General features: G+C 70.0%; 108 protein-coding genes and 1 pseudogene (1 of these 109 cut by a window edge). 45 read left to right on the forward strand and 64 right to left on the reverse strand.

Going from position 1 to position 110,443, the window contains the following annotated elements:
• Together QTI33_RS18870 and QTI33_RS18875 are read right to left on the reverse strand one after the other, a co-directional pair.
• Positions 1–2,871 (reverse strand): malectin domain-containing carbohydrate-binding protein (locus tag QTI33_RS18870; protein ID WP_286507757.1); only part of this gene is annotated, 2,871 nt, incomplete at its 3' end.
• A gap of 338 nt (positions 2,872–3,209) precedes the next feature.
• Positions 3,210–3,446, reverse strand: a complete 237-nt coding sequence (locus QTI33_RS18875) for a hypothetical protein (RefSeq protein WP_286507758.1) — start codon at positions 3,444–3,446, stop codon at positions 3,210–3,212.
• Between the two features lie 427 nt (positions 3,447–3,873).
• Here QTI33_RS18875 and QTI33_RS18880 point away from each other — a divergent pair, with 427 nt between their 5' ends.
• Together QTI33_RS18880 and QTI33_RS18885 are read left to right on the forward strand one after the other, a co-directional pair.
• Positions 3,874–5,376, forward strand: coding sequence for an ATPase domain-containing protein (locus tag QTI33_RS18880; RefSeq protein ID WP_286507760.1), 1,503 nt, complete (start codon positions 3,874–3,876; stop codon positions 5,374–5,376).
• On the forward strand, positions 5,369–7,096 hold the full coding sequence (locus QTI33_RS18885) for a response regulator (protein WP_286507761.1): 1,728 nt from the start codon (positions 5,369–5,371) through the stop codon (positions 7,094–7,096). Before QTI33_RS18880 ends, QTI33_RS18885 begins: the two co-directional genes overlap by 8 nt.
• Positions 7,097–7,106: 10 nt before the next feature.
• Here the strand turns inward: QTI33_RS18885 and QTI33_RS18890 are convergent, their stop codons facing one another.
• From QTI33_RS18890 to QTI33_RS18910, 5 genes are all read right to left on the reverse strand, one after another.
• Positions 7,107–7,622 (reverse strand): hypothetical protein, encoded by a 516-nt coding sequence (locus QTI33_RS18890; protein ID WP_286507762.1) that lies wholly within the window; start codon positions 7,620–7,622, stop codon positions 7,107–7,109.
• Between the two features lie 14 nt (positions 7,623–7,636).
• Entirely contained in the window at positions 7,637–8,890 is a 1,254-nt protein-coding gene (gene pgaC / locus QTI33_RS18895; protein ID WP_286507763.1) for a poly-beta-1,6-N-acetyl-D-glucosamine synthase, read from the reverse strand.
• Between the two features lie 18 nt (positions 8,891–8,908).
• Positions 8,909–10,726: a poly-beta-1,6-N-acetyl-D-glucosamine N-deacetylase PgaB gene (gene pgaB / locus QTI33_RS18900; RefSeq protein ID WP_286507764.1), complete on the reverse strand. Its 1,818-nt coding sequence runs from the start codon at positions 10,724–10,726 to the stop codon at positions 8,909–8,911.
• Complete coding sequence (gene pgaA, locus QTI33_RS18905) at positions 10,723–12,813, reverse strand: poly-beta-1,6 N-acetyl-D-glucosamine export porin PgaA (protein ID WP_286507765.1); 2,091 nt, start codon at positions 12,811–12,813, stop codon at positions 10,723–10,725. The genes pgaB and pgaA overlap by 4 nt, the downstream gene beginning before the upstream one ends.
• A gap of 387 nt (positions 12,814–13,200) precedes the next feature.
• A complete protein-coding gene (locus QTI33_RS18910) occupies positions 13,201–13,743 on the reverse strand; it encodes a DUF3237 domain-containing protein (RefSeq protein ID WP_286507766.1) in 543 nt (180 codons plus the stop codon).
• Positions 13,744–13,996: 253 nt separating this feature from the next.
• Here QTI33_RS18910 and QTI33_RS18915 point away from each other — a divergent pair, with 253 nt between their 5' ends.
• Both QTI33_RS18915 and yccS read left to right on the forward strand, forming a co-directional pair.
• On the forward strand, positions 13,997–15,442 hold the full coding sequence (locus QTI33_RS18915; protein ID WP_286507767.1) for a sensor domain-containing diguanylate cyclase: 1,446 nt from the start codon (positions 13,997–13,999) through the stop codon (positions 15,440–15,442).
• 73 nt (positions 15,443–15,515) lie between these two features.
• Positions 15,516–17,729, forward strand: coding sequence for a YccS family putative transporter (gene yccS / locus QTI33_RS18920; protein ID WP_444814863.1), 2,214 nt, complete (start codon positions 15,516–15,518; stop codon positions 17,727–17,729).
• Here the strand turns inward: yccS and QTI33_RS18925 are convergent.
• Both QTI33_RS18925 and QTI33_RS18930 read right to left on the reverse strand, forming a co-directional pair.
• Positions 17,721–18,290 carry a nucleoside 2-deoxyribosyltransferase gene (locus tag QTI33_RS18925; protein WP_286507770.1) on the reverse strand — a complete coding sequence of 190 codons (570 nt, stop codon included), beginning with the start codon at positions 18,288–18,290 and terminating at the stop codon, positions 17,721–17,723. The two genes, yccS and QTI33_RS18925, sit on opposite strands and share 9 nt — an antisense overlap.
• Positions 18,287–18,877: a hypothetical protein gene (locus tag QTI33_RS18930; RefSeq protein ID WP_286507771.1), complete on the reverse strand. Its 591-nt coding sequence runs from the start codon at positions 18,875–18,877 to the stop codon at positions 18,287–18,289. Before QTI33_RS18930 ends, QTI33_RS18925 begins: the two co-directional genes overlap by 4 nt.
• 113 nt (positions 18,878–18,990) lie before the next feature.
• On the opposite strand from QTI33_RS18930, the gene QTI33_RS18935 reads away from it, so the two are divergent.
• A complete protein-coding gene (locus QTI33_RS18935) occupies positions 18,991–19,266 on the forward strand; it encodes a DUF2164 domain-containing protein (RefSeq protein ID WP_286507772.1) in 276 nt (91 codons plus the stop codon).
• A 28-nt stretch (positions 19,267–19,294) separates the two neighbouring features.
• On the opposite strand, the gene QTI33_RS18940 is transcribed toward QTI33_RS18935, so the two are convergent.
• Genes QTI33_RS18940 through QTI33_RS18950 form a run of 3 tightly spaced genes read right to left on the reverse strand, consistent with a single transcriptional unit; the run spans position 19,295 to position 25,326 of the window.
• The gene (locus QTI33_RS18940; protein WP_286507773.1) at positions 19,295–22,744 is read right to left on the reverse strand and encodes an efflux transporter outer membrane subunit; all 3,450 of its coding nucleotides are present in this window, start codon (positions 22,742–22,744) and stop codon (positions 19,295–19,297) included.
• A complete protein-coding gene (locus QTI33_RS18945) occupies positions 22,732–24,036 on the reverse strand; it encodes a hypothetical protein (RefSeq protein WP_286507774.1) in 1,305 nt (434 codons plus the stop codon). Before QTI33_RS18945 ends, QTI33_RS18940 begins: the two co-directional genes overlap by 13 nt.
• Positions 24,037–24,045: 9 nt before the next feature.
• On the reverse strand, positions 24,046–25,326 hold the full coding sequence (locus QTI33_RS18950; RefSeq protein ID WP_286507775.1) for an HlyD family secretion protein: 1,281 nt from the start codon (positions 25,324–25,326) through the stop codon (positions 24,046–24,048).
• Between the two features lie 256 nt (positions 25,327–25,582).
• Between QTI33_RS18950 and QTI33_RS18955 the strand changes: the two genes are divergently transcribed.
• Positions 25,583–25,840 (forward strand): hypothetical protein, encoded by a 258-nt coding sequence (locus QTI33_RS18955; RefSeq protein ID WP_286507776.1) that lies wholly within the window; start codon positions 25,583–25,585, stop codon positions 25,838–25,840.
• A 22-nt stretch (positions 25,841–25,862) separates the two neighbouring features.
• Here the strand turns inward: QTI33_RS18955 and QTI33_RS18960 are convergent, their stop codons facing one another.
• The 3 genes from QTI33_RS18960 to QTI33_RS18970 are packed head-to-tail and all read right to left on the reverse strand — an operon-like array spanning position 25,863 to position 27,741.
• A complete protein-coding gene (locus QTI33_RS18960; protein ID WP_286507778.1) occupies positions 25,863–26,591 on the reverse strand; it encodes an anti-sigma factor in 729 nt (242 codons plus the stop codon).
• Complete coding sequence (locus QTI33_RS18965; RefSeq protein WP_286507780.1) at positions 26,588–27,151, reverse strand: sigma-70 family RNA polymerase sigma factor; 564 nt, start codon at positions 27,149–27,151, stop codon at positions 26,588–26,590. The genes QTI33_RS18960 and QTI33_RS18965 overlap by 4 nt, the downstream gene beginning before the upstream one ends.
• A gap of 29 nt (positions 27,152–27,180) precedes the next feature.
• Entirely contained in the window at positions 27,181–27,741 is a 561-nt protein-coding gene (locus tag QTI33_RS18970; protein WP_286507781.1) for a DUF3455 domain-containing protein, read from the reverse strand.
• 203 nt (positions 27,742–27,944) lie between these two features.
• On the opposite strand from QTI33_RS18970, the gene QTI33_RS18975 reads away from it, so the two are divergent.
• Positions 27,945–28,202 (forward strand): hypothetical protein, encoded by a 258-nt coding sequence (locus QTI33_RS18975; protein WP_286507783.1) that lies wholly within the window; start codon positions 27,945–27,947, stop codon positions 28,200–28,202.
• 1 nt (position 28,203) lies between these two features.
• Here the strand turns inward: QTI33_RS18975 and QTI33_RS18980 are convergent, their stop codons facing one another.
• Complete coding sequence (locus QTI33_RS18980) at positions 28,204–29,139, reverse strand: YcjF family protein (RefSeq protein ID WP_286507784.1); 936 nt, start codon at positions 29,137–29,139, stop codon at positions 28,204–28,206.
• A gap of 2 nt (positions 29,140–29,141) precedes the next feature.
• Complete coding sequence (locus QTI33_RS18985; RefSeq protein WP_286507785.1) at positions 29,142–29,837, reverse strand: Bax inhibitor-1 family protein; 696 nt, start codon at positions 29,835–29,837, stop codon at positions 29,142–29,144.
• A 132-nt stretch (positions 29,838–29,969) separates the two neighbouring features.
• On the opposite strand from QTI33_RS18985, the gene nhaR reads away from it, so the two are divergent.
• The 3 genes from nhaR to QTI33_RS19000 all read left to right on the forward strand — a co-directional run bounded on the left by nhaR (position 29,970) and on the right by QTI33_RS19000 (position 34,460).
• Positions 29,970–30,878: a transcriptional activator NhaR gene (gene nhaR / locus QTI33_RS18990; protein ID WP_286507787.1), complete on the forward strand. Its 909-nt coding sequence runs from the start codon at positions 29,970–29,972 to the stop codon at positions 30,876–30,878.
• A gap of 25 nt (positions 30,879–30,903) precedes the next feature.
• Entirely contained in the window at positions 30,904–34,107 is a 3,204-nt protein-coding gene (locus QTI33_RS18995; protein WP_286507788.1) for a bifunctional cytochrome P450/NADPH--P450 reductase, read from the forward strand.
• A 107-nt stretch (positions 34,108–34,214) separates the two neighbouring features.
• On the forward strand, positions 34,215–34,460 hold the full coding sequence (locus QTI33_RS19000) for a hypothetical protein (protein ID WP_286507789.1): 246 nt from the start codon (positions 34,215–34,217) through the stop codon (positions 34,458–34,460).
• Here the strand turns inward: QTI33_RS19000 and QTI33_RS19005 are convergent.
• The 3 genes from QTI33_RS19005 to QTI33_RS19015 form a co-directional block, all read right to left on the reverse strand.
• Positions 34,432–34,692, reverse strand: a complete 261-nt coding sequence (locus QTI33_RS19005; protein ID WP_286507790.1) for a hypothetical protein — start codon at positions 34,690–34,692, stop codon at positions 34,432–34,434. The two genes, QTI33_RS19000 and QTI33_RS19005, sit on opposite strands and share 29 nt — an antisense overlap.
• A gap of 87 nt (positions 34,693–34,779) precedes the next feature.
• A complete protein-coding gene (locus QTI33_RS19010; protein WP_286507791.1) occupies positions 34,780–35,163 on the reverse strand; it encodes a group III truncated hemoglobin in 384 nt (127 codons plus the stop codon).
• On the reverse strand, positions 35,156–36,331 hold the full coding sequence (locus QTI33_RS19015) for an NnrS family protein (protein ID WP_286507792.1): 1,176 nt from the start codon (positions 36,329–36,331) through the stop codon (positions 35,156–35,158). The genes QTI33_RS19010 and QTI33_RS19015 overlap by 8 nt, the downstream gene beginning before the upstream one ends.
• Before the next feature lie 53 nt (positions 36,332–36,384).
• Here QTI33_RS19015 and QTI33_RS19020 point away from each other — a divergent pair, with 53 nt between their 5' ends.
• Genes QTI33_RS19020 through QTI33_RS19030 form a run of 3 tightly spaced genes read left to right on the forward strand, consistent with a single transcriptional unit; the run spans position 36,385 to position 38,742 of the window.
• Positions 36,385–36,927, forward strand: a complete 543-nt coding sequence (locus tag QTI33_RS19020) for an RrF2 family transcriptional regulator (RefSeq protein WP_286507793.1) — start codon at positions 36,385–36,387, stop codon at positions 36,925–36,927.
• Between the two features lie 55 nt (positions 36,928–36,982).
• A complete protein-coding gene (locus QTI33_RS19025) occupies positions 36,983–38,107 on the forward strand; it encodes a 3-deoxy-7-phosphoheptulonate synthase (protein WP_286507795.1) in 1,125 nt (374 codons plus the stop codon).
• Positions 38,104–38,742, forward strand: a complete 639-nt coding sequence (locus QTI33_RS19030) for an ABC transporter ATP-binding protein (protein WP_286507796.1) — start codon at positions 38,104–38,106, stop codon at positions 38,740–38,742. Before QTI33_RS19025 ends, QTI33_RS19030 begins: the two co-directional genes overlap by 4 nt.
• Before the next feature lie 3 nt (positions 38,743–38,745).
• On the opposite strand, the gene QTI33_RS19035 is transcribed toward QTI33_RS19030, so the two are convergent.
• From QTI33_RS19035 to QTI33_RS19045, 3 genes are all read right to left on the reverse strand, one after another.
• Complete coding sequence (locus tag QTI33_RS19035) at positions 38,746–39,246, reverse strand: SET domain-containing protein (RefSeq protein WP_286507798.1); 501 nt, start codon at positions 39,244–39,246, stop codon at positions 38,746–38,748.
• Between the two features lie 65 nt (positions 39,247–39,311).
• The gene (locus QTI33_RS19040) at positions 39,312–39,752 is read right to left on the reverse strand and encodes a nuclear transport factor 2 family protein (RefSeq protein ID WP_286507800.1); all 441 of its coding nucleotides are present in this window, start codon (positions 39,750–39,752) and stop codon (positions 39,312–39,314) included.
• Between the two features lie 36 nt (positions 39,753–39,788).
• Entirely contained in the window at positions 39,789–41,810 is a 2,022-nt protein-coding gene (locus QTI33_RS19045) for an oxidoreductase (RefSeq protein ID WP_286507802.1), read from the reverse strand.
• Between the two features lie 86 nt (positions 41,811–41,896).
• On the opposite strand from QTI33_RS19045, the gene QTI33_RS19050 reads away from it, so the two are divergent.
• From QTI33_RS19050 to QTI33_RS19055, 3 genes and pseudogenes are all read left to right on the forward strand, one after another.
• Entirely contained in the window at positions 41,897–42,424 is a 528-nt protein-coding gene (locus tag QTI33_RS19050) for a PadR family transcriptional regulator (protein WP_286507803.1), read from the forward strand.
• A 76-nt stretch (positions 42,425–42,500) separates the two neighbouring features.
• Positions 42,501–42,575: pseudogene (locus QTI33_RS35290) on the forward strand (H-NS family nucleoid-associated regulatory protein); the annotation flags it as partial.
• Between the two features lie 167 nt (positions 42,576–42,742).
• A complete protein-coding gene (locus QTI33_RS19055) occupies positions 42,743–43,276 on the forward strand; it encodes a hypothetical protein (RefSeq protein ID WP_286507804.1) in 534 nt (177 codons plus the stop codon).
• A 7-nt stretch (positions 43,277–43,283) separates the two neighbouring features.
• Here QTI33_RS19055 and QTI33_RS19060 read toward each other — a convergent pair whose 3' ends face one another.
• The 4 genes from QTI33_RS19060 to QTI33_RS19075 form a co-directional block, all read right to left on the reverse strand.
• Positions 43,284–43,631: an SH3 domain-containing protein gene (locus QTI33_RS19060; protein WP_286507806.1), complete on the reverse strand. Its 348-nt coding sequence runs from the start codon at positions 43,629–43,631 to the stop codon at positions 43,284–43,286.
• Positions 43,632–43,636: 5 nt separating this feature from the next.
• Positions 43,637–43,873: a YMGG-like glycine zipper-containing protein gene (locus QTI33_RS19065; RefSeq protein WP_286507808.1), complete on the reverse strand. Its 237-nt coding sequence runs from the start codon at positions 43,871–43,873 to the stop codon at positions 43,637–43,639.
• Positions 43,874–43,884: 11 nt separating this feature from the next.
• The gene (locus QTI33_RS19070; protein ID WP_286507809.1) at positions 43,885–44,268 is read right to left on the reverse strand and encodes a hypothetical protein; all 384 of its coding nucleotides are present in this window, start codon (positions 44,266–44,268) and stop codon (positions 43,885–43,887) included.
• Positions 44,269–44,367: 99 nt separating this feature from the next.
• Positions 44,368–45,198 (reverse strand): class I SAM-dependent methyltransferase, encoded by an 831-nt coding sequence (locus QTI33_RS19075; RefSeq protein ID WP_286507810.1) that lies wholly within the window; start codon positions 45,196–45,198, stop codon positions 44,368–44,370.
• A 110-nt stretch (positions 45,199–45,308) separates the two neighbouring features.
• On the opposite strand from QTI33_RS19075, the gene QTI33_RS19080 reads away from it, so the two are divergent.
• Positions 45,309–46,097: an META domain-containing protein gene (locus tag QTI33_RS19080; protein ID WP_286507811.1), complete on the forward strand. Its 789-nt coding sequence runs from the start codon at positions 45,309–45,311 to the stop codon at positions 46,095–46,097.
• Positions 46,098–46,185: 88 nt separating this feature from the next.
• Positions 46,186–46,542, forward strand: coding sequence for a hypothetical protein (locus QTI33_RS19085; protein WP_286507813.1), 357 nt, complete (start codon positions 46,186–46,188; stop codon positions 46,540–46,542).
• 10 nt (positions 46,543–46,552) lie between these two features.
• Here the strand turns inward: QTI33_RS19085 and QTI33_RS19090 are convergent, their stop codons facing one another.
• From QTI33_RS19090 to QTI33_RS19100, 3 genes are all read right to left on the reverse strand, one after another.
• Positions 46,553–47,977 (reverse strand): cytochrome P450, encoded by a 1,425-nt coding sequence (locus tag QTI33_RS19090; RefSeq protein WP_286507814.1) that lies wholly within the window; start codon positions 47,975–47,977, stop codon positions 46,553–46,555.
• Positions 47,977–49,788 carry an FAD-binding oxidoreductase gene (locus QTI33_RS19095; protein WP_286507815.1) on the reverse strand — a complete coding sequence of 604 codons (1,812 nt, stop codon included), beginning with the start codon at positions 49,786–49,788 and terminating at the stop codon, positions 47,977–47,979. Before QTI33_RS19095 ends, QTI33_RS19090 begins: the two co-directional genes overlap by 1 nt.
• Before the next feature lie 84 nt (positions 49,789–49,872).
• On the reverse strand, positions 49,873–50,523 hold the full coding sequence (locus QTI33_RS19100) for a TetR/AcrR family transcriptional regulator (RefSeq protein ID WP_286507816.1): 651 nt from the start codon (positions 50,521–50,523) through the stop codon (positions 49,873–49,875).
• Between the two features lie 114 nt (positions 50,524–50,637).
• On the opposite strand from QTI33_RS19100, the gene QTI33_RS19105 reads away from it, so the two are divergent.
• Positions 50,638–52,050 carry a carotenoid oxygenase family protein gene (locus tag QTI33_RS19105; RefSeq protein ID WP_286507817.1) on the forward strand — a complete coding sequence of 471 codons (1,413 nt, stop codon included), beginning with the start codon at positions 50,638–50,640 and terminating at the stop codon, positions 52,048–52,050.
• Positions 52,051–52,066: 16 nt separating this feature from the next.
• Here the strand turns inward: QTI33_RS19105 and QTI33_RS19110 are convergent, their stop codons facing one another.
• From QTI33_RS19110 to QTI33_RS19120, 3 genes are all read right to left on the reverse strand, one after another.
• On the reverse strand, positions 52,067–52,720 hold the full coding sequence (locus QTI33_RS19110; protein WP_286507818.1) for an ATPase: 654 nt from the start codon (positions 52,718–52,720) through the stop codon (positions 52,067–52,069).
• Entirely contained in the window at positions 52,720–53,067 is a 348-nt protein-coding gene (locus QTI33_RS19115) for a type II toxin-antitoxin system prevent-host-death family antitoxin (protein ID WP_286507819.1), read from the reverse strand. Before QTI33_RS19115 ends, QTI33_RS19110 begins: the two co-directional genes overlap by 1 nt.
• A 103-nt stretch (positions 53,068–53,170) precedes the next feature.
• On the reverse strand, positions 53,171–53,482 hold the full coding sequence (locus tag QTI33_RS19120) for a plasmid stabilization protein (RefSeq protein ID WP_286507821.1): 312 nt from the start codon (positions 53,480–53,482) through the stop codon (positions 53,171–53,173).
• Positions 53,483–53,800: 318 nt separating this feature from the next.
• Here QTI33_RS19120 and QTI33_RS19125 point away from each other — a divergent pair, with 318 nt between their 5' ends.
• Positions 53,801–54,004 carry a hypothetical protein gene (locus tag QTI33_RS19125; RefSeq protein WP_286507822.1) on the forward strand — a complete coding sequence of 68 codons (204 nt, stop codon included), beginning with the start codon at positions 53,801–53,803 and terminating at the stop codon, positions 54,002–54,004.
• 15 nt (positions 54,005–54,019) lie between these two features.
• Here QTI33_RS19125 and QTI33_RS19130 read toward each other — a convergent pair whose 3' ends face one another.
• Positions 54,020–55,141, reverse strand: coding sequence for a YihY/virulence factor BrkB family protein (locus QTI33_RS19130; protein ID WP_286507823.1), 1,122 nt, complete (start codon positions 55,139–55,141; stop codon positions 54,020–54,022).
• A gap of 118 nt (positions 55,142–55,259) precedes the next feature.
• Positions 55,260–55,700: a hypothetical protein gene (locus QTI33_RS19135; RefSeq protein WP_286507824.1), complete on the reverse strand. Its 441-nt coding sequence runs from the start codon at positions 55,698–55,700 to the stop codon at positions 55,260–55,262.
• A 147-nt stretch (positions 55,701–55,847) separates the two neighbouring features.
• Between QTI33_RS19135 and QTI33_RS19140 the strand changes: the two genes are divergently transcribed.
• The 10 genes from QTI33_RS19140 (at position 55,848) to QTI33_RS19185 (ending at position 67,207) form a co-directional block, all read left to right on the forward strand.
• Positions 55,848–56,702, forward strand: coding sequence for a FadR/GntR family transcriptional regulator (locus QTI33_RS19140; protein WP_286507825.1), 855 nt, complete (start codon positions 55,848–55,850; stop codon positions 56,700–56,702).
• Positions 56,703–56,830: 128 nt separating this feature from the next.
• A complete protein-coding gene (locus tag QTI33_RS19145) occupies positions 56,831–57,586 on the forward strand; it encodes an ABC transporter ATP-binding protein (protein ID WP_286507827.1) in 756 nt (251 codons plus the stop codon).
• Positions 57,583–58,329 (forward strand): ABC transporter ATP-binding protein, encoded by a 747-nt coding sequence (locus QTI33_RS19150; protein WP_286507828.1) that lies wholly within the window; start codon positions 57,583–57,585, stop codon positions 58,327–58,329. Before QTI33_RS19145 ends, QTI33_RS19150 begins: the two co-directional genes overlap by 4 nt.
• Positions 58,326–59,255 carry a branched-chain amino acid ABC transporter permease gene (locus QTI33_RS19155; RefSeq protein WP_286507829.1) on the forward strand — a complete coding sequence of 310 codons (930 nt, stop codon included), beginning with the start codon at positions 58,326–58,328 and terminating at the stop codon, positions 59,253–59,255. The genes QTI33_RS19150 and QTI33_RS19155 overlap by 4 nt, the downstream gene beginning before the upstream one ends.
• 9 nt (positions 59,256–59,264) lie before the next feature.
• A complete protein-coding gene (locus QTI33_RS19160; protein ID WP_286507830.1) occupies positions 59,265–60,179 on the forward strand; it encodes a branched-chain amino acid ABC transporter permease in 915 nt (304 codons plus the stop codon).
• Positions 60,180–60,228: 49 nt separating this feature from the next.
• The gene (locus QTI33_RS19165) at positions 60,229–61,494 is read left to right on the forward strand and encodes an ABC transporter substrate-binding protein (protein ID WP_286507831.1); all 1,266 of its coding nucleotides are present in this window, start codon (positions 60,229–60,231) and stop codon (positions 61,492–61,494) included.
• Between the two features lie 23 nt (positions 61,495–61,517).
• Positions 61,518–62,612 (forward strand): aldo/keto reductase, encoded by a 1,095-nt coding sequence (locus QTI33_RS19170; RefSeq protein WP_286507833.1) that lies wholly within the window; start codon positions 61,518–61,520, stop codon positions 62,610–62,612.
• Positions 62,613–62,634: 22 nt separating this feature from the next.
• The gene (locus tag QTI33_RS19175) at positions 62,635–63,006 is read left to right on the forward strand and encodes a TIGR04076 family protein (RefSeq protein ID WP_286507834.1); all 372 of its coding nucleotides are present in this window, start codon (positions 62,635–62,637) and stop codon (positions 63,004–63,006) included.
• Positions 63,007–63,021: 15 nt separating this feature from the next.
• Positions 63,022–66,462: a molybdopterin-dependent oxidoreductase gene (locus QTI33_RS19180; protein ID WP_286507835.1), complete on the forward strand. Its 3,441-nt coding sequence runs from the start codon at positions 63,022–63,024 to the stop codon at positions 66,460–66,462.
• Entirely contained in the window at positions 66,455–67,207 is a 753-nt protein-coding gene (locus QTI33_RS19185) for an aspartate dehydrogenase domain-containing protein (protein ID WP_286507836.1), read from the forward strand. The genes QTI33_RS19180 and QTI33_RS19185 overlap by 8 nt, the downstream gene beginning before the upstream one ends.
• 63 nt (positions 67,208–67,270) lie before the next feature.
• Here the strand turns inward: QTI33_RS19185 and QTI33_RS19190 are convergent, their stop codons facing one another.
• Genes QTI33_RS19190 through QTI33_RS19210 form a run of 5 tightly spaced genes read right to left on the reverse strand, consistent with a single transcriptional unit; the run spans position 67,271 to position 71,492 of the window.
• The gene (locus QTI33_RS19190; protein WP_286507837.1) at positions 67,271–68,209 is read right to left on the reverse strand and encodes a 2-hydroxyacid dehydrogenase; all 939 of its coding nucleotides are present in this window, start codon (positions 68,207–68,209) and stop codon (positions 67,271–67,273) included.
• Positions 68,210–68,211: 2 nt separating this feature from the next.
• Positions 68,212–68,685 (reverse strand): type II 3-dehydroquinate dehydratase, encoded by a 474-nt coding sequence (locus QTI33_RS19195; protein ID WP_286507838.1) that lies wholly within the window; start codon positions 68,683–68,685, stop codon positions 68,212–68,214.
• 7 nt (positions 68,686–68,692) lie between these two features.
• Complete coding sequence (locus QTI33_RS19200) at positions 68,693–69,310, reverse strand: glutathione S-transferase (RefSeq protein WP_286507839.1); 618 nt, start codon at positions 69,308–69,310, stop codon at positions 68,693–68,695.
• 2 nt (positions 69,311–69,312) lie between these two features.
• Complete coding sequence (locus QTI33_RS19205; RefSeq protein WP_286507840.1) at positions 69,313–70,290, reverse strand: NAD(P)H-quinone oxidoreductase; 978 nt, start codon at positions 70,288–70,290, stop codon at positions 69,313–69,315.
• 50 nt (positions 70,291–70,340) lie between these two features.
• A complete protein-coding gene (locus QTI33_RS19210) occupies positions 70,341–71,492 on the reverse strand; it encodes an ABC transporter ATP-binding protein (protein WP_286507841.1) in 1,152 nt (383 codons plus the stop codon).
• A gap of 265 nt (positions 71,493–71,757) precedes the next feature.
• Between QTI33_RS19210 and QTI33_RS19215 the strand changes: the two genes are divergently transcribed.
• The gene (locus QTI33_RS19215; protein ID WP_286507842.1) at positions 71,758–73,008 is read left to right on the forward strand and encodes a flavin-containing monooxygenase; all 1,251 of its coding nucleotides are present in this window, start codon (positions 71,758–71,760) and stop codon (positions 73,006–73,008) included.
• Positions 73,009–73,022: 14 nt separating this feature from the next.
• Here QTI33_RS19215 and argE read toward each other — a convergent pair whose 3' ends face one another.
• The 4 genes from argE to QTI33_RS19235 form a co-directional block, all read right to left on the reverse strand.
• Positions 73,023–74,204 carry an acetylornithine deacetylase gene (gene argE, locus QTI33_RS19220; protein ID WP_286507843.1) on the reverse strand — a complete coding sequence of 394 codons (1,182 nt, stop codon included), beginning with the start codon at positions 74,202–74,204 and terminating at the stop codon, positions 73,023–73,025.
• Positions 74,205–74,222: 18 nt separating this feature from the next.
• Entirely contained in the window at positions 74,223–75,182 is a 960-nt protein-coding gene (locus tag QTI33_RS19225) for a LysR substrate-binding domain-containing protein (protein WP_286507844.1), read from the reverse strand.
• A 64-nt stretch (positions 75,183–75,246) separates the two neighbouring features.
• Positions 75,247–75,918 (reverse strand): DUF1028 domain-containing protein, encoded by a 672-nt coding sequence (locus QTI33_RS19230; protein WP_286507846.1) that lies wholly within the window; start codon positions 75,916–75,918, stop codon positions 75,247–75,249.
• Between the two features lie 5 nt (positions 75,919–75,923).
• Positions 75,924–76,337, reverse strand: a complete 414-nt coding sequence (locus QTI33_RS19235; protein WP_286507847.1) for a RidA family protein — start codon at positions 76,335–76,337, stop codon at positions 75,924–75,926.
• A 295-nt stretch (positions 76,338–76,632) separates the two neighbouring features.
• Between QTI33_RS19235 and QTI33_RS19240 the strand changes: the two genes are divergently transcribed.
• The 3 genes from QTI33_RS19240 to QTI33_RS19250 are packed head-to-tail and all read left to right on the forward strand — an operon-like array spanning position 76,633 to position 79,364.
• Positions 76,633–77,661 carry an ABC transporter substrate-binding protein gene (locus tag QTI33_RS19240; RefSeq protein WP_286507848.1) on the forward strand — a complete coding sequence of 343 codons (1,029 nt, stop codon included), beginning with the start codon at positions 76,633–76,635 and terminating at the stop codon, positions 77,659–77,661.
• A gap of 31 nt (positions 77,662–77,692) precedes the next feature.
• Positions 77,693–78,541, forward strand: coding sequence for an ABC transporter permease (locus QTI33_RS19245; RefSeq protein ID WP_286507849.1), 849 nt, complete (start codon positions 77,693–77,695; stop codon positions 78,539–78,541).
• Position 78,542: 1 nt separating this feature from the next.
• Positions 78,543–79,364: an ABC transporter permease gene (locus QTI33_RS19250; protein ID WP_286507850.1), complete on the forward strand. Its 822-nt coding sequence runs from the start codon at positions 78,543–78,545 to the stop codon at positions 79,362–79,364.
• A 4-nt stretch (positions 79,365–79,368) separates the two neighbouring features.
• Here QTI33_RS19250 and QTI33_RS19255 read toward each other — a convergent pair whose 3' ends face one another.
• On the reverse strand, positions 79,369–79,755 hold the full coding sequence (locus QTI33_RS19255; protein WP_286507851.1) for a VOC family protein: 387 nt from the start codon (positions 79,753–79,755) through the stop codon (positions 79,369–79,371).
• Positions 79,756–79,931: 176 nt separating this feature from the next.
• Here QTI33_RS19255 and QTI33_RS19260 point away from each other — a divergent pair, with 176 nt between their 5' ends.
• The gene (locus QTI33_RS19260) at positions 79,932–81,743 is read left to right on the forward strand and encodes a tetratricopeptide repeat protein (RefSeq protein ID WP_286507852.1); all 1,812 of its coding nucleotides are present in this window, start codon (positions 79,932–79,934) and stop codon (positions 81,741–81,743) included.
• 4 nt (positions 81,744–81,747) lie between these two features.
• Here QTI33_RS19260 and QTI33_RS19265 read toward each other — a convergent pair whose 3' ends face one another.
• The 3 genes from QTI33_RS19265 to QTI33_RS19275 are packed head-to-tail and all read right to left on the reverse strand — an operon-like array spanning position 81,748 to position 85,141.
• Positions 81,748–83,364, reverse strand: coding sequence for a rhodanese-like domain-containing protein (locus QTI33_RS19265; protein WP_286507853.1), 1,617 nt, complete (start codon positions 83,362–83,364; stop codon positions 81,748–81,750).
• On the reverse strand, positions 83,361–83,933 hold the full coding sequence (locus QTI33_RS19270) for a cysteine dioxygenase family protein (protein ID WP_286507854.1): 573 nt from the start codon (positions 83,931–83,933) through the stop codon (positions 83,361–83,363). The genes QTI33_RS19265 and QTI33_RS19270 overlap by 4 nt, the downstream gene beginning before the upstream one ends.
• On the reverse strand, positions 83,930–85,141 hold the full coding sequence (locus QTI33_RS19275) for an acyl-CoA dehydrogenase family protein (protein WP_286507855.1): 1,212 nt from the start codon (positions 85,139–85,141) through the stop codon (positions 83,930–83,932). Before QTI33_RS19275 ends, QTI33_RS19270 begins: the two co-directional genes overlap by 4 nt.
• Positions 85,142–85,251: 110 nt before the next feature.
• On the opposite strand from QTI33_RS19275, the gene QTI33_RS19280 reads away from it, so the two are divergent.
• From QTI33_RS19280 to QTI33_RS19315, 8 genes are read left to right on the forward strand one after another with little or no spacing between them, the layout of a single operon-like run.
• Entirely contained in the window at positions 85,252–86,292 is a 1,041-nt protein-coding gene (locus tag QTI33_RS19280) for an ABC transporter substrate-binding protein (protein ID WP_286507856.1), read from the forward strand.
• Positions 86,289–87,392, forward strand: a complete 1,104-nt coding sequence (locus tag QTI33_RS19285; protein WP_286507857.1) for an LLM class flavin-dependent oxidoreductase — start codon at positions 86,289–86,291, stop codon at positions 87,390–87,392. Before QTI33_RS19280 ends, QTI33_RS19285 begins: the two co-directional genes overlap by 4 nt.
• A gap of 34 nt (positions 87,393–87,426) precedes the next feature.
• Complete coding sequence (locus QTI33_RS19290) at positions 87,427–88,260, forward strand: class II aldolase/adducin family protein (RefSeq protein WP_286507858.1); 834 nt, start codon at positions 87,427–87,429, stop codon at positions 88,258–88,260.
• Positions 88,261–88,286: 26 nt separating this feature from the next.
• On the forward strand, positions 88,287–89,288 hold the full coding sequence (locus QTI33_RS19295) for an ABC transporter substrate-binding protein (protein ID WP_286507859.1): 1,002 nt from the start codon (positions 88,287–88,289) through the stop codon (positions 89,286–89,288).
• Entirely contained in the window at positions 89,285–90,364 is a 1,080-nt protein-coding gene (locus QTI33_RS19300) for an ABC transporter permease (RefSeq protein ID WP_286507860.1), read from the forward strand. Before QTI33_RS19295 ends, QTI33_RS19300 begins: the two co-directional genes overlap by 4 nt.
• Positions 90,358–91,143 carry an ABC transporter ATP-binding protein gene (locus QTI33_RS19305; RefSeq protein WP_286507861.1) on the forward strand — a complete coding sequence of 262 codons (786 nt, stop codon included), beginning with the start codon at positions 90,358–90,360 and terminating at the stop codon, positions 91,141–91,143. The genes QTI33_RS19300 and QTI33_RS19305 overlap by 7 nt, the downstream gene beginning before the upstream one ends.
• A 7-nt stretch (positions 91,144–91,150) precedes the next feature.
• Entirely contained in the window at positions 91,151–92,311 is a 1,161-nt protein-coding gene (locus QTI33_RS19310) for a c-type cytochrome (protein WP_286507862.1), read from the forward strand.
• 40 nt (positions 92,312–92,351) lie between these two features.
• Entirely contained in the window at positions 92,352–93,314 is a 963-nt protein-coding gene (locus QTI33_RS19315; protein WP_286507863.1) for an ABC transporter substrate-binding protein, read from the forward strand.
• On the opposite strand, the gene QTI33_RS19320 is transcribed toward QTI33_RS19315, so the two are convergent.
• The 16 genes from QTI33_RS19320 to QTI33_RS19395 all read right to left on the reverse strand — a co-directional run bounded on the left by QTI33_RS19320 (position 93,311) and on the right by QTI33_RS19395 (position 108,340).
• Positions 93,311–93,937 (reverse strand): GntR family transcriptional regulator, encoded by a 627-nt coding sequence (locus QTI33_RS19320; RefSeq protein WP_286507864.1) that lies wholly within the window; start codon positions 93,935–93,937, stop codon positions 93,311–93,313. The genes QTI33_RS19315 and QTI33_RS19320 overlap by 4 nt on opposite strands.
• A 69-nt stretch (positions 93,938–94,006) precedes the next feature.
• A complete protein-coding gene (locus tag QTI33_RS19325; protein WP_286507865.1) occupies positions 94,007–94,816 on the reverse strand; it encodes an HpcH/HpaI aldolase/citrate lyase family protein in 810 nt (269 codons plus the stop codon).
• Positions 94,817–94,824: 8 nt separating this feature from the next.
• Positions 94,825–95,406, reverse strand: a complete 582-nt coding sequence (locus QTI33_RS19330; RefSeq protein ID WP_286507866.1) for a cysteine hydrolase family protein — start codon at positions 95,404–95,406, stop codon at positions 94,825–94,827.
• Between the two features lie 58 nt (positions 95,407–95,464).
• Complete coding sequence (locus tag QTI33_RS19335) at positions 95,465–96,667, reverse strand: CaiB/BaiF CoA transferase family protein (protein ID WP_286507867.1); 1,203 nt, start codon at positions 96,665–96,667, stop codon at positions 95,465–95,467.
• A complete protein-coding gene (locus QTI33_RS19340; RefSeq protein WP_286507868.1) occupies positions 96,664–97,830 on the reverse strand; it encodes a CoA transferase in 1,167 nt (388 codons plus the stop codon). The genes QTI33_RS19335 and QTI33_RS19340 overlap by 4 nt, the downstream gene beginning before the upstream one ends.
• A 35-nt stretch (positions 97,831–97,865) precedes the next feature.
• Positions 97,866–99,086, reverse strand: coding sequence for an FAS1-like dehydratase domain-containing protein (locus QTI33_RS19345; protein WP_286507869.1), 1,221 nt, complete (start codon positions 99,084–99,086; stop codon positions 97,866–97,868).
• Positions 99,087–99,185: 99 nt separating this feature from the next.
• Positions 99,186–100,181, reverse strand: a complete 996-nt coding sequence (locus QTI33_RS19350; RefSeq protein WP_286507870.1) for a Bug family tripartite tricarboxylate transporter substrate binding protein — start codon at positions 100,179–100,181, stop codon at positions 99,186–99,188.
• A 23-nt stretch (positions 100,182–100,204) separates the two neighbouring features.
• On the reverse strand, positions 100,205–101,128 hold the full coding sequence (locus QTI33_RS19355; RefSeq protein ID WP_286507871.1) for an SMP-30/gluconolactonase/LRE family protein: 924 nt from the start codon (positions 101,126–101,128) through the stop codon (positions 100,205–100,207).
• A gap of 17 nt (positions 101,129–101,145) precedes the next feature.
• Positions 101,146–101,901, reverse strand: coding sequence for an ABC transporter ATP-binding protein (locus QTI33_RS19360; protein ID WP_286507872.1), 756 nt, complete (start codon positions 101,899–101,901; stop codon positions 101,146–101,148).
• Entirely contained in the window at positions 101,894–102,676 is a 783-nt protein-coding gene (locus tag QTI33_RS19365; RefSeq protein ID WP_286507873.1) for an ABC transporter ATP-binding protein, read from the reverse strand. Before QTI33_RS19365 ends, QTI33_RS19360 begins: the two co-directional genes overlap by 8 nt.
• Positions 102,673–103,665: a branched-chain amino acid ABC transporter permease gene (locus QTI33_RS19370; protein ID WP_286507874.1), complete on the reverse strand. Its 993-nt coding sequence runs from the start codon at positions 103,663–103,665 to the stop codon at positions 102,673–102,675. Before QTI33_RS19370 ends, QTI33_RS19365 begins: the two co-directional genes overlap by 4 nt.
• A complete protein-coding gene (locus QTI33_RS19375) occupies positions 103,658–104,536 on the reverse strand; it encodes a branched-chain amino acid ABC transporter permease (RefSeq protein WP_286507875.1) in 879 nt (292 codons plus the stop codon). The genes QTI33_RS19370 and QTI33_RS19375 overlap by 8 nt, the downstream gene beginning before the upstream one ends.
• A gap of 4 nt (positions 104,537–104,540) precedes the next feature.
• Positions 104,541–105,467 carry an NAD(P)-dependent oxidoreductase gene (locus tag QTI33_RS19380; RefSeq protein ID WP_286507876.1) on the reverse strand — a complete coding sequence of 309 codons (927 nt, stop codon included), beginning with the start codon at positions 105,465–105,467 and terminating at the stop codon, positions 104,541–104,543.
• Between the two features lie 12 nt (positions 105,468–105,479).
• A complete protein-coding gene (locus QTI33_RS19385) occupies positions 105,480–106,226 on the reverse strand; it encodes an SDR family NAD(P)-dependent oxidoreductase (RefSeq protein WP_286507877.1) in 747 nt (248 codons plus the stop codon).
• A gap of 52 nt (positions 106,227–106,278) precedes the next feature.
• Positions 106,279–107,118 carry an HTD2 family dehydratase gene (locus tag QTI33_RS19390; RefSeq protein ID WP_286507878.1) on the reverse strand — a complete coding sequence of 280 codons (840 nt, stop codon included), beginning with the start codon at positions 107,116–107,118 and terminating at the stop codon, positions 106,279–106,281.
• Positions 107,119–107,128: 10 nt separating this feature from the next.
• Positions 107,129–108,340, reverse strand: coding sequence for an ABC transporter substrate-binding protein (locus QTI33_RS19395; protein ID WP_286507880.1), 1,212 nt, complete (start codon positions 108,338–108,340; stop codon positions 107,129–107,131).
• A gap of 176 nt (positions 108,341–108,516) precedes the next feature.
• On the opposite strand from QTI33_RS19395, the gene QTI33_RS19400 reads away from it, so the two are divergent.
• The gene (locus QTI33_RS19400) at positions 108,517–109,746 is read left to right on the forward strand and encodes a CaiB/BaiF CoA transferase family protein (protein ID WP_286507881.1); all 1,230 of its coding nucleotides are present in this window, start codon (positions 108,517–108,519) and stop codon (positions 109,744–109,746) included.
• A gap of 47 nt (positions 109,747–109,793) precedes the next feature.
• Positions 109,794–110,443: the 5' portion of a Bug family tripartite tricarboxylate transporter substrate binding protein gene (locus QTI33_RS19405; RefSeq protein ID WP_286507882.1), read on the forward strand. 331 nt of this gene lie beyond the right edge of the window; the window shows 650 of its 981 coding nt (coding positions 1–650); it begins with the start codon at positions 109,794–109,796; its stop codon lies off the right edge, out of view.

Below are 110,443 nucleotides of genomic sequence, written 5' to 3' on the forward strand. Positions count from 1 at the left end.
TGGCCCGGACGTGCTGTACACGGCGAAGGCATTGAGCTTGGCGTTCTCGACGTTGCCCGGCGAGGAACTGCCCGGTCCGACCTGGATCGACAGCGAGCCGTCGTTCACCGTCACCTGCTGGCTGAGGGTGTAAGCGGCGTTGGCGCCGACCTGGGCGTAGATGTCGATGTTCTGCAGCGCAGCCACCGCCTGGCCCTCCACCGACATGTCGAAGACGCGCTGACCGGGGCCGGTGATGCCGCCATAGATTTCGGCCAGCAGCAGGTCGACCTGGTACGTGCCGTTCCCCACCGGCACTTCATAGGTATAGCTGCCGCCCGGCGTCCACCGCTCGTTCTGATACAGCGCATCGTCGGTCGTGCCGGCGATGCCGGCGGCCGTGGAGAACACCTGGCTGGCCGCGCCGCCGGTGGTCGGGCCGGCATCGGCCTGGAACACCACGCCGCTGCTCGTCGTCACCTGGCCGCCGCCGACGTTCACCGCCGTGATGAGCTGGGCGGTGGGCCCTGTCGAGGTGATGAGGATGTCGTCGAACGATGCCTGGAAGGTGTTCTGGCTGCCCTCACCGGTGTTGCTCGACCACAGGCCGACGGCGAGGCCGCTGTCCTTGCCCTGCACCGCGTAATCGCCGTTGATCGCGGTCAGGATCGAGGTGCCGGCGAGATTGATGGCGTTGCCGGTCACCTTCACCGGCCCGCTGCTGCCCGCATAGGTCACCGACGGCGTGGCCTGCGACGTCGCGCGATTGACCAGGAGCTCGAAGACCAGGCTGCTGTCGGCAGGCGCTGTCCCGACGCCCGGCGCGTTCAGGGGCTGCGAGGCGACGATGGCGCCGTTGCTCTCGAGCTGGAACAGCATGCCGTTGGGCCCGGCCACGACCTTGAGGAAACCGGACTGGTCGCCGGTGCCGATGAAACCGCCGATCTCGCGCACCGTCGGCGCTGCGGGCAGTCCGGGGAACGGATTGATCGCCGTCCACTTCACGTTGAAGGTCTGTACGTCCGGTGCCAGCGCCACGCCGGTCTGGAACACGAACTCGCCGGTGTTGGCGCTGCCGCTCGCCGTGCCCGTCGATACTTCCTCGACCACGACGAGGCCACCGCCGGCGGCGGTGCCGATCTTCACGTTGGTGAGATCGAGGCCCCCCTCGGCGACGGGCGCCACGAAATCGCGTGTGCCGTTGGTCATGTGGCCGGTGAGGCCGAGGAACAGCCCGTCGGGGCCGGGCGCGCTGTTGCCGGCGCCGAACTGAAAGTTCCAGTTCAGGCTGGCGTTGCTCGCCAGGAACGTGCCCAAGCCGTTGGCGGCGTCGGCCTGGAAGGGGTCGACGGTATTGAGCAGGCCGTCGTCGTCCATGTCCGGATCGTTCGGGGATGCCTGGTCGCTCGGTGTCACGGCCAGGATCTGGCCGGCGCCGATCTGGGCGACCCAGATGGAGCCACCTGGCCCCTGGACCACGTCGAGCGGCGTGCCGCCGAGTGTCGCGAGTGTCGTGATGCCCTGCACGGTGACGCCGTCCGGCGCCACCTGGATCAGCTTGAGCGTGCCGTCGAACGACGCGGTGATCAACGCGCCCTGGATCGCGCCGTTGAAGCTGCTCGCCGTGTACTCCATCAGGCCATTGGTCGAGCTACCGAACTGCGCCAGCGATTGCTGCCCGGCGGTGAACTGGCCCTCCTGGGCAAGCCGCGGGGCCGAGGAGGTGAACTTGGAAGGGTCGATCACGAAGCCCGGCGCGATCTGCACGCCGGACGGCACAGCCGCTGCGGCATTGGGGATCGTGGCGATGACCTGCGGCTGGGATCCGTTGGCATAGGACAGGACGGAGCCGGTCTGGTTGCCACGCGTCGGATCCGGATGGCCGTAGTAGTTGCCGTCGGCCAGCAGGTAGAGAGAGTCGGGACTGCCGGTGCCGCCGTTGTTGAACTGGTTGGTCGGCTTGCCGTTGGCATCGAGGATGGGCGCGCCGCCGAGACCCTGGTTGCCGCCGTTGTCGATGGTGAAGAGCTTGCCCGACTGGGTCAGAACCACGTCGTAGGCGTTGCGCAGGCCGGTGGCAAAGATGCGCAGCGGCGCATCGGCCGGCAGGATCGCCTGATTGAGGCCGTCATTGCCGCCGAACGGTCCGCCCACATCCAGGCCGCCCGCAGTCTCGTTACCCGTCGTGCCATTGTTGGATACCGTCGGGTCGTCGAGCGTGGGCAGGTCGTATTTGTAGACGCTGGTGACGCCGGGCGCGTAGGTGAAGACCTTGTTGGGAATGGCCTCGAGTGCCACGAGGTCGATCTCGAGCACGGCCGCGGCCAGCGCATACTCCGGCGTGTTGGAGAAGAAACTCGAAGGCGCGCCGTTGTTGGTGTTGCCGCCCTGCGCCAGGTAGAGCTTGGTGCCGTCGGCGCTCAGCACCATGCCGTTGGGCGAGTGGTTCTCCTCCGAACGCGGCAGGCCGCGAATCAAATCGACCTTGGTCCAGCTGGCGCCGTTCCAGGTCAGCTTGGAAAGGATGCCGGAGTTGGTGTCGAGATTGAGATCGCCGGACTCGGCGATGCGCGGATCGCTCGAGGTGACGTAGATCACGGGATTGGCGGCGGTTCCCGCCACCTGGATGCCAGTGACCTGCCGATCGGTCAACGAGGTGTTGAGCGACCCGTCGTCGTTGTGATTGGGGATGCTCTTGACGAGGCTGAGCGTCTGCGCCTGGACTGCCGACCACTGGCCGGGCACCGGCTGGGTGACATCGTAGATTCGGATGAGGCCGTCCTGCTGGGCGACATAGAGCCGGCCGTCGGGTCCGAACTGCAAGCTGGTCGGATTGGCAAGCCCGTTGGTTGGTCCGGATATTACAGTTTGAGTAGCGAAAGAGACTGCCATTTCGGCCTCCTTGACACCAACAGACAAACATGCGGGCGGGGCGAGGCTCGATCTGGACAAGGTGATAGCGTTGCTGCAAGCACGCGGCCGGCAGTCGCCCGCCTCCAGGGCCCAGTTCACCGGTCAACGTCCCGTTACCGGCGCGTGGCCCACTCCTTCAAGTCGAGCCGAAAAATCTGCACATCCCGAACTGATCGTAGCAGAGCATCTATCGACTTTTGCTGTTTTTTACAGGCGACGAGCCGCGATCCATGATATTCGCCGTCCACGGATGGCGCTGATTCTCCCTATCGCGCTCACGGCCTTGCTTTCGTCTGCGGCCAACAGCCGCCCGCCAGCTAGCGCTTGCCAGGCAGCGCGGCGAGATGTTCGACATAGAGCGCCGCCACCGCGGCGGACCACGCGTCGATCGCCTGGCGGCGCATCCTTGGCGCCTCCCGGCCGCGCGGCGGCACGGGTGTGTCGCCGCCTGGGCAGGCATTGCCTTCGGATGCCGGCGGGCGCGCGGATGGGAAATCGGGAACGGTCGTGCCCGCCCTGCGAAGGATGGCTTCCTTTTGGTCGATGGTGAGCATGTCCAATCTCCTGCTGGTGCCCTGCCTTCCCCGGGGACATGGCATCGGAAGGCTGCTCCTGCAGCGCTTCACCAGCCCATCCATCCGCACGAAGGTGTCTCGGCATGCTGGCATTGAAAGGCAAGTCGCGCATGCGCAGGGTGCGCGGCCATCGTCGACGCGTGTCGGTCCGTGCAACGCACGGCTGCAGGCGGAGGGCCCGCGGCCCGCTGGCCGTGCGACTGCACGGGTCGATTCCCTGCCATGGCGGCCGGCGTCGAGGCGTCCGTCGGCCCTGACAAGCGGCCTCCGTTGATCTGCCTGCACGTACATGGCGCTGGGAACTGCACCTACATCCGGGCGGGCGCTGCGACCCTCGGCGTGGATTCACCGCTCCAGTAAATTTGGCGCTCCCCTTCTTCGCTTCATCCCCTTCGGAATCGCTGCCATGCCAGGCCCATCGAAAGCACTCGGACTCCCAAAAGGGGAGCCCACGGGTATCCCGGGCCTCGACGAGGTCACGGCCGGCGGATTGCCCGCTGGCCACTTGTATCTTGTCGAAGGCACGCCCGGCGCGGGCAAGACGACCCTGGGACTGCAATTCCTGCTCCAGGGACGCGCACTGGGCCAGAAGGGCCTGTATGTCACTCTGTCCGAAACCTCCGAGGAACTGGCGCAGGGAGCGCTGTCTCACGGTTGGGATCTCGAGCATGTCGAGATCTTTGATCTGGTCAGCGACGAGGGACTGAGCGCCGAGGCCGAACAGAGCATCCTTCAGCCCTCCGACTTCGAGTTGGGAGAGACGATCCGCGGCGTCATGGCGCTGGTGGAGCGGGTGCGCCCGCAGCGCGTGGTGTTCGACAGCCTGTCCGAATTGCGGCTTCTTTCGCAGAACCCGCTGCGCTACCGCCGCCAGATCCTGGCGCTCAAACGGTTCTTCCTGACGCACCATTGCACGGTGCTCATGCTGGACGACAAGTCGGCCGCTACCGGCGACATGCACCTGCACAGCATCGCGCACGGCGTGATCCAGCTGGAGCAGAACACCGGTACCTACGGCCCTGACAAGCGTCGGCTGCGGGTCGTCAAGTTGCGCGGCGTCGGGTTTCGCGAAGGCGAGCACGACTTCAGCCTGGACCGCGGCGGGCTGCGGGTCTATACACGGCTCGTGGCCAGCGAGCACGGCCGCACGCATGCCAGCGAGCCAGTGAGTTCCGGCAACCCGGATCTGGACCGGCTGTTGGGGGGCGGCCTGACCCCCGGATCCAACCTGCTGTTTGCGGGCCCGGCCGGCGTGGGCAAGACGACGACCGCGGTGAGCTGTGCCCGCGCCAGCATGCAGCGCGGCGGAAAGGCCGGCTTCTTCCTGTTCGACGAAGGCATCAAGACCCTGTTGACGCGCTCGCGTGCCCTGGGGCTGGACCTCGAAGACTCCATCGCCGCTGGACAGCTGTTCCTGCATGCGATCGATCCCGCCGAAATCTCGGCCGGCCAGTTCTCACATCGCGTACGGGACGCCGTGGAGCGGCAAGGCGTCACCACCGTGGTCATCGATACGCTCAATGCCTACCTGGTCGCGATGCCCGGAAGCAACTTCCTCATGCTGCAGATGCATGAGCTGCTCACCTATCTCAACCTGCAGGGCGTGACCACCATTCTGGTTCTCTCCCAACACGGCATCGCCGGCGACGCGCCCAACGATGTGGATCTGAGCTATCTGAGCGATTCCATGCTCCAGTTCCGCTATTTCGAGGCCCGCGGACAGCTCTTGAAGGCCGTGTCGGTGGTCAAGAGCAGGACCAGCGCGCATGCAACGACGATCCATCAGTTCCGTCTTGGCGAGGGTGGCCTCGAGATCGGCGAGGCGCTCACGGACTTCGAAGGCGTCATGGCGGGCCTCCCGCGCTATCGGGGGCGGACGGTTCTGCTCGGCGACGCCGACGATGCTTGATCACGTGGAAAATCGCGTCCTCGTCCTGGCGCCTTTCGGGCGCGACGCGCGGGTCATCAGCGACGTCCTCGGCGCGCGCAAGGTCGACGTCCATGTCTGCCAGGATGGCCAGGCGCTGGTTCGAGAGATCCGCAAGGATTCCGCCGCGACGATCGTCACCGAAGAGTCGCTCGACGACGGCATCGTCGACGCCCTGCGAGAACTGCTCGCACACCAGCCTGCATGGTCCGACTACCCGTTCGTCGTGCTTGCGGCGCGGCAGACCGTCCGTCGATCGGACCGTGCCCGGGCGGCCTTGCAAGGCCTCAGCAATCTCGTGCTCCTGGAGCGTCCCGTCAATGCCGACACATTGGCGAGTGCGGCGCAGTCGGCACTGCGCGCACGCCAGCGCCAGTATCTGACGCGCAAGCATCTGGTCGAACTGCAGGCGTCGAAGCTGAGCGTCGAGCGGGCCAATGACGCCCTGGAATCGCGCATCGCCGAGCGAACTGCCGATCTCGCCAGTGCCAACGATCGGTTGATGCGCGAGATGCTCGAGCGCGAACGGGTCGAGAACTCCCTGGTCCAGAACCAGAAGATGGAAGCGTTGGGGCGCCTGACCGGCGGTATCGCCCACGACTTCAACAATCTCCTCCATGTCGTCAACCTGAACCTGCAGTTGATCGAACGCTTGAAGGTCAGCGAGGACCGCGTACGCGACTACGCGCGGCGAGCCAAGGAAGCCGTGGATCGGGGGTCGCGGCTGACGGGGCAGCTGCTCTCGTTCGCGCGCACCCAGAGTCTCGTGCCCAAGCTGCACAACGTCAACGCGCTGATCAGCAACATGGGGGAACTGATCTCGATCTCGGTCGGTGCGCATGTCAAGCTCGCGCTGGTGCTGTGTCCGGAGCCCGCCCATGTCGTCGTCGACGCGGCGCAGATGGAAATGGCGATCCTCAACCTGTCCGTCAATGCGCGTGACGCCATGCCCCAGGGCGGCATTCTCGAGATCCACACGGCGATCGTGCACGGGTACGCCGAGGGTGCTCCCGAGGGTCGCGCCTTTCCACGCGGATCCGTCGATGTCGCGGTGCGAGACACCGGGACGGGAATCGCGGCGAATCTGCTGGACAAGGTCTTCGACCCTTTCTTCACGACCAAGCAGCACGCGGGCACCGGACTGGGCCTGAGCCAGGTCTACGGCTTCACGCGACAGTCGGGCGGGGATGCAGTCGTCGAAAGCACGGTCGGCGAAGGCACGGCAGTCAAGCTGCGCTTTCCTCTGGCGCCTGAACCGCGGGGCGACGAGGCGGGCGAGGTCGTTGCCGGATCTGCCGCCGCCGCCACGGTGCCAGCGGAGATTCTCGTCGTCGAGGACGACCCCGGCGTGCGTCGCAGCATGGTCGAGTCGCTGCAGGTGCTCGGCTTCCGCGTCCGGCAGGCGGCGGATGGCGAGACAGGACTGATCGAACTGAAGAAGGCCAGGCCGGACCTGCTGCTGGTCGACTACCTGATGCCGCGCATGAATGGGGCCGAGTTGATCGCGCGCGCACAGGCAATGTACAACGACATTCCGGTCCTGCTCGCCACGGGCTACGCGGACATGAACGCCGTGGAGCGTCTCATCGGCCCGCAGTCGGTGTTGGCCAAGCCGTTCGATCTCGACACCTTGGGGAAGGCAGTGTCTGCGGAACTGAGTCGCCGGAGCTCGCCTCGCCAGCAGCCGGCCCGTGACGGCTGAACAGGCGACATCAGTCGCGGCCTGTCGCCGCCGCACCGAGCACCCGCCCATGCATGTCGTAGTCCACGCGGAGACAGCGCGCTCCGCGCCACAGCGGCTGCTCCGAGAGCGCCACCCCGGCAGCCGCGAACTGCGCGTCGGGCAGCAGCGGCGGAACTTCCCGATCTCGACCGGGCTGCTGCCGCAGGCGGCGTCCTTGGCACAGGCCCGCCAGACCCAACCAGGCCATGAGGCCCGCCGCCAGCCACAGATAGGGACCCAGGTCGACGGCGAGTGGGACCTGGATCATCTTTTCGAGACAGGTTCCCGCCGTCGGGCTCAGCCATCCAATGCCGGCGACGACGGGCTCTCTCAGGAACCAGAGATAGATGATCCAGGCCAGCGAGGTCATGGCCAGGTCGCGCAGGCGCATCCACCACTGCGTGCGCGCGCGCAGGATTCGCGGCGGCCAATCGGGCGGCGGGGCGAGTTCCGGCGCCGTGGCATCGTCGCCCCCTTCTGGCGCGGCTAGCGTCTTCTGCTTCATGGAATGCTCCCGCGTCAGCGCAGGCCGCGGTCGGGACTGACCCAGGTTCCGCGCATGCTGCCGATGTGAAGAATGGCACGCGGCAGGCCCACGATCGATGTCGCCGCCTGTGCGGCCCAGAACACCAACGGATACCAGACCACCCAGAACAGCGAACGGAACATGCCGCGTTCGAAGCGCTCATCGATCCACGCACTCGTCAAGGCTTGCGCCAGATAGGTCAACGCCAGCACCTGGCCCCAGCCGCGAGGCAAGGGGCCGAGGGCGGGCCATAAATGCGGCAGGTCGACGTCCCAGCGGGTCAGCAGGGGCCCCACGCCCCAGGCCAGCACGCCCAGCGCGATGGCGTAGGCCCAGACGATCGCCACGATGTAGTTGAGCCACACCGGAAGCATGCGCGGCTGCGCCAGCAGTCTCGGGAGGACTTTCAGCATCACCGTCGCGCCCCCTTCGGCCCAGCGCAGGCGCTGGCGCCAGAGTCCACGGAAGGTCTCCGGCATCAGGATCCAGCACAGGGCCTTGGGCTCGAAGGCCAGCCGCCAGCCCGCGAGCTGCAGCCGCCAGCTCACATCCACATCGTCGGTCAGGGCTTCGCGGGACCACCAGCCCGCGTCCTGCAAGGCCCGCTTCCGGAAGGCACAGATGACGCCGGAAACCGTGAACAGCGATCCGTACACGGTCTGGGCGCGCTTGATGAGGCCGACGATGGACGAAAATTCGCCGACCTGCAGCCGTCCGAGCAGCGTCGCATGGTTGCGCACCCGCGGATTGCCGGTCAGCCCGCCGATGCCTTCGTCGGTCTGGAAGCGGCGCACCAGCCAGGTCAGCGCGTGCGGATCGAGCAAGGCATCGGCGTCGATGCACACCAGCAACTCGTGCCTGGCGGCCAGGGCTCCGGCATTGAGCGCCGTGGACTTGCCCTGGTTGCTCGCCAGCCGCACGACGCGCAGCGCCGGCAGCTGGGCAGTCAACGCCTCGAGCCAGGCCCCGGTCCGGTCGGTGGAGCCGTCGTCGATCGCGATGATCTCGAAGTCCGGGTAGTCGACGCGCGACAGGGCCCCGAAGGTCTCGGCCAGTTGGCGCTCTTCGTTGTGGCAGGGCACCAGCACCGACACGCCCGGATAGGACGGGAGCGGCGGCGGATGCTCCGGCCGCGGCTCGTGGCGCCCGCGCAAGCCGACGTAGAGCAAGCCACCGCTGATCCAGAACAAGGCCATCACGAAGGGATAGCCGAAGCAGAAGGCGGCGATGAGTTCGTTGAAGTTCATGGAAGTCGACTCCGCGCTTCAACGTCGCACCGGAAAGGTCGAAGCCGAAACGCCCGGTGCGAGCACCTCCGCCTGCGGCCGGTCCGTGACAGGGTCGTCGGGGCACCAGCCCAGCGAAACGCCGCCGCGGCGCTGGAAATCGGCGGCGCTGCGGGCGAGCCGACCTGCGTCGGGCGGCGCCGAAGCCGTGAACCATCTCAGGAGCCTCGGGTCGACCGGTGCCAAGCGGTCGTCGGCGACCCGGTCGTCCAGGGCGGTAGGCACCAGGCTGATCTCTGCCAGCGGGTGCGGCACGGCGGCCGCGCGCGGCGGCGCGAGCCACAGCAGATCCAGTCCGGGCCGGGCTGCGTCCAGGGTTGCGAACGCTCGCCATCCCAGCGCGTCGGGTGTGTCGCCGCGTCCGAGCGTTTCGAGCATCGGCTGGCGCCGTTCGCGCACCACCCAGGCGGACCCGCTCAGTGGAATGTCTGCGCGGTGCACGGAGCGCGGCGATGGAGCGTCGAAGCGCATCGATGCCGCCGGTGCCTCGGCGTCCTCGAGCAGCCAACCGTCCAGCGGCACCCTGGCGCCCAGGTCTCGATAGAGACGCAGCACGCGCGCGTCGTCGCCCAGCGCGGCGAGCGCCTGCCTGTGAGGCAGGCGGGCATAGACCTTCACGCCGGCACGCGTGTTCATCTGCCATGCCACGCGCGAGAGCCAATCGCCCGCCAAGGGAAGTTCGGGGGTGGGAAACCAGGCGGCGGTGATTCGCCCCTGCGCGTCGTGGCGTACCGCGTCGACCACCAGGCCGGTCACGCCCAGCGCCCGCACGCGCTCGATCGCGTGCCCCAGGCGTTCGTTGCTGCTGGCCTCCTCTCCAGCCCAGAGGGCGGCCGGGTCGAGGCAGACCAGGCGATCCACCCGCCTTTCGTTCGGATCGGGCTCCAGACCCTGCGCCAGATCCGCGAGCGGCGGGTTGAACGTCGGCAGGAAGCGGGCCAGCCTGAAGGGCCTGTCCGATCGAGAGGGTCCCTGGTCGAGCACCAACGCAAAGTCGAAGCCCAGGTCGCGGGCCGCCTGCGTGCCGATGGCGTCGTAGCGCCCGTAGGGCCACACCAGCGCGCGCGGTGCGCTGCCCAGCTCTCGCTGCAGCGTGGCGCGCCCGCTCGCGAGGTCGGCGCGCACGGCCGCCGCGAAGTCGGCTTCGCTCTGGTAGCCCATGCCGGGCGTGTAGCGGCGCGTCACCGCCGCCGGCATGGTGTTGCCCTGCGGGTTGCCGACGACTTCGGCGTGCAGCGCCTGGCTGTGCAGCGCGAATTCGATCAGTCCCGAGCGCTGCATCTCGCGCGCCTGGTCCCAGGTGATGAAGCGCTCGCGCGGCACCGATTGCCCGCCATAGCGCACCATCGATCCTGCGGGGGGCTCCATCCAGCTGCCCACCAGTGCCGCGACGATCGGGTAGCCGTAGGCCAGGGCCAGTGGATAGACCCGGGTGTACAGGCTGCGGTAGCCGTCGTCGAAGGTGATCAGCACGGCCTTCGCGGGCAACGCCTTCTCGCCGCGGCCCGCGCGTGCGATGTCGTCGAGGGAAACCGCGCGCCAGCCACTGCCGCGCAACCAGTCGAAGAAGCTCACCAGGCGATCCGCGGTGATCGCGTCATCGTCGAGATCGCCTTGGGCGTCCACCACATCATGAAGGCCGATCGTTGCGAAGGTCGTCGTCACTGCGGACGAGGGCGAGGGCTGCGCCTGCTGCGCAAACGCGGGCCGTGCGGCCGTGCAGAGGATCACCAAGGCCATCGCCAGCGCGCGTGCCCCGGCGCGGATGGCTTGGCGTGAGGGATGGATCGCGTTCATCTTCCAAACCTGTGCTCGAGCTTCAGGTAGCCGTTGAGCGTGCGTTCGCGCTGGCCGTTGTACACATTGCTGGCCCATTCGATGCCCCAGGTCAGTTCGGTCCAGGGGTCGTGGCGCCAGGTCTGCTCGTAGGCGGCGCCGCCCACCGTGCGTGCCCCGAACGCGCGTTGGTCGAACATGCCCACTGTCAGTCGCAGCCGCTGCAGCAGCACGCGCTCGTAGACACGCCACATCACATGCTGCACCTGCGCCTCGATGGAAGGCAGCCACGACTCCTTCGGATTGAAATACGGCGTGACCGCCAGGCTGTTGCGCTGCCATTCGAGGCGCGGCTTGAGCAGGACGTCGAGGTGCGGGCGGTCGAGCAGCGAGAGGGCGCCGTCGATCGTCACCTGCTCGCGCCGGTTGCCGTCGCTGAAGTCCATGAACTGCGCTTTCAGGCCCGCCTCGGTCGATTCGTTCCAGGCGTAGCGCAGTCCGCCGCGCACTGCGTCGGCGGTGATGCCGTGGAAGTCCGCGCGCAAGGGGGCGTCCGGTGAATGCTTCGCGGCGTCCGCGAGGAAGGTCCAATGATCGGTGGGCTGCCACTGGGCGGCAAGCGAGCCGCCCGAGGTGTTGAGCGAGCCCGTCTGGGACCATGCCAGTGCATCGAGTCGCCAGTCGGGCCACAGTGCCTGTGCGCCGCCGCCGAACCGATGACGCTTGGCGCGGCCTTCCTCGAGGGAGTCGGAACTGCTGTCGGCCAGGCCGATCAGCCGCCAGACGCCCGCGAAGGTCGATGACTCGACCTGGAGGCTGGCCTCGCCGCCATTGCCCGGCCCTTGAAGCGCCTGGTTGTCCGCGTGCCTGCCGCCCAGCGCGAAGCGCACGCTGGGGCCGATGGCGGCATCGAGTTCCCGCCGCACCTGCTGCACGCGTGGCAGGTCGGCGCCTTGTTCCAGCAGCGGTGCCAAGCGCTCGTCGGCGCGCAGCAGACGATGCCGACGCGTGTCCGAATCCACCTGCTGCACCCGAAGGCCGAAATCCTCCGGTGCGAGGGCCGCGGCGCTGTCGATGCCATCCTCGGCCCGGCGCGGCCAACCTTGCTGGGCCGCAATGTCGGACGCCTGCGCGCGCAGCCAGGGAAGGGCCGGCGCCCCGCGCTCCAGCGGCTCGATGCGCGTCCACGCCGCGGCCGGCATGTCGGCGTAGCTGTGGATGGCGGCGTCGAAGGCCTTCGCTTCCAGCCAGGCGTCGTTCTCGCGCGGCGTCTGCCGTTCGCCTGCACGACGCCACGGGGGTCCTGCGGCGGCCAGCAGGGCGTCGACCGTGCCGAAGGCGGCGCCGAAGTCCTCGCTCTCCGACTCCGCATAGGCGCGTCCCATCATGAGGGACCGCCATGCCACGTCGTCGTCCGCCTGCTGCGACGGCGGCAGGCGCCGCAGGGCTTCCTCGTACGCGCTGCGCGCCTGCGCAGGGCGGCGCAACGCGAGCAGCGCGTCCGCGTCGGCCTGCAGGACATAGGCAGGGGGGGAATCTCCCGCCGCGCGCAGCGCGCTCACCTGGTCCACAGCCTCCTGCCAGCGCTCGCGGTGGCGCAGCGCCACCGCACGGTCGCGCTGCAACCGGGTGACGAGACCCGGGTCTGGGGGAGTTGCCGTGCGTGCCTCCATCAGCAATTCGTCCAGGCCGGCGAGTGCCGCATCCACCGGGTCGAAGCGCCGCCGCGGATCCGGCGACGGCGGCGGGAGCTCGATCGCCCAGCGCAGGCGCTGGCCGGCCACGCGGCTGCGCACGCCCGGGTCGGCGCGGTCGCCCAAGACCTGCGCTGCGGCGCTCGGGGCGCCCAGCTCCACCAGCACATCGGCCAGGGCCTGGGCGACCTCGGCGTTGTCGGGTTGCAGGCGCCGGGCCTGCGCGATGGCGCCGAGGGCCGCGTAGCGATCGCCGGCGCGCAGCAAGGCGCGGCCACGCTCGAGCAGCACCCTGGCGTCGACCGCTGCGTCGGGTGGCTTGCCAGCGGCCGACGAGGGCTGACCCGCTGCGATGCCGCACGCCACCATGCCGGCCAAGCCGATGGACCTCCAGCGCCGCAAGCCGGTCGTCACACCGGCTGCGAGCGGACGGGTCCAAGGGCAACGCATGGCTGCAAGCGGCAGGAATATCCGGGGGCGCATCCAGGCGCTGCCGAACGGGACGTGGCAGACCGGGCCGGTCGGACCGTACGCCACGCCGAGGCCCATGTGGAGCCCGTGCTTTCGGGCGCTCTCGCGGGGCAGGCCGAAGCCGCCTGTCGTCTGTTCCGACGCGGATGCGGATCGGGTGCAGCCTGGGCTTGCCATGCCGGCGACCACGCTTCCAACATGCGGGGATGTCCGAGAATGTGGCGCTCCTCAGTTCAGTGACGGGACCCCTGGGAGCCTATACGTGGCAGGGAAACCAGTCAAACCCGAACCGCGCCATGGCGACCGCTGCTCGCGACCCACAGGGCCGGCTCAGACCACCTTGTAGACCCTTATCACGACCGCCTCGCGCTGCGGGCGAAGGCTGTTCAGCGTGCCCACGTACACGAAGTCGTTGAGCCAGCCGTAGCGGCCTTCTGGCGCGACGATCTCCAGGGTCGAGAACACGTACGGCGGCGCATCCTTGGGCCGGCGCGAGAGCACCCGGTTGCGCACCGAGATGACGACGCCGTCCTCGGTCTTCAATTCATAGACCGCGTCCAGATTCCTGGCACCGTCGCGGCGCAGCAGCTGCCGGTCGGCGCCGCCGGCCATGACCGTTCCGCGCAGGCCAGGCCCTTCGAAGCTGCCGCCGACGATCGGCACCATGAAGCGCTCGCCGAAGGGCGAGGCGCCCAAGGTCAGCGCCGGCGAGAGGTCGACGATCGCCTCGTAGACGAACTCGGTGCGCGGCAGCACCATGGGGATGGTCGGGGTCGTCGGCGTGGCGGGGGCGTCGGCCGCGAGGGCAGGGCCCGCGGCGGTGGCGCAGGCCAGGCCGGCAAGCAGCATGCCGCGGCGGGAAGTCGGGTGCATCGAGGTCTCCATGGGCTGTGTCCTGGCCTCATTATGATTATTCAATATAACTAAACAAGAAGGACTTGCCGCTTTCTTCCAGGGGTTATCCCTGGCCGAAGGCGTCGACCAGGGCCGGCGGCGCGATCCGTGGTTTTCTCGCGCCTTCCGTGCGGTACTGCCGCTGGCGCGACCGGCGCGGCTGAAGGGCGCGGCGGCTTCGGTGGACAATGGACGGTCCGACTCCGCCACCGTCCCCAGGAAGCCAGCAGCCATGTCCGCGTCTACCGACCTCGAGTCGATGTTCGATCTGTCGCCCGTCTCTCTCTGGCTCGAGGACTACAGCGGGCTCAAGGACCTGTTCGACCAATGGCGGCTGGCCGGCGTCACCGACCTGGCCGCGCACCTGGCGGCCGACCCGGAGCGCATCCGCGACTGCATGGCCCGCTACAAGGTCCTGCGGGTCAACCAGCACACGCTGACGCTGTTCGGCGCGCGCAGCCAGGACGCGCTGCTGGCCGCCCTCGACCAGGTGTTCCGCGACGACATGGCGGACTGCGTCATGCACGAACTCGAACAGCTCTGGCAAGGTGCGCTGAGCGTGGAGAACCAGACGGTCAACTACACGCTCGACGGCCGCCGCCTGGACGTGCAGGTTCGCCTGCGCATCCTGCCCGGCCACGAGGACCGCTGGGACCGGGTGCTGGTGTCGCTCGACGACATCACGGCCCGCGTCGCCGCCTATCGCGAGCGCACCGAGGCCGAGCGCTACGCCCGGGGTCTCTTCAACCATTCGCCGGTCTCGCTCTGGGTCGAGGATTTCAGCGCCGTGAAGAAGCTGCTCGACGAGATCCGGCAGCGCGGCATCACCGATTTCACGACCTTCATCAAGGTGCACCCGGAATTCGTCACCCGCTGCATGCAGGAGATCCGCGTGATCGACGTCAATCGCGAGACCCTGCGCATGTTCGGCGCCGCCGACACCGCCGACCTGCTGCGCAACATCCCCAAGGTGTTTCGCGACGAGATGCAGGACTCGTTCGCCGACCAGCTGCAGGACCTGTGGAACCACAAGACCTCCCAGCAGCGCGAAGTCGTGAACTACTCGCTCGGTGGCGACCCGATCAACATTCACATGCAGTTCACCGTGCTGCAGCACCACCTGCAGAGCTGGGACCTGGTGCTGGTGTCGCTGGTCGACATCACGGCGCGCAAGAAGGCCGAGGCCTACCTCGAATACCTCGGCCGCCACGATGTGCTGACGCAGCTGTGCAACCGCGCCTTCTACACCGAGGAGCTGCACCGGCTGGCGCGCAAGGGCCCGTGGCCGGTGTCGGTCGTCGCGATCGACCTCAACGGTCTCAAGCGCGTCAACGACGAGGACGGCCACGCCGCGGGCGATGCCTTGCTGCGGCGGGTCGGCGAGGTGCTGACCCAGGCGGTCGATGCGCCCGGCTGGCCGGCGCGCATCGGCGGCGACGAGTTCGCCGTGCTGCTGCCGGCCACCGACGAGCGCGGCGTCGCCGCGATGCGCGACCGCATCGTCTCGCTGCTCGACCTCAACAACCAGTTCCACGCCGGGCAGAGCGGCCATGTGGTGCACCTGGCGATCGGCGTGGCGACCTGTGCCTCCGGCGACCAGCTGGAGGCGGCACTGCAGCGGGCCGACCGGGCCATGTACGAGGACAAGGCGCGCCACTACGCAGGCACCGTCGCATAGGCCCTCGTCGGCGGCGGCCGGTTTTCGCTGCGGCAAGCGCAGGGTCATGGCACGCATCGTGCAAAGCGGTGGCATGCTCGCATTCGTGATCGAGACTTTCCCGCAACAGCTGCGCCGATGGGGCGCCGGCCAGGCGCAGGCCCTGCGGGTGCTGCTCACCCTCGGAAGCCTGATGGCGGTGTGCGGCGCCAGCGGCCGGACGGACGCCGTCACGCCGCTGTTCCTGGGCGCCATCGCGAGCGCGCTGGCCGAGACCGACGACAGCGCGCGGGGACGCTACCGGGCCCAGGTGCTGACGCTGATCTGCTTCGCGGGGGCGGCTTTCGCGGTGTCGGCCCTGATCGACCGTCCGGCGCTCTTCATCGCCGGCCTCGCGCTCGCCGCCTTCTGGCTCACGATGCTCGGTGCGGTGGAGGCGCGCTACAAGGCGATCGCCTACGCCACCCTGATCCTGGCGATGTACACCACCCTCGGCATCGGCAACCATCCGCTTGCCGGCCCGGACGAGCGCCTGCGCGAGCTCCTGCTGCTGCTCGCGGGCGCTGCCTGGTACGGTGTCTTCTCGGTCGCCTGGTGCCTGGCCTTTCCGGCCCAGCCGGTGCAGGCGCGGCTGACCCGGTTGTACGAGGTGCTCGGCCACTACGTGCGCTTCAAGGCCTCGCTGTTCGAGCCGCTGCGCGGCATCGACATCGAGCGCAAGCGGCTGTCGCTGGCGCAGCTCAATGCCGACGTGGTGGCCGAGCTCAACGCCGCCAAGGAAAGCATCTTCCGCCGCATCGGCGCGCGGGCGCCGACCGGCCGGATCGCGCGCTACCGCGGCCTGTACCTGATCGCCCAGGACGTGCACGAGCGCGCCAGCTCGTCCCACGACGACTACAACGCGCTGGCCGACGCCTTCTTCCACAGCGACCTGCTCTACCGCTGCCAGCGCGTGCTGCACCTGGAGGGCGAGGCCTGCCAGCAACTGGCGCAGTCGATCGACCGGCGCGAGCCCTTCGTGGCCGACACCGCCACGGTGCAGGCACTGGCCGAACTGCGCAGCGCGATCGCGCACGAGCGCTCGCACGCGCGCGAGCCGGCGCGGCAAGCCCTGCTGGCGTCGATCGAGGCGCTGGCGCACAACCTGGAGCGTCTCGACGGCCAGCTGGCCGGCGCCAGCGAGCCGGCCGCGCGGGCCGGGCGCACCGACATGGGCTTGCTCGACCGCTCGCCGCGCTCCTGGCGCGATGCGGCCGAGCGCGTGCGGCGCCAGCTGTCGCCGCGCTCGCCCCTGTTCCGGCATGCGCTGCGGCTGGCGGTCGCGCTCGCGGCAGGCTACGGCGTGATGTGGCTCATCCATCCGGCCCAGGGCTACTGGATCCTGCTGACGACGCTGTTCGTCTGCCAGCAGACCTGGGGCGACACCGTGTCGCGCATGGGCCAGCGCATGGCGGGGACGGCGGTCGGCGTGGTGGCCGGCTGGGCGCTGCTCGACCTGTTCCCGCAGCACCTGGTGCAGGCCCTGCTGGCGGTGGCGGCCGGCGTGCTCTTTTTCGCCACCCGCAGCGCGCGCTACCTGCTGGCGACCGCCTGCATGACGGTGCTGGTGCTGATGTGCTTCAACCAGGTCGGCGACGGCGGCGTGCTGATCGTGCCGCGGCTGGTCGACACCGCCATCGGCAGCCTGATCGCCGGGCTGGCGATGGTGCTGGTGCTGCCGCACTGGCAGGGCCGGCGCTTCAACGAACTGGCGGCCGCGGCGATGCGCAACCAGGCGCTCTATCTGCGCGAGATCGCCGAGCAGTACCGTGCCGGCGCGCGCGACGACCTGCCCTACCGGCTGGCCCGGCGCAATGCCCACAACGCCGATGCGGCGCTGGCCGTGGCGGTGTCCGAGATGTTCCGCGAGCCGGCGCTGGTGCGGCCGCGCGCCGGCGTCGCGCTGCGCTTCCTGATCCAGTCGCACACCCTGCTGAGCTACCTTTCGGCGCTCGGCGCCCACCGGGTCGCCCTGCGCAGCCCGGCGCTGGCGGTCGCGACACGCGGTGCGGCGGAAGGCGCGGCCCTGGCGCTGGAGGAACTGGCGGCCGATGTCGAGCGCGGGTCGGCGGAAGCGATCGAGGCCGCCACCGCCCCGGCGGACGAGCGCCCGGCACTGGCCGGCCTGCTGGCCTCCGATGGCGAGGGCGGCGACGCCGCGGTGCAGCTGATCCGGACCGAGCTGTCCCTGATCGGCCAGCAGATCGAGGCGCTGCGCGGCCATGCCCTGCAGTGGCTGCGGCCGGCGCCGGTCGAAGTCTCAGAGTGAAGGGGCGGCGGCGCCCAGCCTGCTGGCCAGCCGCTCGAGCGCCTGCGCGGCGGTCGGTGCCAGCTCGATCGACCGCGACAGCATGAGGTTGAGCGGCTGCCCGAGCCCCTCGACCACCGTCCCGGTGGCGGCTTCCGTGACCACCCCGGCCGCATCGCGGCGGCAGGCGACTGCGGCCTGCACGCGGTCCGCGTAGCTGCCTGGCGGCACGGCGTAGCCGACCACCGGCAGGCCGAGCGCGACCGCGAAGCCGACCTCGAAGACGGTGCCGGCGTCGGGCTCCTGGCCGCGAAAGCTCGCCAGGTTGGCGATCACGCCGTCGGCCGTGCGGATCAGCGCGACATTGCCCTCGTAGATGGCTTGCGCCCGGGCATCGTCGCCGGCCGCGGCGGCCAAGGCCAGCGCAGCGTCGGTCGGCGCGACGCCGGCCAGGCCCAGGCGCGCGGCATGCGCCTTCAGCAAAGCGAAGATGCGGTCGCGGTCCGGCAGGAAGACGTCGGGCCCGGCGAGGTAGATGCGGGGGAGAGGGTGATCCGGGTCGCCTTGGCGCGGGGAGGTCATGGCGCCGCGCGGTCGGCCCGCGCCGGCTGGCCAGGCCTGGGCCGCCCCAGGATGTCGGCGCGCAGGTCGTTGTAGCGCGAGACGAAATTGACCAGCACGCTGGCGGTCCAGGCGAAGGCGAAGATGCCCGAGATCCCGATGATCGGCGGCACGATGCGCCAGGCGCGCGGCAGCGAGAAAGGCTCGCCGAGCGCGGTGTAGCAGTTGGCCGCGAAGTAGGCCGCGGTCGACCAGTCGGCAACGATGTCGCCGAAGATCAGCGCCGCCGACCAGACCACCACCTCGGCCAGGTGCAGCGCCAGCAGCATCATCACCGTCACGGTGAACAGCAGGTCGGCGCGCCAGAGCGAGGCCCGGACGTGCAGGGCGCCGGTGTGCTTGAGGAAGGCGCTCGTGATGACGCGGATCCAGAAGGCATGGAACATGATCACGAAGACCAGCACCGCGCCGCCGAACATGATGTCGGGCAGGGGCAGCGCCTGGGTCAGGGCGTTCTCGACCAGGCTGGGCCGCAGGCTCTGCAGGTCGCTGGCGGCCGTTGACATGACGCTGGGCAACGAGTCGGTGTCGAATTTCGAATCAGCCATGTTCCGGGGTCCCGATCGGGTGGTGACGGTTGGAGGCTGGGCAGCTTACGCCGATCCGCGGAGCGGGCAGAATCAGCGCGAGACCCGCCCCCGAAATCTGGAGACCGCGCACCATGACCATCGAACTCGGCAAGGAAGCCCGCAAGGAGGCCATCGCCTCCATCGAGCGGTATTTCCGGGAGAACATGGAGGAGCCGATCGGCAACATCGCCGCCGGCGCACTGCTCGGCTTCTTCGTCGAAGAAGTCGGGCCGCTGATCTACAACCAGGCCGTGTCCGAGGTCCAGGAGCGGCTCCAGGCCAGGATCTCCGAGCTGGACATCGAAATCCACGAGGACGAGTTCCAGTACTGGCGCAAGTACGAGCGCAAGGCGCGCGAGCGGAAGTGACGCGGGACGGCGCCGGCGAGCCGGACACTCAAGGCATGGCGCTCGCCGCCGCTGCCGCGGCCTGCGCCTGCGGCGCCACGTCCCACCCCCCGCCCAGCGCCTTGTACAGGTTCACCGTGTTCACCGCCTGCTTGAGCTGCAGTTCGATCCACTGCCGCTGCTCGATGTAGAGCTCGCGCTGCGCGTCGGCACCGGCGAAGTAGTCCTCCAGGCCGTTGCGAAAGCGCGTGCGCGAGATGACCGCCACTTTCTCGAGCGCCTGCACGCGGCCCTGCTGCGCCTCGAGCTGTGGTGACAGGTGGCTGTTCGCGATCAGCGCGTTGGCGGTTTCGCGCAGCGCCTGCTGCACCGCGTGCTCGTAGCCCGACATGGCGGCGGACAGACGTTCTTCGTTGGCCGTGAGGTTGGCCGACCGGCGGCCCCAGTCGAGGATCGGCAGCGAGACCCCGAGCACCGTGGCCCAGCTGCGGTTGCCGCTGTTCAGCAGGTTCGAGAACTCGCTGCTGAGCCCGCCGGCCACCGCGGTCAGCGAGAAGGTCGGATAGAACGCCGCCTTGGCGGCCCCGACGCCCGCGTTCGCCGCTTCGACCCGCGCATAGGCGGCCAGCAGGTCGGGCCGGCGTTGCAGCAGGCTGGCCGGCAGGCCGATCGGCACCTCGGCCACCGAGCGGTCCGGCCAGGGCCGCTGCATGCCGGTGCTCGCCGCCACCGGCTGGCCGACCAGCACCGTGAGCCACTGCAGGTCCTGCCCCACGCGCATGCTGAACTCCTCGCGCTGCACCAGGGCGCGCTGCACCAGCGACTGCGAGCGCAGCAGGTCGAGGTCGGAGGTGCCGCCGACCGAGCGGGCGCGCTTCATGATGTCGGTGCTGTCGCTCTGGCTCTTCAGGTCGGCCTCGGCCAGGGCCAGCAGCGCGCGGTCGGCGCGCAGCGTGAGGTAGGCGTTCGAGACTTCGCCCACCAGGTTCATGCGCGCCGCGGCGTAGTCGCGCTCGATCGCCTGGGCCTGCGAGCCGGCCTGCTTGACGCCGGCATCGACGCGGCCGAAGAAGTCGAGCTCGTAGGCCGTGATGCCGGCCTGGATGGCGTAGGTGTTGCCGACCCGGCCGATCGGCTGGTTGCTGGTGATCACACCCGTGGAACCCAGCGCGGTCGCCATGTCGCCGCGCTCGGCATAGCCCACGACCCCGATCTCCGGGAACAGGCTGGAGCGCGTGCCCGCGTAGACGGCGCGGGCCTCGCGGGCCTTGGCGGCGTAGGTGCGCAGGTCGCGGTTCTGCGCCAGCGCGGTGGCGATCAGCGCGCGCAACTCGTCGTCGCGCACGAAGGCCTGCCATGCCATGGGCGCCGCGTCGGTGCCGGTGACGCCGGTCGGCCAGGTCGCCGGCAGTGCGACATCGGCCGGCTTGAGTGCCGGCGTGAGGCTGCAGCCGCCGAGGACCAGCACCCCGAGCACCAGGGCCGCCACCAGCGGGGCGGTGGCGGCGAAGCCGTGCATCCGCGGCATCGGAATGCGCGGCCAGCGCCAGCCCGCGCTGCCGAGGAAGGCCAGCGCCGCCCGGCCCGGCCGCACCTGCGTGGCGACATGGCTCGGCGGCAGGCTGAACACATGGCGGATCAGGCGGTCGTGCACGGCCTCGTCGCCGGCGAAGCTCAGCTCGGCGCCGGCCGGCGTGTGATCGGCCAGCAGCGCGGGCACCCAGCCGACGTGATCGACATGGATGTCCAGCGGCTGGCCGACGGGGATCCGCCGCAGCAGGGCGCTGTCGCGCAGCAAGGCGCCGTCCACCGCGATCTCGATGAACTGCGTGGCGCCGACGCCCGCGGCGCTGCGGACGTTGGTCGCGGCGTCGCAGGGAAAGCGCTCGTCGTGGTCCGGCCGCGGCCGGTCGATGCAGGCGATCAGCGCCGCCAGGCAGTAGACCGTGGCGACCAGGGTCCAGATCACGTTGAGCAGGTCCCCGGTGCTCATCGCGCTGCCGATGGCGTTGAGCGCGCCCATCTCCATCGCGACGATGAGCCCGCCGAAGACCGCCACCAGGTTCCAGTGCACCACCGTCTTCGAGCGGTCCTGCCCCTTGGCCGTGACCTTGAACGGCCGCCCGAAGGGCCGGATCAGCGCGCTGACGATGGTGCGCGTCACGGCCATCGCGGCGACGATCTGCGTCACCTCGGTGAACACCGGCAGGCAGCGCCGCTGGCTGATCCAGTAGGTGTAGCCCCAGAACATGACCAGCGGCGGCAGGCCGTAGAGCGCGAAGGCCTGGGGCGTGGCGTGGAAGGCCGAGACGCCCGTGTACCAGTACAGCGCGGGCGCCGCGAGGATCAGCAGGATGAAAGGCTTGCTGAGCCAGTGCAGCAGGCCGTGCACGTAGTGCAGGCGCGCCGCCACGCTGTAGCCCTTGCCGCGCAGCGGACCGTCGCGCAGCAGCGCCACCTGGATGGTGCCCAGGCACCAGCGGCTGCGCTGGTTGATGTAGTCGATGATGCTGTCGGCCGACAGCCCGTTCGACAGCCGCTCGTTGAGCCAGCGCGTGACCCAGCCGAAGCGCATCAGCGTGTAGGTGGTGTAGATGTCCTCGCACACGCTGCCGGTCGGGAAGCCGCCGGCGGCGGTGATGGCGTCGCGCCGCACGATGAAGGAGGTGCCGACGCAGAAGGCGACGTCGGCCGCGTCCTTGGCCGGCTGCAGCACGTCGAAGAACACGCGCTGCTCGTCGACCCAGCTGTCGGTGGCGCGCAGGTTGTGCTGGATCGGGTCGGCGTTGTAGTAGAACTGCGGCGTCTGCACCAGGCCCACCTTCGGATCGTCGAACAGGCCCAGCATCCGGTAGACGATGTTGCGATGGGGCGTGAAGTCGGCGTCGAGCACCAGGATGTAGGGCGCATCGGTGGCCGCCGCCGACTGGCGCAGGCCGTTGTTGAGGTTGCCGGCCTTGGCGTGCGCGTTGTCGGGCCGCCGTGCGTAGTGCACGCCCTTGCGGGCGCAGTAGTCGCGCAGCCAGTCGCGGCGCGTGTCGTCGAGCACCCAGACCGCGACCTGCGGGTAGTCGATCGCCTGCGCCGCCAGGATCGTCTTCTCGAGCACGCCGAGTTCTTCGTTGTAGGTGCAGATGAAGACGTCCACGGCCGGCACGTCGGCGCCGCGCGCGCGCAGCGCGGCCTCGCCCTCGTCGGCGAGCCCGTGGTTGTCGCGCCGCCCGGTCAGCATCTGGATCGACATCAGGGTGTAGAGGATCGACACCATCTCGAACACCAGGAACACCCAGCCGACCAGCGTGCCGAAGCCGAGGTCCGGCGGCGGCAGCGTCTCGGCCAGGCGCCACACCACGTAGCGCACCAGCACCAGCGCGGTCAGGAAGCCGAACACGGCGCGGTGCGAGAGCCGTTGCGCGCGGGCGTGGAAGATCATCATCAGGGCCAGGCCCACGACGATCAGATTGACCCTGAACTCGGGGGTATCGATCAGCTCGAACATGGCTTCTCTCCTGTGGCGGTGGTGCTTCCGGTGAACGGGTTCCAGCCCGTCGCGGCGAGCGCGATCCAGGCGGTGGCACCGAGGTGGGGCCAGCGGTAGTAGAAGAAGTCGGCGCCGGCCGAATCGGGCCCGATGGCCAGTCCGGTCGAGATGCGCGGGCTCGGCGTCGCGTAGTAGAGGCCGTTGTCGGCGCGCTGCGAGGCCAGCAGTTGCCACAGCGCCTCGGGCGCCGCGCCCTTCACGGCCAGCAGCGTGGCGGCGGCCTGCGCGCTGCCTTCGGTCCAGATGCCGTCGGGCTGCTGCGAGAAGCCGTAGCCGTCGCCGTAGCGGTGGTTGCGTTCGACCCAGGCGAGGCCGGCCCGCCAGCTGCAGGAGCCCGCAGGTGCCGCCAGCACGGGCCACAGCTGGGCATCGAGCCCCGAGCCGGTGGTGGCGATGGTCTTGCCGTCGGCCTGGGTGCCGATGTGGAAGCGCTGCTGCTGCGCGTTCCACATGCGCGACACGAAGGCCAGCGCGGTCTGCGCCTGGCGGGCCTGCTCGGGCCGGGCGCTCGAGCGGGCGGCCCATGCGGCCGCCATCGCGATGTCGATGTGGTGCTCGGTCGACTTCCAGGTCTGCGCGCCCTGCGCATCGTCCCAGCCGTACCAGCCGCCCTGGTAGCCATCGGGATCGACCACGGCGCGCGTGCGTTGCTCGATCCACGTCAACAGCTTCGTCGTCGCGTCGACATAGCGCGGGGCGGGCGCCACCTGGTTCACGTTCAGCAGCAGCAGGGCGGCCCATGCCACGTTGCCCGTGGCCGTGCTGAGCTGGTAGGCGTCGGCGATCCACTGGTTCCTTGCCGCATCCCAGTGGCCGGGCAGCACCGGTTTGGCATCGGCCAGCGGGCCGGCGCGGTAGGCGTTGCGCACCCGGCCATCCGTGTAGTGCGGATCGCGCTCGACCGCGCGCACGATCGCATCGGCGATGCGCCCGGCCGAAGCGGTCTCGCCGCAGGCCAGCAGCGCGATGCCCGCCAGTGCGTTGTCATAGACGAAGGCGACGTTCGCCAGGGTCGTCTCGAGCGGCGGAACACCCTCGATGACCCTGTCCGGGCGATAGCTCGTCAACAGCAGCGGCGTTGCCGGCTCGCCGCGCGCATCGGTGGCGACCGCGCGGCGCAGCCCGTCGCAGCTCTGCCGCGCGAGTGCCTGCCGGATGTCGCTGGCGGCCGCCGCGGTGGCGACCGGGCCTGCGAGCAGGGCCAGCGCGACGAGCAGCGCGCGTGGCCAGTTGGGCGATGAGAAGTCCATCGTCGGCGCTCAGCTGTTCAGCCTGGCCGACACCACCTTGCCGGGCGCGCACAGGCTGCGCTGCGCCGAAGGCTCGGTCGTCTTCGATTCGATCCGTGCCACCGCATACACCGAACCCTGCTCCGCGAACGGGAAGGGCACGATGTAGCTGCTCTGCAGTTCGTCCGGCGCGACCGGCAGCAGCTGGGTGACGCGCGCCGGAACCTCCAGGCCGCTGTCGTCGGTCGTCACGGTGAGCATCGAGCCCATGTTGAGGCGCTTCGCGAGACGCGGCGGGAACACCGCCACCACTTCGATGCGGCTGCAGTCGATCATTCGCACCAGCGTGGCGCCCTGCGGCACGAAGCTGCCCTGCGGCATCAGCACGGTGTGCACCTGCCCGGCCTGCAGCGCGCGCACTTCATAGGCCGCCAGCCGGTCGATGCGGCGCCGTTCGTCGTCTTCGAGCGCCATCACTTCGCGCAACTGCTTCTGCACCGCCGTGCTGTCCTGCTGGGCGCGCGCGATGCTGCCCGCGAGCGTTTCGCGGCGGCTCACCAGCGTCTGGAACACCGTCCCGCTGCCACTGCTCACGAACGCCCCCTGGCTGGCGATCGCGACGCTCTTGCCGAGACCGGCATAGGCCTGCTCGGCCACCGCGGCGTTGGCGCGCGAGGTGCTCAGCTGGGCCTGGGCGGCGTCCATCGCCTGCGGACTGATCGCGCCCTGGTCGAGCATTGCGGAGGTGTGGCGCACCTTGAGCTCCTGCTCCGCCACGTTGGTCAGCGCCACCTCGCGCTGGCGCTGGGCGATCTGCCAGGCGTCGCGGGTCTGCGCCATCGAGGCCTGGCGGTACAGCCTGACCTGCTGCTCGACGAACTGCAGTTCCTCGTCCGAGGCATGGAGCTGGTTGGCCAGCTGCGACACCTGGCTCTGCAACGCCAGGCGCTGGGTGCTCAGCGTGGTGAGGATGTCGCGGTCGATGGTCGGGTTCTGCACCGTGGCGACCACCGCCCCGGCATCGATCTTGTCGAGCGCGCGCACCGTCATCTGCGTCACCACGCCGCTGATCGGCGAGGTGACCAGCAGCACCGGCGCCTGCAGCACCGTGCGGGTCGCCTGCCGCGACACCAGCGGCTGGATCAGGGTCGTGACCACCAGCCACAGGACGAAGGCCAGCAGCGCGTAGCCCGCGAGGCGAGGGACGACCGACTCCGACGAGCTGCCGCGCCAGCGCCGCAGCCGGCCCCGCCAACCGGCGGGCTCGGCATCTGCAATCTGGATCGATTCCTGGACAGTGCTTGCGTTCATGGGCGCCTCGCTTGAGTGGACGGGTGGCTTTTCAGGACCGGGCGTCTCCGCTGTCGCAGCACATCGATGGGGCATGCCGTCTGCTTTTGCTGCAGTGCAGCAATACGCGTGCCAAAAATTAAGGGTTTTTACTTATTGAGAAACAGGATGTACATGACCCCAGCGCCCGATCGGACAGCAACAAACTAGGGTTAACCCTATAATTGAGCCCGTACGCGACCCGTCTCGGCGTCGCTCCCCCCGGAGAACCCTTTTCATGTCCACGATCCTTGCCAACGGCCTTTCCGTCGACGCACCCGGTTCCTCGCCGGTTTCGCACGCCCTGTCGCGCGTCCTGGGCTTCGGCCTCCGGCTGCTGACCGGCTGGAAGGTGGCGGCGCCCGAGGCGCCGCTGTCGCGCAAGGCCGAAGCCGATGCGGTGCGCGAATGGGCATGGACCTTCGCCCGCACCGATCGCAGCTTCTCGGACGACTTGTTCGCGGCTGCCGATCGGCACGAACGCGCCGGCAACTGAAGAGAAGAGCGGCCGGCGTTCGCTAAAGCACCTTCACCGCCCGGCCGATGAACTGGATCGGCCCGGTCGGTCGATCGAGCGGCGAGCCGTCCGCCGGCTCGAGGGTCAGTTCGAACAGTTGGTTCGGCTCCAGCGGCGGCAGCCGGTCGAGCGGGACCTGCAGCGTCTGGCCCGGCGTGACGAGGCCCAGCGACACCGGGCCGCGCCAGCCATCGGCCTTGGTCCAGAACTGCAGCGACTTGCCGCTCGGCACCGTGATGCTGCCCAGCGGGGTCAGGCTCAGCCGGCGCGCACCGGCGCCCGCCTGCACCACCCAGCCCGGGGCCTTGTCCTGCGGCGCGACCAGCACCACGACGAACTGCGTGGCGGGCGCCGGCTGGATGCGCGTCACCAGCACGGCCGCCATCAGGGCGGCCGCAGCGAAACCGGCGCCGGCCAGCCCGCGCCACAGGCGCAGGCTGCTCCACCAGCCGGGGCGGCTGGCGGTGCGGCGGGGCGCTGCCAGGGCCGACACGCTGGCGTCGATCCGGCGCCAGAGCGCGGGCGATGGCGCCACCGGCTCGGCGAGCGCCACCAGCGGATGCAGGCGTTCTTCCCAGCCCTCCACCGCCGCGCGGAGCGCCGGCTCGTGCCGCATGCGCCTCTCGACCTCGCTGCGGGTGGCGGCCGACAGCGTGCCGAGCACGTAGTCGCCGGCCAGCGCGTCGAGGGCGTCGCCGGAGGAGGGGGGCGTGATGTCGTTCGGGTTCATGCCATGCATTCGCGCAACGAGCGCATGCCGCGCTGGATCCAGGACTTGACGGTGCCCAGCGGCTTCTGCGTGCGCTGCGCGATTTCCCCGTGCGAACAGCCATCGAGATAGGCGAGCACGATGCACTCCCTGCGTTCGGCTTCGAGCCTTTCGAGGCAGGCCTCGAGCCGGCCCAGGTCGGCCCGCGTCTCGGCCGGGTCGAGGCTGGTCGCATGACGGGCCAGCGCCACGTCGTCTTCGAGCGCGGCCTGGCTTTCTTCGTCGACCGGCACCTCGCGCGCATGGCTGCGGACCCAGTTCAGCGCCGCATGCCGCACCACGCTGTAGATCCAGCCCCGTCCGGCGCCGCGGCGCGGGTCGAAAGACCCGGCGCGCTGCCAGATGCTGACGAAGGCATCGTGCAGCACGTCCTCCGCCGACTGGCGCTGGCGCACGATGCGCAGCGCCACGCCCAGCAGGTAGCGGCCTTCCAGGCTGTAGATCTGCGCCAGCGCCTGACGTTCGCCGCGCGCGCAGGCGGCCAGCGCGGCGTCGTGGTCGAAAGGTTCGGTGGCGGGCAAGGCGCCATCGTAGTCGACGGCCCCAGGGCTCAGGCCGCTTTCCAGAAAATGTAGTCGGCCTGGTAGCGCACGCTTTCCTGCTGGCCCTTCGCGGCCGGCGTGCAGGCATTGGCGGGTGCGATGCCGCCCTGGAGCGCGACCCGCTGGATGTAGGTGACGCCGCTCATCGCACCGCTGCCCGTCGCCGGGTTGGCCTTGACCAGCTGGAAGGGCAGGCTGGTGGGCCCGGAGGGCGCGACCGCGAGCTGCGTTGCCGTGAGCTTCGAGCCGTCGTTGGCTTCCCAGGTGGCGGGCGGGCCGTAGTACTTGCCAACCGCCTTGCCGCTGCGGTCGTTGAGCACCGCCTTGGGCCCGACGAACACCCACTCGGTCTGGCCGGGCGCACCGGCCTTGTCGCGGCATTCGTAGGTGATCTCGCCGATGCCGACGGTTTCCAGCGCGACCTTGTGGCCTGCCGGCACCTGGATCGGGGCCGGCAGCGAGGCTTGCGAGAAAGCCGATCCGGGGGCGGGCATCGAGCCGCAGGCGGCCAGCAGGGCGGCGGCCAGCAGCGGGACGACGACGGGGCGCGCGGGGATGAGGTGACGCATGGGAAGCTCCTTCGGTGGTGGGGTGGCAGCGGCTTGCTGCTGCTGGAACTACCCGCCAACGGCGCGATTGGATGCAGGTGCAGCCAAAAGATTCTTCGGCCCGGCGTTGCGAATCGGCTGCTCAACCTGCCGGACTGGGGGAGCAGATGCGCAATAATCTTCCCCATGTACCCCGCGAAAAGCGCACATCGGCGCCATCAGCCATGAGTTCGAGCGTGCCGACCCCGGCGCAGCTGGCCGACATCGACGACGACGAACTCGTGCGCCTGGCGGTGAGCTGGCGCGCCCAGGCCTCGCGCGGCGACCGGGAGGCCTTCGGCATCGCCCACGCGCTGGAGGTCGAGTGCCGCCAGCGCCTGCGCGCCAGCCAGCTCCAGCAGCTGCCGCCCGAGTCGACGCCGGCGGCGCGGCCCTGGTGGAAGTTCTGGGGGTCCAAGGACCACCCGATGTCCGCCCCCTGACTCAGGCCGCCCGCACCATCGACAGCACCTGCCGCGCGTCCAGCGTGCGTGCCTTCTCCTGCATCGCCGGCAGATAGCGCGTCTGCAGCCCCTGTGCCTCCTGCATCACGCCCGCATAGGCGCCCTTGAGCATCTCGGTCGACAGCTGGCGTCCACCGGCGTAGTAGCGCCTGGCGACATGGCCCAATGCATAGGTGGTGGCGAAGCTCATGCCCGAGCTCACGGCCTGCTTGCCAAGGCCGCCGAGCAGGCCGCCGCCGACCTTGCCCAGCAGGCCGCCGAGCAGCTTGCGGCCAGCCTGCTCCAGGTACTGAGAGGTCAGGCCGACGCCGACCGTGGCGACGAAGTCCTTGATGTGGCCGCTGTCGAGGTCGAAGCCGTAGGCCTTGCCGATGCGGTAGACCAGCTTCATCTGCAGCGGGATGATGGCCATGGTCGAGAGCGTCTCGGGCAGCAGCTCGAGCGCCCCGTTCAGGATCGCAGCGTTGAGGATGGCCTGGTCGAGTTCGGCGGCGTCGGGCGCGCTGCCCGGTGCAGTCACCACGGCGCCCGCCGCCACGGGCACCGCCGCGATCGCCTGCGCCTGCTCGGTGAACGCGGCCGAAGCCGCGGCATCGAGCCCGAGCGAAGCGCGCAGTTCGGCCAGAAAGGCGCGCTCGGCCTCCGAATGCGCGCCGTCGGCGTCGCAGACGCAGACCGCCATCTCGTAGGCCAGCTGCTTGGCGCCGCGGCTTTGCAGCTGCGCGCCCAAGTCGGCGACCGAGACGCGCTGCATCAGCACGTCCTGGTAGAGCGTCGGCAGGTTGATCGCCTCGGCGCGGGAGAAGCCGTCCGCGATGCGCTTGATCTCCTCGCGTTCGCGCGCGTGCTTGTCGCCGTCGGCGAAGGCCGCCATCAGACCCAGCGTGACGATGGCGCGGGATTCCTGGTCCGTCATGCTCATTCCTCGCGGCTGCCGCCCAGGCCCAGCAGCATCAACAGCGACTGGAACACGTTGTACAGGCTCAGGTAGACGCCCAGCGTGGCCGTGATGTAGTTGGTCTCGTGGCCGTCCTTGACGCGCTTGAGGTCATGCAGGATGAAGGCCGAGAAGATGCCGATCGCCAGCACCGCCAGCGTGATCATCAGCGCGCCCGACTGGATGAAGAAGTTGGCGACGCCGGCCACCAGCAGCAGGATGGCGCCGATGAAGAGCCACTTGCCCATGGCCGACAGGTCGCGCTTGATCACGGACGACAGCATCGCCATGCCGAGGAAGACCGCGCCGGTGCCTGCGAAGGCCGTCATCACCAGGCTGGCGCCGTTCTGCATGCCCAGCACCACGCCCAGCATGCGCGACAGCATCAGGCCCATGAAGAAGGTGAAGCCCAGCAGCACCGGCACGCCGGCGGCCGAATCCTTGGTCTTCTCGATCGCGAACATCAAGCCGAAGGCGCCGGCCAGGAAGACCACCATCGAGATGCCGGGCGACATCGCGCGCGCCAGCCCGGTCGACAGACCGAGCCAGGCGCCCAGCACGGTGGGCAGCATCGACAGGGCCAGCAGCCAATAGGTGTTGCGCAGCACCCGGTTGCGCTGCGCGGTGGCCGGCGTCGCGGCATAGGGCGCGCTGTAGACCTGGGTGTTGTCGTTCATTCGAATGTCCTTGGTAGGTTGAGAAACCACGCGTGTGCACGCGCATGAAGCCCACTCTAGGGCGATATAGCCTTCGAGAAAAGTCGAATTTTTGACACTATTCATTCGGCTTTTCCGTAGTATTGGGGCCTGATGAACTTCAAGCACCTGCACTATTTCTGGGCCGCCGCCAAGGCCGGCGGCATCGTGCGCGCCAGCGAGCAGCTGCACATCACGCCCCAGACGCTGTCGGGGCAGATCAAGCTGCTCGAGGACAGCCTGGGCAGCCCCTTGTTCCAGAAGCGCGGCCGCGGGCTCGAGCTGACGCCCGAGGGGCGCACGGCGTTGAGCTATGCCGACCAGATCTTCGCGCTCGGCGCCGAGCTCGAGGCGGCGCTCGGCAGCCGGGGCGAGGGCGCCCGTGCGCTCGACTTCCGGGTCGGCATCGCCGATGCGGTGCCGAAGTCGATCGCCTACCGCCTGCTCGAGCCGGCGCTCGGCATCGCCGAGCCGGTGCGCCTGATCTGCCACGAAGGCAATTTCCGCGACCTGCTCGGCCAGTTGTCGGTGCAGCGCATCGACCTGGTGATCGCCGACGAGCCGATGGGCCGGCAGGTCGGCGTCAAGGCCTTCAACCACACCCTGGGCACGACGGCGATGAGCTTCTTCGCGACCCCGGCGCTCAGGCGCACGCTCCGCGGCGAGTTCCCGCAGTGCCTGGACCGCGCGCCGATGCTGATCCAGGGCGCCTCGTCGGCCGCGCGCCAGCGGCTCGACCTGTGGCTGGCCGAGCACCGGTTGCGGCCGCGGGCGATCGGCGAGTTCGACGACGCCGCGCTGCTCAAGGCCTTCGGCGGCGAGGGCCGGGGCGTCTTCATGACGCCCGAGGTGCTCGAGGAAGAGACCTGCACCCAGTACGGCGTCGAGGTGATCGGCCGCGCCGCCGGCCTGATCGAGGAGTTCTTCGCCATCTCGGTCGAGCGCCGCGTCACCCATCCCTGCGTGGTCGCGATCACCAAGGCGGCGCGCGGGCGCTTCCATCGCCGCCGCAGCTCCGGATAATCGGCCCGCTCCCCGAGGACCCTCCATGAAGCCTTCATCCACGACCCCGCCCCAGGTGCCGCAGCCGCCGCTGAAGCCGATCATCGGCAACCTCGGCGAGCTGGATTCGAAGGCGCCGATCCAGAGCATGATGCGGCTGGCCGGCATCTACGGGCCGATCTTCAAGCTCACCTTGCTGGGCCGCGACGTCTACGTGGTCAGCGCGCAGGCGCTGGTCGACGAGCTCTGCGACGAGACCCGCTTCAACAAGCGCGTGCACGGCCCGCTGCAGGAGATCCGCGCCTTCGCCGGCGACGGCCTCTTCACCGCCTACAACAGCGAGCCCAACTGGGCCAAGGCGCACCGGCTGCTGATGCCGGCTTTCGGACCGCTGGGCGTGCGCTCGATGTTCGACCGCATGGTCGACATCGCGCACCAGATGTTCGTCAAGTGGGAGCGCTTCGGCGCCTCGGCGGTCATCGACGTCGCCGACAACATGACCCGGCTGACGCTCGACACGATCGCGCTGTGCGCCTTCGACTACCGCTTCAACAGCTTCTACCAGAACGAGATGCATCCCTTCGTTGCCGCGATGGTCGATGCGCTCGACGAAGCCGGCCAGCGCGGCCGGCGGCCGGCGATGGTGTCGAACCTGATGGTGGGCACCCGGCGCCGCTACGAGGCCGACCAGGCGCTGCTCGCGCGCGTCGCCGAGCAGCTGATCGCCGAGCGGCGCAGCGACCCGCAGGGTGCGGGCAAGAACGACCTGCTCAACGTCATGCTCAACGGCGTCGATCCGGTCACGGGCGAGAAGCTCTCCGACGAGAACATCCGCTACCAGATGGTCACCTTCCTGATCGCGGGCCACGAGACCACCAGCGGCCTGCTGTCCTTCGCCTGCTACCTGCTGCTGAAGAACCCCGAGGCGATGCTGAAGGCGCGCGCCATCGTCGACGAGGTGCTGGGCGACCAGATGCCGCGCATTGAGCACCTGGCCCGGCTGCGCTACATCGAGCAGATCCTCATGGAGTCGCTGCGGCTGTGGCCAACCGCGCCGGCCTTCGGCGTCAAGCCGATCGCCGACACCTTGCTGGCGGGACGCTATCCGCTGTCGACCCGCGACACGCTGCTGGTGCTGCAGCCGATGCTGCACCGCGACCCGGCGGTCTGGGGCGACGACGCCGAGGACTTCCGGCCGGAGCGCTTCGCGCCCGACGCTGCCGAGCAGCTGCCGCCCAATGCATGGAAGCCTTTCGGCAACGGCGCCCGCGCCTGCATCGGCCGGCCCTTCGCCATGCAGGAGGCGCAGCTCGTGATCGCCATGATGCTGCAGCGCTTCGACATCGTGCTGGACGACCCGTCCTACCAGCTCGAGATCGCCGAGACACTGACCATCAAGCCGCACGGCCTGGCGATCCGCGCCCGCAGCCGGGGCGCGCCGGGCGGCGGCGGTTTCGCGTTGCGCAGCGCCGTGCCCTCGGTGCCCCAGCGGCTCGTGAAGGAGGCTGCGGACGAGGTCGCGCTGCCGGCCGATGCGCCGAAGCTGCTGGTGCTCTACGGCAGCAACACCGGTTCGTGCGAGATGTTCGCCCGCCGCATCGCGGCCGAGGCGCCGCGCCAGGGCCATGCGGCCACGGTCGCCACCCTCGACGAATACACGGGCGAGCTGGCGGCCGCGACGCCGGTGCTGGTGGTCACGGCCTCCTACGAGGGCCAGGCGCCGGACAACGCCAAGAAGTTCCTGTCGTGGATCGAGGGCTGCGCGCCGGGCACGCTGGACGGCCTCCGCTTCGCGGTGCTGGGCTGCGGCAACCGACAGTGGGCCCGGACCTACCAGGCCGTGCCCAAGCGGGTCGACGCCGCCTTCGCCGCCGCCGGCGCCGTGCGCCTGCGCCCGCGCGGCGAGGCCGATGCGGGCGGCGACTTCTTCGGCGCCTTCGACGAATGGGCGCAAGGGCTGTGGGACGACCTGGGCGCGGCCACGGGCCTGGCGGTGGCCGATCGGCGCGGGGTGCCGGGCTTCGAGGTCGAGGTCGTCAGCTCGGCCCGGGAGCGGGCGCTCGCGCTCAACGAACTCGAACCCGGCACCGTCGTCGAGAACCGTGAGTTGGTGGCCATCGGCATTGCCGGCGCCCGTTCCAAGCGCCACCTGCAGATCGCGCTGCCGGCCGGCATGCGCTACCGCAGCGGCGACTACCTCGCCGTGCTGGCCCGCAACCCCGCGGCCAGCGTGGCGCGCGCGCTGGCGCGCTTCGGGCTCGCCGCCGATGCGCAGATCGTGATCCGCAAGCAGGCCGGCACCGCGTCCGCGCTGCCGGGCGACTACCCGATCGGCGCCGCCGAAGTGCTGGCAGGCTATGTCGAGCTGGCCCAGCCCGCGACCCGGGCCCAGGTCGCCCAGCTGGCCGAGGCCACGCGCTGCCCGCCCGAACGCCGGGCGCTCGAAGCCCTGACCCAGGAGGAGGCCTATGCGCGCGAGGTGCTCGGCCGCCGGGTGAGCGTCCTCGACCTGCTCGAGCGCATGCCTTCGTGCGACATCAGCCTGGCCCGCTTCCTGGCCATGCTGCCGATCCTGCGGGCACGCCAGTATTCGATCTCTTCCTCGCCGCTGGCCGACGAAGCGCAGGCCAGCCTGACCTTCGCGGTGGTCGATACGCCCGCGCTGTCGGGGCAGGGCCGGTTCCAGGGCGTGGCGTCGACCTACCTGGCCGGGCTGCAGGCGGGCGACAAGGTGTCGGTGGCGGTGCGGCCATCGCAGTCGGGCTTCCATCCGCCGGTCGACCCGAAGACCCCGATCGTGATGGTCTGCGCCGGCACCGGCGTGGCGCCGTTCCGGGGCTTCCTGCAGGAACGGGCCTGGCAGAAGGCGGCCGGGCGCGAGGTCGGCCCCGCGCTGCTGTTCTTCGGCATCGACGACCCGGACGTCGACTACCTGTACCGCGACCAGTTCGCGGCCTGGGAGGCGGCCGGGGTGGTCGCGCTGCGGCCTGCCTTTTCGGCCCGACCCGAGGGCGATGTGATGTTCGTGCAACACAGGGTCTGGCAGGACCGGGCCGATATCGGTGCGCTGTTCCGCCTGGGCGCTCAGTTCTATGTCTGCGGCGACGGCAAGCACATGGCGCCGGCCGTGCGCGAGACCTTCATCCATATCTACCGGACGGCGACCGGCAGCGACGATGCCGCCGCATCGGCCTGGGCCGACCGGATGGAGCATGCGCATGGACGCTACGTATCGGACGTGTTCGCCTGAGCCGACTGGGGCGGCCATGCCTGCGCGCCGTGCGCAATGGTGCAAATGCACTATTCGACCGGGCGGCGCGCGGCCCGAGACTGGGGGTAGAAACCCTTTGTCTCGCCATGCTCACCCTTCACCGGAAAGAAAAGATCCTTCGCAAGGCCGGCATCCCGGTGCCGCCGTTTCCGGCCCGCCGCCTGCCGTTGCAGGAGCGCCACCTGCGCGACGCCGCCAAGGTGCCGCAGGAAGAGCGGGATGCGGATGCCGAGCAGCGCGCCGCGGTCCAGGCCTGGCGGCAGGCCGTCGACGCCCTGCACGCGGCGCTGGCGGAAGGCCGGCTCAGCTCAGCGCACCCGGAATCGTCATGATGTCCCAGGCGCCGCCGAAGCCGCTCGGCGTCGGCCGCTCGACCACCGGCTGGAAGCTGGCCAGCACCCGGTTGCCCGCCGCCTGCGCCGCCTGGTAGGACGGCAGCGGCCCGCTGCCCGCATCGACCACCTGGCAGGGCCCCAGTCGCAGCCATCCGCCGGGTCGCACGACCATCCAGTAATAGTGGCCGGCGATGGGTTCTTCGATGACGAGGCTGAGGTCAGGCTTCATGTGCGATGGGTTCAAACTCATGTGCTGGCATGGGATTGAATCGAAGCCGCACGGGCGCGCCAAGGAAAAAGATCACGCCGGCAAGCCCTATTTGCGGCGCTCGAGCCCGCGCACCAGATGGCCGGCGATGCCGGCGGCGATGCGCTGGAGTTCCGCCGCGCGGGCCGGTTCGAACAGGGCGTCGGTGTGCTGCTTCCACAGGCTGCGCCAGCGCTCGAACATGGCGGGCGACAGCGCGTCGATCGCCATGTGGCGGCCGAAGACGTCGCCCGAGAACGAGCGGCTGCCGAGCACCATCGTGGCCCAGAACTCCACCATGCGGTCGAGGTGGGCCTGCCAGGCGCCGCCGATGGCGCGCTCGAACAGCGGGCCGATCTCCTCGTCCTGGCGCAGGTCGGCATAGAAGGCGTGGATCAGCGCTTGGAGGCGGGCGCGGTCGATGCCGGGCTCGGGCGGGCGACGGTCAGCCATCGCGGCCGTCCGCCCGCGGGCTGGCGAGCCAGGGCGAGAACTGGGCGAGGTAGAGCGCGAACGCCAGCGTCCACGCCCCCGCCGCGACGTACAGCGCCGTGCCTTGCCAGGGCGGCGGCAGCCCGGGCGCGGCCACCCGCACCAGCGCCGCCGCCATCACCAGCACATAGGCCGCGATCTCGTTGCACGAAGCCGTCAGGTCCCGCCCGGTGTGGCCGCGGGCCGTCCGGGTCATCATGCCGATGACCAGGCCGCCGATGCAGCCGACCGCCAGCGCATGCACGCCGGCGGTGCTGCCGATCCAGCCGGCCTCGGCGGCCGCCAGCAGCGCCAGGCCGGCCGGCAGCCAGGCATGGGCGGCGTGCAGCACCGACAGGATCGGCCGCCGCCGGCTCGCCGCCGGCGCCCAGCGGCCGAGCCGCAGCGCCTGCAGCACGGCGGCGACGGCCAGGGTCGCGGCGCCCAGGGCGGCGAGCGATCCCGCGACCCACAGCCCGAGGCCGAGCGCCGTGCAGCCGACGGCCGCAGGCGTCAGCCAGCGCGGCTCGGTGATCCGAAGGCCCGGGGTGACGCTCTGCGTGAAAGCCGGGATCACGCGGCCGGCGACGATCGAGACCAGGATCACGACCAGCGCCAGGCCGGCATGCAGGGCGCGCATCGGATCGGCCCCGGGCACGCCGAGGACGCCCAGGTGGAAGGCCGCATTCGCGGCCGCCAGAAGCGCCAGCACCGCCACCACCTTGAGGTTGCGCGTGTTGCGCGCGCGCAGGATCAGGGTGGCGAAGACCAGCGCGGCGGCGACGAGGAACAGGGTGTCGATCGCTGCGAAGAGCGGCGCAGGCGCCGCGACCGAGGCGATGCGCCCCGCCAGCCAGAGCAGCCAGAGGGCCGCCAGCGGCGCGCCGCGCGGGGTCGGAAGGCCGGTCCAGACCTTGCCCGCGGTCAGCAGGAAACCGACGATCACGGCGGCGACGAAGCCGAACAGCATCTCGTGCGCATGCCAGTAGATCGGCGGCAGCTGGTTCGGCAGCGCCGCATGGCCGCTCAGCAGTCCTGCCCACAGCGCCATCCAGGCCACGCCGGCGACCGCCGCGCCGAGGTAGAACGGGCGGAAGGCCAGCCGCAGCAGCGGCAGGCCCGTCGGTGGGGGTGCCTTTAACATATACATGAAATGTATTTTATAGACGGCACGACGGCAAAGCAATAGATAAAATGCAGCTTATGCGACTGACCCTCTTCACGGACTATTCCCTGCGCGTGCTCCTGGTGCTGGCGACCCGCACCGAGTCGCTGGTCACCATCGCCGACCTCTCCAAGGCCTTCGACATCTCGAACGCGCACCTGATGAAGGTCACCCACATGCTGGGCAAGTCGGGCTGGGTCGAGACCGTGCGCGGGCGCAACGGCGGCATGCGGCTGGCGGCCCATCCGTCGAAGCTCAAGGTCGGCACCATCGTGCGCCACCTCGAGAGCGATTTCGCGCTGGTCGAGTGCTTCGGCGACGACAACCGCTGCGTGCTGACCGGCGGCTGCGAGCTGGCTGCCGTGCTGGCGCGCGCGATGCAGGCCTTCCTCGACGAACTCGACCGCTACAGCCTGGCCGACCTGGCGAATGCCAGCCCGGCGCTGATGGTGCTGCCGCTGTGGCAGGAGGTCACCTGGCACGCGCCGGCGCGGCCGCCCAGCATCGAGGTCGTGCCGGGCGTCGCCCAGGCGCTGCTGAGCGAGCCCGCCACCCGGACGCGGGGCCGGCGCCGCGGCTGAGGGCGCGGTCCGGAGGACAATCGGGGAAATTCCGCTCGATATCAAAGCCACGACCATGTCCCGTCTCGACGATCCCCTCCACGATGCCGAAATCGGCTCCCGCGACAGCACCCTCGACACCACCCGGATCGACGACGTGCGCATCGGCGCGGTGCGCCCGCTCATGACCCCGGCGCTGCTGCAGGAGCGCGTGCCGGTGCGCGACAACACGCTGGCGCTGGTCGAAGGCAGCCGCGCCGCCATCGCCGACGTGCTGCACGGCCGCGACGACCGGCTGGTGGTGGTGGTCGGTCCCTGCTCGATCCACGACCACGACCAGGCGATCGAATACGCGCAGCGCCTGAAGGCGGTGGCCGATTCGCTGCAGGACGACCTGCTGATCGTGATGCGCGCCTATTTCGAGAAGCCCCGCACCACCGTCGGCTGGAAGGGCTACATCAACGACCCGCACCTGGACGGCAGCTTCGCGATCAACGAGGGCCTGGAGCGCGCCCGCCGCCTGCTGCTCGAACTCACCACCCTGGGCCTGCCGACCGGCACCGAGTTCCTCGACCTGCTGAGCCCGCAGTTCATTGCCGACCTGATCGCCTGGGGCGCCATCGGCGCCCGCACCACCGAGAGCCAGAGCCATCGCCAGCTGGCCTCGGGCCTGAGCTGCCCGGTCGGCTTCAAGAACGGCACCGACGGCAGCGTCAAGGTGGCGGCCGACGCCATCCTCGCGGCCCGCGCGCCGCATGCCTTCATGGGCATGACCAAGATGGGCATGGCGGCGATCTTCGAGACCCGCGGCAACGACGACTGCCACGTGATCCTGCGCGGCGGCAAGGCCCCCAATTATTCGGCCGCCGACGTGGCGGCCAGCTGCGAGGCGCTGCTGGCCAACGGCCTGCGGCCCCAGGTCATGATCGACGTCTCGCACGGCAACAGCAGCAAGCAGCACCAGCGGCAGATCGTGGTGGCCCAGGACGTGGCGGCGCAGATCGCCGGCGGCGAGCGCCGCATCACCGGCCTCATGATCGAGAGCCACCTCGAGGAAGGCCGGCAGGACCTGAAGCCGGGCGTGGCGCTGCGGCACGGCGTCTCGATCACCGATGCCTGCATCGGCTTCGCGCAGACGGTGCCGGTGCTCGAGGGGCTGGCGACGGCGGTCAAGGCGCGGCGGCGCCTGTCGAAGGCGTGACGCGCGAGCAGGCCGGCGAGCGCCCGCTGCTCGACGTCCGCGATCTCGGCTTCGCCTATCCCGGCCAGCCTGCGCTCGCCACCGCATGGTCGGCGTCGATCGGCGCTGGCGTGACGCTGCTGCACGGCGACACCGGCAGCGGCAAGTCCAGCTTGCTGCGGGTGCTGGCCGGGACCCTGGCCGCCCGGGGGCAATTGAAGCTGAACGGCGTGCGGCTGGACGAAGACCCGCAGCGCTATCGCCGCAGCGTCTTCTTCGTCGATCCCGCCACCGACGCCTTCGATCCGATGACGGTGGGTGCCTGCACCGCCGCGCTGTGCGAGGGCGACGCCGGCTTCGACGCGGCGCTCTGGCAGCGCGTGGTCGACGGCTTCGCGCTCGCGCCGCACCTCGAGAAGTCGATGTTCATGCTGTCGACCGGCTCCAAGCGCAAGGTCTGGCTGGCGGCCGCGCTGGCATCGGGGCGCCCGCTGCTGCTGCTCGACGAGCCGACCGGCGGTCTCGATGCGGCCTCGATCCGCTGCCTCTGGCGCACCCTGGCCGAGGCGTCGCAGCGCCGGGCCGTCGTGGTCGCGAGCGGCGAGCGCATCGATGCGCTGCCGCTGGCGGCGACGCTCGCGCTGCCGCTGGGCTGAGCGCTAAGGCGCCACCAGGCCGGGATGCGGCTCGGCCTCGGGCGCCAGGTCCAGCATCGTGCCGCGGCAGTTCTCGGCGCCGCAGCGGCAGGGGTAATCGGCCGGCGACGAGCCGTCGTCGGCCGTGAGCCCGTAGTCGATGAAGAGCTCGTCGCCGGCCTCCACCGGCACCAGGGTCTGGAACCTGAGTTCGAGGCGGCCCGCGTCGTCGTATTCCTCCACCGCCTCGCAGTTCGGATTGCAGGAATGGTTCAGGTGGCGGGTGGCGTTGCCGCCCTTGCCGCCGTCGATGATCTCCTCGTTGGAGAGCTTGAACAGATAGGTCAGCTGGTCGTTCCACTGGCGGGCGGCGACCTGCTCGGCCGTGTAGCGCCGGCCTTCGTAGAGGCCCAGCAGGGCATGGGCGGGCAGGTCGCGGGTGGCGAAGGCGCCGAGTCCGTGGACGCCGCTGGGTGACACCCGCAGGCAAGGCGTGGAGGAAGCGGATTTTCGGGCGACGGTCATGGCGGGCGGGTCGAAGGGCGGGAGCGCAGCCGGCGCTGCGGGCCACGGCCCCGCATCGTACCCGCTCAGGCCTGGGCCTTGAACGCCGGCAGTTTGGCGCCGAGCCGCTCGCCCATGGCCTGGCCGAGCGCCTGCAGCCCGCTCAGCGGCCGCACCATGACCTCGAACTCGACGATCTTGCCGTCCTCGTCGAAGCGGACCAGGTCGATGCCCTTGAGCTTCTTGTCGCCGACGCGGGCGCTGAACTCCAGCACCACGTTCAGGCCATCGTCGCTGGCCAGTTCGCGGTGGTAGACGAAATCCTCGAACACGTCGATGACCGTCCCGAGCACCAGCAGAACGGCTTCCGCCGGTGCATAGGCGTTGTACGCCATCGGCGAGCGGAACGAGGCATCGGGATGGACGATGGTCGCCAGCTGGCTCAGGTCGCGGCGGGCGATCATGTCGTGCCAGGCGGCGAGGGAGGTGGCGACGGCCGGCTTCAGCCGCGTGAGGTTGGAAGTCATCTTAAAAGTCTCCTGTCTGCAGGTGTGTGAAACGGGTCAGATGGATGCGGCCAGCCGCGTGCCCTGGTCGATCGCGCGCTTGGCGTCGAGTTCGGTGGCCACGTCGGCGCCGCCGATCAGGTGCACGCGCAGGCCCTGCGCCTGCAGTTCCTGGTACAGCTCGCGCTGCGGCTCCTGGCCGGCGCAGATCACCACGTGGTCGGCGGCGATCACACGGTCCTGGCCGTCGATCGTGATGTGCAGGCCGGCATCGTCGATGCGCCGGTAGCCGACGCCGGGCGTCATGGTCACCCGCCTGGCCTTGAGCGAGCTGCGGTGGATCCAGCCGGTGGTCTTGCCGAGCTGGTCGCCGACCTTGCTGTCCTTGCGCTGCAGCAGCGCGACCTTGCGCGCCGCCTGCGCCACCTGCCGGGCGCGAAGGCCGCCGGGTCCGGCGTAGGCGGTGTCCACGCCCCATTCGGCGTAGAACTTCTCGGGCGCCACGCTGGCGCTCTCGCCCTCGTGCAGCAGGAATTCGCTGACGTCGAAGCCGATGCCGCCGGCGCCGACCACCGCCACGCTGTCGCCCACTTCCTTGCCGTCGCGCAGCACGTCGAGGTAGCCGAGCACCTTCGGATGGTCGATGCCCTCGATCGCCGGCACCCGCGGCACGATGCCGGTGGCCAGCACGATGTCGTCGAAGCCGCCGTTCTTCAGCGCCTCGGCTTCGACCCGGGTGTTCAGGCGCAAGTGCACGCCGCGCAGTTCGATCTGGCGCCCGAAGTAGCGCAGCGTCTCGTGGAACTCCTCCTTGCCGGGCACCTTCTTGGCGATGTTGAACTGCCCGCCGATTTCGCCCGCCGATTCGAACAGCGTCACCGCGTGGCCCCGCTCGGCGGCGGTCACCGCGAAACTCAGGCCGGCCGGCCCGGCGCCGACGACGGCGATGCGCCTGGGCTGGGGCGCCGCATCGACGCGCAGCTCGGTCTCGTGGCAGGCACGCGGATTGACCAGGCAGGAGGTGATCTTGCCGGCGAAGGTATGGTCGAGGCAGGCCTGGTTGCAGCCGATGCAGGTGTTGATCTCGTCGGCGCGGCCCTCGCGCGCCTTGCGCACGAAGAAGGCATCGGCGAGCAGCGGCCGGGCCATCGAGACCATGTCGCAGCAGCCCTCGGCCAGCAGCCGCTCTGCGACCTCCGGCGTGTTGATGCGGTTGGTGGCCACCAGCGGGATGCCGACCTGGCCCATCAGCCGCTGGGTGACCCAGGCATAGGCGCCGCGCGGCACCTTGGTCGCGATCGTCGGGATGCGCGCCTCGTGCCAGCCGATGCCGGTGTTGATGATGCTGGCGCCGGCCTGCTCGATCGCCTGGGCCAGTTCGATGACCTCGGCGAGCGTCGAGCCGCCCTCGACCAGGTCGAGCATCGAGAGCCGGTAGACGATGATGAAGCGCTCGCCGACGCGCTCGCGCACCCGGCGCACGATCTCCACCGGGAAGCGCATGCGGCGGGCGTAGTCGCCGCCCCATTCGTCGTCGCGCTGGTTGGTGCGCGCCGCGATGAACTCGTTGATCAGGTAGCCCTCGGAGCCCATGATCTCGACGCCGTCGTAGCCCGCGTGCCGGGCAAGGGCGGCGCACTGCACGAAGTCCTCGATCGTCTGCTCGACCTCCTCGCTGCTCAAGGGATGCGGCACGAAGGGATTGATCGGCGCCTGCAGCGCGCTCGGCGCCACCAGCGAAGGCTGGTACGAATAGCGGCCGAAATGCAGGATCTGCATCGCGATCCGGCCGCCTTCGGCATGCACCGCCTGGGTGATGAGGCGGTGGCGATCGGCCTCCTGCTCGGTGGCGAGCACCGCGCCGTGCTTCATCGGGCGGCCGCGCTCGTTCGGCGAGATGCCGCCGGTCACGATCAGGCCGACTTCGCCGCGGGCGCGCTCGGCATAGAAGGCCGCCATGCGCTCGAAACCCTGCGGGGCCTCCTCGAGGCCGACGTGCATCGAGCCCATCAGCACGCGGTTCTTGAGCGAGGTGAAGCCCAGCTCCAGCGGCTTCATCAGGTGGGGGTAATGGTTCATCGAGGTCTCATGTCTATGCAACGGGTTGCATGAATATGCCCGAGTCCGTCCGTTCATGCAACTGGTTGCACTTACAATCGCGCTCGATGTCTTTGCCCCATGCCTTGTTGACTGCGCTGGTCGAGCGGCCCGGATCCGGCTCCGAACTCGCGGGCCGCTTCGACCGCTCGATCGCCTACTTCTGGCAGGCCACGCACCAGCAGATCTACCGCGAACTCGCGCGCCTCGAAGAGGCCGGCTGGGTGCAGTCGTTGCCGGCCGAGCAGGGCAGGGGCCGCAAGCGCGCCTACAAGATCCTTCCCGCCGGCCGCAAGGAGCTGAAGCGTTGGGTGCTGGAGATCGAAGACCCCACGCCATTGCGCGACACCTTGATGGTCCGGCTGCGCGCCGACGCCGCGCTGGGGTCGACCGGCCTCGACAAGGAGATCGTGCGGCGGCTTGCGATCCATCGGCGCAATCTCTCGGTCTATCGCGAGATCGAGGCGCGTGATTTCGCCGACACCGCGGACTCGCGCCAGCGGCAGGTGCAGCACCTGGTGCTGCAGGCCGGCATCATGCTGGAGAGCATGTGGGTCGAATGGTCGAAGAACGCCTTGAAGGTGCTCGGCAGGTAGGTGCGAAGCGCTGTCGCCGGCGTGATCGATCGCATCAAGGTCGCGATCGCCCACGACGGGTTGACGGCGCAGCAGCGGCCGGGGTCCGCAGCCCCGCTGGCTCAAGGAAGCGCTGGCGCAAGGCAAGGGCATGAGCGAGCGGGCGGGCTGACCGGACGGCGGTCCGAAGCGGCGCCGGATGGCGCCCGTCGCGCGAAAGGCGACAGAGTGCTGAACGGTTCCGTGCATTTGTGCGCAAATCGCGGTATACAGCGAGTTGTAGCTCTTTCGGCTTCATTGGGGCCGTTTCACAATCGCTCAATCCCGATCGCCCCGCCCATGAAAGCCACGCCCTTCCTCGGAACACTGCATCGACTCCGCAGTCGCCTTCGACTTCTGTTCGGGCGGCACCGGGCGCTGCGTTCGGCGCCGCGCGTGGTGGCCTCGGCCGCACCGCGGCTGCGGGCCGAGACGCCGGTGTCGCGGACGGTGGCTTCCCGGCCGATGCCGATCGCGCCCGAGGCGTTGAACCCGGCGCTGCGCGATGCGCCGGAGCCGGTCGACATGCCGGCGGTCGTCGCGCCCGTCGCCGCCCCGGTGGCGACGCCGATCGTGGCCAAGCCGGCCGAGGCGCAGCCGCCGGCCAAGACCATGCGTTCGCTCGAGGAGGTGCGCGCCGACCTCGCCCGGCTGCGCGAGAGTGCCAAGGAGCGGCACGCGCGGGCGCCCGTTGTGCCGCGTCGCGACATCAGCTTCGAGCCGACCGATTTCATGGATTTCGCCAAGCCGGAGCCAGCACCCGAGCCGGACGAGCCTTTCGAGCAGACGGCGTTTCTCGACTTCACGACCCTGAAGCCGCGCGCCCAGCGCTGACGCTGAGCTAGCCGGCGGGCCGGACCGGCGTGTCTCTCGGGCGCGCCGGAGGCGGCCGCGACGATCCCCGCTCGTCGACGACCGGCACCCGCCCACGAACCGGATGCTGCAGGTAGCGCGAATCCACCCAGCCGCGGTGGCGCCGCGTGACCACCTGGCACCAGTGCCAGCTGCTGATGCAGCCTGTCACCCGGACCGCGGTGCGTGCGGGCAGGACCGTCATGACTTCGAAGAAGCGATCGGGCCCGGTGCGCATGTTGACTGCGCGCGTGGTCGACGTGTCGAGCGCGAGCGCCGACAGCGGCACCAGCAGCAGCGCAGCCAGGACGAAGCGCCGGACCGGCGGGGCGGCCACCGGCCTCACCAGCCCATCTGTTGCTGCCGGCCGCCCCTGATGTTGCCGGCCACGCCGCCGGCGAGGCCGCCGATGGCGGCGCCGGTCCAGGCGTCGCCGCCCGAGATGGCCGCGATGCCGGCGCCGCCCGCCGCGCCCATGGCCGCCCCGCTCATCGTTCCCTGTTGCCGCGGGGTCATGTCGGTGCAGCCAGCCAGCAGCGTGATTGCCGCGACGATCGCCATCCAGTGAAGTCGTTTCATATCGCTCTCCGTCACTTGTTCTTCTGCAGGCCGGGCAGGGCCATCTCGAACCAGAGCGTGTCCAGCACCGGCCGCTTCAGCTTGGTCGGGTTGGCCGCATACCAGCGGTCGAGGCCTTCGCGCACGCTGTCGAGCGTCTGGCCCTGCATGCCCTTGGCCAGGCGCGGCACGAAGTTCTGCGCATCGGTGGGCGGGTTGGCGGCGAAGTAGGCGGTCTGGACCTGCACCAGGTTGGCGATGCCGACCAGGTAGGCCTTCTTGACGGCCTCGCTCGAGGCGGTCCACTGCTCGCCGGTGACCAGCGGCAGGTCGGCGGCACGGGCCGGCAAGGCGCCCATCGCCAGTGACAGGCAGGTGGCGGCCACCGCCGCGCGCAGCCGAAGTTTCAGTCTCATGGCGTTCTCCATCAGGTTGGCGTTGGGTGCGAGTCGTCGCGGATATTGCGCTGGGGTTTTGGCGCGTGTCAAACACATCGAAGAAGGGGCGCCGCGCGATCAGGCGCCGACGCGCCGGGCGCGCACGTGCAGCGACATCGGCGCCACGTGGGTGTCCTCGATCACGGGGTGGGTCGCGTGCGGGGCCCTTCCGGCGGTGGGCTCGCCCAGCTTCTCGACCACCAGGCCGGCCGCGCCGAGGAGGTCGAACCACTGGCTCAGCGTGCGGTGGAAGATCGGCGTGCGAAAGGGCGCCACCTCGTGGCGTTGCTTGCCCGTCAGGGTCGAGAACCACCAGCAGTCCACGCGCCCCTCGGTCGATTCGAAGTAGTCGCCGATCTCGATCGCGCGCGCCTTGCCCTTGCGGTCGCGCAGCACCCTGCGGTGAGGAGGGACGAAGCACGGGTGCAGGATGGAGAACTGCAGGAAGCCACCGGGCCGCAGCACGCGGCGAATCTCCTGCAGCGCGCGTCCCGGGTCCGGCATGTCCATCAGGGACATGAAGGCGGTGGCGAATTCGAACCGGCCATCGTCGAACGGCAGTTGCATCGCGTCGCCGACGGCATAGTCGATGCCGAGCGGGTCGACGGCTTCGCTGGCCTGCGCGTAGCGCACGAAGGTGGGTGCGATGTCCACGGCCGACATCTTCGCGCCAAGCCCGGCGAGTTGTCGCGTGTTGGCGCCTTCCCCGCAGCCGACGTCCAGGCCGCGCAGGCCGGCGACCGGCGGCAGCAGCGCGAGAAAGGCGGGCGTGTTCAGCAGGTCGCGAAAGACGTCGACGCCGAGACGGGCCTGTCGAGCCCACGCATCGGCGTTGTCTTCCCAAAGCCTGGCCACGTCCGTGGCCGCCAGTTCGCGCACCCGGCGCCGTCGCTGCGAAGTCTCCTGCATGACCTCATTGGGGCGTGTCGGGGTGGGATCGTCGTCCCCCATCGAGGGGAGCCGAGCCGTCGCAACGCCCTGACTAAGATGCCGCACCGACACTGTCAGAGGAAAGCGAAATGACGAAGCCAACCACCCGTGTCCTTCTTGCCACGGCCCTGCTCGCCGCCGGCGTGTGCTGCGGCGCGCAGCCGCTGCCCGCCGGGCCCGCAAGCGTCGAAGGCCCGACCTGGCGCCTCACCGGCCTGCGCGGCGTCGATGCGGCGGCGCTGCCGAGCGGGGCGCGCTCGGTCACGGCCCGCTTCAAGGACGGCCGCATCGATGGTTTCTCGGGATGCAACCGCTACTTCGGCAGCTATGCCTTCCAGCAGGGCCAGCTCGTGATCGGCCGGCTGGCCGGCTCCATGATGGCCTGCGACCCGGCGTCGATGGCGCTGGAGACGGCCGTGCACCGGGCGCTGGCGGGCACGTTTCGGCCGGTGCGCACTGACGACCGGCTGAGCCTGCAGTCCGATCACGGAGTGGCCGTGCTCGCCTTCAAGGCCGAACCGGCGCCGGCGCTGGTCGGGCTGCGCTCGAACATCACCGGCTTCAACAACGGGCGGCAGGCGGTCGTGAGCCCGCTGGCCGGCACCACCCTGACGCTGGCCTTCGGCGATGGCGTCGTCAAGGGCTTCGGCGGCTGCAACAGCCTGCGCGCCAGGTACAGCGTCAACGGCGACCAGATCGCCGTCGGGACCGTGGCCACCACCCGCAGGACCTGCCCCGGGGAGGGCGTGATGCAGCAGGAGCGCGAGTTCGTCGCGGCACTCAGGTCGACCACGACCTGGGCCTTCAGCGGCGCCTTCCTCGACATGCACCGGCCGGACGGCGAGCGGACCCTGATCGGGAGCCGCGAGGGCGAGTAGGTCCGGATGGACATCGGCGGGCGGACTTGGCACCATGCAAGGGTCCGCAGTTTCGCGGGCGGTCCTCCACATCATGAAAGAGGTTCGCATGAGAAAAATCGTTCCACTGCTCGGGGCAGCGTTGATCCAACTGATGGCGGGCGCAGCGCTGGCGCAGAGCAGCGGCGAAGTCGACCCCGCGCAAGGCAAGGCGCCGCCGGTGGCGAAGACGACGCCGGCGGAGCGCTCCGAAGCGCGCACCGATCGGCGCGCGAGCGGTGGCGAGGCCGCGCGCGGCCCGCAAATGGGCGAGGCCCAGGCCAATCCCCTGACCGCGCCCTCGCAGCCGCGCGCCGATCGCAAGGCCGCGACCGCCAAGCGCCGCTCCGCGAATGCGGCGGCCAACAAGGAAGGCAGCTTCTCGCGCGGCGGCAACAGCGACGCGCCGGAACGCCAGAAGCCCTGACGGCCTGCGCTCAGACGCGCATGCGCAGCCGCATGCGCAGGCCCACCGGGGTCATCGTGAAGGCGAGATGCTCGCGCGCCGGCTGGCCGTCGGGCGTCTCGACGCTGGCGATGTCGAAGCCGTTCAACAGCTGCGCCATCGCCATCTTCATTTCCAGCAGCGCCAGGTAGCGGCCCGGGCACATGCGGGGTCCGGCACCGAAGGGCATCGAGATGCGCTTCGCACGGCCGGCGACGGCGCCGGCCGGACCCTCGGCGAGCCAGCGCTCGGGCTCGAAGGCCGCGGCGCCAGGCAGGTGGGCTTCGCTGACGCTGTCGACGCGCATCAGGTTGATGACCACCGTGCCGGTCGGCACCCGCACGTCGCCGACCTGGGTGTCGCGCTCGGCCTGCAAGGCGAGGATCGGCGCCACCGGCTTGAGGCGCATCGTCTCGTGCGCGCAGGCCTCGACGTAGTCGAGCTGCGCCAGCTGGTCGAAGCTCGGGCAGCGTGAGTCGCCGAGGACGCCGCGCACCTCGTCGGTGGCGCGCTGCAGCGCGGCCGGATGGCGCCAGAGCAGGTCGATCATCCAGGCGATGGTGTTGGCGGTGGTGTCCTCGCCGGCCAGCAGCATCGTGAACACGTTGCCGGCCACCTGCAGGTCGGTGATGCCGCTGTCGGGCTGGTCGGCGGCCGCGATCATCGCCTCCAGCAGGTTGGTCGGGTGGGTGCGCAGCGCCGGGTCGGTCGCCATCCGGCCGCGCGCGTCGGCAATGAACTGCGACACCGCCTCGTTGACCGCCTGCACGCCGTGCCTGAGCTCGCGGTCGGCCCGGCCGGGCCACAGGCGCCAGGTCGGCAGCGGCGCCAGCATGCGCCTCACGAGGGCCGGGAAGATCTTGTCGAGGTGCTGCTGGATCACGTCGCCGTCGGACTCCAGCGTGTTGACTTCGGCACCGAACGCCAGCCCGGCGATGGTGTCGACGGTGTAGCGCATCAGGTCGGGCTGGAGGTCGATCGCGTCGCCGCGGCGTGCGGCCGCCTGCCAGCGGCCGACCAGCCGCTCGGCGACCTTCTGCAATGACGGGAAATAGTGGCGCACATGCGTCGGATCGAAGCTGGCCATCACCATGCGCCGCTGCCGCCGCCAGTCCTCGCCGTTGGCGCCGAAGACCCCGGGCTTGAGCCCCATCTCGCTGGCCACGTCCTCGAAGCGCGTGGTGCGCTTGAAGCCGTCGGGTCGGTCGCGCAGCGTGGTGGCCACCGCCTCGTGGTCGCCGACGATGAGCAGCTTGCGACGTCCCATCTGCAGCTTGAAGAAGGGGCCGAACTCGCGGCACCACTGCTCCAGCTGCTGGTGCATGCGCGCGGTGTCGATCTGCAGCAGGTTGCCGATCAGCGGAGCGCCGCGTGGGCCCGGCAGGTCGTCGACGTGGCGCAGGGCCATGGTTTCCATCATGCTTTCCTTGTGAATCCGTCGGCGCTCCAGCGCTCGCTGCCGACACCGTGGTGAACGAAGAAGAGGCCGTCCGGGTCGTAGCGCTCCTTGGCCGCGAGCAGCCGCGGATAGTTGCCGCCCCAGAAGGAACGCTGCCAGTCGGGCTCGAAGTAGTTGCTCTCCGACAGGTAGGAGCCGGGTTGCGGCACCAGCCGGCGCAGTTCGTCGAAAGCCCGGCCGATCGCCGCCGCCTGGCGTTGTGCCAGTGCTGCGTCGGGTTCGTGCCCGGCCACGCCGGGAAAGGCCGGCGGTCCGTCGGCGCCGCCGATCGCGAGCGCGAAGGCGTCGAGCACGGCCGGGTTCATCGCGGTGTCGCGGGCCGCGGCCAGGGCCTCGGCCGGCGCGCCCGCCAGGCCCTTGTTGACGTGCATCGACACCCCCCAGTGGCGGCTGGCGGCGAACAGCGCGTCGCACAGGGCGGCGCGGCGCTCCGGCTGCAGCAGCGCCGCCGGCAGCCAGGCCGACTGATAGCCGTGCAGCACCTGGCCGGCCTGGCGCTGGTCGCCGGGCCAGAACACGTTGCCGTCGGGCGCGCCGGGCCGGTCGTCGGTGCTGATGAAGCCGAACATGCGCTTGAACAGCGTCGGGGACCAGAAATCGCGCGCCGAGGTCGAGACGATCTTGAGCGGCGAGAACTCGGTCTCGAAGGCCTCGGGCGCGGCGTCGACCGCGTCGAGGAAGGGCCGCCAGACGGCCTGCGCCTCGGCCCGGCTCAGGCCCTGGAAAACCATCGCGACGCGCAGCGTGTTGTCGGGCCGCAGGCGGATCTGTTCGCCCCAGTGCGGGTTGTGCAGGGCGGCGGCGTAGAAGTCGACGATCAGGCCGACCAGGCGGCGAAAGGCCGGTGCGGAGGACGCCTTGATCGTGAGGTTGACCGCACCGAAGGAGTCCGGGAGCGCATGGACCTTCAAGGTCAGGCGCGTGACCACCCCGAGGCTGCCGCCACCGCCGCCCTTGAGGCCCCAGAACAGCTCCGGCTCGCTGCAGGCATTGGCGATCCGCACCTGGCCGTCGGCCGTGACCACCTCGGCCTCGAGCAGGCTGCCCGAGGCCAGGCCGTAGGCCTTCGAGAAGCTGCCGAAGCCGCCGCTCTGCACCAGCCCGGCGACGCCGACCGTCATGCAGCCGCCACCCTGCACGTAGCCGCCGCCGCGGGTGCTGACCGCATCGTAGACATGGGCCCAGACCGCGCCGGCGCCGACCGAGACGGCCCGCACCGGCGCCGCCCGGCCTTCGCAGCCTTTGCCGACGAAGGCGTCGTGCAGCGTGACCTGGTTCATCCGGCGGGTCCAGACGAGCAGGGAATCGGGCGCGCTGGAGGTGCCCTGGAAGCTGTGGCCGCCGCCCTTGACCACCAGCCGCAGCCGATGGTCGCGCGCGAAGTCGACCGCGGCGACGACGTCGGCGGTGCCGCGCGCGGCCACCGCATGAACGCTCGGGCTCGAGGTCCAGGCGCCGACCCAGCCGAGGGTCTGGGTCAGGCCGATTTCGTCGCCGAGAAAGTAGGGGTTGCGCACCGCCTTGAAGAACTGCGTGCAGGCCGGCCCGGCGGGTGCTTCCAGGCAGGGCGCGAACGGCGACTGCACCTTCACCAGTGCGTCGCCGCCCAGCCGTTCGCCCAACCGCTGCCATTGCGCGTCGCTTGGCCAGTCCGGGTCGCCCGGCCGCACCCGGCCGGCCGTGGCGGCCGCGCGTGCGGGCGCCAGCAGACCCCACGGGGTGCCGAAAGGGGCCGCGGCGGCGAGTTGCACCAGACGTCTTCTGCGCATGGGAATTGCCTTGGTCGGGGACTGCATGGGTCGAGCCGGCTGAAGTATGCCGAACACGCCGTGCGAAGTCTTGCCCGGCCGACCTCAGCGGGACGCCGGGTCCGCGGCCAGGCTCACGTGCTTGAGCACCGCGTCGACCAGCGCCAGGGGGTCGCGGAAATCGGGGGCCGCCTGGAGCACGCCGTGCAGCCGCTGGTCGATGAGCAGCGTCGCCAGGCCGTGCACATAGGCCCAGGCCGCGGTCACCCGCATGGCGTCCGACGCCGAGAGTGCGTCGGCGGCGGCGGAGGGCGCCTCGCCGATGGTCGGCGCCATCACCTGCATCGCGGCCTTCGCGGCCTGCGACAGCGAAGGTCGGCGCATGTCGATGATCTCGTTGCGGAACATCAGGCCGAACAGCGCCGGGTTGTCGTGCGCGAAGTGCACATAGGCATGGGCGATGGCGTGGCGGCGCTCGCGCCGGTCGGCGACGCCGTCCATGGCCGCCAGCATCGCGTCGCGCAGGCGCTGGAAGCCGACCGCCGCCAGATCGCTCAGCAGGCCCGTGGTGTCGCCGAAGTGATGCCGGGGCGCGGTGTGCGACACCCCCGCCTCGCGCGCGATGGCCCGCAGGCCCAGCCCGGCGATGCCGTCGCGCACCAGCACCGTCTCGGCCGCCGCCAGCAGGGTCAGCGGCAGGCCGCCATGGTGGTACGGCCTGGATTCGGGAGGGGCGAGGGTGGATTCGGTGGCCATCGAGGATGCGCCGCGGGCGCCGGGAAAATCTTAACACTGGAAAAATGGATTGACAGCCTGCCGTCGCGCATGCATATTTCCATTGGAAAGATAAACCAGCGCCAGGAGACTCCCATGGACGAAGCCATCCCCCGCCGCGGCCCGCCTCCGAACATGATGCCGATCGACTTCGAGACCGAGCTGGCATCGCTGCCGCTGCAGGGCGCCCTGCCGGCGGGCCTGCGCGGCACGCTGGTGCGCAACGGGCCCAATCCCGTGGTGCCGGATCCGCGCGCCCATTGGTTCTCGGGCGACGGCATGCTGCATGCTTTCCACATCGAGGATGGCCGGGTCGGCTACCGCAACCGCTGGGTGCGTACCGGCCAGTGGGCGCTGGCGCGGCGCACCGGCCGCAACCCGACCGTGGGCCTGAAAGTCGCGCTGCCCGAGGGCGAGGCGCCGATCGCCGACGACGGCGCCGCCAACACGAACGTGATCGGCCACGCCGGGCGCATGCTGGCGCTCGAAGAGGCGCACCTGCCGATGGCGGTCGACCTTGCCACGCTCGAGACCCTGGGCCCCGACGATTTCGCGGGCGGACTGCAGCACCGGGTCACGGCGCATCCCAAGACCGATCCCCGGACCGGCGAGCTGCTGTTCTTCGGCTATGGGACGCCCGAGTCGCTCTCCAGCGGCATGAGTTTCGGCGTGATCTCGCGCGCGGGCGAGGTGGTCCGGCGCGAGGCGTTCGAGGCGCCCTATGCCAGCATGGTGCACGACTTCGCGGTCAGCGCCGGCCATGTGCTGTTCCCGGTCATGCCGCTGACCGCCAGCCGCGAGCGGGCGCAGTCCGGCGGCCCGCCCTTCGCCTGGGAGCCCGAGTACGGCACCCGGGTCGGCCTGATGCCGCGCGGCGGCAGCACGGCCGACATCGTCTGGTGGCGGGGCCCGGCCTGCTACGTGTTCCACGTCATGAACGCCTGGGAGGCCGATGGCCGGGTGTTCGCCGACGTCATGCAGTTCGACCGGCCGCCGCTGTTCCCACGGCCCGACGGCTCCCCGGCCGGCGATGCGCGAGAGCCGGCACGGCTGGTGCGCTGGCAGTTCGACCTCGCGCGGGCCAGCCGCGAGTTCAGCCAGACGGTGCTGGAAGAGATCCCGGGCGAGTTCCCGCGCATCGACGAACGCCGGGCCGGCCTCCCCTACCGCCACGGCTGGTTCGCCGGCCATGCGCCGGGCGCCGATGGCCTGCTGCGCATGCAGGCGCGGCTGGTCCACGTCGACCATGCCGCGCCGCGCCCCGACGTCTTCACCTTCGAGCCGCCCGACCGCATGTCCGAGCCGGTGTTCGTGCCGCGCGGCGCCGATGCCGAAGAGGGCGATGGCTGGATCCTCGCCACCGTCTGGCGCGGGGCGACCAATACCAGCGACCTGGCGGTGTTCGATGCCCGCCACGTGGCGGCCGGGCCGCTGTGCATCGCGTCGCTGCCGCACCGGGTGCCGGACGGCTTCCACGGCAACTGGTTCGCGGCCGGCTTCCCGCGCTGAGGCGCGGAATCTGTTCTCAGCCCTGCTGCTCGATCGCCGCCTGCACGATCGGGCGCGCCCACTCGGGCGTCGCCGCCAGCGCCGCCGCGTCGTCGGCGGCGGGGAACAGCAGCCGGCCGCCGGCCATCTCGAGCAACAGCACCGGGTCGGGAATCGCCTCGCCGGGCGCCGCCTCGGCGCTGTTGTCGAAGACCTGCAGGCGGGCCAGCAGCGGCAGCAGGCGGATCAGGTTCATGCGCGACCGGGTCCAGCGCTCGCGGATCTTGGCGACCGGGATGTCGTGGCCGCCGGCGGCCACCCGGGCCTGGACCCGCTGCAGGTGCATCTCGGCCGTGGCGAGGCCGCAGAAGATCATGACCACATCGTGGCTGCGCGCGGCCTGCGCCAGCAGTTCGGGGATGGTGCTGGCGCCGAGCGTGGTCTCGAAGGCATGGTTGCGCCGGCCGGCGATCGCGGCGGCGAGCTGTGCGCGGCCGTATTCCCAGGCCCGGCCGTTGGCCTCCTCGACCTCGAGGCCGAGCTGGGCGACCAGTTCGCGCGCATAGCTGTCGGGGTTGTACCAGGCCAGGCCGTGCTCGGCGAGCAGGGCGCCGCCGACCGAACTCTTGCCGGCGCCGTTGACGCCGGCCAGCACCAGGATGAAGGGCCGCGCCGCGCCGGCCTCGGTCATCAGAACGAGGCGCCGGCCTTCGGGCGCCGCGCCAGCCGGCCGCGGGCCGCGAACAGATCGCCCACCTGCCGGGCGGCCTCGGGCTGCTGCAGCACGGCGAGGCGGCTGTCGAAGCGGTTCGACAGCTCGGCGAGCACCGACTGTTCGCGGGCACCGAGCGTCTGCAGGTCGTCGCTCAGCTGCTGGTAGGTGGCGGCGTCGAGCAGCACCATCTCGACCGCGGCATGGTTCGTGATGGCCACGCTGCCGCTCTGGCGAACCTGGCGCACGACGTCGCCCCACTTGTTCTTGACCTGCGAGGCGTTCTGGCGCGGCAGGTCGTGGAGGGCGGGCAAGGCGGTGATCATGGGGTGACTCCGGGTTGGAGTGGCCATTATGGCAAAAATAGTCAAAATTGTGCAGGCGCGGATGGACCCGTCGTCCGCGCCGCCGCTGGCATGGCGAAGAAACTCAGCCGCGATGTTCCGTGTTGCGCTTGCGCGTCGCCGCCGCTTTTTTGGCCGAAGCGGAGCGTGCCGCCGCCGAGCGCGAGGCCGAAGCGGCGCCGCCCAGACGACCGCCCTTGCGGGCCGGCGCATGGTTCTCGGCCTGGCCGCGTCCGCTGCCGCTTTTCTTGCCGCCACCGGTCTCGGCGTTCACCGTCGCCCAGGCGCGCCGTTCGGCCTCGCCCTTGCCGACGCCACGGTGCTCGTAGCCTTTCTCGATATGCTCGGCCTGCCGCTTTTGCTTGTCCGTGTAGGAGGATTTGTCACCTTTGGGCATGATGCGGTTCCTTCTCGTTACGCAAGGCCCGTTTCTTGCACTTGCAGGGCCACTCGCCGGTAGGCGGCCAGAGGCGCCTGGCGTCGGACCGGGCTGGCAGACGCCGATCGCCCGAACCGGTGTTCAGGTGGGCTTAAGGCGCGAGGAGTGGAATAGACGAGACCGCCCCGTGGCCGCTGATCGGCATCCGACACCGGTCCAGGCTGAGGTCCTACCGTTGCCGGCTTGCCGTGAGCGGACACTGCGTCGTGCGTGCCGCTGACGCCGGCGCCAAGGCGCATGGCAGGTCGATGTGCACCTTCTTTGAGGAGTTTTGCAGTGAAGACGACGTTGCGAGCACTCACCGAGATCAGGCTTCGACGCTCTGAAGAAGTGCCCCATGGCAGCACGCCGGATGGCGGCTGCGATCACCTGTGGATCCCCGACAACCGCACCAGCCGGGAGCGGCTCTTGCGGGCCGTTGAGCTGGGCAATCGCCTGCATGGCCCGGCCACCCACTGGATCGAGAAACGCCAGGCCTGAGCCGAAGCCGGCGCGTCAAGTGGCCCGCAGCGCCTTCCTGCGGGTCGCGAGCCGTTGGCGTTGCCGCTGGATGGAGCGCTTCGCGGCGACGTTGGCGATGACCAGGATCGCGAGCACGATGACCTGCCGCGTGAAGGTGGCGGTCGCGCGCTGGCGGAAACGCTCCGCCTGGTCCAGGGCCCGTGCCGTGGCGTCCCCCTGTGACGGCCCCGGGGAGTGGGGCTGGGCGATCGAAGTGCCGGCGTCGGCCACCGCGGCGGCCATCTCGGTGGCCTGTTGCGCCTTGACACCGGCCAGCGACCCGTGCGAGTCGGCGTAGACCTTCGTGAATTCGGCACCCAGCAGGAAGATCTGGGCGGCGTAGTAGACCCAGGCCACCAGCACCACCAGCGAGCCGGCCGCGGCGAAGGATTCCCGGACGCCACTCTTGCCCAGGTACATTCCGATCGCGAACTTGCCGAGTTCGAACAGGATCGCGGTCACAGTGGCACCGATCCATACGTCGCGCCAGGCGATGGGCGCGGTGGGCATCAGCTTGAAGATCATGGCGAAGAGGAGGGCGATGATCGCGACGGAGATCAGCTCGTTGAGACTTTGCAGCACGACCTCCCACCCCGGCACCAGGCCGCCGAACCATCCATCGAAGGCGGCCAGGCCGGCGCTGACCATCAACGAGACGATCAGCAGGAAGGCCAGTCCCAGGATCAGGCCGAACGACAGCAGGCGGGCGCGCAGCATCGACCAGACCCCCGAGGGCTTCTCCTTTTCAGGGACGTGCCAGATCCGGTCCAGGGCGCTCTGCAGTTCTGCGAACACCGTGGTGGCGCCGACCAGCAGCACGACCACGCTGATGAGGCCGGCGATCAGGCCTCGCTCGGGATCGGCGACGCTGCGCAGCAGCGCTTCCACGGCTGCGGCGCCCTCCTGGCCGACCAGCCCCGAGACCTGCGCCACGATCTGCGCCTGGGCGGCGTCGTGGCCGAACAGGGCGCCGGCGATGGCGATGACGATGACCAGCAAGGGGGCCAGCGAGAAGATCGTGTAGTAGGAGATCGCGGCGCCCATGCTCGGCGCATAGTCATCGACCCAGGCGCCCACCGCCTTGCGGCTCAGTGCGAACAGTTGCTTCCAATTCATGACGCGAGCCCGCTGACGACGATGAGCCACTGTCGGGCGAACCGACGCCGGTCGACAGTCAGCAATGCTGCGACTTGGGGTAGGCGACCTTCCCGTGGCGGGCGTCGCCTGGGTCGTACTACTGAGGAATCACGCGCGCATCTTCACCGCTGCCCTGGATGAAGACCAGCTGACCGACACGCAAGTCCCGGGTGACCGGCTGGACCACCACCACCAGCACGCCGGTGTTCGTTCGAACGAAGATCTGCTGGCCTTGCAGCGGCGTGTCGTAGCGCTGCGCGACCCTGGCGCCGGCCACCGTGCCGCCGATGGCGCCCACCACCATGGCGACATCGCGGCCGGTGCCTCCGCCGATGAGGCTGCCGAGCCCCAAGCCAGTGAGGCCGCCGAGCACCGCGCCGACGCCGGTGTGCTGGGAGGTCGGAATGCTGATGGGCGCGATCTGTTCGATCTTGCCTTGGCGGATCATGGCGTCGGGTGCGGCGCCGGGGGCCGCGCAGGCAGCCAGCGCGATCGCCATCAGGATGGCCGCCAGGCGGGAGAAGAGTTTGGCTGTCATGGTCGAGCTCCAGGAAAGGTTGTGTCGGACACCTGTCTTGCGTGGCGCATGATGCCTCTGAAACGGGCGCGGCGCTCGGTTCTCGTGCGCCGGGCGGCCCGGCCCGGCGTGGCCAGGCCGTACCATTGCGGCCAGGAGTGAGTCATCTTGGCGCGCATCAAATCAACGACCTTCGTCTTCCAGCCGGTTCAACTGGTGCGTCCCTGCGAGATCGTCGCGTTCCGCATCGCCGAAGCCATCCGCGCCGGCGACGTCAAGGTCGGTGAGCGGCTGCCTTCCGAACAGAACCTGTCGGAGCAGCTCGGCGTCAGCCGCCCGACCTTGCGGGAGGCCATCAAGCTGATGGTCCAGGCCGGCGTGCTGAACGTCAGGCCCGGGTCGTCGGGCGGCATCTTCGTGATCAGCCAGGCCGTGCCGCAGGAACTCTGCGGCCTGCCGCTGCCCGAACTGCCGATGAGCGACATCGCCGGCGTGCTGGAGGCGCGCCGGCTGTTCGAGCCGCATGTCGCGCGGATGGCGGCCACCTATGGCACCGAGGCCGACTTCCGGGCCATGCGCGACGCCGTGGCGCTGAGCGAGGAGACCGGCGCCCCCTACCGGCGCCGCCGCATCAGCCAGGAGGGCGTCGAACTCATGACCATCGCCAGCACGCGCTTCAACATCGCGGTGGCGCGCGCCACCCAGAACAGCGTGATCGTGCAGATGATGGAGATCCTGCTGCGGCGCATGGAGTCGGTGCGGATGCTGGCCCTGAGCGAGCTGCCCGACATCACGCTGTCGACCCGGACCCTGGCCAACTCGCTGGCCGCCATCGAGAGCGGCGAGCCGGAGCTGATCGACAAGGCCACGCTCGAACGCATCGGCCTGCTCGAAGCGGCCTGGGAGCGGGCCACCGGCCGCCGGCTGCGGCGCCGGCCCCTGTTGCGGCTGGTGCCCGACGAAGGCACCACGACGCCGCCGACGCCGGGCAGCCCGCCCAGGAAGCGCAGCCGCAGCCCATGACGGTGCGTGGTGCCCGAAAAAAAGCGGGCACGCGGCTTGCAGGCTGATTGGTATCAAAATATACTGAATTCGGTTGGAATTTGGATATTTGGTTCTTGGCCCCTTGGGCTGATCAGGAGTCCGACACCGTGCTGGAGCTTGAAAACGTGGTTCGAACCTTCGGTGCGCTGCGCGCCGTCGACGGGGTCAGCCTGCGCGTCGGCAAGGCCAGCATCACCGGGCTGATCGGCCCCAACGGTGCGGGCAAGACCACGCTGTTCAACACCATCGCGGGCACGCACGGACCGGATGCGGGCGTGATCCGCCTGAACGACGCGCGCATCGACGGACTGCGGCCCGACCAGGTGTTCCATCGCGGCCTGGGCCGCACCTTCCAGATCCCGCGCCCGCTCGGCACGCTCACGGTGATCGAGAACATGCTGCTGGTGCCGATCGACCAGAGCGGAGAGAAGTTCTGGAACACCTGGCTGCGGCGCGGCCACATCCGCAGGCAGGACGCCGCCAACCTCGAGAAGGCGCGCGAGGTGATCGACTTCGTCGGCCTGTCGCACCTGGCCGATCAACCGGCGCGCGTGCTGTCGGGCGGCCAGCAGAAGCTGCTCGAGCTGGCGCGCATCCTGATGGTCGACCCCTCGATCATCCTGCTCGACGAACCCGCCGCCGGGGTCAATCCGGTGCTGCTCGAAAGCCTGGTGGAACGCATCCAGGCCTTGCACCAGCGCGGCGTCACCTTCCTGCTGATCGAGCACAACATGGACATGGTGATGCAGCTGTGCAACCCGGTGATCGTGATGGCGCAAGGCCGGGTGGTGATGGAGGGTACGCCCGAGGCGGTGCGCACCGATGCGCGCGTGATCGACGCCTACCTGGGAGACCAGCCATGAGCGCGGTGGGTGGCCATCTGCTGGAAGCCGAATCGGTCGTCGCGGGCTACGTGCCCGACCTGCCGATCGTGCACGGCGTGAGCCTGGGCGTGGCGACCGGAGAGATCCTCGTCATCCTCGGCCCCAACGGCGCCGGCAAGTCGACGCTGCTCAAGTCCTTGGCGGGCGTGGTCCCGATGTTCGGCGGCCGGGTCCACCTGGCGGGCGAAGAGATCACCGGCACGCCGGCGCACCGGCTGTCGGCGCGCGGCGTCGGCTTCGTGCCGCAGACCGGCAATGTCTTCACCTCGCTCACGGTCGACGAGAACCTGCGCATCGGCGGCTACCTGCTCAGGAGCGGCTTGCGCGAGCGGCTCGACGCCGCCTACGCGCGCTTTCCCGACCTGGCCCAGCGGCGCCGGCACGCGGGCCATGCGCTGTCGGGCGGACAGCGGCAGATGCTGGCGATCGCCCGCGCGCTCATGACGGCGCCGCGGCTGCTGCTGCTCGACGAGCCCAGCGCCGGCCTGTCGCCGCTGATGGTCAGCGAGGTGTTCGCCCAGGTGCGCAGGATCGCCGACAGCGGCATCGCGGTCCTGATGGTGGAGCAGAACGTCAAGGCCGGCCTGCGCATCGCCGATCGCGGCCTGATCCTGGTCAACGGCCGGGCGGCCCACACCGGGGCGGCGGCGCAGTTGAGCAGCGACCCGCTGATCGCCCAGCTCTACCTCGGCAAGCATGCGGCGGCGGGGGTGTCGCCATGATCGCGCAGGCCATCGTCGACGGCTTCCTGAGCGGCGCGGTGGTGGCGCTGGGCGCCATCGGCGTCACCTTCAGCCTCGCCATCCTGCGCTTCGCGAACTTCTCGCATGGCGACCTGCTCTCGGTGGGCGGCTATGCCGCGCTGTTCGTGCTGCTGATCACCGGCAGCACCTTGCCCGGCGCCACCGGCGCCCTGAGCACGCCCATCGGCCCCTTCTCCTTCGGCTGGGGCCTGCCGCTGGCGGTCGCGTTCGGCATCGCGGTGGCGGTGTCCATCTCGCTGCTGCTCGACCGGCTGGTCTACCGGCGGCTGCGCAAGCGCAGCGCCGATCCGTTGACGCTGGTGTTCGCCTCCTTCGGCCTCGCGCTGGTGCTGCGCAACCTCCTGCTGCTGCTCTTCGGACCCGACCCCCACAACTACAGCAGCGAGATCCAGATGGCCCTGCGCCTGCCGGGCCGCGTGCTGGTGATGCCCGACCAGGTGCTGGTGTTCGGCATCACGCTGGCCGTGCTGGCGCTGCTGTGGCTCTTCCTGCAGCACACGCGCCACGGCATCGCGATGCGCTCGGTGGCCGAGAACCCGATGCTGTCCAGCATCGCCGGCATCGACATCGCCAGCACCGTGCGGCTGACCTGGATCGTCTCGGCCGCGCTGGCCGCGCTGGCCGGCATCTTCTATGGTGTCACCGTGCAGGTGCGCCCCGAGATGGGGCTCAACCTGCTGCTGCCTTTGTTCACCGCCGCCATCATCGGCGGTGTCGGCAGCGTCACCGGCGCGGTGCTGGGCGCGCTGCTCATCAGCCTCTGCGAGAACCTGTTCACGCTCGTGATACCCAGCACCTACAAGCCGATGATCGCCTTCGTGCTGTTGCTGCTGGTCCTCTACGTCCGGCCGCAGGGCCTCATCGCGCCCAAAGGGCAAAGCTAGGGTTGCGCCATGCTGTCGTACCTGATCTTCTTCGTCACCGTGGCCTCGATCCTCTCGATCGCCACGCTGGGGCTCAACCTGCAGTGGGGCGTCTCCGGCCAGTTCAACGCCGGCGTGGTGGGCTTCGTCGCGGTCGGGGGCTACGGGATGGCCATCCTGACCATGCCGGTGAGCGAGCAGCTGCTGGTGCGTCTTCACCTGCCCTTCGGCGTCGGCCTGGCGGCGAGCCTGGTGGTGTGCGCCCTGGTGGCACTCCTGGTGGCTCTGGCGACCCTGCGCCTGCGCAGCGACTACCTGGCGATCGCGACCTTCGGCATCGCCACGTCCATCCAGCTGCTGGCCAACAACCTCGAACCGCTGACCGGCGGCTCGCGGGGGCTGGTCGGCATCCCGCGGCCGTTCGAGGGCCTCGGGCCGCGCGGCTTCGCGCTCGGCTACCTGGCGATGGTGCTGGTGCTGCTGGGCGCGGTGTACGCCGGCCTGCAGGCGCTGCTGAACTCGCCCTGGGGCCGGGTGCAGCGCGCGCTGCGCGAGGACGAGACCGTCTGCGCCGCGCTGGGCAAGAACGTGGTGCGCTTCCGCCTCACGGCCTTCGTGCTCGGTGCCATGCTGATGGGGCTGTCGGGCGCGCTGTACGCGGGCTTCGTCGGCACCACCAGCCCCTCGGAATTCATGCCGATCATGACCTTCCAGATCTGGGCCATGCTGATCGTCGGCGGCAGCGGCAACAACCGCGGCGCCATCGCCGGCACCTTCGTCATCTGGGGACTGTGGACCTTCTCGGGCATCGCCATCGTCTCCTTGCTGCCGCCGACCCTCCAGGCCCAGGGCGGCGCGGTGCAGGCGATCCTGATCGGATCGATCCTGGTCGCGACGCTGCTGCTGCGGCCGCGCGGCCTGCTCGGTGCCCGGCACGCCACCTGACGGCGCGCCGGCGTTTTCCCATTTCTCTCACAGCAACCAGGAGTTCGACATGAACGCTCTCAAAAGATGGCTCGCGACCAGCGTCGCCCTGTGCGCGATGCTCGGCGCCGCCAACGCCTCCGCGCAAGACTGCCCCAAGCTGGGCGGCGTCCTCGCACTCACCGGCGCCCAGGGCGCGATCGGCAAGGTGATCGCCGACGCCGGCAAGCTGGCCGTCGACCAGGTCAACAAGGCCGGCGGCGTCAAGGGCTGCCAGGTCGAATTCTCGCTGCGCGACGACACCAGCCAGCCCTCGGTCGGCGTCGATGCCGCGCGCTACCTGGTCGACGTGCAGAAGGTGTCCGCCATCGTCGGCCTGGTCGGCAGCGGCACGGCGCTGGCGGTCGTCAACTCGGTCTCGGTGCCCAACAAGGTGCCGACCATCGCCTGCTGCGCCGTCACGCCGTCGCTCACCAAAATGGCCCAGGAGGGCAAGACCGACGGCTACTTCTTCCGCACCATCCCGACCGCGCGCACCATGGCTCTGGCGCATGCGCAGGCGGTCAAGGACAAGGGCTACAAGAAGACGGTCATCATGTACATCAACAACGACTTCGGCACCGGCGTGGCGCCGGACGCCAAGAAGGCCATCGAGCAGCTCGGCGGCAGCGTGGTCGGCATGGTGGCCTACAACGAGAACCAGTCGTCCTACCGCTCGGAAGTGAACAAGGCGCTGGCGCTGGAGCCCGATTCGCTGGTGCTGGTGGGCCTGTCGCAGGACGGCACCATCATCCTGCGCGAATGGTTCTCGCTCGGTGGCACGCCCAACGTGATCCTGCACAACACGCTGCGCTCGATGGACGTCGTCAAGGGCATCGGCGAGCGCTTCCTGACCAAGGCCGTGGGCGTGGACAACGGGCAGGCCTCGGGCCCGACGGCCGACGCCTTCAACAAGGATTTCACGGCCGCCTACAACCGCCCCGCGGTCGGTCCCGGCCTGCACACCATGTACGACGCGGTGGCGGTGACCTTGCTCGCGATGCAGGCCGCGCCCAAGCTGGACGGCGCGTCGATCCGCGATGCTCTCAGGGCCGTGCAGGACCCGACGGGGCTCGAGGTCGGCCCGGGGGTCGAAGGCCTGAAGAAGGGTCTCGATGCGCTCAAGGCCGGCAAGAAGATCCGCTACGTCGGCGCCACCGGTGGCTTCCGTTTCGACAAGAACGGCGACGTGACCGGCCCGATGCTGATCTGGAAGATCAGCAACGGCGAGATCGTGACCGAGAAGACCCTCACGCTCGAAGAGATGAACGCGCTCGAACAGAAGGTCGGGCTCTGAGCCCGGCGCAGCAAAGGCCTCCCATGACCATCGAAACCATCACCCTGGCGCCGGGCTACACCATCTCGCGCGTCGCCAAAGGCAACTGGCAGCTGGCCGCCAAGCACGGCGCACCCTATGCGCAGGACGACGCCGTCGAAGACATGCGCCGCTTCGTGGAAGCGGGCATCAACGCCTTCGACTGTGCCGACCACTATGTCGGCGTCGAAGACACCATCGGCCTGTTCCGGCGGCGCTATCCCGAGCTCGGCAAGCAGCTGCGCGTGTCGACCAAGTACACGCCCGACATCGAGCTGATCCCGCATCTCACGCGCCGCGACGTCGAGACGGCCGTCGACACCTCGCTGCAGCGCCTGGGCGTCGAGCAGCTCGACCTGGTGCAGTTCCACTGGTGGGACTACGAGGTGCCGGGGTGCGTGCAAGCCATGCAATGGCTGCAGGAGTTCCAGAAGGCCGGCAAGATCGCGCACCTGGGCACCACCAACTTCAATGTCGCGCGGCTGCGCGAGATCGTCGACGGCGGCGTCACGCTGCTGACCAACCAGCTGCAGTATTCGCTGCTCGACCGCCGGCCCGAGAACGGCATGGTCGAACTGTGCCGCCAGCACGGCATCCAGCTGCTGTGCTATGGCACGGTGGCCGGGGGCTTTCTGTCCGACAAGTGGCTCGGCCAGCCGAGCCCGCCGCCGCCGTTCGAGAACCGTTCGCTCATCAAGTACCGGCTCATCATCGAGGAGTTCGGCGGCTGGGAGGCTTATCAGGCCTTGCTGCGCGCGCTCGACACGATCGCGAAGAAACACGGCAGCAGCATCGCCGCGGTCGCGGCGCGCTACGTGCTGGACCGGCCGCAGGTGGCGGCGGCGCTGGTGGGCGCCAAGGACGCGCGCCATCTCGACGAGACGCTGGCGATCTTCAGCCTGCGCCTGGATGCCGAAGACCTGGCGAGCCTGGGCGCGCTCTCCGACGCGGCACCCGGACCGGCCGGCGACTGCTACGACATCGAGCGCGAGAAGGACGGCACCCACGCCAGGATCATGCAGATGAACCAGAACACGCACGGCGCGCCGGCCCACATCGATATGTCGCCCCCGATCGCCGCCATCGGCGCGCGTTCCTGACCCGCAACTCCAAGGAATCGCCATGAGCTCACTGAAGCACGACCCGACGCAACAGGATGAATTCGAACTCTTCGACCTGCGCGTGGAGGTGGTGGAATCCGACAAGCCCTTCATCATGCATGTGAAGAAAGGCGACTATTTCGATGTCATCGGCGGGCGCGTGGTGCTGCCGCCGGACAACCCGAGCTTCTCGCTCTACGGCCTGCTGGCGGTGCTGCCCTTCATACCCGCCAAGCAGCGCCCCACGCACCCGAACGACTGGATGACCTCCGACTGCCTGATCGCCAGCACCGACCCGGCCTGCGGCGCGCGCTTCAAGATCACGCGGCTCGGCAAGCGCTCGCTGCACCACGGCGATTTCAGCGTGGTGCCGCTGGGCGAGACGAACGGCTGACGCCGCGGACAGCGTGTGACCGAAGCCACGCTCCAACGCAAGGCCGGCTTCTGCGCGCTGTGCCGGTCGCGCTGCGGTGCCCAGTACCTGGTGCAGGACGGGCAGCTGGTGGGTGTGGAGCCATGGGCCGGGCATCCGACCGGCGGCGCGCTGTGCGCCAAGGGTCGCGCCGCGCCGGAGTTGGTGTACCACCCGCAGCGCCTGCGCAAGCCGCAGAAGCGCACGCGGCCGCGCGGCGACGACGATCCGGGCTGGGTCGAGGTCTCGTGGGACGAAGCGCTGGACGACATCGCCGCGCGGCTCGACACCATCAAGCGCGAGAGCGGCGCCCATGCGGTGGCCTTCTCGAGCGCATCGCCTGGCGCCACGGCGCTGTCCGACAGCCTCGACTGGATCGAGCGCCTGATCTTCGCCTTCGGCAGTCCGAATTTCCTCACGGGCGTCGAGATCTGCAACTGGCACCGCGACCACACGCACGCCTTCACCTTCGGCGCCGGCATCGGCATGCCCGACTACGCGCACTCGGACCTCATCCTGCTCTGGGGCTTCAACCCGGGCAACGTCTGGCTGGCGCAGGCGAACGCGGTGGCCGCGGCGCGCGCGCGCGGCGCGCAGCTGATGGTGATCGATCCGGCGCGCACGCGCCATGCGCGCGATGCCGACCTCTGGCTGCGCCTGCAACCGGGCACCGATGCCGCGCTGGCGCTCGGGCTCGCGCGCGGCCTGATCGAAGGCGGCCTCTACGACGACGATTTCGTGCGCAGGTGGAGCAATGCGCCGCTGCTCGTGCGCGAGGACAACGGCGCCCTCCTGACCGAGCGCGACCTGGACCCCTCGGCGGCTACCGATCTGCCGCTCGGATGGAGCCTCGCCAGCGGATGCACGATCTCGATCGACACCGCTGCCGAACTGCCGGCCGAGGTGGCGCCACAGCTCGCCTTGCGTGGCCGCTTCGAGCTGCCGTCGCCCATCGGGGCGCTCGCCTGCAGCCCGGCCTTCGAGCACTATGCCGCGGCCTGCAGCGACTACACGCCCTGGCGCGTCGAACAGCTCACCGGCATCCCGGCCGCGCAGGTCGATGCCGCCATCGCGGCCATCGGCAAGGCGCGCCGCATCAGCTATTTCTGCTGGACCGGCATCAGCCAGCACGTCAACGCCACGCAGACGGACCGCGCCATCGCGCTGCTGTACGCACTCACGGGCAGCATCGATGCGCCGGGCGGCAACCTGCTGCTGCGGCGCCAGCCCGTCAACCGTCCCAACGACCGCTCGCTGCTGCCGCAGGCACAGGCGCGCCTGGCGCTGGGGCTCGCCGAGCGCCCGCTCGGTCCGCCGGCCTTCGGCTGGACATTGGGACGCGACTTCCACGATGCCGTCCTCACCGGGCAGCCGTACCGGGTGCGGGCGCTGGTCGGCTTCGGTGCCAACCTGCTGATGTCGCAAGCCGATACGCCGCGTTCCCGCGCGGCCTTGCAGGCGCTGGAGTTCCAGGTGCACTGCGACATCTTCGAGACGCCGACCGGTCGCCATGCGGACTACCTGCTGCCGGTCAACACGCCGTGGGAACGCGAAGGGATGCGCGTCGGCTTCGAGATCGATGGCGCGGCCGAGGAGTGGGTCCAACTGCGCCAGCCGATCGTGGCGCAGGACAGCGGCAACGAGGCGCGCTCGGACCTCGAAATCGTGTTCGCCCTCGCCACGCGGCTGGGCCTGGCTGCGCAGTTCTTCGACGGCGACATCGAGCGCGCCTGGGACCACATGCTCGCGCCGATCGGCCTCACGACCGCCCGGCTGCGCAGCCGGCCGGAGGGCATCCGCGTGCCGGTGGCGCAGCCGCCACGCAAGTACGCCGAGCGGCTGGCCGACGGCTCGGTGCGCGGCTTCGCCACGCCGAGTCGTCGCATCGAGTTCTATTCGCCGCAACTGCGGGCTCATGGGTATGCCGCGGTGCCACGCGCGCTGGAGCCGCTGGGGGCGGTGGCGCTGGACGGGCACGAGCTCGAAGACTTCCCGCTGACCCTGAGTTGCGCCAAGAGCGGCTACTACTGCCAGAGCCAGCATCGCGGCCTGGCATCGCTTCGGCGGCGGGAGCCCGAGCCGCATGCGCGCCTGCATCCGGCGCTGGCGGCCGCACGCGGCCTGGCCGAGGGCGACTGGTTCATCGTGCGCACCCGCAACGGCCAGGCGCGCTTTCGCGCCCGCTTCGACGAGGCGCTGGCGCCGCACGTGGTGATGGCCAGCTTCGGCTGGTGGCAGGCCTGCGAAGACCTGGGTCTTGCCGGTGGCGATCCGCTGGCCGCGGGCCACAGCCATTTCAATGCGCTGGTCAGCACGGAACACATGGACGCCCTGTCGGGCTCGATCGCACTGCGCGCCTTTCCGTGCCGGATCGAAGCCGACCTGTCCGTCCGAGGCCGCGCCTGGACGGGCTGGAAGCCATTCGACGCACGCGTGATCGGGCGCACGGGCGGCGATGTGATCGAGATCGAACTCACGCCGCAGGACGGCAGCATGCTGCCCGCCTACCTCGCGGGGCAGCATGTGCCATTGGTCTTCGAGGCCGGCACAGTCCGGCTCGAACGCAGTTATTCCCTCATCGGCGCCGCCAACGTGGACGGGGCGCGCAGCTATCGCATCGGGGTCAAGCGCAATTCGCGGAACGACGGGTTGTCGGTGCGCCTGCACGAAGCGCTCGCCGGCGGTGCGGCCGCATCGGTCACCGTGGCGCTGCAGACGCCGCGCGGGCGCTTCCTGCTCCCGCTGGCGCATTCGGTGCCGGTGGTGCTGGTGGCCGCGGGCATCGGCATCACGCCGTTTCTCTCGATGCTGGAGACGCTGGCGGCGAGCGGGGTGCGGCTGCAGTCGCCGATCGTGCTCCTCTATGGCAGCCGCGACGGTGCCCATCACGCGTTTGCCGACCGCCTGGCCGCGTTGGCACGACGACTGCCGAAGCTGCGCGTCGTGGATGTCTACAGTCGGCCGCGCGAGGCGGACCAGGCAGGGCGAGATTTCGCGCACGCGGGCCGCATCGGGGCCCATCTGGTGCCGCCTTCGTTGATCGTGCAGCAAGCCCGCTTCTACATGTGCGGTCCCGAGGCCATGATGCGCAGCATGCGATCGGAGCTGCTGGCGCTCGGTGTGCAGCGCTTCGCGGTCTTCCAGGAAAGCTTCCAGCCGTCCATCCAGTTCGACGCGTTGGCCGGGCCCTTCGACGTGTCCTTCATCCGCACCGGCCTGACCGTGTCGTGGACCGCAGCCGACGGCAGTCTGCTCGACCTGGCGGCACGGCATGGCCTGCGGCTGCCCAGTGGCTGCCGCGTAGGCCAATGCGAGAGTTGCCTGCTGCGCGTGGTGTCCGGGCTGGTTCGGCATCCTGTCGACGTGGAGCTCGCGGAAGAGGACGCCTGCCTGAGTTGTGTGGCGACCCCTCTGAGCGACCTGGTCATCGATGCCTGAATCCAAATCGCTCCCGGAACGCCGTCTCGGACTGATCGGGTTCGGCCGTATCGCATCGCCCGTCATCGATTGCTGGAACGAGGGTGGCCTGCCGGGCTGGAAGCTGGCCGGTGTGCTGGCGCGCGGTGCGCGGCAGCGCGGCGCCGTACGCAGCACCGACGATGCGGAAGATTTCTTCCGCCGGCCCTTCGACCTGATCATCGAAGCGGCCGGCCCGCCTGCGCTGGCCGCTCTGGGCGAACGGGCGCTGGCGGTGGCGGATGTATGGACCGTCAGCGCCGCGGCGCTCGCCGATGCCACGCTGTTCGATGCATTGCAGGCTGCCGGCCTGCGCGCCGGCCATCGCTTGCGCGTCATGCCGGGGGCCATCGCGGGCCTCGACGGCGTCGCCATGGCCTCGGTGGATCCGGCGGCCGAGCTTCAACTCGACATCGACCTGGTGCCGGGGCCGGGCCCGCGTGCGCTGGTGTTTTCAGGCAGCGTGCGCGAGGCGGCCCTGCGCTTCCCCGACAGCGTCAACGTGGCCGCCGCCGCCGCGCTGGCCGGCCCCGGCCTGGACAAGGCCCGCATCCATGTCTACCACCCGGGTCCGGTGCCGCGGCACCGCCTGGCATTGAGGGCCACGAGCCGCTTCGGGCTCGTGCAGGCGTCGGTCGAGCCGCTGCGCGGCCCCGGGGTTCATCCGGTTTCGGCCTGCCTGATCGCTGCCTTGCGCGCCGAGTTGCGGGCGATCTGGAGCGGCTGAATCGGCGGGACGCAGTTGCGAAGGCAGCCGTTTCAGCGCCGCCGTGCACGCCACGAGCGGCCGTCAATAGCCGCGCGCAGGCTCGATGATGTTGTCCGGCGCTTCGCCGGCCGCGACGCGCAGGATGTTGGCTGCGATCTGCCTGGCCGATGAAGACGGAATGGCCACGGAGGCGAGGTGCGGCGTGATGAGCACATTGGGCATGCGCCACAGCGCATCGTCGGCCGGCAGGGGTTCGCGCTCGAAGACGTCCAGCGTCGCCGCGCCGATGCGGCCGCTCTGGAGCAGCTCGGTCATTGCGGCCTGGTCGACCAGGGCGCCCCGGGCGACATTGATGAAGGCGGTGCCGGGCCGCAGTTTCTCGAGGCGGGCGCGATCGAAGAGCTGCCGCGTCTGCGGCGTGAGCGGCAGCATCAGCACGACGATGTCGGCTTGGCCGATCACGGCGTCGAGGGTCTCCAGGCCGGCCGAACATGCCACGCCGTCGATCTGCGCCAGGCTGCGCGACCACCCCAGGGTTCGGAACCCCTGGCGCTGGATCTCGTGCGCTGCCTGGGCCCCCAGCTGCCCCAGTCCCAGCACCGCCACCGTGATGTCCTCCGGTGAACGCGGGTGGCGATAAGTCCACCGGCCCGCGCGCTGGGCCTGCTCGAAGTGCGGTATATCCCGAGCATGCCGGAGCACGGCGAACAGCACGTAGCCGGCCATCATCCGCGCCATCTGGGGATCGGTGATGCGGGTGATGGGGATGTTCGGCGGGAGGTCGTCGCGTCCCACCAGAGAGTCGACGCCGGCCCCCAGGTTGATGATCAGCCGCAGTTGGGTCATCTTTTCGAAGATGCCCTGCGGGGGTTTCCAGACCATCGCGTAGTCGATCTCTTCCGGCCGCTCGGCCTCGCCGGCGTGAACCACCCGGAGTGCCGGCAGCTGCGCCTGAAGCGCCTGCTTCCAGGTCTGGAAATCGTCGAAGTCGCTGTAGAAGGCGAGGGTGCCGACGGTCATGTTCAGGCCGCCTGCGGGTTCTTTCGCACCAGGCGCGCGACGGCCTCGATGGCGAGTTCGTAGCCGTCGCCGCCGAGTCCGGCGATGACGCCGTGCGCCGCCTTCGAGATGTAGGAGTGGTGGCGGAAGGGCTCGCGCTTCCAGATGTTGCTCACGTGGGCCTCGATGATCTTGCCGGGAAAGGAGAGCAGGGCATCCAGGATGGGGATGGAGGTGTAGGTCAGGCCGGCCGCGTTGATGACGATGCCGTCGGCGACGCCGCGCGCTTCCTGGATCCAGTCGATCAGCTGTCCTTCGTGGTTGGACTGCAGGAAACGCAGCTGGACCTGCAGCGCCGCCGCCTTCTGCTCGCAGCGCGACTGCAGCACGGGGAAGCTGTCGGTGCCGTAGTTCTTGTTGGCATCCAGGCCATAGAGGTTGGCGTTGGGGCCGTTCAGGAACCAGACGGAGATGGGAGAAGTCGAGGTGTCGGTCATGGGTTCTTCAAGCGTCGTGGGGTCGGGTGGCCTGCATGGCGGGCAGGCGCTGGAAGGCTTCGTTCCAGCGGGCGGCGTTGCCGCATGGCGCGCGCCAGTCCAGTTCGGGAAAGCGGAAGTCCAGGTAGCCCAGTGCGCAGCCGATGGTGATCTCGCCGATGGTGGGCGTGTCGTGGTTCAACTCGGAGGCGATGGCTTCGATGGCATCCAGGCAGGCCGTGACCTTGGTCAACAGGGCCTCGCGCCAGGTGGGCCACTGGCATTCGGGAGGACGCGCCGTCAGCTCGTAGCGCGCCAGCAGCGCGGCGTCGAGCAGGCCATCGCCGAGCGCCTGGCGGCCGAGCGCAGTCCATCGATCGGCGCCGGCAGCAGGGAAGATCGTGGCTGCGTCCGCCTGGCTGGCCAGGTACTCGCAGATCACGCGGCTGTCGTAGAGCACCCGGCCGTCTTGCAGGATCAGGGTCGGCACCTTGGCGAGCGGGTTGTGGGCCGCAATGCGAGGGTCGCGTCGAACCGGATGGGCGGCGCTGTCCAGCAGCTGGATGTTGCCAGCCTGTCCGGCCAGGTGCGCGCACACCATGACCTTCCGCACGAAGGGCGATGTCGGCGCGAAGAGGAGTTTCATCATCAGGGCACCAGCACCAGCTTGCCGAACACCTTGCCGCTTTCCAGCAGGGCATGCGATGCCGCCGCCTGCGCGACCGGAAAGGTGGTGTGGATGCGTGGCGCGATGCGCCGGCTTTTCAACAGCGGCATCACATGACGGGCCAGGCTCCTGGCCATGCGGGATTTCTCGTCGTGCGTCTGCGGCCGCATGGTGGAAGAGTGCAGGCTCAGCTGGCGCTGCATCAGGGTCAGCAGTTCGATGTGGACTGCCGAGCCCTGCATGAAGGACAGGCTGACATGCCGGCCGCCGAAGGCCATGGCCTGGAGATTGCGGCGCACATAGTCGCCGCCGACGATGTCGAGCACCACGTCCACCCCGCGCCCCGCGGTGTGGTCCAGGCAGGCCTGGGTGAAGTCGGTGTCGGGCCAGCAGATCGCCAGATCAGCGCCGAGCGCCTTCAGTTCGGCAAACCGGGCTTCGTCGTTGTCGGTCACGATGACCGTGCAGCCGGCCGCATGGGCCATCTGGATCGCCAGCGTGCCGATGCCGCCTGCGGCGCCGTGGATCAGGACCGTCTCGCCCATCGCCAGGCGCCCGAGTTCGAACAGGTTGTGCCAGACGGTGAAGAGCCCTTCGGGCAGGGCCGCCGCCTCGATGTCGGACAGCGAGGCCGGCACCACGAAGGAATGATCGACCGACGCCGTGCACCACGGCGCATAGCCGCCGCCGGGCACCAGGCTCATGAGCCGCTGGCCCATCAGCGCGCGGTCCACACCCGGGCCGCAGGCGACCACCTCGCCGCACACCTCCAGGCCGAGCACGTCGGTGACGCCGGGCGCCGGCTTGGCGATGCCCTGGCGCTGCATGATGTCGGGCCGGTTGATGCCGGCGGCGAGCACCCGCAGCAGGACTTCGCCGGCGCCGGGCACGGGCATGGGGCGCTCGGCCAGCACCAGCACGCTGGCGTCGCCGGGCTCGCGGGCGACGATGGCCTGCATGGAACTTGGCAGGGAGGGTCTGATGTCGGTCATGGGGTTGGCCTGGCCTTTTACTTTCGGGCGTTGAAGACGCTGATGCCTTCGTCGAGTAGCGCCAGCCCGGCGACCGAGCCGACGGGCCAATGCTGCATCGCGCCGAGGCCCGCGCTGCGCACCGTGACCACCTGCCGGGCCGTCATCGGAACATCCACATCCACGTAGGTGTTGATGTGGTCACCCTGGAAGACGTGGTGGATCACGGTGCCGCTCAGGACCGATCCGGCATGCAGGCCCTCCAGCAAAATGTGTTCGGGGCGGACGTAGACGTCCAGCCGCTCGCCTTCGTGCGATGCATCGACCAGCCTGGCATGCGGAAGGCTGAGATGGCCGGAGCCCAGGCGCAGCTGGATCTCGTGGGCGGTCTTGCCGTGGTAGTAGGCCGGCAGGATGTTCACGTCGCCGAGGAAGGACGCCACGAACGGATCCTGCGGACTGCGGTACAGGTCGGCGGGCGATGCGATCTGGCGGATGACGCCGGCCGACATCACGGCGATGCGGTCCGACATGGCCAGCGCCTCGCCCTGGTCGTGGGTGACGAAGACCGTGGTCAGGCCCAGGCGGCGCTGGATCTCGCGGATCTCGACCTGCATCGAGCCACGCAGGCTCTTGTCCAGGGCCGAGAAGGGCTCGTCGAGCAGCAGCACCTTGGGCTGGATGATCAGTGCGCGCGCCAGCGCCACGCGCTGCTGCTGGCCGCCGGAGAGTTCGCGCGGCTTGCGGTGGCCCAGGCCGGTGAGCTTGACCATGGCCATCGCCTCCTTGACGCGCTGGGCCACCTCGTCCTTGGGCACGCCCCGCATCCGCAGGCCATAGCCGATGTTGCGCTCCACCGTCATGTGCGGAAAGAGCGCGTAGTTCTGGAACACGATGCCGATCTGCCGCTGGTGCGGCGGATCGCTGGTCACCGGCTGGCCCTCGATGAAGATCTCGCCGCTGTCGGCCTCGGCAAAGCCCGCGATCAGGTTGAGCAGCGTCGTCTTGCCGCAGCCCGACGGACCCAGCAGGGTCAGAAATTCGCCACGCTTGATCTTCAGCGAGACCTCGTGCAGCACGGTCTGGTCGTGGTACTTCTTGACCACGCCCTCCAGGCTCACGGCCGTGTCGGCATGCGGCGGATGCGAAAGAGCGGGCTGCGCTGCAGGGTCGGAGTGGACTACTTTCATGCGCGAACGATAAGCCAAGAGCCCATGCCCGGGCCTTTGCCGAAATTGATGCGGACCCTCGGAAAAACGAAAGGCCTCGATGGCCGCGGGGCACAGGCCCTTGCGAGGGCCTTGCCGCGAGCGCTTTGCTTTTTCCTAAGTCCTGAATCCGAAAAGCGTGATTCTCAAATCCGGCGTGCTTCTTCAGACTCGCCTGCATCGATGACTGCTGCCTCCAGGCTGCCTGGCGATGTGCATCAGTGGCGATATTCATTAGGAAGCACAAATGTCAGTGGAACAAATCAATACCGTGGTGGTCGGCGCTGGTCAGGCGGGCATTGCCATGAGCGAGCATCTTTCGCTCATGGGCGTGCCGCATCTGGTGCTGGAGCGCAAGCGGATCGCGGAGCGTTGGCGCTCGGAGCGTTGGGATTCCCTGGTCGCGAACGGCCCCGCCTGGCATGACCGCTTTCCGGGGCTGAAGTTCGAGGGCGTTTCGCAGGATGCGTTTCCGCCCAAGGAGCGCATGGCGCAATATTTCGAGGACTACGCCGCCATGCTGAAGGCGCCGGTGCGTACCGGCGTCGAAGTCAAGCAGGTCGAGCGCCACATCGGTCGGCCGGGGTTCAAGGTCACGACCTCCGAGGGTGTCATCGAAGCGGTCAACGTCGTGTCGGCCACCGGTCCTTTCCAGATTCCCGCCTATCCGAAGATCGTTCCCGAAACCGACAGCATTCAGCAGCTGCATTCCTCCACGTACAAGAACCCGGGCCAGTTGAGAGAGGGCGCGGTATTGGTCGTGGGTGCGGGCGCCTCCGGCTCGCAGATCGCCGAGGAACTGCGCAAGGCGGGCAAGACGGTCTATCTCTCGGTGGGCGAACACTACCGCCCGCCGCGTTCCTATCGCGGCCGCGACTACTGCTGGTGGCTCGGTGCCCTGGGTCTGTGGGACGAGGTCAAGATCAAGCCCAAGAAGCAGCACGTCGCGTTTGCGGTCAGCGGCTACGAGGGTGGCAAGACGGTCGACTTCCGTCGCCTTGCGCACATGGGCGTGACGCTGGTCGGCCTGACCAGGAGCTACCAGGACGGCGTGATCGCGTTCGAAGAAGGCCTGGCCAGGAATGTCGCGGAGGGCGACCAGGCGTACTTCGACGTGCTGCGCGAAGCAGATGCCTACATCGAGCAGAACGGCCTGCCCTTGGCGCCGGAGCCCGACGCCTGGGAACTGCTGCCGGACCCGGACTGCCTCAAGGAACCGATCATGCGCCTGGACCTCGCGAAGGCCGGCATCACGACGATTCTCTGGGCCACCGGGTTCACGTTCGACTACAGCTGGCTGAAGGTCAATGCCTTCGATGACAAGGGGGTGCCATTCCACAAGCGGGGCATCTCCGCCGAGAGCGGCATCTATTTCCTCGGATTGCCGAACCTGGTCAACCGCGCGTCGTCCTTCATCTACGGCGTGTGGCACGACGCGAAATACATCGCCGACCATATCGTGATCCAGGACGCGTACATGGCGTACGGCAAGACCTGAGCCCGCGCCGAGGCTCAGCGGCAGAGGAAGTCGACCAGGGTGGCCATCATCCGGTCGCAGGCTTCGATCTGCGACAGTTCGACGTATTCGTCGGCCTTGTGCGCCACCTCGATGCTGCCGGGTCCGCAGACCAGCACCGGGGTGTCGCGCCAGCTCTGCTTGAACAGGCCGCCTTCGGTTCCGTAGTCGACCTTGGTCAAGGGGGTGCCGGGGGCCAGCAGGGAACCGAGCAGGGCGACGGCCGGCGAATCGTCGGGCGTGCTCAGGCTGGGATAGCTGTTGGTCAGCCGGATCTCGGGCAAGGGGGCCTCGGGATGCACCGCATCGGCCGCCACGCGGTCGACCAGGCGCTGCATGACGCGCGCCAGGATCTCCTCGGGCTGGTCTTGCGAGACATGGCGGATCTCGAAGCCGAGCTCGCATTCGCTGGGCACGATGTTCAAGGCCCGTCCGCCGTGGATCACGCCGACGTGGACCGTGGAGTAGGGCACGCCGTAGCCTTCCTCGCGCGGGCCGCTCTCGGACAGTTCGCGCTGCACTTCGCGCACCGACGCGACGAGGTCGCTCGCCATGTGGATGGCGTTGACGAACCGGGGCGCCAGGCCCGAATGGCCGGCCTGGCCGCAGCAGACCGCCCGGTAGGCGGCCTTGCCCTTGTGGCCCGTGCCGATGCGCATCAGGGTGGGTTCGCCGACGATGCAGAGGTACGGCGCCGGAAGGTCGTTCTCGAGCCGGCGCAGCAGGTGGCGCACGCCGACGCAGCCGATCTCCTCGTCGAAGGACAGGGCCAGCTGCAGGGGCCGCAGCAGCGGCCTGCGCGCCGCCGCCACCATGGCAACGACGGCGCAGGCGACGAAGCCCTTCATGTCGGCCGCGCCGCGGCCGTAGAGGCGGCCGTCCTTGTGGGTGGCTTCGAAGGGCGGCGAAGTCCAGGGCTGGCCGTCCACCGGCACCACGTCGGTGTGGCCGGAGAGCAGCACGCCCGGCACGCCTTGCGGGCCCACCGTGGCGAACAGGTTGGTCCTGCTGGCGTCCTGCGGGTCCGGTGCCAGGGTTGATGCGATGCCGGCTTGCGCCAGGATCTCCTGCACCTTCTGAATGAGCCCGATGTTGGGCTTCAGGGACACCGAGGGGAAGGCGATCAGGGTTTCCAGCAGCGAAATGCTGGACAGGCTGGCAGGACGGGTTTGATCCATGGCGATGTGTCGTGCGCTTCAGGGCGCGGTGATGTGAGGGTCGAAGAAACTCGCCGCGCTCATGCCGGGGATGTACTGGTCGGAGATGTAGGCGCGACAGCGCTCCATGAAGACGCGGGTCAGTCGCGACTGCTTCATCGGCTTGTAGGTGGCCAGGCCCAGCTGCATCGGGCGATGGGCGCCGGCCAGGCGCACCCGCACCATGCGCTTGCCGTCGAGCGCCTGGTTCGACTTGGGCCGCACGTTGAACAGCGCATAGCCGATGCCGTTGGCCACCATGGACCGCACCACCTCCTCGGAGCGCGAGCGCGCCACGATGTTCGGCGTGACGCCGGCCTTGGCGAACAGCGAGGTGAAATACTCCCGGCTCATCGGCAGGTCCAGCAGCACGAAGGGCTGGCCCGCCAGCTCCTCGAAGGTGACGGCCTTCTCCTGCGCCAATGGATGCAGCTCGCTCACCAGCACGTACGGCGGCAGCGTCGCCAGGGTTTCGAACTCGATGTCCTCGCCCAGGTGCAGGTCGTAGGTGATCGCCAGGTCGATCTCTAGCGCACGCAGCTTGTTCATCAGCACCACCTGGTCGCCTTCGACCATCTCCACGTCCACCGTCTCGAACGCGCGGGAAAATCCGAAGATCACTTCGGGCGCGATCATGGCGGTGAGCGACTGGAAGCTGCCCACCCGCAAGACGCCCTGCATGACGTCGCTCGAATCCGAGGCGATCTCGTACAGGCGGGAAGACTGGTCGAGCACGTCTTCGCATTGCCGCAGCACCTGGGTGCCGATGGCGGTGAGCCCGAGCCCCTTGGAAGGATGGCGGACGAACAACTGCACGTTCAGTTCGGACTCGAGATGGGCGATGGCCGCGGAGATCGAGGGCGAGGAGATGTGGATCTGCGCCGACGCCGCGGCGATGCTGCCGTGGGTTGCGGTGGCGACGAAATACTCCATCTGACGCAAGGAAACGCGGTTGAGCATGTCGGGGTAGGGAGTGGCCGCAGAACGGCACGTGACGTCAAAAGTCCAGTGTAGCGGTGGCCCTTCAGAGGTTTCCAGGCACCCCGAAGCTCGGGGCGGCGCGCGGGTCGAGCGCCCGCGTGATATAGGCCTGCAGCTGAGGTTCGTAGACCTTCCAGGTCGCGTGGAGGGCCTGCACCGGATCGCGCTCCACCCAGTCCAGCCGCAGGTCCACGATCGGCCAGTTCTGCTCTCCGTAGACCAGCAGGCCGGCCGAGTGCACGGGACCTTCTTCGCCGCCGGCCGCCTGGCCGGCGAGCATGGCCTGCATCAGGCGTTCGGCCAGCGGGCCTTCGGCGCTCTCGAAGGCCGAGAGCATCGCCTGCGGCACCTCGCGCGTGCGCAGCATGTTGCCGGCGCAGGCCGCATGCGTGCCGACCACGCTGGCCAGCGTGCCGAGCGCCTGGGCGCCGGTGAAGACCACCGGCGGGTTCGACGCGTCGATGGCCATCAGCTGGCGGTAGTCGATGAAGGGGCGCTGCTGCAACTCGGCCAGCGCTTGCGCCGGCGTCCGTCCGCCGGCGAGCAGGTCCAGGGCGAGCGGGCCCAGGTCCGGATCGGTGATGTTCTGGCTGGCGGCGGCGCCCACGCCCTTGCGCCCGCGGATGCAGCGTGCGGCGACCGCGGGGGAGGACGAGGCCACGGCGGCACCGAACTGCCCGGTGGCGGGGCAGCGCGCGATGATGGAAAAAGTCATGGGGCTCAGTCCGGGATCATCGCGGTGGCATCGATTTCCACCAGCCATTCCGGGCGGGCGAGGGCGGACACCACGATGCCCGTGGACACCGGGAAAACCCCCTTCAGCCAGCGGCCGACGACGAGATACACGGCCTCGCGGTAACGCGGATCGACGATGTAGATCGTGATCTTGCAGATGTCCTGGAGCTCGCCGCCGGCCTCCTCGAGCAGCATCGCGATGTTCGCCATGGCCTGCTCCGCCTGACCGCTGACATCGCCGATGCAGACGCTCTCGGAGGTCTCGAGGTTCTGTCCGATCTGCCCGCGCAGGAAGACCATGCTGCCTCGGGCGACAACGGCTTGGCAGAGGTCGTTGTCGAGCTTCTGTTCCGGGTAGGTGAGCTTGGTATTGAAAGGGCGGATGCGGGTGTGTTTCATGTTGGCTGGCGCTGATGACGGGAACGGCGATCGTCATCGGCGCCGGCGATCGGAGCCATTTGTTTTTTCCGGGCGACCGTTTAGGAATTTCCGAGCGTTGCCCGGCGACCCTCGCCCATCAGGAAAAGCGAGGCACCTCTAAGTAAAAGGCGACTTGGCCGCAAGTCTTGAGTTCCACATCATCCGGTCGCTGAAGTGAGTGACCCTGGTGCTGGCGTGATGCTTGCATCGCCAGGCGACTCACCGACGGATGGCAGCTCCGACCAACTTCAACTTTTCGATTCGAGGGTTTTCAATGATTCGCAAGCTTTTGACACTGTGCATGCTCTCCGCCACGCTGGCAGCCACGTCGGCCTACTCGCAGGACAACGCCCTGGTGGTCAGCACCTGGGGCGGCAGCTTCCGCGACCTCATCGACGAGAACATCGGCCGCGAGTTCACGAAACAGACCGGCGTCCCGGTGAAGTACGTGACCGGCGGCACCATCGACCGCCTGAACAAGGCCAAGCTTGCCTCCAAGCCTGAAAGCGACATCACTTTCACGACTTCGCATGTCGGCTGGCTCTACGTCAACGGCGACCTGTTCGAACAGCTCGACAACAGCAAGATCCCGAACGCCAGCCGGCTGGTCGAGCGTGCGAAGATCAGCCCGTACCACATCGGGAGCTGGGCCTATGTGTATTCCATCGGCTACCGGCCCGACCTGCTGCCGCCCAGCGTCAAGTTCGAGAGCTGGAACGACCTGTGGAACCCGGCCCTCAAGGGCAAGCTCAGCGCCCCCGACTTCGACCCCAGCCACCTGATCGCGGTGTCCGCGATGCTGTCGGGCGGCGATGCCGCGTCGTGGGAAAAAGGCCAGGACAAGCTCAAGGCGCTCAAGCCCAACTTCAAGGCCTTCTATACCAACGACGCCAACGCGCAGCAGCTGATCGCCACCGGGGAAACGCCGGTGGAGGTCATTCTCTCGATGAACGCGTACCACATGGCCAGCCAGGGCGTGCCGGTCAAGGTGGTCATGCCGAAGGAAGGCGCCGTGCTCGGCGTCGACACCATGGCCATCATGAAGGGCAGCACCAAGACCGACCTGGCCTACAAGTTCCTGAACATCGCGCTGTCGCCCGAGGTGCAGTCGAAGATCGTGGCTTCGAAGAAGGCCAGCCCGGTGGTCGACAACGCAACGGTCTCGGCCGAAGACGCCAAGCTGCCCGGCGTGTTCACCACCAAGGCGCAGTGGGACAGCCAGACCATCGTCATCGACAACAAGCTGCGCGCCGAGAAGACGGCGGAGTGGCGCAAGTGGTTCACCGAAAACGTGATGAACTGACCCCGTCGGGTCTCAGCAACAAGGTTCAGGAATGCGCTCCGATCTACGGGCCTGGCTGGTCTCCCCGGCCGTCATTGTGGCGATGGGCATCGCCGTGTCGCTGGCCGCGGTGTTCCAGTTCAGCTTCAGGAGCTTCGTTCCTGGCTCGCTGGATGTCGGCGGGCTCACGTTCGCCAATTTCACCGGCATGGGCAAGTCGATCTATCTCGATGCGTTCGCCAACACCTTGCTGCTGAGCGTGGAGACCACGGTCTTCTCGCTGCTCGCCGCCTATCCGCTGGCCTACGTCCTGGTCCGGGTGAAGAACCGGGCGCTCAAGTCCTTCATCCTGATCGTGTCGATCACGCCGCTGTTCCTGGGCGAGATCGTCCGGACCTACTCCTGGATCGCCGTGTTGGGCAGCAACGGCTTCATCAACGGCACCTTGCGAAAGCTCGGCCTGATCGAATGGCCGTTCGAGCTCATGTTCACGCACCTGGGCGTGCTGGTCGCGCTGGTGCACGTGACGATTCCGGTGGTGGTGCTGATGCTCGCCACGGCGATCTCGCACATCGACCGCGACTACGAGAAGGCCGCGCAAAGCCTGGGCGCCGGCCCGGTCAGGACCTTCGTCACGGTCACGCTGCCGCTGTCGATGCCGGGCATCCTGGCCAGCATCACGACCGCCTTCGCCTGGACCTTCAGTGCCTTCGCGACGCCCCAGATGATCGGCGGCGGCCGCGTGCCGACGGTGTCGACACTGGTCTACCAGCTCGGCTTCTCGTCGATGAACTTTCCGCTGGCGGCCAGCCTGAGCGTGATGGGTCTGATGATGACGGTCGCGGCGCTCTTTGCCCTCGGGCTGCTGACCAAGCGCCTGAAGGCCTTTGGAGGACACTGACATGAAAATCCGAAGCTCCCTGCCGCTGGCGCTGCGTGTGGCCGGGCCGCTGCTGATCGCCATCCTGCTGGGCTTCGTGCTGCTGCCGGTGGTGGTGGTGACGATCGCCGCCTTCAACGAGAAGGCGATCCTCGCCTTTCCGCCAGAATCGTATTCGCTCAAGTGGTTCGCGCGGGTGTTCAGCTATCCGGATTTCCAGGAAGGATTCCGCTCCAGCATGGTCGTCACCGGCTGGTCTTCCTTCCTGGCCCTGGTGATCGGCACCTGCCTGTCCATCGCGGTGAAGCGGCTGGAATTCAAAGGCAAGCAGCTTCTCCTCGCGATCCTGCATTCGCCGCTGGTGGTGCCGCATTTCACGCTCGGGCTGGGCCTGCTCATCCTGGTGTCGCAGACCTCGGTGCAACGCGGCTACGGCATCGTCATCCTGTGCCACGTGATGCTGGTGCTGCCCTTCGTGCTGCGCAGCGTCTATGTGTCCATGGAGAACCTGGACGAACGGCTGGAGCAGGCGGCGGCCAGCCTGGGCGCGTCGCCGGTGAAGGTGCTCATCACGGTCACGGTGCCGCTGCTGGCGCCGGGGCTCTTCGGCGGCTGGCTGTTCGCCGCCATCATGTCGTTCAGCGAATTCACCGCATCGCTCTTCGTGACGACCCAGGACACGCAGACGCTGCCGGTGGCCATGTACAACTATGTCCGCGAGTTCGCCGATCCGACCCTGGCGGCGCTCTCGGCCGTCTACATCGCGGTGACGGCGGCGCTGCTGGCGTTCGCCAATTACTTCCTGGGGTTGGGGAAGGTGCTCAATATCGAGGACGGCCACTAGGCGCTCAGTCCAGGTCCTCGTGCAGGCAGAGGATGTTCCCTTCCGGGTCCTCGAACCAGGCCGCCTTCTCGGACCCCAGCACGCAAACGTGGTCCACGGTCTTCAACCCGGGCAGGTCGTAGTCCGCGAAGCGCACGCCGCGCTCTGACAGCGCGGCCACCGCCTGGTCGATCTGCGCCACCCGGAAGCTCAGGGCCGTGTGCTCGGCCTTGGTGCCCTCGGGCTTCGGGAACAGGGCCAGTTCGGTGCCGCCGCAGCGGTAGATGAACTTGCCGTCCGGCTTGGCCCCCAGCGGCTCCAGGCCGAGCGCCTGTTCGTAGAACTGGCGGGCCCGCGCCAGATCCTTCACGGGCAACATGCAGGTCACGCTGCTGGCGGCAAGTGGGTTCATGGCGCGCTCCTCGGGAGTTCACGCATGGTTGTACGCCGGTTGATTTGCATTGCCAATGGGCTATTGCACAGCATGCGGCCGGCTGCCAGAATTTTTGCATCGATCCGCTCATCGACCGACGGGGCCAGCCGAGCACCCATCGCAGGTCCCGCCTCTTTGACCAGAGGGGGAATGCCATGCCATCGCACCACTGCTTCCTGATCCGTCGCCGGGTGTTGCCGGCGGTTGCCGTCGTCGTTGCAGGCACCGGCCTGCTGCTGCCCGACGGGGTCGGCGCCGGGCGGCAGCAGGCACCGCCCTTCGATCCCCTGCTGTCGGGCGGCGTCTGCGGGCCGGTGGCCAGCGCGCCGCCGGCGCTGCTCAAGGCGCTGGTCCGGGTCAAGAGTGAGACCGCCCCCTTCCAGCCGGTGCCGATGCAGGCGGCCGCCGGGACGGTGCCGCTGTACGCCAACCTCGGCACGCTGGCATTTTCGATCAGCACCCGCAACCCCAAGGCCCAGGCCTATTTCAACCAGGGACTGCGGCTGTCCTTCGGCTTCAACCACGCCGAGGCGCAGCGCGCGTTCCAGGCGGCGCAGCAGCTCGATCCCGATTGCGCCATGTGCTTCTGGGGCGAGGCGCTGGTGCTGGGCCCGAACATCAATGTGCCGATGATGCCCGAGGCCAATGCGTCGGCGCTGGCCGCGCTGGCGAAGGCGGTGGCGCTCAAGGGGCGGGCGAGCGAGCTGGAGCAGATGCTGATCGGCGCGCTCGAGAAGCGCTACGCCGCCGACGCGCCGCCCGACCGCAGCGCGCTGGATGGCGCCTATGCGGACGCCATGAAGGCCGTGGCCGCCAGATTCCCGACCGACGACACGCTTCAGGTGCTGTACGCCGAAGCCGCCATGGACACGCAGCCCTGGGACTACTGGCAGGCCGGCGGCGCCGAGCCGAAGGGACGCGGCGCCGAGATCGTCGCGACCCTGGAGACGGTGCTGAAGCGCAACAACACCCACCCGGGCGCCATCCACCTGTACATCCACGCGGTGGAGGCGTCGACCCAGCCGGACCGGGCGCTGCCCTACGCGAAGCGGCTGGGCGCGCTGGTGCCCGGCGCCGGCCATCTGGTCCACATGCCCGCGCACATCTACTACCGGGTGGGCATGTACCGCGAGTCGCTGGAGGTCAATCGCCGTGCGATCCAGGTCGACGAGACCTACTTCAAGAGCTCGCCGTCGGACCCGCTCTACAAGACCGCCTACTACCCGCACAACATCCACTTCGTGATGGTCTCGGCGCAGATGGGCGGCGACGGCGCCACGGCGATCGATGCGGCCGCGAAGCTCGACGCCGCGGTGCCGGCCGAATTGGTGAAGATGTTCCCGATCCTGCAGCCGATCAAGGGAGCGCACTACACGACGCGCGCCCAGTTCAGCGACCCGGACACGATCCTGAAGCTGGCGCCGCCGGCCGACGACGTGGTGCTGGTGTCGACCATGTACCACTACGCGCGCGCCGTCGCCTACGCGCAGCGCAAGGACAAGGCCGGGGCGCAGCGCGAGATCGACGCCATCGCCGCGATCGAGCGCACGGCCGACTTCAAGCCCTTCGAGCCCTGGGGACTGCCAGCCAAGGACATCGTGCGCACCGCGGGATGGGTCGCCACCGGGCGGCTGGCCGATGCCACGGGCGACCTCGATGCGGCCGCCAAGGCCTACACCGAGGCGGTCGCCATCGAAGACGCGCTGGCCTATACCGAGCCGCCCTACTGGTATTACCCGGTGCGGCAATCGCTGGGCTCGGTCCGGCTGCGCCAGGGCCAGCTCGACGCGGCCGAACAGGCGTTCAGGGAGTCGCTGGCCCGGGTCCGCAACAACGGCTGGGCGCTGGCCGGCCTGGCCGAGGTCGAGCGCCGCCAGGGCGATGCCAACGCCGAGCGCGCGGCCCGGGAGGCTTATCGCCGCGCCTGGTTCGGCCCCCAGGGCGGGCCCGAGCTGGCGCGGCTCTGACGGCTCAGAGCACGCGGAACCCGTGCGTGCCGTCGGCGGCCAGCTGCGCGACCAGGCCGAACTCCCAGTCCAGATAGGCCTGCATCGCCTCGGCGGGCGCATCGGTGCCTTCATACGGCCGGCGGTAGCGGTCGGTGGCCGGCGTCGCAGTGCGCAGCAGGCCGGTCTCGGCCGGCAGGCCGGCCGCGAACCATGCGCTGTTGCCGCCTGCGAGCACGGCCACCTCGGCCGCGCTGCCGCGGGCCGCGAGCGCTGCCCGCAGGTCGGCGGCGGCGAAGCGCGCCAGCAGGCTGCTGCCGCAGGTCAGGACGTAGCGGCGCGCGGGCGGGATCGCGTCCAGCGCCTGCGCCAGTTGCGCGCGGATCGCGAACCAGGCCCCCGGGATATGGCGCTTCGCGTGCTGGAGGCTGGCCGTGACATCGATCACCGCGAGGTCGCCCGGCGCGGCCCGCAGGGCCTGTGCCAAGTCGGCCGGCGAGACCTCCGCCACCGGCGGCGCGGCGGGATGCGCCGCCGGCGCCGCACCGATGGCACTGCGTGCCGCCGCGGGCTGCGGCTCGGTGACGTAGACCTCCCATCCCATCTGCGCCAGCCACGAGGCCGTCATCGGCGCCCGCACGCCGTCGTCGTCGGCCAGCACGATGCGCGCCCCGCGCACCGGCACCTGGTGGTCGGTCTCCTGCACCAGCTGGCCACCGGGCGCGCTGGCGAAGCCCGGCAGGTGGCCGGCCTCGTATTCCTGCGGCGTCCGCACGTCGAAGCGGTAGACGCTGCGATCCGGCGCATCGAGCGTGGGGAGGGCGTCGAGGCCGATCCAGCGCACGCCGGCGCGCCGGGCCACGTCCTGCGCACCGGCCTGGGCGAGGGCGCGATTCGCCTCGCCCGGGGCGGGTGCCTGGCGCGCGGCTTCGTGGTCCAGCAGCTGCCCGGCGAGCTTCCAGCCGATGGTGCCGTTGCGCAGGGCCGCCACCGGATTGGGGATGCCCGCGTTGACCAGCGACTGCGTGCCGATGATGCTGCGCGTGCGACCCGCGCAGTTGACGATCACCCGCGTGGCCGGGTCGGGCGCCAGCTCGCGCACCCGCAGCACCAGTTCGGCGCCGGGCACGCTGGTCGCGGTCGGAATGCTCATGGTGCGGTATTCGTCGAAGCGCCGTGCGTCGAGCACCACGACGTCGGCGCGCGCATCGATCAGCGCCCGGACCTCCTGCGCCGAGAGGGAGGGCGTGTGGCGCTCGTGCTCGACCAGTTCCCCGAAGGCCTTGCTCGGCACGTTGACGTCGCGGAACAGCTCGCCGCCCGCGCGCCGCCAGCCATCGAGGCCGCCTTCGAGCAGATGGACGCGTGTGTAGCCCAGCGTGGCGAGCCGGCTGGCGGCCAGCGGTGCGAGATCGGCGCCCGCGTGCGCTCCGTAGAGAACGATGAGGGTGTCGCGGCGCGGAATGCGCCGCCAGGCGTCGAGTTCGAGCCTCGACAGCGGCAGGTTCGCGGCCCACAGCGGATGGGCCTGCGCGAACGGGTCTTCTTCGCGCACGTCGAGCAGGGCGATCTCGTGCTGCGCGAGCAGCTGCGCCCGAACGTCGGCGAAGGACAGGGTGGGGAATGCGGTGGCGACGGTCATGGGGTGGGGAGATCGGGAAGCAGGGTGTTGGCATAGCCCGAGACGAAGGGCTTGCGCCCGCCGCCGGCGGGGTAAGTATGGCGCTGCACGGTGCCGATGTCGGCGCCGTAGACATGGATGCTGATCGACACCCGGTCGTCGAAGGCGTTGTGGACGCGATGCACGTCGCCCACCGTGGGCGACACCGCCTCGACATCGCCCGGCTCGAGCCGCACCGGCGGCCCGTCGGCCTTCATCAGGCCGTCCTGCGCGCGATAGGGCTGGCTGTACTCGGCGCCGCGCAGCATGCCGATGAGGCCCCACACCGTGTGGTCATGCACCGGCGTGGCCTGGCCGGGCCCCCAGACGAAGCTCACGACCGAGAAGCGCCCGGCCGCATCGGCATGCAGCAGGTACTGCTGGTAGCGCGCGGGATCGGGCCGCGCGAAGGCTTGCGGCAGCCAGTCGTCGCGCGCCACCAGCCGGCGCAGCAGGCTGCCGCCGGCTTCGAGGAGGTCGGCTTCGTCCGGGCGCCGGTCGAGCAGGCGGGCGAAGTCGGCGACGAAATCGCGCAGCGGCGCCGCGCTCATCGCGCGGTCGCGGCGCCCAGGGCGCGCTGGCCCGCGCCCACCAGGATGGCGTCGTTCTGCGGCGTGTGGATGCGGCTGCACAGCACGTCGCGGTAGTGCCGCTCGAGCGGGTTGTGGCGCGTCAGGCCGTGGTTGCCGCTCGATTGCAGCGCCAGCTCGACCGCACGGATCGCCTGGGTCGTGACCGTGTACTTCAGCAGGCCGCTGTCGGCCGCCGAAGGCGCGTGGCCGGCGTCGACCTCGGCGGCGGCATCGTCGAGCAGCACGCGGTTGGTGCGCAGCAGGGCCTCGATCTCGCCGACCGTCTCCTGCACCCGCGGCAGGCTGGCCAGCGGCGCGCCCAGGCTGCCGGGGGCCCGGTGCTTGAGGAAGCCGAGCAGCCAGTCGCGCGCGGCCCGCGCCACCGCGTCGTAGAGCGTGCCCAGCAGCACCACCATCCAGGCCTGCTGCGCCGCATGGGCATCGACGTCGGTCTGGCTGCCGGCGTCGGGCGCCCATTCGGCCGGCGCCCGCAGGTCGACCGCATGGTCGAGCGGGATCGCGACGTCCTCGAAGATCACTTCGTGGCTGCCGGATGCGCGCAGGCCCAGGTGGTCCCAGCTCGCGACCACGCGAACGCCCGGCGCGTCGCGCGGCACCAGGAAGACGCCGACCCGCGGCGCCGGTTCGTCCGTGCGGCCCCACACCGACAGCCAGCGCAGGCCCTCGATGCCGGTGGTGTAGAGCTTGTGGCCGTCCAGTTTCCATCGGTCGCCGTCGCGGCGCGCGGTCGTGGCGGGCAGGCCGCCGCGGGCGGGCGATCCCAGCGCGGGCTCCACGCGCAGGGCGTTGATCAAGGCGCCATCGCGCACGGCGTCGCGCAGCACGCGCTCGCGCAGGTGGGCCGGCCAGCGGCTGTCGCTGCGGCCGATCGCATGCTGCTGCAGCCAGCTCATGGTCAGGATCAGCGCGGTCGCCGGCTCGCCGTACGCCACCGCGGCGAGCACCCGGCGCGCCGCTTCGAGCGAGCCGCCGCCGCCGCCGTGTTCGCGCGGCGCGACCAGGGCGATCAGGCCGTGCGCCTGCAGCGCGGCGAAGTTGTCGCGCGGGAAGGCGCCGCTGCGGTCGTGGTCGGCCGCCGTGGCGGCGAAGCGGGCAGACAGGCGCGCGAGCAGCGCGGCGTCCTCGTGGGGCGGCACCGGCAGGCGGCGCAGGGCTTGGGAACTCATGGCTCGGCACCTTAGCGGCCGGGGCGCGCGCGGCCAACGACGCAAGCCGCATATCCAAACTCGATTTCATGCCTTCGCTTTCGGGCGCCGGCGCCTTACGGTCGGCGTCCATGACATTGCCTCGCCACGCCACTTCCACCGCCTGGTCGCGCCGCCGCTGGCTGCAGTCGGCGGGCGCCGCCGCCGCCCTCGGCGCCGCCGGCACGCGGGTCCGCGCGGCGGCCCCGGAGTTCTCGGGGCTGACGCTGCGCATCGGCACCTACAAGGGCCTCTGGCGCCCGTTGCTCGAGGCCTCGGGCCAGGGCCGCACGCCCTACAGGATCGATTGGCGCGAGCTCAACAACGGCGTGCTGCACATCGAGGCGATCCAGGGCGACGCGCTGGACCTGGGCTCGGGCAGCGAGATCCCCGCCGTCTTCGCCGCCCGGCAGAGGGCCAGGGTGCGCTTCATCGCCGTGATCCACGAGGACCTGAACAACCAGGCGACGCTGGCGCGCAAGGATGCGCCGATCAGGACCATCGCCGACTTCAAGGGCAAGCGCGTGGGCTATGTGCGGGCCACCACCGCGCACTACTACCTGAGCAAGCAGCTGGCGGAGGCGGGGCTGTCTTTCAACGACATCCAGCCGATCAATCTGAGCCCGGCCGACGGGCTGTCGGCCTTCGCCCGCGGCGACCTCGATGCCTGGGCCATCTACGGCTACAACGGCCAGCTGGCGCGCACCCAGCACGGGGCCCGGATCATCAAGACCGGCAAGGGCTACCTGTCGGGCAACTTCCCGGTCTATGCCAATCCGCGCGCGGTGGACGACCCGCTGCGCCATGCCGCGATCACGGACTTCCTGCTGCGCCTGCAGCGCGCCTACGCCTGGGCCAACGCCAACTACCTCGACTACGCGAAGGCGCAGTCGGCCGAGACCCGGGTGCCGGTGGGCGACATCATCGAGCTCTTCAACGGCCGCAGCAACGACTACGCGCTGGGCCCGGTCAGCCCGGCCGCGGTGCGCAGCCACCAGGAGGTGGCCGACACCTTCCTGAAGCTCGGCGTGCTCGACGGCCCGGCCGACGTGGCGCCGCTGTGGGACCGCAGCTTCGACGCCGCCCTGAGCCGGCCTTTGACTCTCTCTTCATCCCAGGACGCAACGACATGAGCGACATTGAATTCATCGGCATGATCCAGGCCCAGAAGGTCTCCGAGATCCATCCCGCGCGCGGCCCCGCCATCGACCGCGACTACGTGCGCGCCTTCGCCCAGGCGCACGAGCAGGCCGGCTTCGACCGGGTCCTGGTGCCGCACCACTCCACCAGCCCCGACGCCACCCTGACCGTGGCCTATGCCGCCTCGGTGACCGAGCGCATCCACTTCATGCTGGCGCATCGCCCCGGCTTCGTGAGTCCGACGCTGGCCGCGCGCCAGTTCGCCTCGCTCGACCAGTTCAGCGGCGGCCGGCTCGGCGTGCACTACATCTCGGGCGGCTCCGACGACGAGCAGAAGCGCGACGGCGACTGGCTCGACCACGACCAGCGCTATGCGCGCACCGACGAATACCTGGAGGTGCTGCGCAAGGTCTGGACCGCCGACAAGCCCTTCGACCACGAAGGCGCGCACTACCGCTTCAAGGACGCCTTCTCCGAAGTCAAGCCGGTGCAGACGCTGAACGGCAGGCCGCACGTGCCGGTGTATTTCGGCGGCGCCTCGGAGGCCGCGATCCCGGTGGCCGGCAAGCATGCGGACGTCTACGCGCTGTGGGGCGAGTCGCTGGCCCAGGCGCGCGAGCTCACCGGCCGCGTCCGCGCCGAGGCCGCCCGCCACGGGCGCCAGGTGCGCTTCTCGGTCTCGTTCCGCCCCATCCTGGCCGAGACCGAGGCCAAGGCCTGGGAGCGCGCCGACGGCATCCTGGCCGAGACTCGCCGCCTGCGCGTGGTGCAGGGCTTCGGCCGCGGCGGCCCGCTGCAGAGCGAAGGCGCCAAGCGCCTGCTGGCCGCCGCCGAGCAAGGCACGCGGCTCGACAAGCGGCTGTGGACCGCGGTCGCACAGGAGATCGGCGGCCGTTCGAACAGCACCGCGCTGGTCGGCACCCCGGAGCAGGTGGCCGATGCGCTGCTCGACTACCACGCGCTCGGCGTGACCACCTTCCTGATCCGCGGCTTCGACCCGCTGGAGGACGCGATCGACTACGGCCGCGAGCTGATCCCGCGCACCCGCGAGCTGGTGGCGCAGCGCGTGGCCGCGCAGCGCCAGGCCGCTTGAGCCCGCCGTGCATCCACGTGCCCGAAGGAACCGCATGAGCGCCGTACTCGACATCGACCGCAGCGGGGAGCGCAGCCGCGGCCGGCTGGCCCTGAACCCGAACCCGCAGCGCAAGTACTGGTTCGATCCGCCGGCACCGCGCAGCGGCCTGGAAGCCGAGCGCCGCCACCGGCAGGAGCGGCTGGCGGGGGCCTTCCGCCTGTTCGCCCGCTTCGGCTTCGCGCAGGGGCTGGCAGGCCACATCACGGCGCGCGACCCCGAACTGACGGACCACTTCTGGGTCAATCCGCTGGGCGTGCATTTCTCGCGCATCAAGGTGTCGGACCTGCTGCTGGTCAATGCGGCGGGCGAGACCGTGGTCGGCGAGCGCCCGCTCAACAAGGCGGCCTTCGCGATCCATGCCGCGATCCACGAGCACGACCCGCAGGTCATCGCCGCCGCCCACACGCATTCGACCTACGGCAAGGCCTGGTCGACCCTGGGCCGCAAGCTCGACACGCTGACCCAGGACGGCTGCGTGTTCCACGACGACCACGCCCTGTTCGACGACTTCACCGGCATGGTGGTCGACGAGAGCGAGGGCCTGCGCATCGCCCGGGCGCTGGGCGGACGCAAGGGCGCGATCCTCAAGAACCACGGCATCCTGAGCGCCGGCCCGAGCGTGGAAGCCGCCGCCTGGTGGTACATCGCGCTCGACAACGCCTGCCACACGCAGCTGCTGGCCGAGGCGGCCGGCACGCCGCAGGCGATCGACGACGCGGTGGCGCGCCACACCCACCAGCAGATCGGCGGCCCCGAGGGCGCGCTGCATGCGTTCGAGAGCCTCTACGAAGGGCTGGTCGAGGCCGAGCCCGAACTGCTTGACTGAACCGGAACCAGAGAGTCCACAACGCCATGAACAACCCTTCCTTGTCCCGCCGCCGCGTGCTGCGTGCCGGCGGTGCCGCTGCCGTCGTCGCCGCCAGCGGCCTGATCGCCACCCGCGCCTGGTCGCAGCAGCGCAAGCTGACCTTCGCCTGGAACGCCTCCGCCTTCTGCCTCTCGCCCGTGGTGGTGGCGCAGGAGCGCGGCATCTTCGAGAAGAACGGCCTGCAGGTCGACCTGATCAACTACACGGGATCGACCGACCAGCTGCTCGAATCGCTCGCCACCGCCAAGGCCGATGCGGCGGTCGGCATGATCCACCGCTGGCTCAAGCCGCTCGAATCGGGCTTCGACGTCAAGATCGTCGGCAGCTCGCACGGCGGCTGCGTGCGCCTGGTCGGCGTCAAGGAGGCCGGCGTCACCGACCTGCAGAAGCTCAAGGGCAAGACCATCGGCGTGTCGGACATCGCGAGCCCGGGCAAGAACTTCTTCTCGATCCTGCTGAAGAAGAACGGCATCGATGCCGACCGCGACGTCACCTGGCGCCAGTACCCTGCCGACCTGCTCGACATCGCGGTCAACAAGGGCGAGATCCAGGCGATCGCGGACGGCGACCCGACGCTGTACCTGATCGAGAAGCGCAACAAGGGGCGCTACCAGGAGCTGGCATCGAACCTCTCCGGCGAGTACAAGGACAAGGTCTGCTGCATCGTCGGCGCCCGCGGCGAACTGGTGCGGAAGGACCGGCCGGTGGTGGCGGCGCTGGTGCGCGCTATCGTGCAGGCCTCGGACTTCGTGGCCGAGAACCCGAACGAGTCGGCCAGGCTGTTCGCGAAGTATTCGCCGAAGGTGCCGGTCGAGGACTTGCAGGCGCTGCTCGGCACGCTGACCCACGCGCATCACCCGGTCGGCAAGAACCTGCGCGACGAGGTCGAGTTCTATGCCCGCGACTTCCGCTCGGTCGGCGTGCTGAAGTCGAGCACCGATCCGGCGCGGCTCGCCAACCACGTGTCGGTGGACGTGCTGGCATGACGACGGCCGGGAACATCCTCGGCGCACCGCCGCGCGCGCCGGCGCCGCCCGCGCGCCTGCCGGCGCGGCGCGACGCGCAGCCCGCCGCCACGCCCGCCGTGCTGGAGCCGCCCGCCGCGGCCGGCGTCTGGCGCACCGGCCTCGTCGCCGCGGCCGCCTGGCTGGCGCTCGGCGTGCTGACGGTCTGGTGGCCCAATCGCGAGGTCGGCTTCAGCGACTGGAACTTCACGCAGGAGTTCGGCATCGGCGCGATCGCCGTCGCGGTCGCACTCGGGGTGGTGGCCCTGCTCGGCGCCCGCGCCGGACGGCTCGGGCGCACGCTGCGCCCGGCCGGCCAGTGGCTGGTCGCCGCGCCGCTGCTGCTCGCGCTCTGGGAAGCGCTGACCGCCAAGCTCGGCCTGCTGCCGCCACCCTTCTTCGCGCCGCCGCAAACCCTGTTCGACGTCGCCGTCGAGGACTGGGCGCGGCTGGGCCTGTCGACCGCGCATTCGCTGCGCCTGCTGGCCCACGGCTTCGTGCTGGGCGCGGGGGTCGGCTTCGCCATCGGCGTGTGGATCGGCTGGTCGCGCATCGCCGGCTACTGGGTGCATCCGGTGCTGCGCTTCCTCGGCCCGGTGCCGGCCTCGGCGCTGCTGCCGCTGGCCTTCTTCTTCGCGCCGTCGAGCTATGCCGCGGCCGTGTTCCTGGTCGGGCTCGCCACCTTCTTCCCGGTGGCGGTGCTGACCTGGTCGGGGGTGGCCTCGGTGAACAAGAGCTACTACGACGTCGCCCGCACGCTGGGCGCGAGCGAATGGTTCCTGGTGCTGCGGGTGGCGGTGCCGGCGGCGCTGCCGCAGGTCTTCGTCGGCCTGTTCATGGGGCTGGGGGCTTCCTTCTCGGTGCTGGTGACGGCCGAGATGATGGGCGTCAAGGCCGGCCTCGGCTGGTACCTGCAGTGGGCCCAGGGCTGGGCCGCCTACCCGAACATGTACGCGGCGCTGCTGGTGATGGCGGTGCTGTGCTCGGGCCTGATCACGCTGCTGTTCAAGGTGCGCGACCGCGCGCTGTCGTGGCAGAAGGGGACGGTCAAATGGTGAGCGCCGCCACCGTCGCGCAGGCCGGCGCGCGGATCGACATCCAGGCGGTCAGCCACTGGTTCAGGCAGCAGCAGGGCGGCGTGCTGCAGGTGCTCGACGGCATCGACCTGCAGGTGCGCGCCGGCGAGTTCGTCGCGCTGCTGGGGCCCAGCGGCTGCGGCAAGTCGACCTTGCTGCGGCTGGTGGCCGGGCTCGAGCCGGCGACCACCGGCCGCATCACGCAGGGCGATGCCCCGATCGCGCGGCCCGATCCCTCGCGCATCGTCGTATTCCAGGACCCGACGCTCTACCCCTGGCGCAGCGTCTGGGACAACGTGGCGCTGGGCCTGCAGGCGCGCGGACTGCTGAAGACGCAGCGCGGACGCGTCGACGACGCGCTGGCGCTGGTCGGGCTCGGCGACTTCGCGAAGAGCTTTCCGCACCAGCTCTCGGGCGGCATGGCGCAGCGGGTGGCGCTGGCGCGCGCGCTGGTCAACGATCCGCAGTTGCTGGTGCTCGACGAGCCGCTGGGCAAGCTGGATTCGCTCACGCGCATCGCGATGCAGAGCGAGCTGGTGAACCTGTGGCAGCGTGCCGGCTTCTCGGCGCTGCTGGTCACGCACGACGTGGAAGAGGCCCTGTTCCTCGCCAACCGCGTGATCGTGCTGAGCGACCGGCCGGCGCGCATCACGGCGGAGCTGGTGGTCGACCTGCCGTACCCCCGGCATCGCGGCCACCCGCGGCTGGCGGCGCTGCGGCACGAGGCGCTGCGGCACCTCGGCCTCGACGCGACCTGGTGACGCCGCGGTGATCCGCACGCCGGATGCCGGGTGGCTGGATCCGCTGGTCGGGTGTCTGCAGAGGGCGCAGGAAGGCCTGCTCGGGCTGCTGGCCTGGGCCGGCCTGGCCGGCACCAGCCATGGCCAGGCGGCCTGGCCCTGGGCGCTGCGGCTGTCGGGCGAGCACCTGCTGATCGACGCCGGCCAGGCCCGGCGACTGGCCCTGACGCTGCTCGTGCTGGCGCTCGCGGCGCTGGCGCTGGGGCTCGCGGCGCTCTGGCGCAAGCCGCGCTGGTTCTTGGTCGCGGCGGTGCCGCTGCTGCTCGTCGCCGCGCCGTGGCCTCAGGCCTCGGTGCTGTTCGTGCCGGCGGTTCCGACCAGCTTCCACCGCTCGCCGACCGGCTTCGACGCGGTGTCGATCGCGCGCGGCGGCGAGCTCTATGCGCAGCACTGCGTCGCCTGCCATGGCGTCGACGGGCGCGGCCAGGGCCCGCTCGCGGCGGCGCAGCCGGTCTGGCCGCCGGACCTGGCCGGCCCGCTGCTCTGGCGGCGCGCCGATGGCGAGCTGCTCTGGCGCCTGCTGCATGGCATGCAGGATCGCCATGGCGCTGCGACCATGCCCGCCTTCGCCCAGCTCGGCGACGCCGACGCCTGGGCGCTGATCGACTTCATGAAGGCCCAGGCCGCCGGCCAGAGCCTGCGCGCGACCGGTGCCTGGGCCGGGCCCGTGGGCCTGCCCGATGTCGAGGTGCGCTGCGAAGCCCGGCCGCCGCGCCGGCTGGCGAGCTGGCGCGGCCAGCGGCTGCGCATCGTGGCGGCCGGCACGCCCCAGGCCGCGCTGCGCGAGGACCCGCGCGTGGTCACGGTGCTGCTGCGCCGCGGGGACGAGGCGGCGTCGGGCGCCGGCGGCGAATGCGTCGCCGAGTCGAGCGCCGCCTGGCACGCGTTCTCGCTGATCGCCGGCACCACCGCGCTGGCCGGCACGCAGTGGCTGGTCGATCGCGACGGCTGGCTGCGCGCGCTCGGTGCGCCGGGCCAGGCGGCCTGGTCGGAAGACGACCTGCTGTGCCGCACCGAGGCCGGCAGCCGCAGCGCGCCGGCCGCGCCGCCGGGCGACGGCCTCGGCGCACTCATCGCCCGCATGGACGCCGAGCCGGTGCGCTTCCTCAAGGGCGGCTTCGTCCATTGAGTTCCTTCATCCGCCTTCCATCTTCAAGGAGTTCTTCATCATGATCCGCGCACCGCGCCGCCAGTTCATCACCCATTCGCTCGCGGCCGCTGCCGCGCTCGCCTTGCCGGCCGCCGCCCTGCGCGCCCAGTCGCGCCCGGTGCTCAAGGCCGGCGACCAGAAGGGCGGGCTGCGGGCGCTGCTCGAGGCCGCGGGCGGGCTGGAGGGCCTGGGCTACGACATCCAGTGGTCGGAGTTCCCGGCCGCCGCGCCGCTGGCCGAGGCGCTCAATGCGGCGGCCGTGGACTCGGGCCCGATCGGCGACGCGCCGCTGATCTTCGCGCTGGCGGCCGGCACGCGCGTCAAGGCGATCGGCGCCAACCGCTCCGACGCCTACGGCACCGCCGTGCTCGTGCGCCCCGATTCGCCACTGAAATCCGCGGCCGACCTCAAGGGCAGGAGCATCGCGACCAACCGCGGTTCGATCGGCCACTACGTCACCCTCAAGGCCATCACTGCGGCCGGCTTGAAGCCGGAGGACGTGAACCTGCGCTTCCTCGCCCCGGCCGATGCCAAGCTGGCCCTGACCCAGGGCGCGGTCGACGCCTGGGCCACCTGGGAGCCCTACACCGCCCTGGCGGAAACCAGCGGCCATGCCCGGGTGCTGGTGAGCGGGCGCGGGCTGTTGCCCGGCCTGAGCTACCTGGCCGCGACCGACGCCGCGATCGCGGCCAAGCGGCCGCTGCTGCAGGACTTCCTGCGCCGCGTGGTGAAGGCCCAGGACTGGTCGTACCGCAACGTCGACGCCTTCTCGGCCACGCTGGCGAAGATCATCGGCATTCCGCCCGAGGCCGCGAAGCTGCAGTTCGAGCGGCGCCAGCAGAAGTGGGTGCCGATCGACGCCAGGGTGATCGCCGACCAGCAGCGCACCGCCGACTTCTACCACCGGGTGGGGCTGATCCCGCGGCCGCTGGACGTGCGGCCGACCTTCGATACCGGCTTCGCGCTGGACGACAGGGCCTAGACCGACTTCAGCACCGTCCACCCCGACTCGATGTGCTTGCGCATCGCGAACATGGCGGCCGAGGCGTCGCCGGTCGTGAGCGCCTGCAGGATCTCGTCGTGCTCCTTGACGGCCTCCTGGCCGCGGCCTTCGACCGCGTTGATCAGGTCGAAGGGATAGCGCGCCCACAGGATCTGCACGAAATGCAGGGTCTGGGGCATGTTGGCGCAGTCGTACAGGCGCCGGTGGAAGCGGTAGTTGACGCCGCGGGCCGTGGCGCGGTCGCCGGTCTCGAAGGCCTTGGCGAATTCGTCCGCCAGCGCGTGCAGCTCGGCGATGTCCTTGGAGGTGACTTTCTCGACCGCGCCGCGCACCAGCTGCGCCTCGAGCATCAGCCGCAGGTTCAGGATCTCGCCGGAGGCCGCGGCATCGAAGGGCACGACCCGCGAACCCCGGTAGGAATCGCCGCTGACATAGCCCTCGGCCGCCAGCAGCTTGAGGGCCTCGCGCACGGGCGTGATGCTCAGGTGCAGCTGCTCGGCGATCTCCGCCTGCTTGAGGCGCGAGCCGCGCGAGTACACGCCCGAGATGATCCTCTCGCGCAGGTAGTCCGCGACCTGCTCTTCTTTGGTTCGATATTCCATCTGCTGCAGCCTGACTGGAGCTGCCGGGCAGGCCGCCCCGGGCAAGCAACCCCTCCTGGTGGCCGGATTCTAAGCGGCGCCGCCGGCCTGGCTGTCGGCCACGATCCGCTGCGCGCGCTCGACCACCGGCCGGTCGATCATCTGGCCGGCCAGCGAGGTCGCGGCGCCGCCGCTGGCCTCGGAGGCGGCCAGCACCGCCAGCGCCCACTGCTGCTCCTGCGGCGTCGGCAGGAAGGCCGCATGCACGGCGCCGACCTGGCGCGGATGGATGCACAGCTTGCCGCCGAAGCCGAGCTGGCGCGAGCGCAGCGCGTCCGAGCGCATGCGCGCCTCGTCGGTGAAGGCCAGGCTGACGCCGTCGATCGGCGCCGCCAGTCCGGCATGGCAGGACTGCAGCACGATCTGGATGCGCACCGGCGTCAGTGCCTCGCCCTCGTCGGCGATGCCGCTCTCGGTGGCGAAATCGACGCTGCCGAAGGCGAAGCGCTCCAGGCCGGCCACTTGTGCCATGGCCGCCAGCGACAGCCAGCCGGCCACGGTCTCGACCAGCGCGATGACCCGGCGCCCGGGCAGGGCCCGGACCGTGCGCGCCAGCGAATCGGCATCCGCCTTGGGCAGCATCAGGCCCGCCGCGGGCGCCGCCTGCAGCATGCGCAGGTCGTCCGCGTGCCATTCGGTCGGCAGGGCGTTGACGCGCACGAAGGCCGGGCGGCCGCCCGCCAGCCAGGCGGCGACATGGTCGCGCGCCTGCGCCTTGTCGGCCGGCGCGACGGCGTCCTCGAGGTCGAGGATCAGCGCGTGGCTGCCGCTGTCCGCGGCCTTGTCGAAGCGCTCCGGGCGGTGGCCCGGCACGAACAGCAGGCTGCGGTCGATGCGCACCGCGGGCCTCACTCGAACACCACGTCCTGCGACGTCGTCAGGCGGCAGAAGCGGCGCAGGCCCTGGATGGCGCCGTCGTGCTCCTCGGCCGACAGCGCGCAGCAGCAGTCCTCCAGCACCACGATCTCGTAGTCGCGGTCGTGGCCCTCGCGCACGGTGGCCTGGACCACCGCGTTGGTGGAGATGCCGGAGCAGTAGATCCGCCGGATGCCCCGGGCGCGCAGGATCGCCTCCAGGCTGGTGCTGTAGAACGGGCTGACCCGGTGCTTGACGATGTCGAAGTCGCCGGCTTGCTGGCCGAGGTCCGGATGGACCTCGGTGCCCCAGCTGCCGAGCTGGAAGATGCCGTTCTTGCGCGCGCCCGAGAAGATCGGCGAATCGGGCGGGCATTCGCGGTAGTCCGGCGAGAAGCCGACCCGCACGAAGCCGACCGGCACCTTGGCGGCGCGGGCCTTGTCCAGCGCCGCGCGGGTGTTCTCCAGGATGCGGCGGCCGCGCACCTGCTCGCCGTAGGCGGCCTTGCCGTTCGGCCCGTCCGCGTGGACGAGGTCGTTCTCCATGTCCAGCACGAGATAGATGGACGAAGTCATTTCTTGCATTCCTCGGGTTCGTTGAAAGAGGGCGCGCGGGCGCCTCGTCGGTCTGTTTCTACAGGATCACCTCGCGCTCCACCAGGTCGGCGCGCCGGGCCGCGTCGATGCCCAGCAGTTCGCCGAAGACATAGTCCTCGTCCTGCCCCAGCGTCGGCGTCAGGCGCCGGATGCCGACGCCGTCCGAGGCCGAGAAGCGCCCGGGCGCACCCACGGCCAGCCGCGGCTCGATGCCCGGCGCACTGACCTCGACCAGCGCGCCGCGCTCGCGCAGGTGCGGGTCGTCCGCCACGTCCTGCATGGTCCAAGACACATGGGCGCAGACGCCGGCCTGCTGCAGCTGCGCCGCGGTCCGGTCGGCGTCGCGCCCGGCCAGCCAGCGGGTGAGCAGGGCGTCGATCTCGGCGTGCCGGCTGCGGCGTGCCGGCGCGGTGGCGAAGCGCGGGTCCTGCGGCATCTCCGGGGCGAGCACCTCCAGCAGCGCGACCCATTCGGGGTCGCTGCGCACCGCCAGGGTCAGCCAGCGATCGGGCTGGCCGGTGGCGTACACGCCGTGCGGCGCCATCGCCGCGTCGCCGTTGCCGGGCCGCAGCGGCGTGCTGCCGCGGCTGGCCAGCACCAGCGCGTCGCCGATCATGGCCGAGGCCACCTCGCGCGCGGCCAGGTCCACATGCTGCGCGCGGCCGGTGCGGCGGCGCTGGTGCAGCGCGGCCAGCGTGGCCGCCGCCGCATGGACGCCGGCCGAGTGGTCCATCACGTGGCGCATCTCCACCGGCGGCCCGTCGCTGTAGCCGCTCATCCAGCCCAGCCCGCCCCAGGCGCCGAACAGCGGCGCGTAGCCGGCGAAGTGCGAATCCGGGCCGCTCTGGCCGCAGGAGGACAGCGACAGCAGGACGATGTCCGGCCTGGCTTCGCGCAGGGCCTCGAAGTCGAGGCCCAGGCGCTTCATCACGCCGGGCCGGAAGCTCTCGGCGGCGATGTCGGAGAGGGCGACGATCCGCTTGGCGATCGCCACCGCCTCGGGGTGCTTGAGGTTGAGCCGCACCGACAGCTTGTTGGCCGACACCTGGTCGAAGGTCGCCGCCTGCATGCGGCCGTAGACCGCATGCGGCTTGCGAAAGGCGTCGGGCCGCGTGCGGCTCTCGATCTTGATGCACTCGGCACCGAGCTGGGACAGCAGGTGGGTGCAGAAGGGGCCGGCCGCGTGGATCGTGAAGTCCGCGATCCGCACGCCGGCCAGCGGGGCCTGCGGGCGCGTCATGCGGTCGCCTCCGCCGCCATCTCGCCCAGCGCCGGCACCCGGCCGCCGCGCTGCAGGGGCGTGCATCGGAACTGGAACGGCGCCATCAGCACGTCGACCGGCTCGCCGCTTTCGAGCAGCGCCGGCGCGAACAGGCCGCGCGCGCGCTCGTGCTCGCCTTCGCTCACCTCCACCGGCGTGCGGTACTTGGCGGCCGGCACGCCGAGTTCCTGGGCCCGCCGGACGATGTCCTCGACCCGGTGGGCGGCCATCCATTCGCGGATGTGGCCGTTGATCTCGGCGCCGCGCCGGCTGCGTTCGAGCGGGTCGCGCAGGGCTTCTTCGCCGGCCCAGGCGGGGCGGCCGAGCAGCTCGACCAGCGCACCCCACTGCCGGTCCTCGAGCGTGAGCAGCTCCAGGTAGCCGTCGAGCGTCTCGAACACGCCGCCGTAACGGAAGCTGCGGGTGGTCCGGTGTTCGAGCGAACCGTCGCCCAGGCGCTGCAGGGCGAAGGCGCCCACCGAGAGCACCGCGTCCTGCACCGACACGTCGACATACTGGCCGCCGGCCGCGGGCACCGCCCACCAGGCGGCGAGCGCGCAGGTCACCGCGGTGCTGCCCCCCTGGTAGCCGGCGAAGTGGCCGTAGATCTTGAGCGGCGGCCGGTCCGGGAACAGCTCGTGCGACAGGCCGTTGGGCAGCAGGAAGCCCTCGCCCCCGGCATGCAGCAGGTTCACCTCCTCGCCGTCCCAGTGCGCCTTCGGGCCGCTGGCGCCGAAGGGCAGCACGCTGACGTGGACCAGGCTGGCGAAGCGCCGGTGGATCGACTCCGGGTCGAGGCCCGCGGCGGCCCGCGAACGCACCGGCGTGTCGTCGATCAGGATGTCGGCCCCGTCCAGCTCGCGCGCCAGCACCGCCTGCCCCTCGGGCGTGAGCGGGTCGCAGACCAGGCTGCGCTTGCCGACGCAGAGGTAGGCGAACAGCGCGCTCTCGCCCGTGTCTTCCAGCAGCGGGGGCGCCTGCCGCAGCGGCGAACCCGCCTCGGGCTCGAGCATGACGACCTGCGCACCCATGGCGGCCAGCAGCCGGCCGGCGTAGGCCGCCGCCACCGTGCGCGACCGTTCCACCACGCGGCAGCCCGCCAGGGGCAGCCCCGCGGATGGCGACGCTTCTTCGAACAGCATGTGAGGTCTTTCGCGGAAGTTGCGGGGCCTGGCGCTCAGCGGATCACCGGCAGCTCGAGGTCGACGCCGGAGCCGTCGATGAAGGCCGGCAGCCGGACGTCGCGCGACGGCAGCGCCACGGTGGCGATGCCCGGCGTCGTCACTTCGCCGCGCTGGTTCTCGGCGGCGATCTCGATGTCGACCAGCGCCGTCTTGTCCTTCACGTACTTGCGCACGACCTTGGCCTTGCAGAAGGTGGTGTCGCCGACGATGTTGAAGCGCCGCATCTCGGTGCGCACGCGCTTGATGACGCCGGCGTCGCCCATCCAGTTGGTGACCAGCGTGCACATCCACGACGAGCGCTGCGGCCCGTAGTCGTAGGTGCCCGGCACGCCGACCTCCTTGGCCACCGATTCGCGGTGGTGGCCGATGCCGGTGTACTCGACGCCGCCGCCGGCCTCGGGATTGCGGAAGAAATGGCCCGGGTGCTTGACCGCCGCCTGCAGCACCACGCCGTGCGTGTGGCCGCGGCCGCAGCCGACCAGGAAGCCCATGGTGTCCATCAGCGACAGCGGGCCGCGCGCGATGGTCGGCAGCTCCTCGCCTTCCTGCACCTCTTCCCAGTAGCGCACGTTGGCGCCGCGGATGTTCCTGGGCTCGTCCAGCACCATCTGGTCGATGCGGTCGTGCATCTCGTTCGTGTATTCGTGCTGGACGATCTCCTTGTACTTGCCGGCGTCGCGCGCCGCCTTGCGCTCATGGCGGGTGCAGGTGCCGAGCGCCCGCGCCACCAGCTCGCCGCGCTGGTTGAAGTAGCAGGCCTCGACGTACTGCAGCACCAGCCGGCCGGAGAACTTGCTTTCCTTGACCTCGACCCCGACCACCCGCTCGATCGGCGTGATGCGGTCGCCCGGGCGCACGTGGCGGATCAGCTCCCAGTCGTTGCCGGCATAGAAGCCGTGCACGCCCGGCAGGCCCCAGCGGGTGCGGCCGAGCCAGCCGAAGGCCATCGGGAACATTGGATGCGCGAGCATCGTGCCGTAGCGGCTGGCAGCGCCGTAGCCGATGTCGCGGTAGAGCGGATTCAGGTCGCCGATGCCGTTGCACCAGTTGCGCAGGGTGTCGGCCGTGGCGTCCTGCAGGTACGGGCCTTCGGGCCGCAGGTGCAGGCCGATCATGGCGCGGGCGTCGGCGATCGCCTGGTCGGTGATCAGGCCTTCCGCGGGCGCGGTGCCGACATCGGAAGGGGCGGTGAGGGTGGCGGTGGCAGTGGTCAAGTGAAATCTCCTGTGGACTGGGAATCAATGAAATGCAGGATGCATTCTTTAGGGGAAAAAAGTTCTACCTTGGGTGACGTGACATGGCCTCCGGGTGCTTCAGTCGACGCGGATGTCCGCGGCCTTGATGACTTCGCCCCACTTGGGGCGCTCTGCTTTCACGAAGGCGTCGAGCTGGGCCGGGCCCAAGAACAGGGGCTCGACGCCGATCTCCAGCAGCCGGCGCCGGGTCTCGGCGGCCTGCAGCGCTCGCTGGACATGCTCGGCGACCTTCTCGACGATCTCGGCCGGCGTGCCGCGCGGCGCGAACAATGCATCCCAGGCCACGACCTCGAAGCCCGGCACGCCCTGCTCCGACACCGGCTTCACGCCGGGCAGCATCTCGGTGGCCTTGAGCGAGGTGACGCCCAGCGCGCGCAGCTTGCCGGAAGCGATCAGCGGCCGGGCCGCGGTCACGGTGTCGATGGCCAGCGGGATCTGGCCGCCGAGCACATCGGTCATGGCCTGGCCGGAGGACTTGTACTTGACGCCGAACAGCGGTGCCTGCGCCGCCTTCACGAACTGCGCGAACACGACGTTGGCCGTGGTGCTGGGCAGCCCGACGTTCAGCGTGCCGGGCTTGGCGCGGGCCCGCGCCACCAGCTCGGCGATGCCGTTGGTGGGGAGTTCGGGCGCCGAGGTGCAGATCACCATCGGCAGCAGCCCCAGCATCGCCACGGCCTCGAAGTCGGTGGCCGGATGGAAGCCCAGGGCGGGGAACAGGAACTCGTTGGCCGCATGCGTGGCGTTGGTGCCGAGCACGAAGGTGTAGCCGTCGGGCGGCGACTTGGCGGCCGCCGCGGCGCCGATGTTGCCGCCCGCGCCGGCCCGGTTGTCGACCACGATGCCCTGGTTGAGGGTCAGCGACAACTCGTTGCCGATCAGCCGCGCCAGCACGTCCGCGCCCTGGCCGGCCGCGTAGGGCACGATGATGCGGATCGCCCGCGTCGGCCAGGCCGACTGGGCCGACACCGGCAGCGAGCCGGCGGCGACGGCGGCCACGGCGGCGCCGGCCTGCAGGAAGCGGCGGCGGCCCGGGTTGGCGAGTTGCTTCATGGGAAGGTCTTTCCGGGTTGCCGTCATGACGAGAGCGCCAGGCCGGCGCGCGGCCAGCGCGCCGCGAACAGTTCGCCATGGCCGGAGAGCGTGATGTAGGCCGTGCGCCGGTCGGCGCCGCCGAAGCAGATGTTGGTGCAGTAGCCTTCGGGCGCCGCGTGGAACTCCAGCAGCTCCCCGGTGGGCGCGAACACGCTGATGCCGCCGCGCACCAGGGTCGCGACGCAGATGTTGCCGCCGGCCTCCACGGCCAGCGAATCGAAGCGCTGGAAGCCCGGCAGTCCGTGCACCAGGCGCCCGCCGTTGGGCGACGGCCAGGCCTCGTGCCCGAGCTGTCCGCGGCCGGTGACGGGGTAGGCCCAGAGCCGGCTGGTCTCGGTCTCGCTCACGTACAGCGTGCGCCCGTCCGGCGACAGGCCGACGCCGTTGGGCGTGAGCACCGGATGGGCCGCCCGGCGGATGAAGCTGCCGTCGGTGCGGGCGAAGTACACGGCGCCGCGCAGGATCCGGTCGTCGAAGGTCTTGCCGAAGTCGCTGAACCAGAAGCCGCCGTCGGCGTCGAACACGATGTCGTTGGGCCCGTGCAGCGGCACGCCGTCGCAGTGGGTGTAGAGCATCTCGACCGCGCCGCTGTCGAGGTCGACGCGCTGGATCGCGCCGCCCTCGTAGTCGGCGGCCGGGCCGGTGGGGCGCGTGAAGCCGTCGTCGGTGCGCCAGCTGAAGCCGCCGTTGTTGCAGACGTAGCAGCGGCCGTCGGGGCCGATGGCGGCGCCGTTGGGACCGCCGCCCAGCTGCGCCACCGTGCGCAGTTCGCCGCCGGGCAGCACGCGGGTCAGCCGGCCGGCGGCGATCTCGACCACCAGCACGCTGCCGTCGGGCAGCGCCACCGGTCCTTCCGGGAACTGCAATCCGGTGGCGATCACGTCGCCTTGCAACTTCAGGGTCACGGGCTCTCCTTGGGATGTCATGCGTGGGCCGCCTCGCCCTGGCGCGCGCCCAGGTAGGCGTCGATCGCCTGCTGGCGGCCTTCGCGGGTGCGCAGCGCCTGGGCGTCGAGTTCGCCGACGATGTGGCCGTGCCGCATCACCCAGGCGCGCGAAGCCAGCTTGGCGGCCGCGTGGAAGCTCTGCTCGACCAGCAGCGCGGCGAGCTGCTGCTCCTGCTGGATGCGCGCCAGCCGCTCGTAGACGCGGGCCACCAGCAGCGGCGCCAGGCCGAGCGAAGGCTCGTCCAGCAGCAGCAGGCGCGGCGCCGACATCAGGCCGCGGCCGATCGCCAGCATCTGTTGCTCGCCCCCGCTCAGCAGGCCGGCCGGCGCCTTCAGGCGGTTCGCGATCTCGGGGAAGAAATCGAGCACCACCTGGCGCCGCCGTGCCCGGGTGGCGGCATCGACGAAGTAGGCGCCGAGCGTGAGGTTGTCCGCCACCGAGAGGTCGGTGACGATCGCCCGGCCTTCCGGCACGTAGGCGATGCCGGCCCGAAAGCGCCGCGCAGACGACCAGCCGCTGATGTCCTGGCCCTCGAACAGCACGCGGCCCTGGGCCGGTTCCAGCCCGGCGATGGCCCGCAGCGTGCTCGACTTGCCGGCGCCGTTGGCGCCCAGCAGCGCCGCCACCGTGGCGCTGGCCATGGCCAGCCCGATGCCGTGCACCACCGGGCCGGCGCCGTAGCGCACGGTCAGGCCCTCGACCTGGAGCAGGTCCGAAGCGGCTTCACTCATCGTCGTCTCCGAGATAGACGCGCACCACGTCCGGGTTGGAACGGACCTGCGCCGGGCTGCCCGAGGCCAGCAGCCGGCCCACGTTGAGCACGTGGATGGTGTCGCACACTTCCATGATCAGGTCCATGTCGTGCTCGACCACCACCATCACCAATTGCGGCGAGCGCAGCCGCATCAGCGCCGTCGAGAGGTCACGCGTCTCGACCGAGTTCAGGCCGGCCGCCGGCTCGTCGAGCAGCAGCACGCGCGGCTCGCCGGCGATGGCGCGGGCGATCTCGGCCAGCCGCAGCACGCCGGGCGGCAGGCTGGCGGGCGCCTCGTCGGCCACCTGCGCGATGCCCAGCCGGGCCAGCGCCGACAGCGCGCGTTCGCGGTGCAGGGCGCGCTCGCGCCGGCCGCGCGGCAGCGGCAGGAAGGCGTCGAGCCAGCCGGTGGTCGACTGGCGGTCGAGGCCGATCATCACGTTCTCGGCGATGCTCAGCTCGGGGCACAGCACCACGTGCTGGAAGCTGCGCGAGAAGCCGAGCGCGGCGCGGCCGGTGGGCGCGATGCCGCCGAGGCCGACGTCGCCCAGCCGCATGCTGCCCTGCTGCGGCGCGTAGAGGCCGGTGAGGCAATTGAAGAAGCTGGTCTTGCCGGCACCGTTGGGGCCGATCAGCCCGGTGATCTCGCCCGCGCGCATCTGCAGCGCGATGCCCTGCAGCACCTGGATGCCGCCGAAGGACAGGGCCAGGTCCTGCACCACCAGCGAAGGCGCCATGGCGACGGTGCTCATGAATGGCCTCCTTCGAGCCGCGCCCGCAGCGCCGCCGGCAGCGCATTGACGCCGAGCACCACCGCCAGCAGCGCGCCGCCGTAGAGGATCGGCACCCAGTCGCCGGCGCCGGCCAGCAGCAGCGGCATCAAGGTGAGGAAGACGCCGCCGATCAGGCTGCCGACGACCGACATCGAGTGCAGGCAGACCACCGAGCCGACCAGCAGGAAGATCGAGGTCCAGAGCGTGAAGCTGTTGGGCGAGACGGTGGAGGAGCTGAACGAGAGCAGGGCGCCGCCGATCGCCGCGATCGCCGCGCTCAGCGCCATGACCGACAGGCGGGCCCAGCTGCGCCGTACGCCGAAGGACTCGGCGGCATGGGCCGAGGTGCGGATCAAGAGCAGCGCCATCGCCTGGCGCGAACGCCGGAAGTGGCGCAGCAGCAGGGCCACGGCGACCAGGCCCAGCAGCGGCAAGTAGTAGCGCTGCAGGTTCTTCGGCACGCCCGGCAGCGCATCGAGCTTCACGTACAGGCCTTCGTAGCCGCCGGACACGGCCGAGAAGTGCAGCAGCAACTCGGGAAGCGCCAGGGCCAGCGCCATCGTGGTGACGGCCAGGTAGATGCCGGACATGTTGCGCGACGGAAAGGCGAACACCAGCCCGAGCAGCCCGCCGACCACTGCGGCCAGCGGCAGGCTGGCCCAGAGCGAAAGGCCGAGGTATTTCTCGACCAGCGCGACCGTGTAGGCGCCGGCGGCGACGAACACGCCATGGCCGATCGAGACCTCGCCGCCGTAGCGCACCAGGAAGCTGACCGAGATGATCGCGATCGCATTGGCGAAGCAGACGCCGAGCGTGAAGGTCCAGTAGCCGCCGGAGACCAGCGGCAGCGCCAGCAGCGCGAGCAGGCCCAGCGCCATGCCGGCCTGGCGCGCCCGGGCCGCGCCGGTGGTGCGGGCCGCGGACGGCGCGGCGGCGGGCGGCATCGAATCGATCGGCAGGCTAGACACGGGCACCCCCTCGAATGGCGAGCACGCCCTTGGGAAACACGTTGAGCACGAGCAGGATCGTGACCAGCAGGTAGCTGTTGTTGAACTCCGCCGACAGGTAGAAGGACAGCAGGTTCATCAGCACGCCGATGAAGATGCCGCCCACCACGGCGCCGGCCAGGCTGCTGAAGCCGCCGACCACGGCCGCCGCGAAGGACTGCAGCATGAACGACGCCACGCTGGTCGACGACAGGAAGGTGGTCGGCACGATCAGCAGCGAGGCGACCAGCCCGAGCAGGCCCGCCACCACCCACGAGAACACATGCACGCCGCGCAGGTTGAGCCCGCAGACGCGGCTGGCGAAAGGGTTCGCCGACACGGCACGAAAAGCGATGCCGATGCGGGTGCGCTCGATCAGCAGGTAGAGCAGCCCGATCGCCACGGTGGTCACGGCCAGCACCGCGAGGTCGTAGGAAGACACCTGGAGCGAGCCCAGCTGCATGCGCCAGCGCGGCAGCGGCAGGTCCATCGACACCACGTTGGAGCCGAACACCAGCTGGGTCAGGCCCTGCATCACCAGCCCGATGCCCAGCGTCGCGATGGTGCTGGTGAGGTCCGACTTGAACACCAGCGGCGCGATCAGCAGGTAGCTGAGCGCCATCACCGCGACCATGATCGCCAGCGTCAGCAGCACGGCCGGCAGCCACGACATCTCGGCAAAGGTGCCGGCCGTGAAACCGAAGACCAGGAAGGCGGCGAAGCCCGCGAGGTTGCCGTGCGCGAAGTTCACCACGTTGGAGCTCTTGTAGATCAGCACGATGCCGATCGCGCCCATCGCGTAGAGCGATCCGCTGACGATGCCTGCCCAGACCAGGCCGATGAGGTCGGACATGGGGTCAGGCGCCGTGGGTGATCGCGGCGGGCGCCGGACCGAGGTTGCGGTCGATCAGCTCGATCACCGCCGGGAAATAGCAGCCGCCCCAGCCCTGGCGTGCGGTCGCCGTGTAGTAGCGCTGCGCCAGCTCGGTGACGTGGGCCGCGGTGCCGACCTGCGCGGCGAGCTCCAGCATGTAGCCGATGTCCTTGAGCGCGTATTCGGGCGGGAAGGACTTCTCGGGGAACTGGCGCGGCAGCATCGCCTTGCGGCCGTGGTTGCGCAGCACGAAGCTGTCGCCCGAGCCCTTGGAGACGGCATCCAGCAGCACGCCCGGCTGCACGCCGGCGCGCTCGCCGATGACCATCATCTCGGCCAGGGCCATCGTGTGCTCGAACACCAGCGCGTTGTTGATCAGCTTCACGACCTGGCCGCAGCCCAGCTCGCCGCAGCGGGTGACGTCGGAGCCGATGTAGCGCAGCAGCGGCTCGATGCGCGCGAACAGCGCAACGCCTGCGCCCACCATGAGGCTCAGCTCGCCGCGCTGCGCGGCTTCGCGGGTGCGGGCCACCGGCGCATCGGCGAAGGCGACGTCGAGGGCTGCGAGGCGCTCGCCGACCCGGCGCGCGCTCTCGACCGTGGTGGTGCTCAGGTCGACGATCACCGCGGGGCGGCGGGCGCCGGCCGTGAGGCCCTGCGGCCCGAGGCAGACCTGCTCGACCTGCGGTCCGCCGGGCAGCGAGAGGAAGACCACGTCGGCCTCGGCCGCCAGCTCGGCCAGCGTGCCGACCCGGCGCGCCTTCGTGCCCTCCAGCGCCTGGAAGGCGTCGGCGTTCATGTCGAAGGCGATCACTTCGCCGGCGTGCTTGAGTGCCATGTTGCGGCACATCGGCCCGCCCATCACGCCGAGGCCGATGAAGCCGATCACGGTTGCTGCGTCGTTTGCCATGCGGGTTCCCCGTCAGTCCATCCACATGCCGCCGCTGATGTCCAGCGACGTGCCCGTGATCCAGTTGGAGGCCGGCGAGCACAGGAACAGCGCCGCCTGCGCGATGTCTTCGGCGTTGCCGTAGCGGCCCAGCGGCACGGTGGTGTTGGCCGAGGGCGCCACGCTGCCGCCCGTGACGTTGGCCCACATCGCCGTCTCCACCGGTCCGGGGGCCAGCACGTTGGCATAGACGCCGTGCGGCGCGCCCGCCTTGGCGATCCAGCGCATCATCCCGTGCACCGCGGCCTTCGAGGCCACATAGGCCGGGCCGGAGGCGACGCCGCCGTTCTTGGCCGCGATCGAGCCGGCCGCGAGGATCTTGCCGAAGCCGCGCTCGCACATCAGCGGGAACAGCTTGCGGGTCGGGTTGACCACGCCGCGCAGGTTGACCGACATGATCGAATCCCATTCGTCGTCGGTGCTGTCGGCCAGCGGCGTGCGGGCGATGATGCCGGCGCACAGCACCAGGATGTCGACCTTGCCGTGTTCGGCGATCACGGCGTCGACCACCTGGTCGGTGTCGGCGCGCGACGTCACGTCGTAGCGGCGGTAGGCGATGCCGGCGCCGATGTCTTCGTGCTCGGCGCGGTCGGTGGCGACCACGCGGGCGCCGGCCGCCCTGAAGGCCTGCGCGATGGCGCGGCCCATGCCGCCGGCGCCGCCCGTGATCAGCGCGACCTGGCCTTCGAGGCTCGCCGGTCCGCTCAGGTGTTGTGCCATGTCTCTTGTCTCCTTGTGATGATGTGTCGGGGTAGGGTGCGGACGCGCCGCCTCAGTCGAAGGCGGCCGTGGCGGACATCGCCAGTTCGCCGTCAGGACCGCGGGCCCACAAGGCGAGGCTGCCGTCGGCCAGCGCATCGCCTTCGAGGCGGAAGCCGCGATCGACGAACAGCGGACTCACGCCGCGGAACTCGAAGGCCGCCAGCCGCCGGCCGCCGCCGTGCTCGAGCGCCAGCTGCTGCAGCAGCGTCGCGGTCAGCGGGCCGTGCACGACCAGGTCGCGGTAGCCTTCCTCGTCGCGCGCATAGGCCTGGTCGTAGTGGATGCGGTGGCCGTTGAAGGTCAGCGCCGAATAGCGGAACAGCAGGGGGGTGTCGGGCACGAAGTCGCGGCCCCAGCGGGCCTCGCCGTCATGGCGCTGCACGGCTGGCGCGGCGGCGCCCGGTGGCGTGGCCTCGCGGTAGACGATGTCCTGTTCCTCGACGATGCAGGTCCAGCCGGCGCAGGTGGTGGTGTGCTCGACCGTGACGAACCACAGCGAGCCGCGCTTGCCGACCTTGTTCTCGACCTTCTGGATGCGGCTGCGGCGGGTCGCTTCGGCGTCCACCGGCAGCCCGGCCAGGTAGCGCAGCCGGCTGCCGGCCCACATCCGGCGCGGCAGCTCGATCGGCGGCAGGAAGCCGCCGCGCTTCGGGTGGCCGTCGACGCCGAGTTCGCCGCGCGGCGTGGCCGGGTTGAAGAACAGCCACTGCCAGCCCGGCGGCAGCGGCTCGCCGGCGGCCGGCGCGCGCGCCAGTCCCAGCGTCGCGGCCATGGCTTGCACGGCCGGCGCGAGGATGCGCTGGGTGCGTTCTTCTTCGCGGCCGATCCAGGCGTCGTAGGCAGTGCTCACGTTCGAATCCTCAGGAGATCTTGGCGTCGAAGACTTCGGCCGGGAACGGTCGGAACTCGCGCAGCAGCTTGAAGCTGCCGTCGGGCATCGCCTGGATGATCCCCTCCTGGCGCACGCCGCGGTGGTCGCCGGGCTTGAAGGTCACGTTGCGCGCACCGCCGATGTTCTGGTTGCTCATCGTCTCCATCACCTCCACCAGGCTCTCGCGCGTCAGCGGCTTGCCGCTGGCCAGCAGGGCCTGGAAGCCCTTGACGAACAGGGCGCCGTTGCTCCAGCCGTTGAGGCCGAAGACGCCGATCGGATCGTTCGGATAGTGCTTGGCGACGTTGTCGCGGTAGGCCTTGACCTCCGGCTCGTCGGAGGTGACCGGCAGCAGCCACGAGGAGAAGTAGGCGCCGTCCAGCAGCGGGCCGGCCAGCTTGCGGGTGGTCGGGTCGGCCGTGAAGAAGGGGCCCATCCACTTGGCCTCGTAGTTGATCCGCTCGGCCGCCTTGAGCGCCGCGGCGAGGTTGGCGTTGGAGCCGAACAGGATCACGACCTCGGCCTTGGCATTGGCCAGCCGGCGCACGTGGGGCGTGAAGTCGGTGCTGCGGACCTCGAACGGGATCGACTCGGCCGGCTGCTTCTTGCGCGCTTCCAGGTAGAGGTCGAAGCCGCGCTTGGCCGAGCGCCCCAGCTCGTCGTTCTCCCACAGCAGGGCGACCCGGCTGGCGTTGAGGCCGCTCAGGGCGTAGTCGAGGTTCGATGCCGCCGACCAGCCGTAGTCCGGCAGCAGCGGGAACACCAGCCGCTCGGAGAACAGGGCGCTGGCGCCGCCGATCGGGCCGATCATGGGCAGGCCCACTTCCTTGGCGTAGGGAATCACGGCCACCGACTGGGCGGTGCCGGTGGCGGCGGTCAGGGCGAAGATCTTGTTCTCCTCGACCAGGCGGCGCGTCACCGCCACGCTGCGCGCCGGCTCGTAGCCGTCGTCGTAGGTGACGAAGTTGATCTTCCAGCCGTTCAGCGCGTTGCTGTCGCTGGCCCACTTGAAGCAGGCATCCGCCGCATGCGTGAGGATCGAATAGAAGGGCACGGGCCCCGTGATCGGCGTGAAGGCGCCCACCGTGACCGTCTTGCTCGCCAGGTCGATGCCGGGCGAGACCTGCTGGGCCTGGGCCCAGCCGGGCAGGGCGACCGAGGCGGCGGCGGCGCCGCCGTAGAGGAATGTCCTTCTGCGCATGCGAGTGTCTCCTGGATGAATTCGAACGAAGCGAGCTTGGCCACGAAGAATGCATTGTATAAGTCGACGATCGGCGTCCGACATACGGGTTTTCGCTAGGTATAACAGCACATTCTTCGTTTTTTATGCCGAACCATATCAAATACAATGCATTCTTGTTTCAGGAGACCTCATTCATGGAGAAATCAGTGCTGGCCGGACGCCGCGTGATCGAACTGGGCACCATGCTCGCCGCGCCCTTTGCCGCCCACATCCTGTCGCAGCTGGGTGCGGAGGTGATCAAGGTCGAGCCGCCGCGCGGCGACCCGACCCGCAGCCTGGTGCGCGGCGGCCCGAGCGGCACCTTCATCGCCTACAGCCACGGCAAGAAGAGCGTGTGCATCGACCTGTCGAGCCCCGAGGGCCATGCGGCCTTCTGCCGGCTGCTCGCCACCGCCGACGTGCTGGTCCACAACCTCGCCCCCAAGGCGGCGCGCAAGCTCAAGCTCACGCGCGAGGACTGCCGGGCCGTCAACCCCCGGCTGGTCTATTGCCACATCCGCGGCTACGCGGCCGGGCCGCAGGCCGACGACCTGGCCTCGAACCCGGTCGCCGAGGCCTCCAGCGGCGTGATGGAATCCAACCGCATCGACGGCCGTCCCAGCCGGCTCGGGCCTTCGTACCACGACCAGTTCGCGGGCGCCTATGCGGTGATCGGCATCCTCGCTGCCATGCTGGAGGCGAAGGCCGGCGAGGACGCCGGGCCGGTCGAGGTCGGCCTCTACGAGACCGGCCTGCATGTCGCCTCGCGCGACCTGACCGGCGCCCAGCTCAAGATGCAACTGCTGGGCCGCCCGGAGCGCGAGCCCAACGGGGAGTTCAGCATGCCGGGCTACGGGGCCTATGCCACCCGCGACCAGCACTGGATCTACCTGTTGATGCTCACCGACGCCCATTGGCTCAAGTTCTGCCGCGCGATGGCGCTGCCGCAGGCGAACGACGACAGCCTGGCGCACCTGCGCGAGCGCAAGAAAGCGCGCGAGCAGGTGGAAGAGGTCGTGCGCGCCGCCATCGCGGCCTGCACCTTCGAGGAAGCGACCGCGCGGCTGCAGGCCGGCGGCGTCGGGTTCACGGAAGTGCTGCCGCTCGAGCGCGTGCTCGATGCGCCGCAGGCCCGCCAGCCGGGCAAGCTGCGCCAGGTGCACTATCGCGGGCTGGCCTTCGAGGTGCCGGAATTCCCGCGGCTGGACGCCGCGGCCGATGGCGTGGCGACGCTGCCCCCGCCGGAACTGGGCGAACACACGCTGGCGCTGCTGCAGTCCGCGGGGCTGTCGCCGCGGGCCTGCGAAGACCTGCTAGCCTGCGGCGCCATCGGTGCGGCCGACCCCGACGCCTTCGCCTGGGCCGCGGTGCGCCAGGCGGCCTAGCGCCCGCGCCGGACCGACCGAACCGCCCGAACCCGGAGCCGACTGCCATGATCCTTTCCATCCAGGCTGCACGCCGGCTGCTCGCCGCCTGCCTGCTGTGCGCGGCCGCGGCCAGCGGCGCGGCGGACTACCCGGCGCGCCCGATCCGGCTGATGGTCGGCTTCCCGCCCGGCGGCGGCGCCGACTTCGTCGCCCGCCAGGTGGCGCAGAACCTGGCGCAGGCGCTGGACGCCAGCGTCGTCGTGGACAACAAGCCGGGCGCCAACGGCACGCTCGCCGCCGCCGACGTGGCGCGCCTGCCCGCCGACGGCTACACGCTGCTGCTGGGCGTCAGCGCCAGCCAGTCGATCAGCCCGGTGCTCGGGCCGAAGCTGCCCTACGACCCGCTGCGCGACTTCACGCCGATCACCCAGGTCGGCTACACGCCGCTGGTGCTGGTGGTCAACCCGCGAATGCCCGCCAGGACCGTGGGCGAGTTCGTGCGCTACGCCAACAGCGCCAGCGAGCCGCTCACCTACGGCTCGGCCGGCACCGGCAACATCACCCACATGGCGGCCGAGCTGTTCGTGCAGTCGACCGGCACCACGGGGCTCAGGCACATCCCCTACAAGGGCAGCAACCAGGTCATCACGGACCTGCTGGGCGGCCACATCGCGGCCTACTTCGACACCTTGCCTTCTTCGCTGCCTTTCATCCA

This window comes from Variovorax davisae (assembly GCF_030316845.1).
GTDB classification, from domain to species: Bacteria; Pseudomonadota; Gammaproteobacteria; order Burkholderiales; family Burkholderiaceae_C; genus Variovorax; species Variovorax davisae.

Excerpts from the sequence above, each read along its gene's own strand:
- QTI33_RS19235 (WP_286507847.1), bottom strand. The coding sequence starts at position 76,337 with ATGAAACACACCCGCATCCGCCCTTTCAATACCAAGCTCACCTACCCG.
- QTI33_RS19115 (WP_286507819.1), bottom strand. The coding sequence starts at position 53,067 with ATGATCACCGCCTTGCCCGCCCTCCACGACCTGCCGCGCCAGAACGCC.
- QTI33_RS19320 (WP_286507864.1), bottom strand. The coding sequence starts at position 93,937 with ATGGAATATCGAACCAAAGAAGAGCAGGTCGCGGACTACCTGCGCGAG.
- QTI33_RS19110 (WP_286507818.1), bottom strand. The coding sequence starts at position 52,720 with ATGACCGAGGCCGGCGCGGCGCGGCCCTTCATCCTGGTGCTGGCCGGC.
- QTI33_RS19290 (WP_286507858.1), top strand. The coding sequence starts at position 87,427 with ATGAGCGCCGTACTCGACATCGACCGCAGCGGGGAGCGCAGCCGCGGC.
- QTI33_RS19055 (WP_286507804.1), top strand. The coding sequence starts at position 42,743 with ATGAAAGCCACGCCCTTCCTCGGAACACTGCATCGACTCCGCAGTCGC.
- QTI33_RS19335 (WP_286507867.1), bottom strand. The coding sequence starts at position 96,667 with ATGACGCGCCCGCAGGCCCCGCTGGCCGGCGTGCGGATCGCGGACTTC.
- QTI33_RS19065 (WP_286507808.1), bottom strand. The coding sequence starts at position 43,873 with ATGAAACGACTTCACTGGATGGCGATCGTCGCGGCAATCACGCTGCTG.
- QTI33_RS19295 (WP_286507859.1), top strand. The coding sequence starts at position 88,287 with ATGAACAACCCTTCCTTGTCCCGCCGCCGCGTGCTGCGTGCCGGCGGT.
- QTI33_RS19050 (WP_286507803.1), top strand. The coding sequence starts at position 41,897 with ATGTCTTTGCCCCATGCCTTGTTGACTGCGCTGGTCGAGCGGCCCGGA.
- QTI33_RS19285 (WP_286507857.1), top strand. The coding sequence starts at position 86,289 with ATGAGCGACATTGAATTCATCGGCATGATCCAGGCCCAGAAGGTCTCC.
- QTI33_RS18875 (WP_286507758.1), bottom strand. The coding sequence starts at position 3,446 with ATGCTCACCATCGACCAAAAGGAAGCCATCCTTCGCAGGGCGGGCACG.
- QTI33_RS19045 (WP_286507802.1), bottom strand. The coding sequence starts at position 41,810 with ATGAACCATTACCCCCACCTGATGAAGCCGCTGGAGCTGGGCTTCACC.
- QTI33_RS19160 (WP_286507830.1), top strand. The coding sequence starts at position 59,265 with ATGCTGTCGTACCTGATCTTCTTCGTCACCGTGGCCTCGATCCTCTCG.
- QTI33_RS19135 (WP_286507824.1), bottom strand. The coding sequence starts at position 55,700 with ATGACAGCCAAACTCTTCTCCCGCCTGGCGGCCATCCTGATGGCGATC.
- QTI33_RS19185 (WP_286507836.1), top strand. The coding sequence starts at position 66,455 with ATGCCTGAATCCAAATCGCTCCCGGAACGCCGTCTCGGACTGATCGGG.
- QTI33_RS18955 (WP_286507776.1), top strand. The coding sequence starts at position 25,583 with ATGTCCACGATCCTTGCCAACGGCCTTTCCGTCGACGCACCCGGTTCC.
- QTI33_RS19275 (WP_286507855.1), bottom strand. The coding sequence starts at position 85,141 with ATGAGTTCCCAAGCCCTGCGCCGCCTGCCGGTGCCGCCCCACGAGGAC.
- QTI33_RS19260 (WP_286507852.1), top strand. The coding sequence starts at position 79,932 with ATGCCATCGCACCACTGCTTCCTGATCCGTCGCCGGGTGTTGCCGGCG.
- QTI33_RS19040 (WP_286507800.1), bottom strand. The coding sequence starts at position 39,752 with ATGACTTCCAACCTCACGCGGCTGAAGCCGGCCGTCGCCACCTCCCTC.
- QTI33_RS18975 (WP_286507783.1), top strand. The coding sequence starts at position 27,945 with ATGAGTTCGAGCGTGCCGACCCCGGCGCAGCTGGCCGACATCGACGAC.
- argE (WP_286507843.1), bottom strand. The coding sequence starts at position 74,204 with ATGGATCAAACCCGTCCTGCCAGCCTGTCCAGCATTTCGCTGCTGGAA.
- QTI33_RS19400 (WP_286507881.1), top strand. The coding sequence starts at position 108,517 with ATGGAGAAATCAGTGCTGGCCGGACGCCGCGTGATCGAACTGGGCACC.
- QTI33_RS19300 (WP_286507860.1), top strand. The coding sequence starts at position 89,285 with ATGACGACGGCCGGGAACATCCTCGGCGCACCGCCGCGCGCGCCGGCG.
- QTI33_RS19165 (WP_286507831.1), top strand. The coding sequence starts at position 60,229 with ATGAACGCTCTCAAAAGATGGCTCGCGACCAGCGTCGCCCTGTGCGCG.
- QTI33_RS18930 (WP_286507771.1), bottom strand. The coding sequence starts at position 18,877 with ATGGCTGATTCGAAATTCGACACCGACTCGTTGCCCAGCGTCATGTCA.
- QTI33_RS19245 (WP_286507849.1), top strand. The coding sequence starts at position 77,693 with ATGCGCTCCGATCTACGGGCCTGGCTGGTCTCCCCGGCCGTCATTGTG.
- QTI33_RS19120 (WP_286507821.1), bottom strand. The coding sequence starts at position 53,482 with ATGCCCAAAGGTGACAAATCCTCCTACACGGACAAGCAAAAGCGGCAG.
- QTI33_RS19205 (WP_286507840.1), bottom strand. The coding sequence starts at position 70,290 with ATGCAGGCCATCGTCGCCCGCGAGCCCGGCGACGCCAGCGTGCTGGTG.
- QTI33_RS18995 (WP_286507788.1), top strand. The coding sequence starts at position 30,904 with ATGAAGCCTTCATCCACGACCCCGCCCCAGGTGCCGCAGCCGCCGCTG.
- QTI33_RS19215 (WP_286507842.1), top strand. The coding sequence starts at position 71,758 with ATGTCAGTGGAACAAATCAATACCGTGGTGGTCGGCGCTGGTCAGGCG.
- QTI33_RS19280 (WP_286507856.1), top strand. The coding sequence starts at position 85,252 with ATGACATTGCCTCGCCACGCCACTTCCACCGCCTGGTCGCGCCGCCGC.
- QTI33_RS19385 (WP_286507877.1), bottom strand. The coding sequence starts at position 106,226 with ATGGCACAACACCTGAGCGGACCGGCGAGCCTCGAAGGCCAGGTCGCG.
- QTI33_RS19230 (WP_286507846.1), bottom strand. The coding sequence starts at position 75,918 with ATGACTTTTTCCATCATCGCGCGCTGCCCCGCCACCGGGCAGTTCGGT.
- QTI33_RS19000 (WP_286507789.1), top strand. The coding sequence starts at position 34,215 with ATGCTCACCCTTCACCGGAAAGAAAAGATCCTTCGCAAGGCCGGCATC.
- nhaR (WP_286507787.1), top strand. The coding sequence starts at position 29,970 with ATGAACTTCAAGCACCTGCACTATTTCTGGGCCGCCGCCAAGGCCGGC.
- QTI33_RS19010 (WP_286507791.1), bottom strand. The coding sequence starts at position 35,163 with ATGGCTGACCGTCGCCCGCCCGAGCCCGGCATCGACCGCGCCCGCCTC.
- QTI33_RS19395 (WP_286507880.1), bottom strand. The coding sequence starts at position 108,340 with ATGCGCAGAAGGACATTCCTCTACGGCGGCGCCGCCGCCGCCTCGGTC.
- QTI33_RS19225 (WP_286507844.1), bottom strand. The coding sequence starts at position 75,182 with ATGCTCAACCGCGTTTCCTTGCGTCAGATGGAGTATTTCGTCGCCACC.
- QTI33_RS19080 (WP_286507811.1), top strand. The coding sequence starts at position 45,309 with ATGACGAAGCCAACCACCCGTGTCCTTCTTGCCACGGCCCTGCTCGCC.
- QTI33_RS18910 (WP_286507766.1), bottom strand. The coding sequence starts at position 13,743 with ATGCACCCGACTTCCCGCCGCGGCATGCTGCTTGCCGGCCTGGCCTGC.
- QTI33_RS18880 (WP_286507760.1), top strand. The coding sequence starts at position 3,874 with ATGCCAGGCCCATCGAAAGCACTCGGACTCCCAAAAGGGGAGCCCACG.
- QTI33_RS19190 (WP_286507837.1), bottom strand. The coding sequence starts at position 68,209 with ATGACCGTCGGCACCCTCGCCTTCTACAGCGACTTCGACGATTTCCAG.
- QTI33_RS19015 (WP_286507792.1), bottom strand. The coding sequence starts at position 36,331 with ATGTATATGTTAAAGGCACCCCCACCGACGGGCCTGCCGCTGCTGCGG.
- QTI33_RS19105 (WP_286507817.1), top strand. The coding sequence starts at position 50,638 with ATGGACGAAGCCATCCCCCGCCGCGGCCCGCCTCCGAACATGATGCCG.
- QTI33_RS18885 (WP_286507761.1), top strand. The coding sequence starts at position 5,369 with ATGCTTGATCACGTGGAAAATCGCGTCCTCGTCCTGGCGCCTTTCGGG.
- QTI33_RS18925 (WP_286507770.1), bottom strand. The coding sequence starts at position 18,290 with ATGACCTCCCCGCGCCAAGGCGACCCGGATCACCCTCTCCCCCGCATC.
- QTI33_RS19380 (WP_286507876.1), bottom strand. The coding sequence starts at position 105,467 with ATGGCAAACGACGCAGCAACCGTGATCGGCTTCATCGGCCTCGGCGTG.
- QTI33_RS19360 (WP_286507872.1), bottom strand. The coding sequence starts at position 101,901 with ATGAGTGAAGCCGCTTCGGACCTGCTCCAGGTCGAGGGCCTGACCGTG.
- QTI33_RS19350 (WP_286507870.1), bottom strand. The coding sequence starts at position 100,181 with ATGAAGCAACTCGCCAACCCGGGCCGCCGCCGCTTCCTGCAGGCCGGC.
- yccS (WP_444814863.1), top strand. The coding sequence starts at position 15,516 with ATGCTCGCATTCGTGATCGAGACTTTCCCGCAACAGCTGCGCCGATGG.
- QTI33_RS18980 (WP_286507784.1), bottom strand. The coding sequence starts at position 29,139 with ATGACGGACCAGGAATCCCGCGCCATCGTCACGCTGGGTCTGATGGCG.
- QTI33_RS19130 (WP_286507823.1), bottom strand. The coding sequence starts at position 55,141 with ATGAATTGGAAGCAACTGTTCGCACTGAGCCGCAAGGCGGTGGGCGCC.
- QTI33_RS19095 (WP_286507815.1), bottom strand. The coding sequence starts at position 49,788 with ATGCGCAGAAGACGTCTGGTGCAACTCGCCGCCGCGGCCCCTTTCGGC.
- QTI33_RS18950 (WP_286507775.1), bottom strand. The coding sequence starts at position 25,326 with ATGAACGCAAGCACTGTCCAGGAATCGATCCAGATTGCAGATGCCGAG.
- QTI33_RS19020 (WP_286507793.1), top strand. The coding sequence starts at position 36,385 with ATGCGACTGACCCTCTTCACGGACTATTCCCTGCGCGTGCTCCTGGTG.
- QTI33_RS18945 (WP_286507774.1), bottom strand. The coding sequence starts at position 24,036 with ATGGACTTCTCATCGCCCAACTGGCCACGCGCGCTGCTCGTCGCGCTG.
- QTI33_RS18970 (WP_286507781.1), bottom strand. The coding sequence starts at position 27,741 with ATGCGTCACCTCATCCCCGCGCGCCCCGTCGTCGTCCCGCTGCTGGCC.
- pgaB (WP_286507764.1), bottom strand. The coding sequence starts at position 10,726 with ATGAACGCGATCCATCCCTCACGCCAAGCCATCCGCGCCGGGGCACGC.
- QTI33_RS19305 (WP_286507861.1), top strand. The coding sequence starts at position 90,358 with ATGGTGAGCGCCGCCACCGTCGCGCAGGCCGGCGCGCGGATCGACATC.
- QTI33_RS19025 (WP_286507795.1), top strand. The coding sequence starts at position 36,983 with ATGTCCCGTCTCGACGATCCCCTCCACGATGCCGAAATCGGCTCCCGC.
- QTI33_RS19365 (WP_286507873.1), bottom strand. The coding sequence starts at position 102,676 with ATGAGCACCGTCGCCATGGCGCCTTCGCTGGTGGTGCAGGACCTGGCC.
- QTI33_RS19265 (WP_286507853.1), bottom strand. The coding sequence starts at position 83,364 with ATGACCGTCGCCACCGCATTCCCCACCCTGTCCTTCGCCGACGTTCGG.
- QTI33_RS19200 (WP_286507839.1), bottom strand. The coding sequence starts at position 69,310 with ATGAAACTCCTCTTCGCGCCGACATCGCCCTTCGTGCGGAAGGTCATG.
- QTI33_RS19170 (WP_286507833.1), top strand. The coding sequence starts at position 61,518 with ATGACCATCGAAACCATCACCCTGGCGCCGGGCTACACCATCTCGCGC.
- QTI33_RS19250 (WP_286507850.1), top strand. The coding sequence starts at position 78,543 with ATGAAAATCCGAAGCTCCCTGCCGCTGGCGCTGCGTGTGGCCGGGCCG.
- pgaC (WP_286507763.1), bottom strand. The coding sequence starts at position 8,890 with ATGAACTTCAACGAACTCATCGCCGCCTTCTGCTTCGGCTATCCCTTC.
- QTI33_RS19035 (WP_286507798.1), bottom strand. The coding sequence starts at position 39,246 with ATGACCGTCGCCCGAAAATCCGCTTCCTCCACGCCTTGCCTGCGGGTG.
- QTI33_RS19090 (WP_286507814.1), bottom strand. The coding sequence starts at position 47,977 with ATGGAAACCATGGCCCTGCGCCACGTCGACGACCTGCCGGGCCCACGC.
- QTI33_RS19375 (WP_286507875.1), bottom strand. The coding sequence starts at position 104,536 with ATGTCCGACCTCATCGGCCTGGTCTGGGCAGGCATCGTCAGCGGATCG.
- QTI33_RS18940 (WP_286507773.1), bottom strand. The coding sequence starts at position 22,744 with ATGTTCGAGCTGATCGATACCCCCGAGTTCAGGGTCAATCTGATCGTC.
- QTI33_RS19195 (WP_286507838.1), bottom strand. The coding sequence starts at position 68,685 with ATGACCGACACCTCGACTTCTCCCATCTCCGTCTGGTTCCTGAACGGC.
- QTI33_RS19240 (WP_286507848.1), top strand. The coding sequence starts at position 76,633 with ATGATTCGCAAGCTTTTGACACTGTGCATGCTCTCCGCCACGCTGGCA.
- QTI33_RS19005 (WP_286507790.1), bottom strand. The coding sequence starts at position 34,692 with ATGAAGCCTGACCTCAGCCTCGTCATCGAAGAACCCATCGCCGGCCAC.
- QTI33_RS19150 (WP_286507828.1), top strand. The coding sequence starts at position 57,583 with ATGAGCGCGGTGGGTGGCCATCTGCTGGAAGCCGAATCGGTCGTCGCG.
- QTI33_RS18890 (WP_286507762.1), bottom strand. The coding sequence starts at position 7,622 with ATGAAGCAGAAGACGCTAGCCGCGCCAGAAGGGGGCGACGATGCCACG.
- QTI33_RS19070 (WP_286507809.1), bottom strand. The coding sequence starts at position 44,268 with ATGAGACTGAAACTTCGGCTGCGCGCGGCGGTGGCCGCCACCTGCCTG.
- QTI33_RS18985 (WP_286507785.1), bottom strand. The coding sequence starts at position 29,837 with ATGAACGACAACACCCAGGTCTACAGCGCGCCCTATGCCGCGACGCCG.
- QTI33_RS18960 (WP_286507778.1), bottom strand. The coding sequence starts at position 26,591 with ATGAACCCGAACGACATCACGCCCCCCTCCTCCGGCGACGCCCTCGAC.
- QTI33_RS19075 (WP_286507810.1), bottom strand. The coding sequence starts at position 45,198 with ATGCAGGAGACTTCGCAGCGACGGCGCCGGGTGCGCGAACTGGCGGCC.
- QTI33_RS19155 (WP_286507829.1), top strand. The coding sequence starts at position 58,326 with ATGATCGCGCAGGCCATCGTCGACGGCTTCCTGAGCGGCGCGGTGGTG.
- QTI33_RS19210 (WP_286507841.1), bottom strand. The coding sequence starts at position 71,492 with ATGAAAGTAGTCCACTCCGACCCTGCAGCGCAGCCCGCTCTTTCGCAT.
- QTI33_RS19100 (WP_286507816.1), bottom strand. The coding sequence starts at position 50,523 with ATGGCCACCGAATCCACCCTCGCCCCTCCCGAATCCAGGCCGTACCAC.
- QTI33_RS19330 (WP_286507866.1), bottom strand. The coding sequence starts at position 95,406 with ATGACTTCGTCCATCTATCTCGTGCTGGACATGGAGAACGACCTCGTC.
- QTI33_RS19085 (WP_286507813.1), top strand. The coding sequence starts at position 46,186 with ATGAGAAAAATCGTTCCACTGCTCGGGGCAGCGTTGATCCAACTGATG.
- QTI33_RS18935 (WP_286507772.1), top strand. The coding sequence starts at position 18,991 with ATGACCATCGAACTCGGCAAGGAAGCCCGCAAGGAGGCCATCGCCTCC.
- QTI33_RS19315 (WP_286507863.1), top strand. The coding sequence starts at position 92,352 with ATGATCCGCGCACCGCGCCGCCAGTTCATCACCCATTCGCTCGCGGCC.
- QTI33_RS19255 (WP_286507851.1), bottom strand. The coding sequence starts at position 79,755 with ATGAACCCACTTGCCGCCAGCAGCGTGACCTGCATGTTGCCCGTGAAG.
- QTI33_RS19340 (WP_286507868.1), bottom strand. The coding sequence starts at position 97,830 with ATGCTGTTCGAAGAAGCGTCGCCATCCGCGGGGCTGCCCCTGGCGGGC.
- QTI33_RS19175 (WP_286507834.1), top strand. The coding sequence starts at position 62,635 with ATGAGCTCACTGAAGCACGACCCGACGCAACAGGATGAATTCGAACTC.
- QTI33_RS18915 (WP_286507767.1), top strand. The coding sequence starts at position 13,997 with ATGTCCGCGTCTACCGACCTCGAGTCGATGTTCGATCTGTCGCCCGTC.
- QTI33_RS19270 (WP_286507854.1), bottom strand. The coding sequence starts at position 83,933 with ATGAGCGCGGCGCCGCTGCGCGATTTCGTCGCCGACTTCGCCCGCCTG.